The following is a 96,828-nucleotide window of genomic DNA, read 5'->3' as shown; positions in this document are numbered from 1 at the left end:
AAGAACGAGAAACTTCGTCGCCAGCAGCGCCGCCGCCCTCGTCAGTGAGTGGGCTTATAATCCCACCAAACCAAAACAGTCAACACCACCAATCCAACTTTTTTGACATTTTTGTAACAGGTTGATTTTGCTTGCATTTTCATGCGCTCCCGCTGTTGGCGCGAGATCGCTTGTCCAAATCACCCTGTTTCGGATCGATTTTTGTTGATTCCGGCTGATCAACGTCGGTTTTGGGTGCAGCTTTTATATGGACATGCGCCTGCCGGATTACCAGGCCGCTTGCCCCGGCCGATCCAATCGGTAGGTTGACACGCATATATCCATGCTTTTGCGGAGTTCAGAATGTTTGTCCTCGATGAAGACCAGACGCGGTCAGCGCTGCCTTGGGAGCCGCTCATCGATGCGATCGAAGCGATGTTTCGAAGCGATTGCGTTATGCCCGCCCGCCATCATCACGATATGCAGGTTCCAGGAGAAGAGGATGCCACGCTGCTGCTGATGCCCGCGTGGCTTCCCGGACGATATACGGGGATCAAGACGGTTTCGGTATTTCCCGGCAATGTTCGCCGCAGCCTGCCAGCGATCTTTGGAAGCTATCTGCTTTCGTCGGCAGCAACAGGGCAGATGCTGGCTGTCATCGACGGTGGAGAATTGACGGCGCGGCGTACTGCTGCAACTTCGGCATTGGCGTCACGCTACCTCTCCCGGCCGGACGCCGAGGAGGTACTGGTCTGCGGCACCGGCCGACTTTCACTCAATCTCATGCAGGCACACGGGACAGTCAGGCCGATCCAGCGCTACCGTATATGGGGCCGCAATCGCGAAGCGGCGGAGAAGGCTGCTGAGGAAGCGCGAGCTCTTGGCCTCCAGACCGAAGCGGTGAACGATCTCGAAGCGGCGGTAAGGACAGCCGACATCGTTTCCTGCGCAACGCTTTCCAGCGAGCCGCTTGTTTACGGCGAATGGCTGAAGGCCGGCGCCCATCTCGATCTCGTTGGCGCTTTCAAGCCCAGCATGCGCGAGAGTGACGACACCGCCGTGCTGCGCTCGGCCGTCTATGTCGACACGAGGGCGGGCGCCCTCAGCGAAGGCGGCGATATTGTCCAACCGCTGGAGAAGGGGTTGCTAAAAGAGAGCGACATACGCGGGGAGCTCGCCGAGTTGATATCAGGCGCCCGTACAGGACGGACGAATGCTCAGGAGATTACGCTCTTCAAGTCTGTCGGCGCCGCACTCGAGGATCTTGCCGCGGCCATTCTTGCCTATGAAATGACGACAGGACGAACGTGAAAACCATGCCTTCTTTGCCGGAACTTCCGGTTTCGCATGTGCTGCCCGATATCAGTGCGGCGCTTGGCAAGCAGAAGCGAGCCGTGCTTTCGGCTCCTCCAGGCGCCGGCAAGACGACGCTCGTACCGCTTCATCTGCTCGACCAGCCATGGCGTGGCGAAAGGAAGATCATCCTGCTGGAGCCGCGGCGGCTGGCGGCACGTGCCGCCGCAAGCCGCATGGCTTCTCTGCTTGGCGAGCAGATCGGTGAGACGGTCGGCTATCGCATGCGCCTGGATAACCGGATTTCCTCGAGAACGCGGATCGAAGTTGTCACCGAGGGCGTCTTCGCCCGCATGATTCTCGATGATCCCGAACTCCCTGACGTCTCCACCGTCATCTTCGACGAATTCCACGAGCGGTCGCTGGACGCCGATTTCGGCCTTGCGCTGGCGCTCGACGTTCAATCGGCGCTTCGCGAGGATCTTCGAATCCTTGTGATGTCGGCCACGCTCGATGTCGAGCGGGTCGCTGCACTGCTTGGTCATCCGCCCGTCATCGAAAGCACGGGAAGAAGCTTCCCGATCGATATCCGCTATCAGGACCGACCGGGCGGCGAGCGAGTAGAAGACGCGATGGTACGGGCAATCACCGGTGTTAATGCGAGCGAATCCGGATCGATTCTCGCCTTCCTTCCTGGCCAGGCGGAGATCACCCGCACGGCAGAACGGCTTGAGGGGCGGTTCGGCTCCGAGACGCTGATTGCACCGCTCTACGGCAACCTCAGTCAGAAGGAGCAGGATGCGGCGATCCGCCCAGCGGCACCGGGTACGCGCAAAATCGTGCTTGCGACATCGATTGCCGAAACTTCGATCACTATCGACGGCGTGCGGATCGTGATCGACAGCGGGCTGCAGCGATTGCCGGTCTTCGAAGCGTCGACGGGCATCACGCGGCTGGAAACCGTGCGCGTGTCGCGCGCTTCGGCCGATCAGCGCGCCGGCCGCGCGGGAAGGACGGAACCTGGCATCGCTATCCGCCTCTGGCATCAGGGCCAGACGGCGGCACTTCCACCCTTCACGCCCCCACAGATCCTTTCGAGCGATCTTTCCGGTCTCGTGCTCGATCTTGCCCATTGGGGTGTTCAGGATACGAAATCGCTCGCCTTTACCGATCAACCACCGGAGACGACGATCAAGGAAGCACGCGCGCTACTGGCGCAGCTTGGGGCGCTGGACAAAGACGGCGCGTTGACGGCGCGGGGAAAGCTGATGCGCGACCTTGCCCTGCCGCCGCGGCTGGCTGCCATGGTGGTTTCGGCTGGCGAATCGGGTCACGCCAAGGAGGCGGCGCTGATCTCCGTGCTTTTGACCGAGCAAGGGCTCGGCGGGCCCAGTGTCGATCTGGAAGAGCGCCTTCGTCGGTTCAAAAGCGAGAGAGGAGAAAGGGCTGAGGCTTCGCGCCAGCTCGCCGTGCGGTTGGCGGAGGGACTTAACAAGGCTTCGAGTGCTGAACCTGCGCTAGCAGGAAGGCTTCTGCTGCACGCATTCCCGGATCGAATCGCACTTCAGCGCGGCGCGCGCGGGCGGTATGTCATGGCGAACGGCCGAGGCGCCGAGCTTGCGGAGACCGAGCGGCTGGCCGGCAGCCAGATGCTCGTCATTGCTGATCTGACGGGCCGGGCCGCGCAGGGGAGAATTCTGGCGGCAGCGGGCGTCTCCCGCGCCGACGTCGAAGCCGAGCTGCCGGGCGAAATCCGGACGGAGGACCAGACCTTCTTCGACAGGCAGAGCCGGCAGGTGCGAGCACGCCGGGTCACAAGACTCGGCGCGATTGTTTTTGACGAAGCGCCGCTTCCACGCCCCTCGGGCGAGGCGGTGGTACGGGCGCTTGCGCAAGGATTGCAGGAGCTCGGGCTCGATCTGCTTCCCTTTTCCAAGGAGGCTCTGCAGCTTCGGGAACGGATCAGCTTCCTGCACCGGACGATCGGCGAACCATGGCCCGATGCGAGCGACGAAGCACTGCTTGACCGCATGGAAGACTGGTTCATTCCTTTCCAGGCGGAGGCGAGAGGACTTTCGGATATTTCTGCCTCCGGCCTCTCCAGCGGGCTGATGGCACTCGTGCCGCACGATCTGCAGCGGGATATTGCACGGCTTGCGCCAACGCATTTCGAGGCGCCGACCGGGCAGCGCCATCCGATTCAGTACGACGGCGAAGAACCGACGCTGACGATCCGGGTACAAGAACTCTTCGGCCTTAAGCAGCACCCGGTAATCGCCGGTGGACGATTGCCTCTGCTGCTGGAGCTTACTTCGCCGGCCCATAGGCCGATCCAGACGACCCGCGACCTGCCGGGCTTCTGGGCGGGCTCTTGGAAAGATGTGCGCGCGGACATGCGGGGGCGCTATCCAAGGCATCCCTGGCCGGAGAAGCCTGACGAGGCGGCGCCGACGACAAGGGCAAAGCCTCGTGGTAGATAATCCGCCGGCAGTAGGGCGCCGTGCTTCCGTTCAGCCGCACAAAGGACGCTCTATCTTTTGAATCTACGCATCAGGCTTTCCAAAAATCGATTACGATTTGCGGGCCGATGCTGTGGGAGCATGGCGTGATCGAGAAGACCGAAATCCAGACACAGGAAGACAGGCTGAGCAGCCGCCGGCTGCGTTTGCAGACCCTGGTGCGATTGCGATGGCTGGCGGTCATCGGCCAGGCGGTAACGGTGTTCATCGTCGCTTTTCTGTTGAAATTCCCCCTGCCACTGGTTGCGAGTTGCTCACTGATTGCAGCTCTCGCCTGGGTGAACTTCTATCTGATGATTCGCTATCCGCCGACGCACCGGCTGGAGCCGCCCGCCGCTTTTGCTTTGCTTGGTTTCGACCTTCTGCAGCTCTGCGCCCTGCTCTTCATTACCGGCGGCCTTGCCAATCCCTTTGCGGCACTGGTCTGCGTGCCCGTCATCATTTCCTTCGCCTCACAGCCGATTCGCTACAGCATGGCGTTGATCGGTTTTGCGATGGTCTGCATTACCGTGCTTGCCTTCTCGCCCTTTCCGCTTCCGTGGTTCGACGGGATGGAGATCAACGTCCACAATGTCATGCAATTCGGCGTGTGGTGCTCGATCGCCTCTACCATGGCCTTTGCAGCCTTCTATGCTTATCGCGTATCGATGGAAGCAAGTCAGCTTGCCGACGCGCTGGCGGCAACCGAGCTGGTGCTTCAGCGGGAGAAACACCTTTCCCAGCTCGACGGGCTCGCGGCCGCTGCAGCCCACGAGCTCGGCACGCCGCTTGCCACGATCAGCGTCGTCGCCAAGGAGATGGAGCGTGAACTTAAAAATGACGACCGGTTCCGTGAGGATGTGCAGCTTTTGCGCAGCCAGAGCGAACGCTGCCGCGACATCCTCCGCCGGCTGACGACGCTCTCTGCCGAGGGCGAAGCGCATTTGCGGCGGCTGCCCCTCTCCTCGATGATGGAGGAAATCGTGGCGCCGCACCGCGAATTCGGCATCAAGCTGGAGCTTATCGAAAAGAGCCCGCGCAGGGGGGAGCCTGTAACCGACCGCAACGCCGGCATTATGTACGGGCTTGGCAACCTGATCGAGAACGCCGTCGACTATGCGCGGGAGAAGGTGACGGTCACGATCGAGCACGATCACGAAAAGGTGCTCATCGTCATCGAGGATGACGGCAACGGCTACGCGCCCGAAATTCTGACGCGAATCGGCGAACCCTACGTCACCAAACGACAGAGAGAAGATACGGCTGGAGGCCTCGGACTGGGGCTTTTCATCGCCAAAACGCTGCTGGAGCGCTCCGGGGCATCTTTGATTTTCGAAAACCGCGATCCTGATAATGCCGGCGCCCGCATTCGAATCGAATGGCCACGCATATTGATAGACGCAAATTCGACAAAATGACTTTGTCGGCATAAACAGGATATAAGCGGTTGACGCATTTCGGACATTCAACCGCCGGGACCGTAGCGATGACAGACCAGAACCACGAGATTGCCGCAGGCTCCAACCAGGAGCATATCGGGCCTGACCCGAGCTTGCTGATCGTCGACGACGACGGGCCTTTCCTGCGTCGCTTGGCACGCGCCATGGAGGCGCGCGGATTTCACGTGGAAACGGCAGAATCGGTGGCGGAAGGTGTGGCGAAGTCCAAAGGCAGGCCGCCGAAATACGCAGTGGTCGACCTAAGACTTGGTGACGGCAACGGTCTCGATGTCATCGAAGCGATTCGGCTGCGCCGCGACGACACGCGAATCATCGTGCTGACGGGCTACGGCAATATCGCCACTGCCGTGACCGCAGTGAAGCTCGGGGCTGTGGATTATCTTGCAAAACCCGCCGATGCAGATGATGTGTTTGCGGCGCTCACGCAGCGGCCGGGGGAGAAGGCGGAACTACCTGAGAACCCCATGTCGGCGGATCGCGTGCGCTGGGAGCATATCCAGCGTGTCTACGAGATGTGTGAGCGCAACGTGTCTGAGACGGCGCGCCGGCTCAACATGCATCGCCGCACCCTGCAGCGCATCCTCGCCAAACGTGCACCGAAATAATCAGACGTGGTCGACGTTGAATGGTTTGCCGTTTGCCCATTCGGCCATCATCAGTCGCTGAGCAGCCGTGCGCGAGAAATTGAGCGTTACGGCCTTGCGGGTCGCCGGCGGCAGCCGGTGTTCAGGCGCTTCGCGCAGCATATGCGCGCCGTAACCATCTGAAAGAAAAAGGCCGCACTCTTCCGGGAAGATATCCAGGGGCACATCCTTATGCGTCGCAAAGAATAGCCTGTCGCAATGCAGGCGGTAATCCGGCCATTTGCGATCGACCCTGAAGTCTTCGATCGACGTCTTGATCTCTATGATCCAGACCTCTCCCTTTTCAGAGATCGTAATCAGATCGGCCCGGCGTCCGCTTGCCAGCGGCAGTTCCGGCAGCACCGCGTGGCGCATGTCGTGAAGCAAAATCTGCATGCCACGACGCACCATCATCGCCCTGTCCGATTGCCGGCCATCGATTAACGGATTGTTATTGTAAACACTCAAAATCGTCATGGATAACCGTCGAGCGGGGTTGGCCGTTGTTGCAAAAAAGCCATGCGCTTTTAATTTGCGCCGCAGATGGACTTTGTCACGCCGCAGCAGCTTGCAAAGGCAAAGTTAATCGAAAATAAACCATAAGCAACGATGGTCGAAAGACTATCCTCCCTTGCCCCAAAACCTTCACGAGTCATCCATGCGCATCCGCAATGCATTCCCTGTATTTGGCCTGCTGGCAACCCTGGCACTGGCCGGCTGCTCCGCGACGTCCGACTCCGCGTCCCTCGACGACAAGGGCGCAGGTCCGACCGTTCAGACGGCACAAATCTTCAACGACGCCTATGGCGTGACGTCGGATGCCGGATACTCCCTTCCGGCAATCCCGATCAACCGCGTCAAGCCGGAGTTCCGCCGCCAGATCGTCAGCTATCAGAGCGACGAGCGCCCCGGCACGATCATCGTCAACACGCGCGAGCGGCACCTCTATTATATCCTGCCCAACGGCAAGGCCGTCCGCTACGGCATCGGCGTCGGCAAACAGGGCTTCGCGTGGTCCGGCACGGCCTATGTCGCCTGGAAGCAGGAATGGCCAAACTGGCACCCGCCGAAGGAAATGGCTGTCCGTCGTCCGGAAATCGCCAAGTATGTCGAAGACGGCATGGGTCCCGGCCTCACCAACCCTCTCGGCGCACGCGCCATGTATCTCTTCAACGAGGAGGGCAAGGACACGCTCTTCCGCCTGCACGGCACCCCGGAATGGGCTTCGATCGGCACCGCCGCCTCGTCCGGTTGCATCCGCCTGATGAACCAGGACGTGATCGATCTCTACAGCCGCGTCCGTCCGGGCAAGACCACCTCCAAGGTCATCGTTATCCAATAAGCTAAGCGCTGATTTCGGTATAAAGAAGGCCGGCGGACTTTTGGGTCCGCCGGCCTTCTTGTATCCGGCACGCTCAGACTCAGGCGGTCTGCTTCGCCTTCAACTCGATGCGACGGCGATGCAGGACCGGCTCGGTATAGCCGTTCGGCTGCTCTCTTCCCTTCAGGACGAGATCGAGTGCCGCCTGAAAGGCGATCGAATCATCGAAATTTCCGGCCATCTGAATGTAGGTCGCATCACCGGCGTTCTGCTGGTCGACGACGGCAGCCATACGTTTCATCGTTTCGACGATCTGCTCCTTCGTGACGATCCCGTGGTGCAGCCAGTTCGCCATGTGCTGCGCGGAAATCCGCAGTGTCGCGCGGTCTTCCATAAGGCCGACATTGTTGATGTCAGGCACCTTGGAGCAGCCGATGCCCTGATCGACCCAGCGCACGACGTAACCCAGAATGCCCTGCGCATTGTTGTCGAGCTCGCGCTGGATTTCTTCCGGCGTCCAGTTCGGACGTACAACGACCGGCACCGAGAGAATATCGGAGAGCTTGGCGCGGGTGCGATCCTTCAGCCCTTCCTGCACCTTGGCGACATCGATCTGGTGATAGTGCGTGGCATGAAGAGTAGCGGCCGTTGGCGATGGCACCCATGCAGTGTTAGCACCGGCCTTCGGATGGGCGATCTTCTGCTCCAGCATGGCGGCCATCAGATCAGGCATGGCCCACATGCCCTTGCCGATCTGCGCATGGCCGGAAAGTCCGCATTCCAGACCGATATCGACGTTCCAGTTTTCATAGGCTCCGATCCAGGCGGCCTGCTTCATGTCGCCCTTCCGGATCATCGGACCGGCTTCCATCGAAGTATGGATTTCATCGCCTGTCCGATCGAGGAAGCCGGTGTTGATGAAGACGACACGTTCGCGGGCGGCGCGGATGCATTCCTTCAGATTGACCGTCGTGCGGCGCTCCTCATCCATGATGCCCATCTTGATGGTGTTGCGCGCCATGCCGAGGGCATCTTCGACGCGTGAGAAGATCTCGACGGCGAAGGCGACCTCTTCCGGCCCGTGCATCTTCGGCTTGACCACATACATGGAGCCGGCGCGCGAATTCTTGCGGCGTCCGGAGGGGCCGACATCGTAAAGCGCGATAAGGCCGGTGATCATGGCATCCATGATGCCTTCCGGCACCTCGTTGCCGTCGCGGTCGACAACCGCCGGATTGGTCATGAGGTGCCCGACATTGCGCACCAGCATCAGAGAGCGGCGGTGCAGTTCGAAGGTCTGGCCGCCCGGCGCTGTATAAGCGATATCGGGATTGAGCTTGCGGGTGAAAGTGGAGCTGCCCTTCGTCACTTCCTCCTGCAGGTCGCCCTTCATGAGGCCGAGCCAATTGCGGTAGACGGCGACCTTGTCCTCGGCATCGACGGCTGCAACGGAATCCTCGCAGTCCATGATCGTGGTGATGGCCGATTCCAGCCAGACATCGGAAATATGCGCCGGATCGGTCTTGCCGATCGGGGTCGAGGCGTCGAGCACGATTTCGATATGGATGCCGTTATTCTTCAGGAGGATGTGCGTAGGCGCGTTTGCATCGCCAACATAGCCGGCGAAATGTCCGGCGTCTTTCAATATCAAAGCTTTACCGTCTGCGGCAGCGATCGCCAGAGCGCCATTCCTGACGGCGAAGGAGCCGACATTCTTCCAGGAGCTGCCATCGAGGGGAGCAGCGGAATCGAGGAAATCGCGAACCCAGGCAATGACCTTCTCGCCGCGCTTGGGATTATAACCCCTGCCCTTTTCGGCTCCGTCCGTTTCCGGAATGGCGTCCGTGCCGTAGAGAGCATCGTAGAGCGAGCCCCAGCGGGCATTTGCGGCATTCAGCGCGTAGCGGGCGTTCATGACGGGAACAACGAGCTGCGGGCCGGCGATAGAGGCGATCTCGGCATCGACATTGGCGGTCGAAACCTGAAAATCCGGCCCCTCGGGCAAGAGATAGCCGATCTCCTTCAAGAAGGACTGATAGGCGTCCATGTCCGTCGGTGCGCCGTTCCGGCGATACCAGTCGTCGATCTTTGCCTGTAGCTGATCGCGCTTCAAAAGCAGCGCGCGGTTCTTCGGCGCCAGATCATGCACGATCGCCGAGAAATCGGCGAAAAACTTGTCCGCATCGAATGCGAGGCCCGGCAATGCCTCCTTCACGAGGAAATCATGAAGGACGGCTTCGATGAAGAGACCATTCTTTTCTATGCGGCTCATGCGGTGTCTCCCTTGCTGTGGCAGCTTTTTCATGCTGCCACTTTGCCCGGCTTTCATTCACAGTCAATTCGGCAACAATTCGAAAGATTTATGCCGGCCTGGAAACAGTCCGGCGGGTCACGCGCATAGGAAGGCCATTTTTCGGCTGCGTCGTGAGCTTCTGCACTGGCCAGGGATTCGTCTGATCGGTCGAATCGAAACGGTAGTGCTGCATCAGGACCGCCAGCGCGATAACCGCCTCCTGCAGCGCAAAGGTGGCGCCGATGCAGACGCGCGGACCGGCGCCGAACGGCAGGAACTGGAAACGGCCGACGGAAGCGCGATTTTCCGGCAGGAATCGTTCCGGCATATAGGCGCGCGGCCGGTCCCAATGGAGCTCATGGCGATGCAGCGTCCAGGGCATGACGAGCACGGTGACGCCGGCCTCGATCTCGACACGCTCGCCCTTGGGACTGGTCCAGGAATCATCTGCAATGGCAGCGCGATTGATCGAAGGAGCCGGCGGATAAAGGCGGAGCGCCTCCTCGAAGGCGGCGCGGGTCTGCGGCATCAGATCCGGCCATTCGACCGGGTCTGCGCCTGACGCCAGCACCCTATCGATTTCAGCTTCCATCGCCTCACGGATATGCGGGCTGTTGGAGACGCAATAAAGCGTCCAGGCGAGCGCGCGGGCGGTCGTCTCGTGGCCCGCACCGATGAAGGTCAGGATATTGTCCTCGATCTCGTCCTTCGTCAGGCCATCGGGACCGGCCTGCTCCAGCAGCAGGGTCAGAAAATCGTTCGGCGCGGTGCTGCGGTCTGCTTTCATCTTGGCAAGCCGCATATCCATGGTGTTGCGCACGATGGCGCGGAATTTCTCCAGGACCTTCTGACCCCCGATCCGCGTCACACGTGGAACCCAGGACGGCGCCCGCAGCAAATCCATCGGATCGACGCGGCCCATACGATGCAGCAGCTCGTTGACATCATCGGCGAAGTGGCCGCTCGATGTGACGATCTCACCGGAAAATAATGTGTCTGCGAGGATGGCGAAGGTCAGTTCCGTCATATCGGTGCTGATATCGAAAATCGTGCAGTCCTCTCCGACATCGGCATATTTACGGGCGTAGCTTTCCGACTGGCGCAGCATTTGGCTGGCGAAGCCCTTGGCATGACGGGGTGTGAAGACAGGGGCGACAGCCTTGCGCGAGCGTTTCCAAACCGAACCTTCTGCGGTCAGAAGTCCGTCACGCAGGATCGGTCGCAGTACCAGCTGGCGGACGTCGGACATGCGGTAGTTGTTGGCATTGTCGACCAATACGTGCTTGATCAGCCCGGGATCGTTGACGATCAGCGTTCTCTGGCCGAAGAAATTGGTGTGGATCCACGGCAGCGTATAGGAAGGCTCCCCCCAGAGCTCGAGCGGATTGCGGAAAATGATCCTGATGATCTCGAGCCGAGACGGCGGCACAGTGCGCGGCAGCGGTGCCGGCGGAACGAAGGGGTCAGGACGCATGTCCATGAGCATAGCCTTTCACGAGATATCGTCTTCCCGGCAGGCTTGGAGGTTAGAGCAGGCCCTTCAGCTCGTCCAGTTTATCGTTGATCAGCCAGCCGTAATAATTCTCTTCCGGCCAAATCGTCGTGCCGGAGGAACGGTTCCTGGCGGCGATAGCTGCGGCGCGCTGGCGGGAATTGCCGACATTATAAAGCGTCGCCGTCACTCCCGGATTGCCGGAGATATCCATGCCGGCGATCTCCTTGTAGTCGTCGATCGACCGGCGGATGGAGGCCGCGACGAAGGCAAGCGAGATGTCCGGGTCCATGATTGCCTTGTAGACCGAGCCGGCATTCTTCTCGTTCAGCTTCGGATAGCCGGAAACGCGGGATACGAGGTCGGACAGCATCAACGCCGTCAGCGGGTTGACCTGGCCAAGGCCGAAGGTCTGGCCGGCATAGAAGGGCTGGAAAAAGACAGCGCTGAAGCGGTTGTTTGGGAAGCTCTTGCCACCAACGGTCTTTCCGCGAAAATCGCTTTCCCAGACATCCTCGCGGCAGGTCCAGAGCGTGTAGGAATCGCTCTTGCCGTTGCAGGCTGCAAATTGCGGCCGGTCGACGAAATCGTCGACGCTCTCGCCATCATAGGCGAAACGGAAGCTCTGACCGGCATAGGAAGCGGCCTTCACATAATAGGCCTGCAGGCGGTCATAGGCGTCGACGTTATAGGTATGTTCGCCGACGATCGCGCCGATCACATGGATCGGATTGATGCCGTAGGCGTTCGAAACCTTCTTGATCTTGCCCAGGAGCTCGTGGTCGGTCGACAGGAGGTCGTAGACCTTCTCATATTTGATATCGAAGGTCGTCTTGGTGCCCTTGGTGCGGCGGACCGAAGCGCCTGGAATATCCGGCTGCTCGGCATGACGGTTTCCGGGCGGAACAGCCTGCGCCGCAAGCGCAGGAACCGAACCCGCAATGGTCATGGCAATCACGAGGCTTGTCAAAAGGCGTCGCACGATCGGCTTTCCCGTCTTTCCCTATCGTCTTCCTGTCGCGGCTGACTGGACCAGAATCTTGTCCGAATAAAGCCGTACAAAAAACAAAGCGGGCCCTTCACTAAAAAGTAAAACGCCCGCTGTCGAGAGTTCAGATTATGAAGTTCTCGCTTTATCTGCCAAGACAGGAAAGCGCGTTTCCCCGATTACAGGATGAAGCGCGACAGATCGGTATTCTGTGCAAGGTCGCCGACATGCTCGCGCACATAAGCGGCATCGATCTTCACGTCACTGCCAGCGCGATCCGGCGCGTTGTACGAAATGTCGTCCAGCACCCGCTCCATGACCGTCTGCAGACGGCGCGCGCCGATATTCTCGACGGAGGAGTTCAGATGGACGGCGACATCGGCGAGAGCATCGATCGCGTCCTCGGTGAAATCGAGTGTCAGGCTTTCGGTTTCCATCAGCGCCTTGTACTGACGGATGAGGCTCGCCTCGGTTTCGGTCAGGATGCGGCGGAAGTCTTCCTTGTTCAGCGGACGAAGCTCGACGCGGATCGGCAAGCGGCCCTGCAATTCGGGCAGCAGGTCCGACGGCTTGGAAACATGGAAGGCGCCCGAGGCGATGAAGAGGATGTGATCCGTCTTTACCGGGCCGTACTTCGTTGAAACCGTCGTGCCTTCCACCAGCGGCAGCAGGTCACGCTGGACGCCTTCGCGGGAAACGCCGGCACCAACACCGCCATCGCGAGCGGCGATCTTGTCGATTTCATCGAGAAACACGATGCCGTCGTTCTCGACCGAGCGGACGGCTTCGCGCTGGATGACCTCGTTGTCGATCAGCTTGTCGGACTCATCGCGGATCAGGTCCGTGTATGAGGCCTTCACTGTAGTGCGGACCTTCTTGGTGCGTCCACCCATCGCCTTGCCAAACATTTCCGACAGGTTCAGCACGCCGATATTGGCGCCGGGCATGCCGGGAATGTCGAATCCGCCCATGCCTGAGCCGGTATCGGCCACTTCGATATCGATTTCCTTGTCGTCGAGTTCGCCGTTGCGCAGCTTCTTGCGGAAACTCTCGCGCGTCGCAGGCGAGGCTGTCGCGCCGACCAACGCATCAAGAACACGTTCTTCAGCGCTCATATGCGCCTTGGCCTGAACTTCGCTGCGCTTCTTTTCGCGCACCAGGCCGATGCCGACCTCGACGAGATCGCGGATGATCTGCTCAACGTCGCGGCCGACATAGCCGACTTCGGTGAACTTGGTGGCCTCAACCTTGATGAAAGGCGCGCCGGCGAGCTTGGCGAGGCGGCGAGAGATTTCCGTCTTGCCGACGCCGGTCGGACCTATCATCAGGATGTTCTTCGGCATGACTTCATCGCGCAGGCTCGGATCGAGCTGCTGGCGACGCCAGCGGTTGCGGAGCGCGATCGCCACGGCACGCTTGGCCTCGTGCTGGCCGATAATGTAGCGGTCGAGTTCGGAAACGATCTCGCGGGGGGAAAAAGTGGTCATTGTCTGTCATTCTCCTGGCGGTCCAGGGCCATCAGAAGCGCCCGGCCGTAATTCGTAGTAGTTTCGCCAAGTCTTTGAAAGCCTGCCTTGGTATAGGCTCTGATTGCGAAGACATTGTCTGGATGCGGATCGACCAGGACGCGGTTCTTGCCCCTGTTGAAAAGCGACCGGCAAAAGTGCGCCATGAAAGCCGGGCCGTGACCCTTCCCTAGAAGCACTTCGACGCCGATAAACTGATCGATGCCACAGGTGCCGTCCGGCTGACCATCAAGTGCAGCATCGTCTTCATCATCGAGATCCGCCACCTGAATGAAGGCAAATTCCCTGCCGTCGAGCGTCACGATATAGGGCTCGACCGTTGGATCATGCAGATGCTCCTCGATTGAGGCCAGTGCCTCTTCCGGCTCGCTCCACCAGCGGCGGACATGCGGCTTCTCTAGCCATTCAGCCAAGAGCGGCAGATCGGCCACTGTGACGGGACGGAAGACGTAATCCGTCATTCCGCGTCCAGCATTTCCACGATGACATTGTGGTTGGTGTAGACGCAGATGTCGGCAGCGATATCCAGCGCCCGGCGGGCGATCTCTTCGGCTGATTTGTCCGTATCGGCGAGAGCAAGAGCCGCGGCAAGTGCAAAATTACCGCCGGAACCGATGGCCGCTACGCCATGCTCTGGTTCCAGCACATCGCCATTGCCGGTGATGGCGAGTGTTACCGACTTGTCGGCGACCAGCATCATGGCTTCGAGATTGCGCAGGTAACGGTCGGTGCGCCAATCCTTGGCGAGTTCGACGGCGGCGCGCATCAGCTGGCCCGGATACTGTTCGAGCTTCTTTTCGAGCCTTTCCAGAAGGGTGAAGGCGTCGGCGGTCGCGCCGGCAAACCCGGCGATCACCTCACCTTTACCGATGCGGCGGACCTTGCGGGCATTGCCCTTCATGACGGTCTGGCCGAGGCTGACCTGACCATCGCCGGCTACCACGACCTTGCCGCCTTTTCGAACTGTAATAATTGTCGTCATCAAACACCTGTTGCCCCAACTCGCGGGGCGGTTCCAGCGGGCCGGACACCGGCCCTGTTGCACCCTATGTAAGAGGGCCTGCGGCGATTGCAAATGGCCTTCCTTTTCTGCCCCCGCGCTTCTGGATATTTTGCAATGCGCCTGATAAGGAACCACCTTGATTTCAAGGAGAAAGCCATATGGCCGAGACCGCAGCAAGCCGTACGGGCAGTGTTTCCCGCAAGACCAACGAGACCGCCATTTCCGTTTCCGTCAATCTCGACGGCACCGGCAAATCGACGATTTCGACTGGCGTCGGCTTCTTCGACCATATGCTGGATCAGCTTTCGCGGCATTCGCTGATCGATATGGAAGTCGAGTCCAAGGGCGATCTGCATATTGACGACCATCATACGGTCGAGGATACCGGCATCGCCATCGGCCAGGCGATCGCCAAGGCGCTCGGCGATCGCCGCGGCATCACCCGCTATGCATCGATCGACCTCGCCATGGACGAGACGATGACGAAGGCCGCCGTCGATCTCTCCGGTCGGCCCTTTCTCGTCTGGAACGTTTCCTTCAGCGCGCCGAAGATCGGCACTTTCGATACCGAACTGGTGCGCGAATTCTTCCAGGCGCTTGCCCAGAACGCCGGGATCACCCTGCATATTCTCAATCACTATGGTGCCAACAACCACCATATTGCAGAGACGTGCTTCAAGGCCGTCGCCCGCGCTCTGCGCGCGGCGACAGAGATCGATCCGAGACAGGCGGGCCGTGTTCCCTCGACCAAGGGCACGCTCGCCTGAGCCCCATCAGGGAGCGTCAGATGGCATCCAGCTACGTTTTTCTTGTTCCGCCTGATGGTCAGCGCGAGGATACGCGGACGATCCGCGACGGTTTCTCGTGGCTTGCCTTCCTCTTTCCCTGGATCTGGCTGCTTGCGCATCGCCTCTGGCTTCATGCGACCATTGCGTTCGCGCTGCAGGCGATCGGTGGCGTACTGGCGGAGGAACCAGGCTTCGGGCCGGCGGGAATGGCTCTTGCCTTTGGCGTCAACCTGTTCGTCGGGTTCGAAGGGCAGAATTTCCGCATCCGCAGTCTCGCCTCCCGCGGCTGGCGCGAGGAGGCCGCGATCGGCGCTTCCTCGATCGATCTTGCGGAAGAGATCTATTTTTCCAACATCGAGACCGGCGCCGATTTGAAGGTGCCCGAATGGAATCAGGCTTCCGGTCCGCAGACGCGGCCGGGTCATTCCACTTCACTCGGTCTCTTCGGTTTTGACGGAGGGCGCAAATAATGCGCGTCGCGATTATCGACTACGGCTCTGGCAATCTGCGCTCGGCCACCAAGGCTTTCGAACGCGCGGCCCGCGAAGCCGGCATCGAGGCGGAAATCAATCTGACCGACAAGGCCGAGATCGTTGCTGCAGCCGACCGTATCGTTCTGCCGGGCGTCGGCGCCTATGCCGATTGCCGTCGCGGGCTCGATGCCGTGCCTGGCATGACGGAAGCTTTGCGTGAGGGTGTGGAGAAGAAGGCACGGCCTTTCCTTGGCATTTGCGTTGGTATGCAGCTCATGTCCTCGCGCGGGCTCGAAAAAACGGTGACGCAGGGTTTCGGCTGGATTCCGGGCGACGTCGTCGAGATGACGCCAGCCGACCCCGAGCTGAAAATCCCGCAGATCGGCTGGAACACGCTCAATCTGAAGTATGAGCATCCGCTTTTCGATGGCATTCCGACGGGGCCTGATGGCCTGCACGCTTATTTCGTGCATTCCTACCATCTGGCGGCCGAGAATGCCGACGATGTGATAGCGACGACTGACTACGGTGGCCCGATGACGGCCTTCGTCGGCCGGGACAATATGGCGGGCTCGCAGTTCCATCCGGAAAAGAGCCAGAAGCTCGGACTGGCGTTGATCGCGAATTTCCTGCGCTGGGCGCCGTAAGGGCTGTCTTTTAATACGCGCGCCTTATTTCCCCTATAAGTGAAAGGGTGGATACAGGAGCATGCTCAATGCCGGCTTCGCGGAAATCAAGCAAGGTATTCTACAGGCTGCGGCCGGCCAGAGAGGGCCAGCCGCCGTTCGTCGATCTCAGGCTGCCTGGCGGGGTGATCATCCGCCAGGTCGATGAGACCCTGCATCGCAAAGCACTCTTGAACGCATCCAAGGCGCTCAAAGAGAGGCTTGGCGGCTGATGCAGGAGACCTTTCCGGGAAAAGAGAATCCAAGACTGCGATCGGGTGAGGTAAGCGCCGGCGATCTCGCCGAAGCGGTGCTGGAATTTTATATCGAAGGCGAGGATGATCTGATCGGCCTGCTCGCCTATGCGCTTTACGAGCGGCAGAAGCGCGACTTCATCGTCAGCCATCGCAAGCGCAATGCAGGCCGCTCGCCGAACGAAGCGGAGATCGCGGCGGTGACGAGCAACTACCTCTCCGCTGATCTGCGCAACACGCTGCGCGACCGCGCCTCGCAGATCCTGTCGAGCTATGCCGAAACCTATGTCGAAGCCATGGAGCCCCAGATTCAGCTCGTCGCGACTAACAGCGAGGCATTGCGCCAGGTGCGCGATATCGAAAAGTCGGTGAAGAAGCGTACCGGCTTCTGGCGCCAAGTGCGGGTGGGTTTCACCATAACCTTGCTGCTAATCGTGCTTTTTGCCGCGCTCACCATTGCCGCTGTCTTTTTTCGTTCGGATATCGTAGATGCGTGGAATGCACTGATGGTGCCCACGACGCTACGGACCTGAGACGAATGATCCTTTTTCCCGCGATCGACCTGAAGGGCGGACAATGCGTTCGCCTGAAGCTCGGCGACATGCAACAGGCAACGGTCTACAATACCGATCCGGCTGCCCAGGCGAAATCCTTCGAGGAGCAGGGTTTCGAATGGCTGCACGTGGTCGATCTCGACGGCGCCTTTGCGGGGCATTCAGCCAATGGCGATGCGGTTGAGGCAATCCTGAAGGCCACGAAAAATCCTGTGCAGCTCGGTGGCGGTATCCGCACGCTCGAGCATATCGAGAACTGGCTGTCGCGCGGGTTGCGCCGCGTGATCCTCGGTACGGTCGCCGTGCGCGACCCGGCGCTCGTCATCGAAGCCTGCAAGGCATTTCCAGGCCGTGTCGCCGTCGGCATCGACGCCAAGGGCGGCAAAGTGGCCGTCGAAGGCTGGGCGGAAGCATCCGAACTCGGCATTATCGAACTGGCGAAGAAATTCGAAGGTGCCGGCGTTGCAGCGATCATCTATACCGATATCGATCGCGACGGCATCCTGACAGGCATCAACTGGACGTCGACGCTTGAACTGGCGGACGCCGTCTCTATTCCGGTCATCGCATCTGGCGGACTTGCCTCGATCGATGACATCAAGCGCATGCTGCAGCCGGATGCGCGCAAGCTCGAAGGCGCCATTTCCGGCCGTGCCCTCTACGACGGTCGGATCGATCCCAAGGAGGCGCTCGATCTCATCAGGGCCGCCCGGGCGAAGGAGACTGCATAATGAGCCTGAAAGCCCGCGTGATCCCCTGCCTCGACGTCAAGGATGGCCGTGTCGTCAAGGGCGTCAATTTCCTTAATCTGGTCGATGCCGGCGATCCCGTCGAAGCGGCCAAGGCCTATGATGCGGCCGGTGCCGATGAGCTCTGCTTCCTCGACATCACCGCCTCCTCGGACAATCGCGAGACGATCTTCGATGTCGTGGCGCGCACCGCCGAACAATGCTTCATGCCGCTCACCGTCGGCGGCGGCGTTCGCACGATTGCGGATATCCGCAAGCTCCTGCTTTGCGGCGCCGACAAGGTCTCGATCAATTCGGCCGCTGTCAACAATCCGGATTTCGTGGCCGAAGCAGCCGACAAGTTTGGCGACCAATGCATCGTCGTGTCGATCGATGCCAAGCGGCGTCTCACTCAACAGGTCGGCGGCGACAATCTCAGCGCCTGGGAGATCTATACGCATGGCGGCCGCAACGCCACCGGCATCGATGCCGTGGAATTCGCGCAGAAAATGGTTGCCCGCGGCGCCGGCGAGTTGCTCGTCACCTCGATGGACCGCGACGGCACGAAGATCGGCTATGATCTGGAGCTGACCCGGGCGATTGCCGATTCCGTTCGCGTGCCCGTCATCGCGTCTGGCGGTGTTGGCGATCTCGACGATCTCGTGGCCGGCGTGAAGGAAGGTCATGCCAACGCGGTGCTTGCCGCATCGATCTTCCACTTCGGCACCTATTCCGTCGGCGAAGCGAAACACTATATGTCTGAGCGCGGCATCGCGATGCGCCTCGACTGAGTTTGAAAGCAGTATCATGAGCGGATTTTCCCTTTCCGACCTCGAGCGGATCGTCGAAGAGCGGGCGAAGGCCTCTGCGGACGAATCCTGGACCGCCAAGCTGGTAGCGGGCGGACAGCCGAAAGCAGCCAAGAAACTCGGCGAGGAAGCAATCGAAGCCGTGATGGCGGCCGTCACCAACGACCGCGATAACCTCATCTATGAAGCAGCCGACGTTCTCTATCACCTAATGGTCGTATTGAAGATTGCTGAAATACCGCTAGAGAATGTCATGACCGAACTTGCGCGGCGGACCGCGCAATCCGGCCTCAAGGAAAAGGCCAGCCGGCGGAATTCATGAGTATTGCGACACAGATTATCGGAGTGGCGGAAAAGCTGGATCACTTCCAGACCGCCTCCTATTCCCCCTATCACTTCTTCACATCAAAACAGTGGGCGAAGTTTCGTGCCGACACGCCGATGACGCTGACGGCCGACGAGGTCAAACGGCTTCGCTCCATGGGCGACCCGATCGACCTCGACGAAGTCAGGCGCATCTACCTGTCACTCTCGCGCCTGCTTTCCTCACATGTGGAATCCTCGCAACTGCTGTTCGAGCAGCGCAACCGGTTCCTCAGTCTGTCGGACGTGACGAAGACGCCATTCGTGATCGGCATTGCCGGTTCGGTGGCCGTCGGCAAATCCACGACGGCGCGTATCCTGAAGGAGCTGCTCGGCCGCTGGCCCTCCAGCCCCAAGGTCGATCTCGTCACCACTGATGGCTTTCTCCATCCGAATGCCGTGCTGAAGCGCGAGAACCTGATGCAGCGCAAGGGTTTTCCAGAAAGTTACGACACCGGCGCAATCCTGCGTTTCCTGTCGGCGATCAAGGCCGGCCTGCCGGATGTGAAGGCGCCCTCCTATTCGCACCTTGTTTATGACGTGCTGCCGGACGAGTACAAGATCGTCGACCGGCCCGATATCCTGATCTTCGAGGGCATCAACGTCCTGCAATCGCGTGACCTGCCGGCGGATGGCAAGATTGTGCCCATGGTGTCCGACTTCTTTGACTTCTCGATCTATATCGACGCCGAAGAAACGCAGATCCACAACTGGTACGTGACGCGCTTCATGCGCCTCAGGGAAACAGCCTTCCGGGATCCGAATTCCTACTTCCACCGTTATGCATCGATCAGTGACGAAGAAGCCGTTGCGATTGCCGAAGACCTCTGGGCGAATATCAATCTCAAGAACCTGCGCCAGAATATCCTGCCGACACGGCCGCGCGCCGATCTCATCCTGCGCAAGGGCAAGGATCACCTGATCGAGCAGGTAGCGCTGCGCAAACTCTGAAGAACGTGGGTTAGGGATTGACGCGGCGGAGCGTCAGATTGATGCGTCCGCCATTCTTCAGAAGCGTCGAGGTGGCAGGGTAGATGCGGTCAACGCCGTGGAAGCAGAGTCGCCCTTCCCCACCCAAAATGACGAGATCACCGCTCGACAGCTTGAGGGATACGGTCTTGTCGTTGCGGTTCAGCCCACCGACACGAAAGAGGCAGGCGTTGCCGAGGGAAATCGACACGACCGGCGCCTTCAGATCGTTCTCATCCTTGTCCTGATGCAGGCCCATCCGCGCCTCGTCGGAATAGAAATTGACGAGGCAAGCTTCGGGCGGTTTGCCGTAACCGGAAATGTCATTCCAGATATCAAGCAATTCAGGAGGCATGGCCGGCCATGGCCTGCCGGTGGCCGGATGCATGGGTTGATAGCGATAGCCTCTTTCCTTGTCCGTGACCCAGCCGAGCGAACCGCAATTGGTCATCCGCACCGACATCGGCTTGCCGGTACCAGGCATGACCGGCACGTAGAGCGGCGCCTCTGCGACGATGGCCCTGATGATGCCGACCAGTCCCTCCTGACGGGCACGATCCAGATATTCCGGAAGATGGCGAATGCCGTTTAAAAGTTCCGGCATGTCACTCTCCGCCGGCCGGGCGGCCGCGCATCTTCTTGACTTCCGAGCGGCCGGATTTCTCCTTCAGCCGTCGTTCGATCGAGCCCTTGGTCGGCTTTGTCTTCTTACGTGGCGGCGGTGGCGGCTTGGCGGCCTCCAGGATCAGTTCCTTCAGTCGCTCGCGCGCATCTTCGCGGTTGCGGTCCTGGCTGCGGAACCGGCTTGCCTCGATCATCAGCACACCGTCCTTCGACATACGCCGGCCGGCAAGCTTGATCGCATTGGCCTTGATCCGCTCGCTGAGCGAGGGCGAGTTCGGGATGTTGAAGAAGAGCTGAACGGCGGTCGATACCTTGTTGACGTTCTGACCGCCCGGACCGCCTGCCAGAACGAACTGTTCCGTCAGCTCCCATCCGGCGATGGTGATCCTGTCGTTGATGTAGAGCGCGTCGCTGGCCATACCGCCTTCTAGCGCATAATGGCTGCGAATTGAAAGCCGGTGAACCCGGTGCCAGACGACCGGGTTTCACGTGAATAGACTGGTTCCAGTACCGAGTTACTCGGCTGCGACCTTGATGCCGGGCGCTGCATCGCGCACGCCGCCGTCGACATGGTTTTCGAATTTGGCGAAGTTGGTGATGAACATGGAGACCAGCTTTTCAGCCTGCGCGTCATAGGCCTGCTTATCGGCCCAGGTGGAACGCGGATCGAGGATGCCGGTATCAACGCCTTCGACTGCGACCGGAACGGCGAAGCCGAAATTCGGATCGCTGCGAAGCTCGACCTTGGCGAGTTCACCCGAAAGGGCTGCCGTCAGCAGTGCGCGCGTTGCCTTGATCGGCATGCGCTTGCCGATGCCATACGCGCCGCCGGTCCAGCCAGTGTTGACCAGCCAGCATTCCACGCCGTGTCGGCCGATGAGCTCCTTCAGCAGATTGCCGTATTCGGCCGGATGACGCGGCATGAAGGGGGCGCCGAAGCAGGTCGAGAAGGTTGCCTCCGGCTCGGTGACGCCCTTTTCCGTGCCTGCCACCTTGGCGGTGTAGCCGGATAGGAAGTGGTACATGGCCTGCTCGGGCGTCAGCTTGGCGATCGGCGGCATGACACCGAAGGCATCGGCAGTCAGCATGATGATCGTCTTCGGATGAGGCGCAAGGCCGGTTTCCGATGCATTCGGAATAAAATCCATGGGGTAGGCGCAGCGCGTGTTTTCGGTCAGCGACGCGTCATCGAAATCCGGCTCGCGGTTTTCGTTGAGTACGACGTTTTCCAGCACGGTGCCGAAGCGCTGGGTCGTTGCGTAGATCTCCGGCTCGGCCTCTGCCGAGAGGCGAATGGTCTTGGCGTAGCAGCCGCCTTCGAAATTGAAGATGCCGTTTTCGCCCCAGCCATGCTCGTCATCGCCGATCAATGTGCGGGCCGGATCGGCCGAAAGCGTCGTCTTACCGGTGCCCGAGAGACCGAAGAAGACGGCGGCATCGCCGGCCGGGCCTACATTGGCCGAGCAGTGCATCGGCATCACGCCCTTTTCCGGCAGCAGGTAGTTCAGCACGGTGAAGACCGATTTCTTCATCTCGCCGGCATAGGAGGTGCCGGCGATCAGAACGATGCCGTTCGTCAGATCACAGGCGATCACCGTTTCGGTGCGGCAGCCGTAACGCTCCGGATCGGCCTTGAAGCTTGGCAAGTCGATGATCGTCAGCTTCGGCGCAAAGCCTGCGAGTGCGTCAGCCTTTGGACGGATCAGCAGATTGCGGATGAAGAGCGAGTGCCAAGCGAATTCGGTCACAACGCGAGTCGGCAGCGCGTGGCCTGCATCGGCGCCGCCGACGAGATCCTGTACGAAAAGGTCCTTGCCGGCGGCGTGGGCCAGCATGTCCTTATGCAGCAGGGCGAAATGCTCCGGCGACATCGGCTTGTTGTTGTCCCACCAGATCTGGCCATCGGTGTTTTCATCGCGGACGACGAACTTGTCGCGTGGCGAGCGGCCCGTGTGCTGGCCGGTGGTGGCGCGAAGAGCGCCCTGGGCTGTCAGTTCGGCCTCTCCCCGGCGAATCGATTCCTCATAGAGAAGAGCGGCGGAGAGGTTGTAACGTACGCTCCGTACGTCGCTGAAACCGATCGTCGCCAGCTCGATTGCCTGGTTATGAACTCCGAACGTCTCCATAGCTTTTCCCTTCGCTGAGGCGCCTTGGCCATTAAAATCTGCCTGAAAGTAAAAGGAGAAATTTTAAATGGCAATAGCCTTAATCCTAGAAAATACAATGATATCAAATAATTAATCGATTTAAATTGCGTAAATCTGTTTTAAATCGTTTGAAGACCTCCTGTTGAAACAACTTGCCGCACCACTTCCGATTGTGGATCATCGGGACTGGCAATCTACCCCTTTATCTTTGCCACAATTTGTTCCACCTTTATCCTCCATAAGCGCAACCGGTCACGAAGACCGCCTGGGGACGACCAATCCGGGAGATTGCGCACTGATGACGGAGACCAACACCATGCCGACAATCGCGCTCGTTGATGACGACCGCAACATCCTCACTTCCGTGTCGATTGCACTGGAAGCCGAAGGATATAAGGTCGAGACCTACACGGACGGCGCTTCCGCGCTGGATGGTCTGCTTGCCCGCCCGCCGCAGCTGGCGATTTTCGATATCAAGATGCCACGCATGGATGGCATGGAGCTGCTGCGCCGCCTCCGCCAGAAATCAGACATGCCCGTCATCTTTCTCACCTCCAAGGATGAAGAGATCGACGAGCTCTTCGGCCTGAAGATGGGCGCCGACGATTTCATCACCAAGCCCTTCTCGCAGCGTCTTCTGGTCGAGCGTGTTCGCGCCGTTTTGCGCCGCGCTTCAAGCCGTGAGGCAGCCGCAACCGGCGGCGTTGCCACTGTCGGCACGCCAAAGGCGGGTGCGGTTCAACAGGCCCGTTCGCTCGAGCGCGGCCAGCTGGTCATGGACCAAGAACGCCACACCTGCACCTGGAAGGGTGAGGCCGTCACCCTCACCGTCACCGAATTCCTGATTCTGCATTCGCTGGCTCAGCGCCCGGGTGTGGTGAAAAGCCGCGATGCCCTGATGGATGCCGCCTATGACGAACAGGTGTATGTTGATGACCGCACCATCGACAGCCACATCAAGCGGCTGCGCAAGAAGTTCAAGATGGTCGACACCGACTTTGATATGATTGAAACGCTCTACGGTGTGGGTTACCGCTTCCGCGAAGCAGCCTGACGCCGAGAGGCGCGGCAAGAGACGATTGAGGGCGGCGGGCCAGTCAAACGGCCCCGCCCTCCGAAAGGGCCGTCATTGGCACAGTTGGTGCAGGAAAGGGATTTGGACGATGCGGAGGGCGTGAGCACCCGCCGCGTCAGGGGTCGGCGTTGGTCGCATCCCTTCACCCTGATCCGCCGAATTTTCGGCAACGCCGTCTTTTCGAGCCTCACGCGCCGCATCGTCTTCTTCAACCTTGCGGCCCTGCTCGTTCTCGTCGGTGGTATTCTCTACCTCAACCAGTTTCGCGAGGGCCTGATCGACGCGCGCGTCGAGAGCCTGCTGACACAGGGTGAAATCATCGCCGGTGCGGTTTCTGCCTCGGCTTCCGTCGATACGAATTCGATCACCATTGATCCGCAGAAGCTGCTCGAGCTGCAGGCCGGCCAGAGCATTACGCCGGTTCCGAACGACGAGGATCTCGAATTCCCAATCGATCCGGAAAAAGTGGCACCGGTTCTTCGCCGGCTGATCTCGCCGACTCGCACCCGCGCCCGCATCTTCGATGCCGACGCCAATCTGCTGCTCGATTCCCGCCATCTCTATTCGCGCGGACAGGTTCTTCGTTTCGATTTACCGCCGGTGGAAGAAGAAAAGCAGACTTGGAGCGAATGGTTCACGGCGCTCTTCAACAAGGCGCTGCAACCGGGCAATCTTCCCGTCTACAAGGAGGCGCCGGGCGGCGATGGCTCCATCTATCCCGAAGTGATGAATGCACTGACAGGTGTACGCGGCGCGGTCGTGCGTACGACGGAAAAAGGCGAACTTATCGTCTCGGTGGCGGTGCCGGTCCAGCGCTTCCGCGCCGTGCTCGGCGTATTGCTGCTTTCGACGCAGGCCGGCGATATCGACAATATCGTGCATGCCGAGCGCCTTGCCATCATGCGCGTCTTTGGTGTCGCAACGCTCGTCAACGTGCTCTTGTCGCTGGTTCTTTCCTCGACGATCGCCAATCCGCTGCGCCGGCTTTCGGCCGCCGCGATCCGCGTGCGCCGCGGCGCCAAGGAGCGTGAAGAAATTCCTGATTTCTCCGTGCGCCAGGATGAAATCGGCAACCTTTCCATCGCTCTGCGCGAGATGACGACCGCCCTTTATGACCGGATCGATGCGATCGAAAGTTTTGCGGCCGATGTCAGTCATGAATTGAAAAACCCACTGACCTCGCTGCGCAGCGCGGTCGAAACGCTACCGCTTGCCAAATCCGACGATTCCAAGAAGCGCTTGATGGATGTCATTCAGCACGATGTACGCCGCCTTGACCGCCTGATCAGCGATATCTCAGACGCATCCCGCCTCGATGCGGAGCTCGCACGCGTCGATGCCGGCTCCGTCGATCTGGAAGTGCTGCTGCGCGATCTGATCGATGTGTCACGCCAGATTCGCAGTACCAAGAAGCAGGTCGAGATCGAATATGTCATCGACCGCAAGCCGAATGTGAAGACGCGTTTCGTCGTCAATGGCCATGACCTGCGTATCGGCCAGATAATCACCAACCTGATCGAAAATGCGCGTTCCTTCGTGCCTGAGCATAACGGTAAGATCACGGTCCGACTTGTCCGCACTCGCTCGCGCTGCGTCGTCTATATCGAAGACAACGGTCCGGGCATCCAGGCGGAGAATATCGACCGCATCTTCGAACGCTTTTATACCGACCGGCCGGAATCAGAAGGCTTCGGCCAAAATTCAGGTCTCGGACTTTCCATCAGCCGGCAGATCGCCGAGGCGCATGGCGGTTCTCTGCGAGCCGAGAACATCGTCGACGACGAGAACGGCAAATTGCTTGGTGCCCGCTTCATCCTTGCCCTTCCGGCAGATGCCGCAGCATGATCAATATCCACGGCACCGCAATCGTCATCGGAAAGACCGGCCTGCTGTTCACCGGCCCCTCAGGCTGGGGCAAGTCGATGACCGCCTTTACCTGCATGGTGGAGGCGCGGCGGCAGGGTGTTTTTTCTGTTCTCGTGGCTGATGATCAGGTGCTTCTTTCAAAGCAAGACGGAGCAATCACGGCCGCCTGTCCGCCCGCCATTGCGGGGCTCATCGAATTGCGCGGCACCGGCATCGTAGAGCAAGATCATATTACCCAGGCGACGATACATTTTGCAGTTCTGCCGGCCAGCGCGACAGGAGAAAATCGGATCCCTCTGGAAGGAGAAACGGTTGTTCTTGCCGAGGGTTTCGAACTGCCAGTACTGCGACTGTTGCCCAATCTTCCGCTACCCCTTGCGGTGCTGATGGCCAAAGCGCCGGAAATCGGAAGCTGAAGTCTTCGCAGGCCCCGATACGGCCTATATAATTGTATTTTTATCTTGCACTTCGGCTTTTGATCGCCAAGATGTGCCCCCACTGGTGGACGTAATTGCTGCGTTGCGATATTGGGGCCACGATTTGCGTATGCCATGGGAGCAGTAATATCATGATCGGACTTGTGCTTGTCACTCATGGCAAGCTGGCTGAAGAGTTTCGTCATGCCGTAGAGCACGTCGTCGGTCCTCAGAAATTCATAGAAACGGTCTGCATCGGACCGGAAGACGATATGGATCAAAGACGACAGGATATTCTTGAGGCCGTTTCCGGCGCAGACGACGGTCATGGCGTCGTCATTCTGACTGATATGTTCGGGGGCACGCCTTCCAATCTTGCCATCTCAGTGATGAGCAGCGGCCACACCGAAGTCATCGCCGGCGTCAACCTGCCGATGCTGATCAAGCTCGCCGGCGTGCGCGGCGAGAACAATATGGAAAAGGCGCTTGCCGAGGCTTCCGAGGCAGGCCGCAAATATATCAATGTTGCGAGCCGGGTTCTAAGCGGAAAGTAAGAAGCCTCCATGACACCGCTCTCCCGCGAAATCCTCATCATCAACAAGCGCGGCCTGCATGCGCGCGCTTCGGCAAAGTTCGTTCAGACGGTCGATGCCTTCGATGCCACGATCACCGTTTCCAAAGACGGCATGACGGTTGGGGGCACCTCCATCATGGGCCTTATGATGCTTGCGGCGAGCCCCGGCTCCAGTGTCATCGTCTCGGCGAGCGGCAACCAGGCTGCCGAAGCGCTGAATGCCCTCGATCAGCTGATCCAGAACAAGTTCGGCGAAGAAATCTGATCTTCAACGTCATATAAAGATATAAAGACTTCTTTATATCCCGTTGCCTTCGCGGCTGAAGCCTGCTAAACGGCGAGCATGACGTGCACCCGCACGTGTTCGATCCGTTGCGGTCATCGTTGCGTCCTTGCGACGTTTTTTTGAGCCGTTTTCAGCCTGGAGAGCCCTATGAGCACTGAGAGAGATTATGTTGTCGCCGATATCGGTCTTGCAGATTTCGGCCGCAAGGAAATCACCATCGCCGAAACCGAAATGCCTGGTCTCATGTCCTGCCGGGCCGAATTCGGTGAATCCAAGCCGCTGAAGGGCGCACGCATCACCGGCTCGCTGCACATGACGATCCAGACGGCCGTTCTCATCGAGACGCTGGTTGCGCTCGGCGCCGAAGTCCGCTGGGCTTCGTGCAACATCTTCTCGACGCAGGACCATGCCGCTGCAGCGATCGCCGCCGCCGGCATTCCGGTTTTCGCGATCAAGGGTGAATCCCTCGTCGACTATTGGAACTACACAGACAAGATCTTCCAGTGGAGCGATGGCGGTTTCTCCAACATGATCCTCGATGATGGCGGCGATGCCACCATGTACATACTTCTCGGCGCCCGCGCCGAAGCCGGTGAGGACGTTCTTTCCAATCCGCATTCGGAAGAAGAGGAAATCCTCTTCGCCCAGATCAAGAAGCGCCTTGCCGCAACGCCCGGCTGGTTCACCAAGCAGCGCGATGCCATCAAGGGCGTGACCGAAGAGACCACGACGGGCGTCAACCGCCTTTATCAACTCAGCCAGAAGGGCCTGCTGCCTTTCCCCGCAATTAACGTCAACGACTCCGTCACCAAGTCGAAGTTCGACAACAAGTATGGCTGTAAGGAATCGCTGGTCGACGGCATCCGCCGCGGCACCGACGTGATGATGGCCGGCAAGGTTGCCGTCGTCTGCGGTTACGGCGATGTCGGCAAGGGTTCTGCCGCCTCTCTTTCCGGTGCCGGCGCTCGTGTCAAGGTGACCGAAGCCGATCCGATCTGCGCCCTGCAGGCTGCGATGGACGGTTATGAGGTCGTTCTGCTCGAGGATGTCGTCTCCTCTGCCGACATCTTCATCACCACCACTGGCAATAAGGACGTCATCCGCATCGACCATATGCGTCAGATGAAGGATATGGCGATCGTCGGCAATATCGGTCACTTCGACAACGAAATCGAAGTTGCCGCTCTGCGCAACCTCAAGTGGACGAATGTCAAGCCGCAGGTCGACCTGATCGAGTTTCCGAAGGGCAACCGCATCATTCTTCTTTCCGAAGGTCGCCTCCTGAACCTCGGAAATGCGACGGGTCATCCGTCTTTCGTCATGTCGGCATCGTTCACCAATCAGACGCTGGCGCAGATCGAGCTTTTCACAAAGCCTGGCCAGTACGAAAGCAAAGTCTACATCCTGCCGAAGCACCTCGATGAGAAGGTTGCGCGCCTTCACCTCGACAAGCTCGGCGTGAAGCTTACCCAGCTTAGCGAAGAGCAGGCTGCTTATATAGGCGTGAAGCCGCAGGGTCCGTTTAAGTCCGACCACTACAGGTACTGATTTCACCTTCAATATCCACAAGATGTGGTGGCCTCGGCATTGACAAATGCCGAGGCTTATTTTTTGGGCGCTCTCTTTCCGTCGATTCCCTTCCGAAGTATTGTTTTAAGACTTGATTCGTGGTTTCGGAGCTCTCCGTTTTCCACGAAAATGGGATGTCTTGTCGTGATGCGGCACATTAAAGGACGGAGACATACCTCGGATGTCGAAAATGAAATACAGCCTGCCCGGCCAGGCGGAGGATGGCGCTTACGCCGCTGACCGCCCGCTTCAGGCGGGCCAAGAATATAAGTTCGCCGCGGTCCGAGTGACCGCAAGGCAGAAGCAATGGTCTTTGGCACGTATTGCAAAACTATGCGCTGCAAGCACTGCGGTCGCCGTACCGGCATGGCCGGTTCTGGCGCAGGCAGAGCCTGTTATCGGCGCATCGGCACATCTTTTCACTTCCTCGCAGGTTGTAGGCCTTTCCGTTGTCATCGGCGTGATTTCGGCTGCCCTGCTCTCGACGCTCTGGCTGGTGCGCCAGCGCGGCAATCTCGAAAATGAAAGTCGCGAAATCCGCTCGGCGCTTTCGGACGCGCAACAGCGCATCTCCCAATATGAGGCGCTTATTGCCGACAAGAACCGACGGATCGTCATCTGGGACGGCGGTGCCCGGCCTGAACTCCTCGGCCAGCTTCCACCGGAAACCGGCGCCCCACAGGACAATGAATTCCTTGCCTTCGGCCTCTGGCTGAAGGCGCGATCGGCCTCCGAACTGGAGCGGGCCGTCGGCCGCCTGCGTGAACAGGCCGAAAGTTTCGACATGGTGATCGAGACTATGAGGGACGAAGTGATCGAAGCACAAGGCCGGGTTTCCGGCGGCCGCGCCTTCGTACGTTTCGTTGCGCTCAACAATCTGCGCGCCGAGCTGGCAGAGCTGAAGATCGAACGCGATCGGCTGATGACGTCGATCTCCGCCTTTCAAACCATGCTCGACGCTATCGATATGCCAGCCTGGCAGCGTGATACCGCCGGACGCCTGACCTGGGTGAACCATGCCTATGGCGATGCCGTCGAAGCACAATCACCCCAGCAGGCTGTCAATGAAGGCCGCGAAATCCTGACGACCGTCGCCCGCGAGCGTATCCACGCCTCGACAACGCCGGAATCGCCTTTCCACGATACAATTTCGACAGTCGTTCGCGGCAACCGCACATTCTTTGACGTGGTCGACGTAAAGGTCCCCAACGGCTCGGCCGGCCTTGCCGTCGATGTTTCCGATGTCGAAGCGGTTCGCGCCGAACTTGAGCGGACGCTTAAGAGCCATGCGGAAACACTCGATCATCTGGCGACCCCTGTTGCCATTTTCGACGGCGACCGCCGGCTGCAGTTCTATAATCAGGCCTTCGTCTCGCTCTGGGAGCTCGATATTTCGTTCCTCGAAAGCAAGCCTGACAACAGCGAGCTTCTGGAACGCCTTCGCGCAGCCAAGAAACTGCCGGACCAGCTGAACTGGAAATCGTGGAAGGAAACAGCGCTTTCCGTCTATCGCTCGCTCGATACGCAATCCGACCTCTGGCACCTGCCGAACGGGCAGACGCTGCGCGTTTTTGCGACCGCGCATCCACAGGGCGGCGCGACATGGGTCTTCGAGAACCTGACCGAGCAGGTCGATCTCGAAACGCGCTACAATACGCTGGTGAAGGTACAGGGCGAGACGATCGACCACCTTTCGGAAGGCGTTGCGGTCTTCGGACCTGACGGCCGGATCCGCCTCTCCAACCCGGCCTTCCGTGCGCTCTGGGGTATTACCGAGACGGAAGCCAAGCCCGGCACACATATCCGCGGCATCGGCGAGGCTTGCGCCCCGTCCTATGACCAGCCCGATGGCTGGAAGACCTTTGCGGAGCTGATCACCAGCTTCGACGACGAGCGTCGTTCCAGCCAGGGGACGCTCGAACTGCTGTCCGGCCTCGTGCTCGACTTTGCTGTCATCCCTCTGCCGAACGCTCAGACCATGCTGACCTTCGTCAACATGACAGACAGCGTACGCGCCGAACGGGCGCTGACGGAAAAGAACGAGGCGCTGCGCAAGGCGGACGAGCTGAAGAACGACTTCGTGCAGCATGTCTCCTACGAACTGCGCTCGCCGCTGACGAATATCATCGGCTTTACCGATCTGCTGCGCACCCCAGGGGTCGGCCCGCTGAACGAGCGGCAGGCCGAATATATCGACCATATTGCCACCTCATCCTCGGTGCTTCTGACGCTCGTCAACGACATCCTCGATCTCGCGACCGTCGATGCCGGCATCATGCGGCTGAACTACGCGGAAATCGATCTCGCCGATCTACTCGACGACGTCTCCATGCAGATCGCCGACCGGCTGCACGAGAGCGGCGTTTCGCTGGAGATCACCGCGCCGGCCTACCTGGGCTCGATCGTTGCCGATCCGCAGCGGCTGAAGCAGATCCTGCTGAAGCTTCTTGCCAATGCCGCTAACTTCTCGCCCGAGGGCGCATCGATCGCGCTGGACTGCCGTCGCGAGGGCACGGATTTTGTCTTCTCCGTAAGGGATCGCGGCCCCGGTATCTCACCTGATATGATCGCTACCGTCTTCGACCGTTTCGCAACCGGTGCGAAGAGCGGAAAGCGTGGCGGTGCCGGGCTTGGCCTCTCGATCGTCGACAGCTTCGTCAGCCTGCACAATGGCGAGGTCAGCATCGACAGCGAACCCGGCAAGGGAACGACAGTGACCTGCCGCATCCCTTCCATCAACCTGCCCCATTCCGTCGCCGCCGAATGACGCAAGGCGACGTCATCTCGCTTTTTCTGGAAGACGATGCGGCAACCCTTCGCCTTGGCAATGATCTGGCGCTTGCGCTGAAAGCCGGTGATTGCCTGGCGCTGTCGGGCGATCTCGGTGCCGGAAAATCCTCGCTGGCGCGGGCTTTCCTGCGCGCCATGGCTGATGATGACGGACTGGAAGTTCCGAGCCCCACTTTCACGCTGGTGCAATCCTACGATCTGCGCATTCCCGTCTCGCATTTCGATCTCTATCGGCTTGGCGACTCCTCGGAATTGACGGAGCTCGGTTTCGACGAAGCGCTCGAAAACGGTATCTGCATCGTCGAATGGCCGGAGATGGCCGAAGGTGAATTGCCGGTATCGCGCATCTCCTTGCGGCTGGAACATGAGGGTGCCGGCCGTCGTGCGACAATCGCGGCACCGGAGAAGGCCTTGGTCCGAATCCATCGGGTGCTGGCGATCCGCCGCTTCCTCATCGACGCCGGCTACGGCGATGCGGAACGGCGGTTCCTGACGGGCGATGCTTCGCTTCGGGCCTATGAATATTTCCATCTGAGCGACGGCACACGGAAAATCCTTATGGATTGGCGGCCGCCACCGGAAGGCCCGCCGATCTATGACGGCAAACCCTATCCCAAGGTCGCGCATCTGGCGGTCGACGCCTATCCATTCGTCGCGATCGCCGATGCGTTGCGTGAACGTGGTTTTGCAACGCCGACAATCGAAAAGGTCGATTACGAGCAGGGCATCCTGCTGATCGAGGATTTGGGCACGGACAGTGTCCTCGACGACGAAGGCCGGCCGATCGTTGAGCGCTACCGCGAAAGCGTCGCCTGCCTTGCCCATCTCCACTCGATGAAAATCCCGCAGGATATCCCGGTTTCGGCAACACACACGCATCATATTCCGGATTTCGATCGCGCCGCCATGAAGATGGAGGTGCGGCTCGTACTCGACTGGCACATGGCCTGGAGACGCGGAACGGGACCGACGGATGCGGAGCGAGACGAGTATCTGGCAATCTGGGACAATCTGATCGACGAGCTGCAATCGGCCGAAAAAAACCTGCTGCTGCGCGATTTCCATTCGCCGAACATCATCTGGCGCGAACACGAGAGCGGCCTCCGCAGGATCGGGATCATCGATTTTCAGGATGCGATGATCGGGCCAACCGCCTACGACCTTGCCTCCATCGTTCAGGATGCGCGGGTCACGATCGAACCGGATCTCTTCCAGCAGTTAATGGATGACTATCTTTCGCTCCGGCGGGCGCAAGGCAACTTCGACGAAGCCGAATTCATGAAGGCATGGGCCATCATGTCAGCGCAGCGAAACTGCAAGCTGGCCGGCCTCTGGGTGCGGCTCCTGCAGCGGGACGGCAAGCCCGGCTACCTGCAGCATATGCCGCGCACGCTGTCTTATCTTAAGGTGGCGCTGCGGCACGAGGCACTTGCCCCCTTGCGCGAATGGTGCACAAGGGCTGGAATACTGCCCGTCGAATCATAGATCCGGATCAGCATGACCGTCAGACAAGCCATGGTACTGGCCGCGGGCCTCGGAACCCGCATGCGCCCGATTACCGATACGATTCCAAAGCCTCTGGTGAAGATCGGCGGCAAGCCGATGATCGACTATACGCTGGATTCGCTTGTCGAAGCCGGGGTCGAACAGGCCGCGATCAATGTCCATCATTTTGCCGATCAGATGGAAGACCATCTGAAAAACTATCGCGGGCTCGATATTCTAATTTCCGACGAGCGCGATACACTGATGAATTCGGGCGGCGGGCTGGCGAAGGGTCTGAAGCTACTCGCCCGAGAACCGGTTTTCGTCATGAATGCCGATCTTTTCTGGATCGGTGAACCGACTGACCGGCCCAGCAATCTGCGGCGCTTAGCCGGATTCTTCGATGCCGAACGCATGGATATGGCGCTGCTCTGCGTGCGCATCGAAGATACGACCGGCCATAACGGCAAGAACGATTTCAGCCTGGGACCTGACGGTCGATTGACACGCTATCGTGACGATCCCTCCAGCCCAGTCGTCTATGCCGGTGCAATCGTCATGCACCCCGCGCTGCTGGACGATGCACCCGAAGAACCCTTCAATCTCAATATCTATTTCGATAAGGCGATCGGCCGCCGCCGGCTTTTCGGCATGATGATGGAAGGCCATTGGCTGACGGTCGGCACGCCCGATGCAATTGACGACGCGGAGGAGACGATCCGGCGGTTCCGGACGTTTGCGTGAGACATGACGGAGCGGCACCGGCCACGCATTCTGACGATCCCCTCCGGCCTTCCCTTTCTGAAGACGCTGGCGAGTTCGCTTTGTGACGGACGCCTGACACCGCTTTTCGTACATGATCCGGCCGATCCACTGTCTCTTGCCAAGGTCACGATCTACCTGCCGACCCGGCGCGCCGTACGCGTATTGCGTTCGGAATTCGTCGATCTGCTTGGCGGACGTTCGGCGATCCTGCCGGTTATCCGGCCGCTCGGCGAAACGGATGACGACAGCGGCTATTTCGACGAGGCGCTGCCGGCGACGATCGACCTTGCCCAACCGCTCTCCAATACCGCGCGCCTTCTGGAACTGGCGCGGCTGATCCTTGCCTGGCGCAACAAGCTGCCGGAGATCGTCCGACACATCCATTCGGAATCGCCTCTCGTCGCGCCGGCAAGCCCTGCAGATGCCATCTGGCTTGCCCGCAATCTGGCGGAGGTGATCGATTCGATCGAAACCGAGGATCTTGCCTGGTCCGAACTCGGCAGGCTCGATACGGGTGACTATGCGGCCTGGTGGCAATTGACGGCGGAATTTCTGCAGATCGCCAGTGCCTTCTGGCCGGAACGCCTGATCGAACTTGGCCGATCCTCGCCGGCCCGCCACCGCAATGCCATTCTGCGCGCCGAGGCTGGCCGGCTTTCGACGGCGAAACCTTCCGGTCCGATCATCATTGCCGGTTCAACCGGTTCGCTTCCTGCCACGGCTGACCTCATCGGCGCCGTAGCGAACCTTCCGGGAGGCGTTATCGTGTTGCCCGGCCTCGACCTTTCCATGCCGGAGGAACATTGGCGTCTGGTCGCCCCTGATCTCCTGCCGGGTCAACGCGCCAATCCGGCAAGCCGTACACATCCGCAGTATGGTCTTTCCGTGCTGCTGAAGCGGCTGAAGCTGACCCGCGAGGATGTTCAGCCAATCGAGGAAGCAGAAGCCGATTTGCGCGCGCGCGCGGAAGTCCTCTCGCGGGCGCTTACTCCGTCGGAAGCCACAAGTGGCTGGGGCGATTGGAAAAAGGACCTGCCGGAAGGAACCCTTGCCGCAGCATTCGCGGACGTATCGATGATCGAAGCCGCCAACGAGCGCGAGGAGGCGACGGCGATTGCCGTAGCGCTGCGGCTTGCGCTGGAACAGCCGGGCAGAGATGGGGAAAGCCGAGCTGCGCTTATTACGCCAGACCGCAACCTGGCGCGCCGGGTCATGGCGGAGCTTTCCCGCTTCGGCATTCTTGCCGACGATTCAGCCGGTACACCACTTTCGGCAACGCCACAGGGCACGCTGCTGCAATTGCTCCTGGAAGCGACACTTCGTCCCGGTGATCCTGTCACCATCGTTTCGCTGCTCAAACATCCGCTTGCCCGTTTCGGGCTGGAGCGCAGCTTTCTGATTAGAGCTGTGGAGGCATTGGAGTTGCTGGCGCTGCGCGGCGGCGTGGCAGAAGTGGATATCGGATCGCTCGAACAGCTGCTCGACCGTCAGCTTTCGGAGCAGGCGCTCGACAGGCACGCGCCGGTGTGGCGCAAGTCACTGCCATCAGAAGCAGCGGAGATGGCCCGAAGGTTAGCCCGGAAAGTTGAACCTGCCGTGGAGCCACTGGTATCGGCCCTCGTGCGGCATCCTGGGGATGATGACGGCCTGACGGGCATCTCGCTCTCGCAATGGGCAGAACGGACGGGCCGCGCGCTGGAGAGCATCGCTGCCGACGAACACGGCAATCTGGCAAGCCTCTGGTCCGGTGAAGCGGGCGATGCCCTGGCAAGCCTGCTTGGCGAAGTCATCGATACCGAAGGCCAGATGGAAGCGGAGGGGCCGCAATGGATCGATATCATGCAGGCGCTGTCGGCCAGCCATGCCGTCAAGCCTGGCGCCCTCAGCCATCCTCGCCTCTTCATCTTCGGTACGCTGGAAGCGCGCCTGCAGAATGTCGACACACTGATCCTCGGCAGCCTCAACGAAGGATCATGGCCAGGGCAGACGACCAATAATCCCTTCGTCTCCCGCATGATGAAGACGGAAATCGGGCTGGAGCCGCCGGAACGGCGCATCGGCCAACTGGCGCATGATTTCGAGATGGCGAATGGCACACGCCATCTGATCTATTCGCGCGCGCTGCGCCAGGGCTCGACGCCGACGGTCGCCTCCCGATGGCTGCAACGGCTGTTGGCGCTCGGCGGCGAGGATTTCGAAGAGCAATTGCGCAAGCGGGGGGCGCGCTTCGTTCACTGGGCAAACCAGATAGACCTGGGTGACAATCAAGCGCCAGCGCAGAGGCCCTCTCCCAAGCCGCCACGGGAACTGCAGCCTAAATCCTATTCCTTCAGCGAAGTCGGTCGGCTGCGCCGCGATCCCTATGCGATTTATGCGCGGCGCGTGCTGCGGCTCGATCCCGTCGACCAGTTCAATCGTGATCCTGGCGCGGCGGAACGCGGTACGCTCTACCACAAGATCATCGATCGCTTTGTTCGCGAGGACCATGCAGCAGGCACGCCGGAGGCGGCAGCGGCGATGGAAATCATCATGAATGAACTCTTCGATATCGAGCAGTTGCCGCCGCATATCGACGCCGTCTGGCGGCCGCGCTTCCGCGAAGTCGCGCGCGCTTTCCTGAACTGGGAGGCCGGACGGCGGCCCGATGTGCAGAAGAGGCTGACGGAAGTCAGAGGCGGCGTCGAACTCGATGGAATCGATATCCGGCTCACCGGCGTCGCCGACCGCATCGATATCAAGGGGCCGAACAGTGCCGATATCATCGACTACAAGACCGGCTATAATCCCTCTCCGATACAGGCCCGAGCACTGCTGGACCCGCAGCTTGCGCTTGAGGCAGCCGCGCTTCAGGCTGGGGCCTTTCGCGACGTGGGCAGCCTTGTTCCCAATGATCTTCTTTATGTCCGCCTACGGCCGGGCACGCGCTTTCAGGTCGACAAGGTCAACAACGAGGAGGCCAACAGCGACAAGGCAAAGTCGGCGATGCAGCTCGCCGAGGAATCGATCGATCAACTGGTGAAATTCGTGGCCCTACTGCAATCGGGTGAAAAAGGCTTCACTTCGCGGCTGATTCCCGCGCAGCAGTTCGATTTCGGCGGCGACTACGATCATCTCGCCCGTGTTGCGGAATGGGCAACCGCCGACCCGGAAGGAGGAGGCGATGATTGATCCGACAGCGCTTCCCGAAGGTGACGATCCCGGCACGTGGATCAGCTGGACGACGATCCAGCAGGCGATCGCATCCGATCCCGGGCGTTCGGCATGGGTGTCGGCCAATGCCGGTTCCGGCAAAACACATGTTCTGACCCAGCGCGTGATCCGGCTCCTGCTGGCGGGTGCGCGGCCTTCCGCTATTCTCTGCCTCACCTATACGAAGGCTGCCGCTTCCGAAATGTCGAACCGCGTCTTCGAACGGCTGGCGGAATGGGCGATTTTTCCGGATGAGGAACTTGCCAGGCGCATCACCCAGATCGAAGGTCGTGAGCCGGATTCACTGAAGCTTGCCGAAGCAAGACGGCTGTTTGCCAAGGCGCTGGAAACACCGGGGGGGCTCAAGATCCAGACGATCCACGCCTTCTGCGAGGCGCTGCTGCACCAATTCCCGCTGGAAGCAAACGTCGCGGGGCATTTCTCCGTTCTCGACGACCGGGCGGCCGCGACGCTGCTTGCCGATGCGCGACGCTCGCTTCTGACGGCAACAGCGCCAGAGAAGGATCGAGAACTCGCCGGTGCCTTCGGCTATGTGCTCAATCTCGGCGACGAAACGGGCCTTGAAAATCTGCTCGGCGAGATCGTTGCGAACCGAAATGCCATCCGCCGTTTCATGCTCGCAGCCGAGCCGCATGGCGGCGTTGATCGCTTGCTCCGCAAGAGGCTAAGCCTTTCACCTGATGATACGGAAGAGGGACTAGCCGAACGATATTGGCCCTTGCCTGGGCTCTCGGGTGCAACGCTGGAACTTTACCTGTCGCTAGCCGCAACGAAGGGTGGCGCTAAAGCGCAGGATGTTGCCGAAGGCCTGCGCCGCGCCGTGCGCGAACGAGATGTGACCGCGCGTTCGCAGATTCTGGAGAAGATTTTCCTGACATCGAAGGGCGATCCGAAGACGGACGGGCAATTCTTCGTCAAGGCGATACTCGCGGAAGCGCCACAGCTTGCCGATGCGATCGCTTCCGCGCGGACGCATGTCGTCGCGTGCCGAGACCGTCTTAAGATGATGCGAATGCATACGGCAACTCATGCCGCCCTCGTGCTCGCGGACCGTCTGAACCGGGATTACGAGGAGCTGAAAAAGCAGCGCAGCCATCTCGATTTCGAAGACCTGATCACACGTACCGCAGACCTGCTAACGAAGAGCGGCGTCGGCCCCTGGATCCACTACAAGCTCGATCAGGGTATCGACCATATTCTGGTCGATGAGGCGCAAGATACCAGTCCTATCCAGTGGAGTGTCATCCAGTCGCTGGCGGAAGATTTCTTCTCGGGCGAAAGTTCGCGGCCCGCGGCCCGGACATTGTTTGCCGTCGGCGACGAGAAACAGTCGATCTATTCATTCCAGGGCGCACGGCCCGAACGGTTCTCCGAAGAAAAGGAGCGAACGCAGCGCCGGGTGCAGAACAGCGGTCTCGATTTCTCGACCGTCCGCCTCCCGCTCTCCTTCCGCTCCACCTCCGACGTGCTGCTCGCCGTCGATCACATCTTTACCCCACCGGAGAATGCACGTGGCCTCGGCACCGAACCGGTCGTTCATCGCTCCAGCCGTATCGGCCATCCCGGTGCCGTCGACCTCTGGGAAATGGTCGTGCCCGATATCGTGGTAAAGGACGAGGATTGGACCGCTCCTTTCGATGCAACACCCGAGAGCGCGCCGGCCGCCATCCTCGCGCGGCGCATCGCGCACACGATCGGCACTCTCGTCGGCCGCGAAACGATCGTCGAAAAGGGTAAGGAACGCTTCATCGAGGCCGGCGATATCCTTGTTCTCGTCCGCAAACGAGACGCCTTCGTCAATGCGCTGACACGGGAACTCAAACGGCGTGGCGACATTCCGGTCGCCGGCGCGGACCGGCTGGTGCTGACCAGCCATATCGCTGTGCAGGATCTGCTGGCGCTCGGCCGTTTTCTTCTTTTGCCGGAAGACGATCTTTCGCTCGCCGCTCTCCTGAAAAGCCCGCTCTTCAATCTCTCGGAAGAGGATCTTTTTGCGGTTGCGGCGCTGCGTGGCGAACATGAAAGCGTCTGGCACCATCTTCGCAAATATGCCGACGACGGCAATGAGCGCCTCGGCGCGGCGGTTGCAAGGCTGGAACTCTTCCTTGCCCAGTCCCGAAGCCTTTCGGTCCATGATTTCTATGCCCGTGTCCTTGGCAGTCATGGCGGCCGGCGCCAGTTTCTGGCGCGGCTAGGCACCGAAGTCAGCGATATCCTCGACGAGTTCCTGACCTTTGCGCTCGACCATGAGACATCGGGTCTCCCCGGCCTGCAGTCCTTTATCTCGACGTTGGAACTTGAAGCGCCGGAAGTAAAGCGGGAGCAGGACCAGGGCCGCAACGAGGTACGCATCATGACGGTGCATGCCTCAAAAGGTCTCGAAGCGCCAATCGTCTTTCTGGTCGATGGCGGCTCCAAAGCTTTTACCCATACCCATCTGCCAAAGCTCCGGTTGCTTGATGCCGGGCCGGACGAGCCGCCGATGCCGGTGTGGATTCCCGTCAGCGATCTCGGCAACTCGCTGACGTTGACGGATGCAGCACGCATCCAGCTTCTTGCCGAAGAGGAATACCGGCGCCTGCTCTACGTGGCGATGACGCGTGCCGCCGACCGGCTGATCGTCTGCGGCTATCGCGGCGTGCGGCTGAACAACGACACTTGGCATATGATGATTTCCACCGCGCTCGACGCGGAGCATCCGCATGTCGAAAAGGCGACTTTCGCCGGCCCGGATGGAGAGTGGGACGGCATGCGATGGCGTGTGCCGCAGGTCGAGCGCAGCTTCGAGCGAATGGACCGTGTGCCTGAGCAGGCAACGGTCGAAACGGTTCCTCCGGGCCTGTTCCGCCCTCTGCCGCCGCAGAAACAATTGCCGCGACCACTCAGCCCTTCGGGTGCCGGAACGATTATTGACGAAGAGGCCGACGATCTCCTGGTGACCTCACCGCTCTTCGGCGATCAGGAGAGCAGCGATCGTTCCCTGGAAAAGGGCCGTCTCATCCACCGGATGCTTCAGGCTCTTCCCGACATTCCTGCGGAGGAGCGGGCCGAGGCAGCGAAGCGTTATGCTGAACGCGCGGCGCGATTCTGGCCGGCTACAGAGCGGCAGGCTTTGGTCGATTCGGTCGTGAAACTTTTGCAGGATGAAAGGCTTCAAGCCGTCTTCAATATTCATGCCCAGGCGGAAATCTCGATCATGGGAACCTTGACGCTGGAAGACCGGGAATACGCCGTCTCCGGCCGGATCGACCGACTTGCCGTCCTGCCAGAAAGCGTCGTTATCATCGACTACAAGACAAATCGTGTTCCACCCGCGAGCGAAGACAAAATCCCGTTTGCGCACAAGGCGCAGCTTGCGATCTATCGAGAAATACTGAGGCCGCTCTATCCAGCCAAACGGATCGATTGCATGCTGGTCTATACAGAAAATGCGACCATCCATACTCTTGGCGAACAGGCTTTGGCTTCGGCACTTGCAGGACTCAGCACAAAGTGAAATATCGGACATTGAAATTCCGGCGCCGCACCCTCACATGTTACGCAACAGCAAATTCCGGTAAAGGAGCAGCCTATGACCACCGTTAAGGTCGATATCAACAACTTCCAGACGGAAGTTCTGGAATCCGCAGAACCCGTCGTCGTCGATTTTTGGGCCGAGTGGTGTGGTCCGTGCAAGATGATTGCTCCGAGCCTCGAAGAAATAGCTACGGAATTGGCCGGCAAGGTCAAGGTTGCCAAGCTCAACATCGATGAAAACCCGGAACTGGCTGCCCAGTTCGGCGTTCGGTCGATTCCGACGCTTGCAATCTTCAAGGGCGGCGAAGTTGCCGATATCTCCGTCGGCGCAAAGCCGAAGACGGCGCTTTCAAACTGGATTTCCAGCGCAGCCTAACGATATTGAATTCGATGCGAAAAGCCCGGCCAATGCTGGGCTTTTTTCATTTCGGGGGAGTACCGTTTTCCGCCAGCACTTCGCCGACGAGATAAAGTGAGCCGCCGATCAAAACACGCGGTGGCGGCGCCTCAGGGTCCGCTGTCGAAGCGATGGCCTGCAGGGCTTCGACGACTGAGGACATCGGTTCGGCCACGAGACCGGCGTCATAGGCGGCATGGGCCAGAATCACCGGATCGATCATCGCCTCGCTGCCGTGGATCGGCACGCAATAGATTTTCTCTGCGAGGCCCGCGAAGGCCTTGAAATAGCCGATGGGGTCCTTGGTGTTGATCATGCCCGATATCAGGAACAGCGGACGAGACTGGCGCTCTTCGAAATTCGCCATGGCTTCGGCAATCACTTCACCGGCACCCGGATTGTGGCCGCCATCGACCCAGATTTCCGACCGTGCCGGCGCACGGCTCATAAGCCTGCCTTCCGTCAGCTTCTGCAGGCGGCCCGGCCACTCCACCGTTTCCATCGCCTTTTCCATCATCGGTTCGGTGACGGTGAAGCCCGCAGCCTTGACGGCGCGGATGGCGGCAGCGGCATTGGCATATTGATGGCGCCCGGGGAGGCGCGGCAGAGGCAGATCCGCCAGGCCGAATTCATCCTGATAGATCAGCCGGCCATATTCCTCGTGCGCGATGAAATCCTGGCCGAAAACGGCAGTTGGGCAGTGCAGCCGCTCGGCGGTCGACATCAGTACATCAAGGGCTGCGTCATAGTCCTGATGGCCGATGACGACCGAACTGCCGCGCTTCATGATGCCGGCCTTTTCCGCAGCGATCAGTTCTACCCGATCGCCGAGATAAGGCTGATGATCGAGTGAAATCGGCATGACGACCGAAACGGCGGGATCCTCGATGACGTTCGTCGCGTCGAAACGGCCGCCGAGACCGACCTCGATGATTGCCGCATCGGCCGGATGTTCGGAAAAAAGAATGAACGTGACGGCAGTCAGGATTTCAAAGACGGTGATCTTCTCACCGTCATTAGCCTTGGCCACGCGTCGCAAAGCTTCTGCGAAAACGGTATCATGAACCAGCTGTCCACGCCCGCCTGGAACACCCAGGCGATAGCGTTCATGCCAGTTTACGAGATGCGGAGATGTATGAACGTGAACGCTATAGCCGCCCGCTTCCAGGAGTGCGCGGCAGAAGGCCGAGGTTGAGCCCTTACCGTTGGTGCCGGCGACATGGATGACGGGGGGAAGGTTGCGCTCGGGATTGCCGAGTGCTTCCAGAAGACGCTTGATGCGGTCCAATGACAGATCATAGCCTTTGGGATGCAATCCCATAAGCTTTTCGATCTCCCGTGCCGCCTCACTCACCGCGATCTGGCCTCTGTCTGTCATCGGCCCGCCCTATTCTGTGAGGTCTGCTGCTCAGGCGCTCGCCGCCAGAGCAATCGTCCCATTGGCATCATTTGCTGCCGTAGCCGGCTTCTTCGTCAGGATCTTCAACAGGCGAGCCAGAGTCTCCGGGATATCGTGACGCTTGACGACCATGTCGACCACGCCGTGTTCCAGGAGATATTCCGACGTCTGGAAGCCCTCGGGAAGCTTTTCGCGCAGCGTCTGTTCGATAACACGCTTGCCGGCAAAGCCGATTTCCGCGCCCGGTTCCGCCAGATGAATGTCGCCAAGCATAGCATAGGATGCCGTTACGCCGCCGGTGGTCGGGTTTGTGAGAACCACGACGTACGGCAGACCCGCTTCCTTGAGCATATCAACGGCAACCGTCGTACGCGGAAGCTGCATCAGCGACATGATGCCTTCCTGCATGCGCGCGCCGCCTGAAGCCGGAAACATGACGAGCGGGCACTTCTCCGCGATCGCGCGTTCGAAGGCTTTGACGATCGCTTCGCCGGCAGCCATGCCGAGAGAGCCGCCGATGAAATTGAATTCATGGACGACCGCAACGAGCTTCAGGCCCTGTACGTTGCCGAGACCGGCGAGGATAGTATCCTCCTGCTCGGTCTTGAGGCGGCTGTCGCGCAGACGGTCTATATATTTCTTGGAATCGCGGAACTTCAGCGGGTCCTGGGCGACCTTCGGCTGCGGCAAAGCTTCGTATTCGCCCTTGTCGAAAAGATCGGCAAGACGCGCCTTGGCCGGCATCTTCATATGATAGCCGGAAGCAGGAATGACCCACTTGTTGCTTTCCAGATCCTTGTGAAAGACCATCTCGCCCGTCTCCGGGCACTTGATCCAGAGGTTCTCCGGCACTTCGCGACGGCCCAGCATGGAATTGATCCGCGGGCGAACGTAGTTAGTGATCCAGTTCAACTCGAATACTCCTGATTGACGAGTGCCAATGTGGGGAAACTATTCGGCAGCAACAAGGCGCGCCGAACGCGTTCCTGTGGAAAGACCGCGAACCAGCGTCGCAACGGCCTGAACCGTGTCAGCTGTCGCCTTTCCATCTGCCGTCAGGGTGTTGGCGACCTGATTGACGATCGCAGTGCCGACAACCACGCCGTCGGCCGAAGCCCCGATGATCTTTGCGTGCTCTGCCGTTTTGACGCCGAAACCGACGCAAACGGGCAGATCGGTGTGATCCTTGATGCGCTTGACCGCACCTGAGATCAGCGACGGGTCCGGCAGAGCCGAGCCGGTGATGCCGTTCATCGAGACATAGTAGACGAAGCCCGAGGTATTCTTCAAAACGGTCGGCAGGCGCTTTTCATCCGTCGTCGGTGTGGCCAAACGGATGAAATTGATACCCTTCTTCAGAGCCGGGATGCAAAGTTCGTCATCCATTTCCGGCGGCAGGTCGACGATGATGAGGCCATCGATGCCGGATGCCAGCGCATCATCGAGAAACTTCTCAACGCCGTAGATATAGATCGGGTTGTAGTAGCCCATCATGACGATCGGCGTCGTATCGTTGGTCTTGCGAAAGTCGGCAGCGAGCTGCAGCGTCTTCTTCAACGTCTGGCCGCCTTTGAGGGCACGCTGGCCGGCGAGCTGGATCGCGGGACCATCGGCCATCGGATCGGAGAAGGGCATGCCGAGTTCGATAACGTCGGAGCCGGCTTCCGGCAGCGCCTTCATGATGCCGAGCGAGGTCTCGTAGTCTGGATCGCCGCCCATGAAATAGGTTACGAGTGCCGGGCGGCCTTCCGCCTTCAGATCGGCGAAGCGTTTGTCCATACGTGCAGTCATGTTTCTTTACTCACCCATTCCCAGGATCTTGCCGACGGTAAAGATATCCTTGTCGCCGCGGCCGGAGAGGTTCATCAGGATGATCTCGTCCTTGCCCATCTTGGGCGCACGCTTGATGACTTCGGCAAGCGCATGCGAAGGCTCAAGCGCCGGAATGATGCCCTCAAGTCGCGTCAGCGTCTGGAAGGCTTCAAGCGCCTCATGGTCCATGATCGGCACATACTCGGCACGGCCGATATCGTTCAGCCATGAATGTTCCGGGCCAATGCCGGGGTAGTCGAGGCCGGCCGAGATCGAATGACCTTCCTTGATCTGCCCGTCATTGTCCTGCAGCAGATAGGTCCGGTTGCCGTGCAGTACGCCCGGCGAGCCGGCCGTGATCGAGGCGCAGTGCTCATCTCCCTGCAGGCCCTTGCCGCCAGCTTCGACGCCGACGATCTTGACTTCCTTGTCGTCGAGAAAGGGATGGAAGATGCCGATCGCATTCGAACCACCGCCGACGGCAGCGATGACGAGATCAGGCAGGCGGCCCTCGGCTTCCAGGATCTGCTGCTTGGCCTCCGTGCCGATGACGGCCTGGAAATCGCGGACCATTTCCGGATAAGGGTGCGGGCCGGCGGCCGTACCAATCAGATAATAGGTGCTATCGACGTTGGTGACCCAGTCACGCAGCGCTTCGTTCATGGCGTCCTTCAGCGTGCCGCTGCCGGCCGTGACAGGCTTTACCTCGGCACCCAGCAGCTTCATGCGGAACACGTTCGGCGCCTGACGCTCGACGTCGGTGGCGCCCATATAGACGACGCAGGGCAATCCGAAACGGGCGGCGACGGTGGCAGAAGCCACACCGTGCTGGCCGGCACCAGTTTCGGCGATAATACGCGTCTTGCCCATGCGCTTGGCAAGCAGGATCTGGCCGATGCAGTTGTTGATCTTGTGCGAGCCCGTATGATTCAGCTCTTCGCGCTTGAAATAGATCTTGGCGCCACCGAGATGCTGGGTCAGGCGCTCGGCGTAATAGAGCGGGCTCGGGCGGCCGATATAATGGGTGCCGAGCTGCTTCAATTCCGCCTGGAATTCCGGATCGTCCTTTGCCTTGTTCCACTCCTCCTGCAAATCGAGGATCAGAGGCATCAGGGTTTCGGCCACAAATCGGCCCCCGTAAATGCCGAAGCGGCCGTCTTCGTCCGGACCGGCGCGGAAGGAATTCGGTTTAGGCGTCTCGTTCAATTTACACTCCCTGTGGTCGTTTCAGGCATACATGCCTGTTCAACCGCATCGAAAAACTCATCGATCATGTCCAGGCTCTTCACGCCCGGTGCACTCTCGACACCGGAGGCGGTATCGACACCCGGCGCCTTCGTCATCGCAAGAGCCTGGCCGACATTGGCTTTATTAAGGCCGCCTGACAGCATGTAGTCGACATTGCCGTCAAGCCAGGTGAGCAGGCCCCAATCAAAGGAAACGCCATTGCCGCCTGGCAGTTCAGACCCTTTTGGCGGCTTGGCATCAAAGAGAAAGCGGTCAGCGATGCCGATATAGGCTTCGACCCTCTTGAGGTCGTCGGTGGTGCGGACCGACAATGCCTTGATGACGGGGATGCCGTACATCGCCTTGATGGTCAGCACGCGCTCTGGGCTCTCGCTGCCGTGGAGCTGCAGCATATCGGGGCGCAAAATTGCAACGATTTCATCGAGATCGTCATTGCTCGGATCGACCACGACAGCGACGATCTTCGCCTTGCCGCGAGCCGGTTCCGCTAGCCTGCCGGCAATGTCCGGCTCGACATAACGCGGGCTTTTCTGGAAAAAATTGAAGCCGATATGCGTCGCTCCGCGCTTCAATGCGCGCTCGACAGTCTCAGGCGTCTTCAAACCGCAGATCTTGATATCCGGTCTCATGGCAGCGAAGTGACACGAAACGGGAAAAGAGTCGAGCCAATTTGCAAATGCCGGCCGCATTTAACGCGACGCTTAATCGAACTCTATCGCGTGCAACTGACTGCCGTGACGCTTCAGCCAGGACTTCGCCTCTTCCATGTGCGGGCAGAGCTTCTTGCAGAGCGCCCAGAAGTGTGGGCCGTGGTTCATTTCCTTCAGATGCGCAACCTCATGGGCGGCGAGATAATCGATCACCGAAGGCGGCGCCATGACGATGCGCCAGGAGAAGCTCAGATTTCCTTCCGAGGAGCAGGAACCCCAGCGGCTGCGGGTATCCTTCATCGAAATCGACCGGATCGGCACTTTGATGGAACCGGCATGCAGGCGCGACAGTCTCTCGAGATCGCTGCGCGCCTCCTTCTTGAGGAAGGTCGCGATGCGCCGGCCGATATGTTCCGGCATGCCGCTGACGCGAAGCACCAGTTTGCCGTCCACCGCCACAGCCTCAGTCAGGCCACGCAGGCTGCCGGTGTGCTGGATGCGATGTCTGACACCGCGAAAAAGAATTTCACCGCCGTCGCGCAGGCCCGTATCTGTCGAGAATTTCGCAAGCTTGGTCAGCAGCCAGCCCTGATGCCGATCTAGGAAGGCGTTGACTTCGCGGGCAGCAAGCCCCTTCGGCACCGTCATCTTAAGGGCTCGGCCGCCCGGCTCGATACGAAGCGTGATCCGGGTTGCGCGATCGTGCTGCTTGATCGTCAAGGGCATCAGACGGCCGGCGACATCCAGCGTCCGCTTTTCGGGCGGCGACGGTTTTTTCGTCGTACGGCGGATCTTCGGGAGCGGAAACATAGGAGTTTTCTATACGATTCGGAGGAAAACCGGGCAAAGAAAAACCGGCATCGTATTCGATGCCGGCCGTAGATTCTTGGTGAATCATGCCTTACGGCGTCTGGTATTCGGCGACCGGACCATTGTCGTCGCGTTTGCCGTTCTTGCGCTCGCGCATGAAGCGGTCGAATTCTTCCTGGTCCTTGGCGCGGCGAAGCTCGCGCAGATAGGAATCGAATTCCTCACGCATTTCATCGAGCTTGCGGCGCTCCTCCTCGATACGATCGAGCTCGGCCTTGCGCCAATCGTCGAAGGCGACGTTGCCCGTCGAGAAATGCGGGCGGTGACGGCCGTGCGAACGGCGGCAGCCTGCAAAGAAGCCATCCGTTGCCTGGTTGACGTCACGCTTGAAGCCACGCAGCCGCTCACCAAAGATGATATAGGCAAGCATGGCCAGCCCCAGAGGCCAGAAAACCATGAAGCCGAGGATCATCAAGGCAACGGTAGCCGGAGTCCAATCCGGGCGAAGCAATGCTGACTGGTTCATCGTGCGGTATCCTCGCGTTCAGCACCCGACAGGATGCCGAGCGCTGAAAAAACAGATGGTTACCGTTGAACCGGCCTTCAAGGCGATTTGAGGTTAAATCGGATAACGCCTTGAATCGCTGATGTTAAATCAGCATTTCCTAACTCACGCCGATTTGCCGCCTTTAATGACGCGCTGGACCGCCGGTTTCTTCGCACGGGAATGCTGGCGCGTGAAGGAAACGATACGAGGTGCAATCTCCCGGCGGAAGCGAGAGCCGTTGAAGACGCCGTAATGGCCGACATCCGGCTGCAAGTAATGCATGCGCATCTCCTCAGGGATGTTTACACAGATCGCCTGCGCAGCCTGAGTCTGGCCGACGCCGGAGATATCGTCGTTCTCGCCTTCGACCGTCAGCAAAGCCACATTACGGATCACAGCGGGGTCAACGCGCTTGCCGCGATACATCAACTCGCCCTTCGGCAGCGCGTGTTTCATGAAGACCTGCTCGACGGTCTGCAGATAGAATTCCGCGGTGAGGTCCATGACGGCGAGATATTCATCGTAGAAATCGCGGTGCTTTTCCGGTTCGCCGTCGTTCTTCACGAGATGCATGAAGAACTCCTTGTGGGCGATCAGGTGCCGATCGAGGTTCATCGACATGAAACCGGAAAGCTGCAGGAAGCCCGGATAGACAGGACGCATGAAGCCAGGCTGCGGCCAGGGGACGTTCATGATGACGTTATCGGCAAACCATTCGAGCGGGCGCTCCTTGGCAAGCTTGTTGACGGCAGTCGGGTTGATGCGGGTATCGATCGGACCACCCATCAGCGTCATCGACGACGGAGCGAGCGGATCCCTGGCCTCTTCCATGATTGCGGCGGCGGCCAGCACCGGAACGGAAGGCTGACAGACGGCAATGACATGCGTGTCATGGCCGAGAAAATGCAGCATTTCGATGACGTAGTCGATGTAATCGGAAAGGTCGAAAGTCCCCTCCGTCATCGGCACCATGCGGGCATCGACCCAGTCGGTAATATAGATATCGGCGCTCGGCAAAAGAGCTTCGACAGTGCCGCGCAACAGTGTCGCATAGTGGCCGGACATGGGTGCGACGATGAGGATGCGCGGATCGCCGTTATGGCCGGCCGGCACATCGCGGGAGAAATGCAGGAGACTGCAGAAGGAGCGCGTCCAGACCACTTCCTCGCGAACCGTAACCTTCCTACCGTCGATGACGGTCTCGTTGAGCCCGAATTCCGGCTTGCCATAACGGCGCGTCGTGCGCTCGAACATTTCGAGGCTGGCCGAAATGGTGCGGCCGATCGGAGTCTGCGAGAAGGGGTTCAGCGGATTGGCATAGGCAAAACGCATCATATCGGCTGCAGCGCGGAAGGGAGCCAACGCTGCATGGTTCAATTCATAAAGTTGGTAGAACATGAAGGGCGCCACCTTTCTCTATCCGGCAAAGACGGCGCCAATTGAAGGGCACCGGGTTCTTTCCGTTAACGCTGGCACATCAACGCAGGCTAACAGGTTTTTGTTGCACAGCAACATAACATTACAGTCCAAAAGAAAAATGCCGGAAAATTGATCCCGGCATTATCTTAATGCACAAAGTTTAAGCTTTTCAGCCGGAAAAACAGTTAACGATCCGCTACGAAGAGCTGCTTCTGAGTGCCGAGACCTTCGATACCGAGCTCGACGACATCGCCGTCCTTCAGGAAGCGCGGCGGCTTCATGCCCATGCCGACACCCGGAGGCGTGCCGGTAGAAATGACGTCACCAGGCTGCAGGGACATGAACTGGCTGAGATAGGACACGACGAAAGCGACGCCATAGACCATGGTCTTGGTGGAGCCGTCCTGCATTGTCTGCCCGTTGACCTTGAGCCACATGCCGAGGTTTTGAGGATTCTCGATCTCATCCTTGGTGACGAGCCAGGGGCCGATCGGCCCGAAGGTGTCGCAGGACTTGCCCTTGGTCCACTGGCCGGAACGCTCGGTCTGGAAGGCGCGCTCGGACACGTCGTTGGAGACGCAGTAGCCAGCGACATAATCCAGGGCCTCGGCTTCGCTCACATATTTCGCGGTTTTGCCGATGACAACACCGAGCTCGACTTCCCAGTCGGTCTTTTCGGAACCGCGCGGGATCTGGACATTGTCGTTCGGGCCGACGATCGCCGACGTTGCCTTCATGAAGATGACGGGCTCGGGCGGCACGGTCGCGCCGGTTTCAGCCGCATGATCGGAGTAATTCAGGCCGATGCAGATGAATTTGCCGGTGCCGGCAACGCACGCGCCAATCCGGCCGGGCGCCAGTTCGGGCAGGCTCTTCCGATCAAGGGCGGCGATCTTTGCAAGACCCGCCGGCGTGATCGCCTCGCCGCCGATATCGGCGACATAGGCAGAAAGATCGCGGATCTTGCCATCGGCATCGAGCAGGGCCGGCTTTTCGCGGCCCGCTTCTCCAACGCGCATCAGCTTCATGAATATCCTCCTCATGGAATGCGGGGTGCGCCACCTATGAACGAATTATTCATCGGTGTCATTATGACTTTCCCCGGAAGCGGTACGCCGGCTAGAAAATTTCGGCGAGCTGCGGTCCGACCGGAACGATCCGCGTGGGATTGAGGCTCTCGATCGAATAATAGCCGCGCTTGATGTGATCGAAATTCACGGTCTCGGCGATGCCGGGCCAATCCAGCATCCGCCGGCAGAAAGACTTGAGATTGGCGTAGTCGGACAGACGCCGCAGATTGCATTTAAAGAGACCGTGATAGGCGACATCGTAACGCACCAGCGTGACAAAAAGACGGATATCGGCTTCCGTCGGATGGTCGGCAAAGAGGAAACTGCGTCCTTCGAGTTGCGGTTCTATCCAGTCCAGGCAAGCGAAAACTTCCGCGAAAGCCTCTTCATAGGCGACCTGGGTCGTCGCAAAGCCGGTACGATAAACACCGTTGTTCAGGGACGGATAGATGCGGTCATTGAACGCATCGATTTCATTGCGCAGAGCAGCCGGATAGAGATCGATGTCGCCATGGGCAAGATCACCAAAACCGTTGTTCAGCATGCGCAGGATATCGGAGGATTCATTGTTGACGATGGTGCCGCGCTTCTTGTCCCACAGAACCGGCACCGTCGCGCGCCCGGTGAAGCCGGAATCCGCTTTCGTGTAGATCTCATGCATGTAAGTGGCGCCATTCAGGTCATCGGCGGTAGCGCCCGGATAATCGCCAAAACGCCAGCCCTGTTTGCTGAGCGCCGGTTCAACGATCGAAACCGAGAGGACGTCCTCGAGCCCTTTGAGCTTGCGGCCGATCAGCGTGCGCGAAGCCCAGGGACAGATATACGCGACGTAAAGATGATAGCGTCCGGCTTCCGCGTTAAAACCACACTCACCCGTCGGACCTGCGCTGCCATCCGGTGTCACCCAGTTGCGGAAGCTCGATATCTGGCGGACGAAACCACCCTTCTCGTCCTTTGCCTGGACTGGCTGCCAGTCCTCGGTCCATTTCCCATTCACCAGCATGCCGCATCTCCTGACCAACCGGATTTGACGCTGCTTTACCGACAGTTCTTCGCGCGCGTAAGGCCAATTTCTGGAAACAGATTGTGCACTGGCCGTGACCAAACTTTGCTTGCCAGGCAAGCGAGCACGGGAATATCACTTAAGTGATCTCCGCAATGGAATCCTCCATCCATCGCCAACTTCCGGAAGCCAGCATGACGAAAGCCAACAGCCGCGAATCCGAATACCCCATCGACCCGATGTTTCTCGAGCGTTGGTCGCCACGCGCCTTTACCGGCGAGACTATCGAAGAAACCCAGCTTCTGACCCTGCTCGACGCCGCGCACTGGGCGCCATCCTCCTCGAATATGCAGCCATGGCGCTTCCTCTACGCATTGAAAGGCTCCGAGCACTGGGAAGAGTTCGTGAGCCTGCTCGTAGAATCCAATCAGGAATGGGCGAAGAATGCTTCAGCGCTGATCTTCGTGGTCTCGCGCAGCTTCAACGGCCCTCGCAGCGAGGGACGGTCAAGCTATACGCACTCTTTCGATGCCGGCACGGCCTGGGGCCATCTTGCCATGCAGGCCTGTATTTCCGGCTTCTATGCCCATGGCATGGGCGGCATCAAGCATGAAGAGATCAAGGAAAAGCTTGGTGTTCCCGAAGGCTACCGGGTCGAAGCGGGCATTGCCGTCGGTCGCATCGCCGATAAGAGTATCCTTTCCGAACGCTACCGCGAACGCGAATTTCCGAGCCAGCGCAAGCCGCTTTCGGAGGTCGTCTTCAACGGCCATTTCATCGGAAACGATTGATTACCAGATAAAAAGCCCCGCGAGCCTGATAGCTGCGGGGCTTTTTCGTGACTGGTTCGGTCAGATATCGAGGTTGGCGACGCTCAGTGCATTGTCCTGGATGAATTCGCGGCGCGGTTCGACTTCATCGCCCATGAGGCGGGCAAAAAGACCGTCGGCATCGGTCGCATCGCTGACCTTGACCTGCAGCAGCGAGCGAACATTCGGATCGAGCGTCGTTTCCCAGAGCTGCTCGGCATTCATTTCGCCGAGACCCTTGTAGCGCTGCATCGTCAGCCCCTTGCGGCCGCTGGCGAAAATCGCATCAAGAAGAGCGCGCGGGCCGGAAATTTCGACATCGCCATCACGCCGGCTCAGTGCCGGGGGCGTCTGATAGATTTCCTTCATGCGTGGCGTCAGCTGATCGATAAGACGGGCATCCTGGGAGCCAATCAACGCCATGTCGAGCACGATGACTTCCTTGACGCCGCGAACCATGCGTTCCAGACGAATGCCGCCCTCGCTGGTGAGGTTACCTTCCCAACCGCGTTCGGTTTCCTCAGCGATGATATCGAGCCGCTTGGCGACTTCACTCGCCAATTCCTGGGCGCGGTCGGCATTGCTGACGAGTTCGGCATTAAGGGCACCGGCGATCGCCGCCTGTTCGACGACGGCGCGATTGTAACGCGAATGCAGATTGTCGAGCAGCGCGCGCAGGCGCAGGGCATCATGAATGACTTCATTCAGATCCTGCCCGACGCGAACTTCGCCGCTGGCGAGCTTCAGCGCCGCATCTTCCAGCCCCTGGCCGATCAGATAATCTTCCAGCGCCTTTTCATTCTTGACGTATTGCACCGACTTGCCGCGCGAGACCTTATAGAGCGGCGGCTGAGCGATATAGAGATGGCCACGCTCGATCAGTTCCGGCATCTGGCGGAAGAAGAAGGTGAGCAGCAGTGTACGGATATGGGCGCCGTCGACGTCGGCATCCGTCATGATGATGATTTTGTGATAGCGCAGTTTCTCGGCATTGAACTCATCCTTGCCGATGCCGGTGCCAAGCGCGGTGATGAGCGTGCCGATTTCCTGGCTCGACAGCATCTTATCGAAGCGGGCACGTTCGACGTTGAGGATCTTGCCGCGCAGCGGCAGGATCGCCTGATTTTCACGCGAGCGTCCCTGCTTTGCCGAACCGCCTGCCGAGTCGCCCTCGACGAGAAAGACTTCGGACTTGGCTGGATCGCGCTCGGAGCAGTCGGCCAGCTTGCCTGGCAGCGAGGCGATATCCAGCGCGCCCTTACGGCGCGTCAGCTCGCGCGCCTTGCGGGCAGCTTCACGGGCGGCAGCGGCTTCGACGACCTTGCCGACGAGAACCTTGGCTTCGCCGGGATGTTCTTCGAGCCAGGTGCTGAGCGCTTCGTTGACCAGGCTTTCGACGACCGGGCGCACTTCCGACGAAACGAGCTTGTCCTTAGTCTGCGAAGAGAATTTCGGATCAGGTACCTTGACCGAAAGAACCGCAGTGAGGCCTTCGCGGCAGTCGTCGCCGGTTAGCGTCACCTTTTCCTTTTTCGTGATGCCGGATGTGTCGGCATAAGAGGTGATCTGGCGCGTCAGCGCGGCACGGAAGCCTGCCATATGCGTGCCGCCGTCGCGCTGGGGAATGTTGTTGGTGAAGCAGAGCACATTCTCGTGGTAGCTGTCGTTCCACCACATGGCCACTTCAACGGTAATGCCATCCTTCTCGCCGCGGATCGCCACGGGCTTTTCGACGAGCGGCTTCTTGGCGCGGTCGAGATAGGAAACGAAGGCTTCAAGACCTCCGTCGTAAACCATCTCTTCCTGCTTGATATCGGAGTGACGTTTGTCCGTCAGCAGAATGCGGACCCCTGAGTTGAGGAAGGCGAGTTCGCGCAGGCGGTGCTCGAGCGTGCCGTAGTCAAACTCCGTCATCGTGAAGGTTCCTGAGCTCGGCATGAAGCTCACTTCCGTGCCGGTCTCGTTGCCGGCCTCGCCTGTTACCGTCAGAGGGGCATCTGCGACACCATGGGTGAAGCTCATCTCGTGGATCTTGCCCTGGCGACGGATCTTCAATTTCAGCCAGACGGAGAGTGCGTTGACGACCGAAACGCCGACGCCATGCAAACCGCCCGAGACCTTGTAGGAATTCTGGTCGAACTTGCCGCCGGCATGGAGCTGGGTCATGATGACTTCAGCTGCCGAAACGCCTTCGCCGCTGTGAATATCGGTCGGAATGCCGCGGCCGTTATCCGTCACGGTCACAGAGCCATCCGGGTTGAGCGAAACGGTGACTATGTCGGCGTGGCCGGCCAGCGCTTCGTCGATCGCGTTGTCGACGACTTCATAGACCATGTGGTGAAGGCCCGAGCCGTCGTCGGTATCGCCGATATACATGCCGGGGCGTTTGCGCACGGCATCGAGGCCCTTCAGGACCTTGATGGAGTCTGCGCCATACTCGGTGTTTACGCCGTTTTCCGTCGCGGGTGCATCGGTCATTCTGTCGAGATTTTCCCTGTTGTCGTCAGCAACGGCGCGCCTTGCGAATCACCGGCTTTTTCAATGTCGAATATAGGTTTTTTGCAGCGAGTTCCCAATGGCAAGTCTCTAAAACAAGGCATAAATCAGGGGATTATGACGCTTTTCCGTCCACTTTGCCGCCATTTTCAAGAAGCGCCGATAACCGGGCGATATCGTCGCTGTCAAGGCTGCGGATTCGCTTGGCCAAACGATTGGCAAATTCAGTATATTCGGGCGGCAGCCCGGAAGTATCGACGACCACACGCGGATCGGAAGAGCCGGCAACGAGGAAGAGCTCCTCGGCCTCATCCCAGATGATGTTGAAATAGCCGGAGATCCGCTGCAGCAGATCGAAGCTCGGCACACCGCGCTTTCCATGCTCCAGCGCCGAGAGATAGGCGGGCGAGACATTGAGCGCCGCAGCCATCTGTTTCTGCGTCACGCCCTTACGGGCGCGCAGCTTGCGAACTGCTTCGGCAAACGGCGTCACGACGTTTCCCCGGCCCGCCGCGAGAGGCGGATATAGAGAGCGCCCGCCCCACCGTGATGCTGGGCCGCAGGTTCGTAGGACGAAATCAGAAAACGGAATTCCGGCTTGGAGAACCAGAGCGGCACCGCGCGCTTCAGCGCGCCTTCGCTGCCCATGGAGCTGCCCTTGCCGGTAATGACGAGGACATGCCGCATGCCGCGTTCATGCGCGCGGATCAGGAAATCGAGCAGGAAGGAATGCGCCTCACTCTGGACCATGCCATGAAGATCGATCCGTGCTTCCAGCGCCAGCTTGCCTTTAGCGATCTTGCGCTTGACCGGCCGCTCCAGCGGATGGTGGACGCCCGAGGGCTGTTTGGCGGGTGTCTGGGCCATTGCTTGCTGCGGAACCGGTTTGGCCGTTTTCTGCTTCTCCGCCTTTTCTTGTTCGGCGGCCGCTTCAGCCTCCGCCAGGAAGGCATCGAGGGCCATCAGTTCATCCGTCTTGCCGGGCATGGGCCGGGTACTGCGGGCAACCTTGCCCCAGAGGATTCTCTCGTCTGCGCTGAGCTTGCGGTCCTTCGCCATCAGAGGAACCTCGCTGCAGCGGCATTGGGGATGAGAATTACAAAATCGGCATCGTTGCGTACCGTTCCCGCCAACTCTCCTGCATCATAGCCCGAACCGGTGAAAATGTCGCCGCGAGCGGGACCGACGATTGCCGAACCGGTATCCAGCGCCAGCATCAGTCGTTGAAACGGCTTGCCGGCATCAAGGTGCGTCAGGCTTTCAGAGCGGATGAAGAACGGAAAACCGAAAGTATGGATCAGGCGGTCGACAGCGAGCGAACGCCCCGCGAGCAGGGGCACTTTCGCGGCGGCGATCGGCCCTGTATTTGCATCGTCGACCGGCGTTTCCCGGAAGAAAATATAGGACCGGTTATGCCAGAGGACTTCATCGATCTGGTCCGGGTGAGCGGCAAGCCATGCACGGATCGACTGCATCGAAATTTTCGCGCGGTCGATCTCCCCGCGGTCGATCAGTAGCTTGCCGATCGCCGAAAATGGATGACCGGCTTTTGCGGCGTAGGTGATGCGGCCCAGTCTGCCATCCGGATAGCGCAACCGGGCAGCGCCTTGCACGTGGACAAAGAAAAGATCGACCTTCGATTTCGTCCACGCAATCTCCAGACCGCGGCCTTCGAGATAGCCCTTATCGATGTCACGGCGATCCGGATAGGCATCGATCAGCTCGTCACGCAAGCGCCCGAATGCGTAGGAGCCATCGAGCTTGGCCGGACGATTTTGATCATCGAGGTCGATGAGGTCGTTCGGGCGTCGGTAGATCGGAAAACGGTACGTCGCGTCCTGTCTGTCTGAAACTTCGATTTCGGGTTCGTAGAAGGCGGTGACGAAACCGCTGGCGCCGTCGGCCCGGACGATCCGGAACGGCTGACAATGCTTTTCAAAAAAGGCACGTGCTTGCTCTGCGGAAGACGGACGAAATGCCTTTGCTTCTTCCAACAACGGAAGGAGATCAGCTGAACTCAGCCCCAGCGATCCGGTACGATAAGGTTTTGTTTCTGAAATATAACGGCGACAGGTAGCCATCACTTCAAAAAGGCTGGAGGGATCGTCATCCCTCCAGCCTTCCAATGCGTCGAAACTGCCTGCCTGAAGGGCGAAGCCTACTGCGTCACTCATGTTCCGATTCGGTCGCAACGAGTTTCCAGTTGGGGTCGCGCGATCGCGTGTCGCGAGCGAAGGTCCAGAGATCGTTGACCTCGGCGACATTTTCGGCATCGCCATCGATCAGCACGTCGCTCTTGTCGTAGGTCGCTGAGATCATCTGGCTGATGATCCGCACGGTGATTTGTGCCTCGCTGCCCTTGGTCTCGGCATGGGTGATCTCGGCCTTGTCGATGCCCACGAAGGTGGACTTCATCTTCTCGCCCTTGTTTTCGCGATCGCTGATCGCCGCGTCGAAGCCATCATAGACCTCCCGGGAGAGAAGATTCTTTAGCGTTTTGCGGTCGCCATCAGCAAAGGCCATGACGATCATCTCGTAGGCCATGCGGGCGCCATTCAAGAATTCCTTCGGGTCGAAGGAGGCATCGGTTCTGCTGAGCGCGCGCAGCGATTCGTTCAGCGGCGTGCCGGCCGGTGCGAAAGCGTCGATGGCAGAGAAACGATCTTCCTCTTCGCCGTTCACATCCCGCCGCGGCAGGGTTACGACCTTGCCGACATCGGCCGCATCGTTCTGCGCGGCATCCCGTGGTGTATAGAGATCACGCGGCGGCTTCTCATTTCCGGTGCGGCGTCCAAGAACGGACCGAAGCTGAAAGAAAATCAGCACCGCCGCCACCAAGAAAAACAAAGTGATGAAGTCGTTTGAACTCATATCCCGCCGTTCGCTGTTAACATCCCTAATATCTAACCCCATATAGTCCGGCTATACGAATGATTCAAATCATGGCTGGTATCTTCGCCAGTGCCAAGAGGAAGCCCGGGACGCCAAGGAGAAAGAGATGCGTTTTTCCATGCTGCCGGTTTTCGCGCTGCTTCTGCCGCTTGCCGAGATTGCGGGGTTCGTGATTGTCGGCCGCGCAGTCGGACTTGCTGCGACGCTGGCGCTTGTCGTGCTGGGTTTTGTCCTCGGCTCGTTTCTCTTGCGCCGGCAAGGGATCAGTATCCTGCGCCGCATGTCCGCTGAAGGGCGCAGCGGTACCATGCCCGGACGGGAATTGCTCAATCCGGCGATGAACGTAATCGCCGCGCTGCTCTTCATCATCCCGGGCTTTCTCTCGGATATACTGGCGATCCTGCTTCTTATTCCGCAGGTTCGAAACCTGCTTTGGCGGTCGATTGCAAAGCGTTTCGTTGTCGTCGACCCCGGCAGTAGGGGCTTCTCCTCATCCTCGCGTCCGGATTTTCAGAGCCGGTCGGGCAAGCCAGGCGATTCAAAGGTGGTCGATCTTGATGAAGAGGACTATCATCGGCAACCGAACGGAAAGTCGCCCTGGTCCCGCAAAAGGCTCGGCGACTAGGCCGAGGCACGCAAAACCGCCCAAGGGCCCAGGGTTGTAAGCCCCTCCCCGAAATGTTAGATGGCGGCACCATCCAATGCCCCTCGAGGAAAAGCCCATGGCAGACGACAACAACAGCAACGGCGCAGCGAGCCCGACCCTTTCGATCCTTGCCCAGTACGTCAAGGATCTTTCCTTCGAAAACCCGGGCGCACCCCGCTCCCTTCAGGCCCGCGACAAGGCACCGGCGATCAACATCAATGTGAACGTCAATGCCAATCCGCTGTCCGACACGGATTTCGATGTCGTGCTTTCGCTGATCGCTGAAGCCAAGGAAGGCGACAAGACGGTCTTCCATACCGAGCTCGTCTATGGCGGCGTCTTTCGCGTTGCCGGCTTTCCCCAGGAGCACATGCTGCCGGTTCTCTTCATCGAGTGCCCGCGCATGCTTTTCCCGTTTGCCCGCCAGATCGTTGCCGACGTCACCCGCAATGGCGGCTTCCCGCCGCTGATGATCGACCCGATCGATTTCGCACAGATGTTTGCACAGCGCGTCGCCGAAGAACAGGCCCGCTCCAAGGTTCAGGCCGTTCCGAACTGAGCCGGTTTTGCAGGCTCTCCCAAGTTCAAATGCCCGGCGAAACCCGGGCATTTTTATTTTCAGTTGAGCTGATCATATTTCGACCAGACGGCCTTTTGACCGAGCTTGGCGATCAGGGCCGCATGAGCCTCGGCTTCCGCTTCGCTCAATCGCGGCGCCAGCGGCCGCGGCCTCTCCATGATGGCAGAGACCACGACTTCTTCGACCTCGGCATCGTCCTTGCTCTGGCTCGCAGATCCTGCGACGCCGAGCCCCAATGCGGCCTGCCGGCCGCCAATCATCTCGATATAGACTTCAGCAAGAAGTTCGGAGTCGAGAAGAGCGCCGTGTTTGGTGCGGTGCGAGTTGTCGATGCCGTAGCGGCGGCAGAGAGCGTCGAGCGAGTTCGGCCCCATTGGATGCTTGCGGCGGGCAAGCGAGAGCGTGTCGACGACGCGATCGGGCAGAATCGGCGGCAGGCCGAGCCTGGCAAGCTCGGCGTTCACAAAGCCCATATCGAAGGTGGCGTTATGGGCGATCCATTTGCCATCGCCGAAGAATTCCAGGATCTGCTCGACGACCTCAGCGAAAGGCGGCTTGTCCTTCAGAAATTCGTCGGTGATGCCGTGGACGGCGAGCGCGTCCGGGTGAACCTTCTGATCACCCGGATTGACGAAAAGGTGAAGCGTCCTTCCTGTCGGAAAATGATTGAAGAGTTCGATGCCGCCGATTTCGATGATGCGGTCCATGCGGTTGTCGAGGCCGGTGGTTTCCGTATCGAAAATGATTTCACGCATGTGGGACTTATTCCTTCGTTATCCGCTTCTTCAGGTCGGCGACGATATCTGCCACTTGTTCTCTCGTCGTCTCTATGGCGTGGCTGCTATCCACGATGTAGTCGGCCCGACGGCGTTTCTCCTCATCCGACATCTGGCGGGAGAGAATCATATTGAATTTTTCTTCCGTCATGTTCGGGCGCGCAAGCACCCTCTCCCGCTGAATCTGTGGATCGGCGCTGACAACGACAATGACATCCACTCTCTGATCGGCGCCGGTTTCGAAAAGCAGGGGGATGTCGAGCACCACCATATCTGTCCCCGCCTTTTTCTGCCGCGCCACGAATTCATTCTCCTGCTTGCGCACCAGGGGATGAACAATCTTTTCCAGCCGCTTGAAGCCAGCTGGATCTCGAGCAAGTTGCCGACCAAGTTCCTGTCGGTCGATAACACCGTTTTTCATCGTGCCGGGGAAAGCCGCATCCACCAGAGGTGCCGCCTCGCCTGCATAGAGATCATGCACGACAGCATCTGAATCGTTGACGGCGACACCGGCTTCAGCAAAGAGCTTCGCCGCCGTCGACTTGCCCATTCCGATGGAGCCGGTAAGGCCGATCTTCAGCATCAGTGTTTTTCCATATCCGCGATGATGAGAGCTCGCAGTGTTTCATCGACGACAGGGCGCCTGCCGAACCACTTTTCAAATCCCGGTACCGCCTGATGCAAAAGCATACCGAGGCCATCGACGATCGCAAATCCCTGTTCTTCTGCCTGGGCGAGGATCGATGTTTTCAAAGGCACGTAGACGATATCGGTAACGACCGCGTCGGAAAGCATCGGAGAGAAATCGATTGTGGGTGCCGCCTCCCCGTCCATGCCGAGAGAGGTGGTGTTGATGAACAGCCCTGCTCCGGTTATCACTTCGGCGAGTGCTGCGGTCGGATGTGCATGGACCTTCGGGCCGAAGCGGTCGGCCAGTTCCTGTGCGCGCTCGACTGTACGGTTGACGACGTGGATTTCTTTGAAGCCGCGGTCGCGGACCGCCTGAATGACAGCGCGACTCGCGCCGCCGGCACCCAAGACGACGACCCGGTCATGCCGGTCCCATCCGGGGCGGCGTTCATCGAGATTGGCGGTAAAGCCGCGGCCGTCCGTGTTGGTCGCAAGAATTTTTCCATCCTTTAGCCATAGCGTATTCGATGCGCCGAGTTCTTCTGAAAGCTCGTCCGGTTGGTCGGCCAGTTTGAACGCCATCTCCTTATGCGGAATCGTGATATTACCGCCAACGAAACCGGCGCTACCGCTCCTTAACGAGACGATGAAATCTGCGAAACCTTCGGGGGCGACCTCGTGCGCTTGATAGCTGCCCGGCAGATCGAGCGTCTTCAGCCAGTAGCCGTGGATCAATGGTGAGCGCGAGTGTTTGACGGGAAAGCCCGTGACAAACGCTTTCGGCCCATGTGTTTCACGTGAATCATCCATCGATCGCATCCAGTTCCCGGAGTTTAGCAAGGAGAGGCAACATCGGCAGACCGAGGATCGTGAAATAATCTCCATCGATCTTCTCGAACAGTTGTATCCCCTCCCCTTCAAGCTGATAGGCACCGACGCTTGCCAGAGCCTTTGGTCCCACGCGCCTTAAATGGCGGGCAATAAAATCATCGGTCAGCGGACGCATCGTCAGTTCCGCATGCGCCACATGCCGCCATAAGACTTCACCATCTCTGACAATCGCAACCGCGCTGTTCAACCGATGTGTTCTGCCGCCGAGCATCCTCAGATGATTGGCAGCGTCCGCCATATCCTTCGGCTTGTGAAAGACCTGAGCGGCAAGCGACATCGTCTGGTCCGAGCCGATGGCGAGCGCTCCTCTAAAGCGCCGGCTGACCTCATCCGCCTTCGCTTCGGCAAGAACAAGCGCCACCTCATCCGGCGTGGCGCCCGATTTTTCCAAAGGCGCCTCGATTGCCCGTTCATCGACGTTAGCGGCATGCGCTTCAAAGGCCAGACCGGCATTTTCCATCAGCATCCGCCGGAATGGGCTTGATGATGCGAGCACGAGCTTTGGTGTCATTCAAGGTCCTCGGGAGCGATTCAGTCGTTCAGCGCTTAACGCAGCTTCGGACGCAGGGCAACGATAGCCGCTGCCGTTTCCTCGATCGAGCGCCGGGTGACGTCGATCATTGGCCAGTTATGGCGAGCGCAAAGAGAGCGCGCATATTTCAGCTCCTCCGAGATTGCTGCACGGTCGGTATAGTGCTCCCGGTCGAAGCCCTGCGTCGATCCGAGCAGACGATTTTCGCGCACCTGAGAAATCCGATCCGTAGTGGCGATGAGGCAGACAATCAGCGGTTTGGTCGCCGTCGCCAATGCATCGGGTAAAGGCACACCATAAACGATCGGAATATTCGCAGTCTTGATGCCACGGTTTGCGAGATAGATGCTGGTCGGCGTCTTCGACGTACGGCTGATGCCGACGATGACAACATCGGCTTCATTGTAATCCTCCGGCATCTGACCGTCGTCATGGTCCATGGTGTAATTCAACGCTTCGATGCGCGCGAAATAGCCGGCATTCATCACGTGCTGAGCGCCCACCCGTCTTCTGGAGGGAGCGCCGAGATAGATCTGGAACGCGCCGATGACAGGCTCCAGAACATTGACCGAGGCAACGCCCATTTCCGCGCAGCGTTCATCAATGATGCTGGCAAGCTCCGGATCAACGATCGTGTAGAGAACAATGCCAGGTTCGTTATCGATCGCCTGAAGCACAGGCATCAGCTGTTTGCGGTTCCGGATCAGCGGATAGACATGCTCGATCGGCTGAGAAGACTTGAACTGAGCCGAGGCGGCTCGGCCGGCGGAGATCAGAGTCTCGCCGGTCGAGTCAGAAATCAGATGCAGATGGAAGAAGTTCGTTCTGTTCTCCACGCTATTTTCCGCTGCCTGTTGAAAAGACTGGACAGGGAAGAGCTAATGGCGTGGCCGGGATCGAGGCAAGGGAAAACATGCCTCCTTATCCACATCCGGAATTCTCGGAGGCCGTCTCAGAGGCGCTTGTGGAGTATGGGGATTGTGGTCAGGCTTCCCGAAACGATGCACAGCTTATCCACAAGATGGGTGGCGAGATGAATTCCTGGAACCTTCTGGAATTCCTGCGGTATTCGAATTTTCTACCGCTTTAAACCCAAATATACGAATTTCGATTCCCATTAACTCCACCTGCGTGACAGATCGCGCCGGCAGTGGATGGATTTTAATCCTTGATAGACACCGACTCTAAGAAATAAAAACCTTTTAGATATCTTTGGATTTTTATAGGGAAGAAGCGCTTGAGTGAAACGCGCCGGAAAATCATGCGGGTTCTTGATGGGGAGACTCTGACGCCCCCTCCCGTCTGGCTCATGAGACAGGCAGGACGCTACCTGCCCGAGTACAGGGAAACACGCGCCAAAGCGGGAAGTTTCCTCGATCTCTGTTACTCACCTGATCATGCCGTCGAGGTCACACTTCAGCCGATACGCCGCTATGGCTTTGATGCAGCCATCTTATTTTCCGATATTCTGGTCGTCCCTGATGCGATGAAGCGCAATGTGCGCTTTGCCGAGGGGCATGGTCCTGAAATGGATCCGATCGACGAGACGGGTATCGCGGGCTTGGATGGAGAGGGCGTTGTCGATTACCTGCAGCCAGTCCTTGAGACGGTGAAGCGTCTCAGGAATGAGTTGCCCTCCGAGACAACCCTCCTTGGTTTTTGCGGCGCGCCCTGGACGGTAGCGACCTATATGATTGCCGGTCACGGCACGCCGGATCAGGCGCCCGCCCGCCTCTTCGCCTACAAGCACCCACGCGCCTTCGAACATCTGCTGATGCTGCTTGCGGATGTCTCTGCCGACTATCTCGTTGCACAGATCGATGCGGGCGCTGATGCGGTGCAGATTTTCGATTCCTGGGCTGGTGTTCTTGGCGAGAGGGAATTTGAAGCTTTCGCGATCCGTCCCGTGGCGCGGATGATCGCCTCGATCCGGGCGCGCCGGCCGCAGGCGCGGATCATCGCCTTTGCCAAAGGTGCTGGCTACCTGCTTAAAACTTACCGGCAGAAGACGGGAGCAGATGCGATCGGGCTCGACTGGTCCGTACCACTTGCCTTTGCGGCCGAGCTACAGAAGGATGGACCAGTGCAGGGCAATCTCGATCCGATGCGTGTCGTGGCTGGCGGTCGTTCGCTGGAGGAAGGTATCGACGACATTCTTCAAGCGCTCGGAAACGGACCGCTGATCTTCAATCTCGGGCATGGCATCACGCCGCAAGCGGATCCGGAGAATGTACGCCTTCTTGTGGAGCGCGTGCGCGCCACGGGGGCTGTGTGATGGAAAAGCAGACGAATCAAAAGGCGGGTGCCTACGCACGCCGGCGTGCGCATTTTGCGCTCGCCTTCTTCGCTCTTCTGGCTGTCGCGCTCTTCGTCTGGAACCCTGATAATCTCTATCTATGGATCAAAGCCCTCCATATCATCGCCGTGATTTCGTGGATGGCTGGGCTTTTCTACATGCCTCGTCTTTTCATCTACCACACGGATGCAGAACCTGGTTCGGTTCAATCCGAGACCTTCAAGGTGATGGAGCGCCGGCTGCTCAAGATCATCATGAACCCGGCGATGATGCTGACCTGGATCCTTGGTCTTTATCTCGCCTGGTCGGTCTATGGTTTCCATGGCGGCTGGCTTCATGCGAAGATCGGGTTGGTTGTTCTCCTGACCATCGTCCATGTCTTTTTCAGCAGAGCTGTGCGGGCGTTCGAACGGGATGAAAACCGTCGCTCGGCGCGTTACTGGCGCTTCATGAACGAGGCGCCGACGGCACTGATGATCCTCATCGTCATCCTGGTGGTAGTGAAACCTTTTTGAGAGCCGGGCGTTGACGAGGTTAAATTTCAGACATTTTAAGCAGCCCTCTTGCGGGCCGGGTTCCGACTCGCTATTTTCCGGCCATCTCATCTTCGTGGCATGTGTGTAGAGTTCAGTCGCCTGCGAGCCCCTTTCGCAGTACCGAATACGACCCAACATCGCCTTTCCCCTTATAAAATAACGAGTATTGGTCACTTCATGGCTGAAATGAAGCTTCAGGAACTTAAGAGTAAATCCCCGACAGATCTTCTGGCTTTTGCCGAATCGCTTGAGGTCGAGAATGCGAGCACGATGCGCAAGCAGGAGCTCATGTTTGCAATCCTCAAGGTTCTTGCCAGCCAGGATATCGAAATCATTGGCGAAGGCGTCGTTGAAGTCCTGCAAGATGGTTTCGGATTTCTGCGCTCCGCAAATGCCAACTATCTGCCCGGTCCGGACGATATCTATATCTCTCCCTCCCAGATCCGTCGCTTCTCTCTGAAGACCGGCGATACGGTCGAGGGTCCGATCCGCGGTCCGAAGGAGGGCGAACGCTATTTCGCGCTTCTCAAGGTCAACACAATCAACTTCGACGATCCCGAAAAGATCCGTCATAAGGTTCATTTCGACAACCTGACACCGCTCTATCCGAACGAGCGTTTCAAGATGGAGTTGGACGTTCCAACCTCCAAAGATCTCTCGCCCCGCGTGATCGATCTCGTGGCGCCTCTCGGCAAGGGTCAGCGCGGACTGATCGTTGCTCCGCCACGCACAGGTAAAACGGTTCTCCTGCAGAACATCGCTCACTCGATCACTGCTAACCATCCGGAATGCTATCTGATCGTTCTGCTGATCGACGAACGTCCGGAAGAAGTCACGGATATGCAGCGTTCGGTCCGTGGCGAAGTCATCTCCTCCACATTCGACGAGCCGGCAGTTCGGCACGTGCAGGTCGCCGAAATGGTAATCGAAAAGGCCAAGCGCCTGGTGGAACACGGCCGCGACGTTGTCATCCTGCTGGATTCCATCACCCGCCTTGGCCGCGCCTACAATACCGTCGTTCCGTCATCGGGTAAGGTTCTGACCGGTGGTGTCGACGCCAATGCGCTCCAGCGCCCCAAGCGCTTCTTCGGTGCCGCACGTAACATTGAAGAGGGTGGTTCGCTGACCATCATCGCAACGGCTCTCATCGACACGGGTAGCCGTATGGACGAAGTCATCTTCGAAGAATTCAAGGGCACCGGTAACTCTGAAATCGTTCTCGATCGTAAGGTTGCCGACAAGCGTATCTTCCCGGCCATGGATATTCTCAAGTCGGGCACGCGTAAGGAAGACCTGCTCGTTCCGCGCCAGGATCTGCAGAAGATCTTCGTTCTGCGCCGCATCCTCGCTCCGATGGGAACCACCGATGCGATTGAATTCCTCATCGACAAGCTGAAACAGACGAAGAATAATGGTGACTTCTTCGACTCGATGAATACCTAATTATTAGCCGGATTCCTCAGGCGGAGGCTGGTGAGTCGTTTACACGACCACCAGCCTTTTCTGTTCCGGATTGATTCGGAAACGAACCGATAGGCCGAACACGATATGGAAACGTGGAACGATACCATATTTGCGCTTTCGAGCGGCACCCCCCCGTCAGGTGTGTCGGTTGTTCGTGTCAGTGGTCCGCAGACCGGTCTCATCCTGGAGGCGTTAATTGGTGGGATTCCATCACCGCGAACCGCCTCTTACCGAACGATTCGGACTCGGAACGGTTTTCCTATCGATGCCGGGCTAGTTCTTTTCTTTCCGGGTCCGGCCTCCTTTACCGGCGAGGACTCTGCCGAATTCCAGGTCCACGGTTCGAAAGCGGTCGTATCGGCTCTATTGAGAGAACTGGCGACGTTTTCGGGGACCAGGCTGGCAATGGAAGGCGAATTCAGCCGCCGCGCCTTTGAAAACGGTAAGCTCGACCTCATCGAAATCGAAGGATTAGCAGACCTTATTGCGGCTGAGACGGAAATGCAGCGTCGTCTGGCGCTGGAGCAAAGCTCGGGGGGGCTGTCTCGTCTATATGATTCATGGGCGGAACGAGTTACGCGCTCTCGCGCCTTGCTCGAAGCCGAACTGGATTTCCCGGACGAAGATGGCGTTCCCGGCTCTGTCTCCGATCAGATCTGGGCGGCACTATCGGAGCTTCGGATACAGATAGAGGATCATCTTTCCCATGCCGATATGGGGGAGATTGTCCGGGATGGTTTTAAAGTTGTTATTGCAGGGGCGCCCAATGCTGGTAAATCCAGCTTGATGAACTGGTTTGCGCAGAGGGACGTGGCAATTGTTACCGACATAGCCGGCACGACGCGTGACGTGCTTCATGTCGACATCAACCTGAATGGTTATCTGGTCAAGCTTTATGACACCGCGGGTTTGCGAGACACCGATGATATCGTGGAGCGGGAGGGTATCAAGAGAGCGCAGCTGGCGTTGAACAATGCTGATCTTGTGCTCTTCCTGGTCGACATAGGCTCGCCGTCGCCAATAGATCCTGTCGACTTGGAACGCGCTCCATCGCATGTTATTGTTGGCACCAAGCGGGATCTGTATCCTTCAGTTGCTTCATACGACCTTCAGATTTCTACAATGACGGGTGAAGGTCTTCCGGAACTTCGGGATTTTGTTTCTTCCTTTATCGAACAGAAGTTTGAGGGTCTGTCTTTATCTCTTCCGACGCGGGAGCGGCATAAGGATTCGCTCTCGAAATGCTTGAGTGCCTTGTCGGCGGCAATCGATCACCCAGAGCAAAGCCTAGAGATCAGGGCGGAATCTTTACGGCTCGCCGGTGATCATCTGGGGCGCATTACCGGACGGGTCGACGTTGAAGATCTTCTTGGTGTCATCTTTTCGGAGTTTTGTATCGGGAAATGATTCACGTGGAACGCCGACGGCGGCGGGCGTGGAGTTTCACGTGAAACCTTTTGTGGAGTAGCGCATGAGCGCCAGTAGTTATGATGTCATCGTGATCGGAGGCGGTCACGCAGGGTCGGAAGCGGCCTCGGCGGCAGCGAGAATGGGCGCAAAAACTGCCTTGATCACGCATCGGCGCGACACGATCGGCGTCATGTCCTGCAATCCTGCCATTGGCGGTCTTGGCAAGGGCCATCTTGTTCGCGAAATTGACGCGATGGATGGTCTTATGGGCCGTATCGCTGATGCCGCGGGTATCCAGTTTCGTATGCTGAATAAGAAGAAGGGTGCAGCGGTTCGTGGCCCGCGCACCCAAGCGGATCGTAAGCTCTATCGTCTCGCCATGTTGAATGTCATTGAATCCATCGAGAACCTTGATGTGATCGAGGGAGACGCGTTTGATTTGGATATCAGAAGCAATCGAGTCGCGGGCGTAATGATGAAAGACGGACGGCTCATCGCGAGCCCGTCCGTTGTGATTACCACAGGCACGTTCCTTCGGGGACTTATCCATATAGGAAATACGAAGACACCTGCCGGCCGCACGGGGGAGCCACCTTCGGTCGGGCTTTCAACGACGTTCCTTCGATTGGGCTTGAAGCTGGGGCGCCTTAAAACCGGGACTCCGGCTCGTCTGAACGGGGAAACGATTGATTGGGGATCCGTCGGTCGTCAGGCTGCTGATGAGGAGCTGGTTCCGTTCTCCTTCATGACGCATCGGATCACGAATCCGCAGGTTGAATGCGGTGTAACGCGAACGACAGCGGCGACGCACCGTATCATCGTCGATAATCTGCAAAAATCGGCGATGTATTCTGGACAGATCGAGGGCGTCGGTCCGCGATATTGTCCCTCGATCGAGGACAAGCTGGTTAAATTTGGCGAGAGAGACGGGCATCAGATCTTCTTGGAACCGGAAGGGCTCGACGATAATACGGTCTATCCAAATGGGATTTCCACATCCCTGCCGGCTGACGTTCAAGCCGCGTTCATCAGGACGATTCCCGGCCTTGAACACGTCGAAATATTACATCCTGGTTACGCGATTGAATATGATCATGTCGATCCTCGAGAGTTGACGGCAGCACTGGAAGTAAAAAAACTTCCCGGTCTTTTCTTGGCTGGGCAAATCAACGGAACGACAGGTTATGAGGAAGCCGGCGCCCAAGGTCTTGCCGCGGGTCTCAACGCAGCATTGTCGAGCGGCAATACCAAACCTTTCATCTTCAGTCGCACGAACTCCTATATTGGCGTCATGATTGATGATTTGACTATGCGGGGCGTTACGGAACCGTACCGGATGTTCACATCTCGCGCGGAATATCGATTAACGCTTCGCGCCGATAACGCCGACGCGCGGCTTACGCCAGCGGCCATCGAACTCGGGTGCGTGTCCAGTGAACGCCAAGCTCGTTTTGCAGCATATCAAAACGAGCTGGAGAGCGCTCGATCGATGCTTCAGTCTCTTTCCGTAACTCCGACTGAAGCGCGTAAAGCGGGACTCAACCTCAACCTCGATGGTCAGCGCCGAACCGCCTATGAACTCCTTTCCTATCCCGAATATACGTTTTCGCAGTTGGAGCAGGTGTGGGGAGGTCTACGATCTTTCTCGAAGAAAGTCGTCGAGGCGTTGGAAATCGAGGCGATCTATTCCGTTTACATGGATCGTCAGGCTGCAGCCATCGAGACGCAGCGACGGGATGAGGCACGCTTGATTCCGGAGGACTTCGACTACAGCAGCTTATCGGGGCTCTCGAACGAGTTGAAGAATAAACTCACCCTGCAGAAGCCTGCCAACATCGCTCAGGCTTTAAAGGTGGAAGGCATGACACCAGCAGCGATTTCGCTCTTGCTGGTGCATTTACGCCGTGACGAAAGTATTCGGAAGCAGGTCGCATAATGGCTTCAGGATTTTGAGAGTCTTCGAGAATGGAATTGAACGGATTGCGTGTTTCACGTGAAACACAGGAACGTCTGCGACATTTCGCAGAGCTTTTCACTAAATGGGCCAAGGCGATCAACCTTGTCGCGCCTTCGACTATGGGTGATATGTGGAGCCGGCATATCGCGGATAGTGCGCAGATATTTCAGATCTCTCCTCGCCCGCAAACCTGGATCGATCTCGGGAGCGGCGGTGGCTTTCCGGGTGTGATTACCGCGATCTTTCTCACTGAACAGCAGCAAGGCTGGGTTCACTTGGTGGAGAGCAATAATAAGAAGGCGGCATTTCTACGAACCGCTATGCGAGAAACTGGCGCACGCGGTGAAGTACATCCCGTCAGGATTGAGGATGCGCCGATAGCAATAGCTACTTGCGATGCTATCTCCGCCCGTGCGCTGGCGGATCTCGATAAGCTGATTGAATATGCGGCGCCATGGATGGTCGGAAAAGAAAATAATCGCGCATATTTTCACAAAGGCCGGGATTACCGAAGAGAGATCCAGAAAGCACATGGTCGCTGGACCTTTGATCTGCTAGAACACGATAGCGCTGTTGAGCGAGATTCTGTCATTCTCGAAATATCAAATCTCCAGCGCCTGGTTTAACGAAGCGGATATTGCGGCAATGGCTGGCGAACGTAATCGGATTATCACCATCGCAAATCAAAAGGGTGGTGTCGGCAAGACGACCACCGCTATCAATTTGGCAACCGCTCTTGCCGCCATTGGCGAGCGCGTTCTGATTATCGATCTGGACCCACAGGGCAATGCAAGCACTGGTTTGGGCATTGATCGACGCAACCGCAAGCTATCCTCTTATGACCTGATGGTCGGCGGAGCTGGTGTCGGTGAGATCGCGTTGGAGACTGCGGTTCCTAATCTCTTTATTGTGCCGTCGACAATGGACCTTCTCGGAGTCGAGATGGAGATCTCCCAGCAGAGCGATCGCGTTTTCAAGCTCAAAAAGGCATTGTCTTCTTCAGAAGCGGTGTCTTTTTCTTATATCCTTCTCGACTGCCCGCCTTCTTTCAACTTGCTGACGATGAACGCCATGGCGGCTGCACATTCCGTGCTGGTGCCGCTGCAGTGCGAGTTCTTCGCCCTTGAAGGTCTGAGCCAGCTTCTGGAGACCGTCAACCAGGTCCGCCGAACGATCAATCCGCAGCTCGATATTCAGGGCATCGTGCTGACAATGTTCGACGCTCGTAATAATCTGGCGCAGCAAGTCGTCAATGACGTGCGGACTCACCTCGGAGAGAAGGTCTATCACACGCTTATCCCACGGAATGTCCGTGTTTCAGAGGCGCCCTCGTACGGCAAGCCGGCCATTCTCTATGATCTTAAGTGCGCCGGCAGCCAGGCCTATCTGCAACTCGCATCGGAAGTTATCCAGCGGGAGCGGCAGAGACTGGCAGCTTGAAAGAGTGCACGACAGAGTAAGCGAGTTTGGACATGAATGACGACACATCGAAAAGACGGCTTGGCCGTGGCCTTGCAGCCCTCATAGGTGAAATGGATCAGCCTGTTCCGGCCGAGGCCGAGCGACCTACGGTCAGTGCCGACCGAATGGTCCCTATTGAGTTCGTCACTCGTAATCCTCGTAACCCTCGTCGTTTCTTCGATGACGCTGAACTTCACGATCTTGCGAGTTCGATTCGCCAGCATGGTATCGTACAGCCAATTGTCGCCAGAACGCTCGCGCGAGACCGCTACGAAATCATAGCCGGCGAAAGACGTTGGCGGGCAGCTCAGCTGGCGGGCTTGATTGAAATCCCTGTTATTATCAGGGATGTGGATGACAAGACGGCGTTGGAAATTGCGATCGTCGAGAACGTTCAACGCTCCGATCTCAATGCTCTCGAAGAGGCGCTTGGTTATGAGCAGCTCATTGCCGAGTATGGATATACCCAAAATGATTTGGGTGAGATTATTGGCAAGAGCCGCAGCCATGTCGCAAATTCGTTGCGACTGCTGAAGCTTCCTGAGCCCGTTCGCGACATGCTGGCTGCGGGAAGCCTTTCCGCGGGGCACGCACGTGCGCTGGTTTCGACGTCAGATCCCTCTGCACTTGCGCGTACAATCGTTTCCAAGGGGATGTCGGTGCGCGATGCGGAGAAGCTTGCGCAGAACGACATCAAAGCTCAGTCGGAGCCACAGACGCCCGTTCAAAAGAACCGGAAGGATTCCGATACGCTGGCTCTGGAGCGCACGCTGTCGGATACGCTCGGGCTTGATGTATCCATCAACCACAAGGCCAGCGGCGGTCAGATCCGCATCTCCTATAAGTCCCTGGAGCAGCTCGAAGACGTCTGCCGGCTTTTGGAACGCCGCTGATCAGGCTTGGGGGCGTCTTGCCGACTGCAGTGTCGTGGAGAGCAACGTCTGCATGGCGATGCTGTCTTCCAATATCTGACGCTGCCTTGTTTGCAGGACAGCTGCCTGCAGGCGCTTTGTTTCATGCGAAATGGCTTCCGCGCTCCAACTCTTTAACGCTTGTTCTATAATCGGCTTGCGACGGAAGTGAAGGTGCCTGCCCTGCGTCTGCATAATTTGCGCAGCGGGCAGTTTCTTCTCGTCCATTTCCGCGCGCATCGTATCGAGAAGCTGAAACTGTCGAAGGCAAGCTTGCAGAACCAGGAAGACTGAGGTCTTGGAGCTGGTGATTTTCTGCATCGCATGCAGGAAGCTATCACTATTACCGCTCAATATCGCGTCAACGGCATCATCGACCGAAATCGCACTGGCATCACCAATTATTTCGGCAACGTGATGATCGTCAATCGTCCCGATGCCTCGGCAATAGAGTGCGAGTTTGCGAATTTCATTTCTGGATGCAATTCTGTCGCCGCCGATCAGCGCGACGAGAGCTTGCCTGGCAGCAGGGGTTATACCCAACCCTTCGGCGGAAAGTTCATTGTCGATCAGTGCGTTCAGCGCTCGGCCGTCGTCGGCATAGCAGGGGATGGCGACTGCTGCGCTACGAGCAGCCTCAACCGTCTTGCGTAAGGTTGCCCCCTTCTTCAGGTCGCCTGCTTCGATGATGATACTGGCCGCTTCAAGGGACGCGCCGGACAGAAATGCGACAGCGTCGACGAGATACTTCTCGTTCGCGGCACCCCTTACCCATATCAGCTTCTCACCGCCGAAAAGACCGATAGATTGGGCTTCATCAACCAATCGGCCAGGCTCTTTCTGTAAATCGCCGACATCGAGTTTGGTGACAGAGAACGGATCGTTCTGATCTATACCACTCTTTGCAGCGATCATACCGGCGCGCTCGGAAACGAGTCCACGGTCCGGGCCGTAGATCAGATAGATGCGGTACAGGTGAGCGGATTTCTGCAGAAACCCTTCGAACTCATGGGATTTGATTTCCGCCACCCTACCGCTCCCTTAGCGACTGAGCGCGGCGGCGATATCTGCTCCCACGAATTCGGCCGCCTGATTGGCAGCGCGATTTTCGGCATCACGGATAGCCCGCTGCTTTGCAAATTCCTGTCTCGGGAAGTCGACCAGCGCCGTCGCTTCGCGTCTGCCCGCCTTGATGACCTGATTGTCTTTGGTGGTACGCAAAGTGTAGCTAACCGAGACCGTCGCGCGGCCTGCGCGAGATGTATCCGAGGACTGAACAAGCAAGGTATCGGCAACATATGACGAAACTTGCATATCAACCATGTAATCCGGCTTTTCAACTTCACCGGCACCGCGGGACGCCAGGAAGATCAGATGGTTGCGAACTTCCTGGCCGACACGCGTACCCGCTTCGGAAAAGCCGACGGAGCCGAGTTTTTCGGTAACGCCGGTGCTTTCGGAGTAAAGCGGACGAACCTGGCAGGCGGAAAGAAACGCCGTGGTGACAAGGATCGTGACGACGCTGGCGCGGTGCGCAAGCTTGCGGACGAAATCAGACGACAATGTTAACAATCCTCTGTGGAACCACGATGATTTTCTTCGCTGCTTGGCCGTTCAAGACATTTTTCACCGCGTCCAATTCCAGCACGGCTTCGGTGACGGCATTCTGATCTGCGTCGCGAGAAATTGTCAATTCGGCGCGCTTCTTGCCGTTGATTTGCACGGGAAGGGTCACGTCGTTCTCCACTACCAGCGATTCGTCATAACTTGGCCATGCCGTATGGGCGATGAGCTCAGCGTTGCCAAGGATCATCCAGCATTCTTCGGCCAGGTGCGGGGTCATGGGCGCAACGAGTTGGATAAGGATTTCGGCCGCATTTCGGATGGCTGCCCGATAACTGGCATCGCCCTCCCCGGCTGCGACCTTCGTCAGCGGGCCTGCCAGCGCGTTGACGAGTTCGTAGATACGGGCGACCGCCTTGTTGAACCAGAGTCTGTCATAGTCGTTCTGGACGGCCTTCAGCGTCTTGTGGGCAAGCTGCGAGATTGCCAACGCCTCGCCTTCCTTTGCCGGCTTGGGTTCGACAGCGGAAAGGGCTTCTGCCGCTTCCGAGACCAGACGCCAGAGGCGCTGCGTGAAGCGATGAGCGCCTTCGACCCCGGCTTCGGACCAGATGACGTCTCGTTCAGGCGGAGAATCGGACAAGACGAAGAAACGGGCAGTATCGGCGCCGTAGGAGGCGATGATATCGTCCGGGTCCACGACATTCTTCTTCGACTTCGACATCTTTTCGATCGAGCCGATGGTAATCTCTTCGCCGCCCTCCAGCAGATAGGCGCTGCGCTTTCCGTCGATCTCCTCGATGCGGATATCGGCGGGGGAAATCCACTCGCGATGCATGCCGGCGCCGCGGCTATAGGTTTCGTGAACCACCATACCCTGGGTGAAGAGACCCTTGAAAGGCTCCTTGACGTCTACATGGCCGGTCTCGCGCATCGCGCGGGTGAAAAAGCGCGAATAGAGCAGGTGCAGGATCGCATGTTCGATACCGCCGATATACTGGTCCACCGGCAGCCAGCGGTTGGCCGCAGCCGGGTCGGTCGGCTGCTTCTCCCAAGGGGCCGTGAAGCGGGTGAAATACCAGCTCGAATCGACGAACGTGTCCATCGTGTCCGTCTCGCGACGCGCATCCTTGCCGCATTGCGGGCAGGCGACGTGACGCCACGTCGGGTGACGGTCCAGCGGATTGCCAGGCTGATCGAAAGTTACATCCTGCGGCAGCTTCACAGGCAGGTCCTTTTTCGGAACCGGCACGACACCACAATCCTCGCAATGGATGACCGGAATTGGACAACCCCAGTAACGCTGGCGAGAAATGCCCCAGTCGCGCAGGCGGAAATTGACCTTGCGTTCGCCCTGCGGCGCGTTGCCAAGCAGAGTGGACGACAGCTTGTCGGCAACGATCTGGAAGGCTTCGTCTGCCGTCTTGCCGTCGAGGAAGCGCGAGTTGATCATCACGCCCTCGCCGTCATAGGCGACATTGCCGATGGTGAAGCTTGCGGCATCGCCACCTTCAGGCATGACGACCGGCACGACCGGCAGGCCATATTTGCGGGCGAAATCCAGGTCTCGCTGGTCGCCGGAGGGGCAGCCGAAAATGGCGCCCGTACCGTAATCCATCAGGACGAAATTGGCGACGTAGACCGGCAGCTCCCAAGATGGATCGAGCGGATGCTTCACTCGGATGCCGGTATCCATGCCCTTCTTCTCAGCCGTCTCGAGTGCAGCAAGAGAGGTACCAGCACGCCGGCATTCCTCACAGAAGGCCTCGATGTCAGCATTCCTTCCCGCTGCCTCCTTGGCGAGCGGATGATCGGCGGCGATTGCCAGGAAGGAGGCCCCGAACAGCGTATCCGGACGGGTTGTGTAGACCTCCACTTCGGTTTCGCCGGCAGGTGCGGTTTCCGGAACGATCTCCCAGCGGATCGTGAGGCCTTCAGAGCGACCGATCCAGTTTTTCTGCATCAGGCGCACTTTTTCCGGCCACTGATCGAGCGTATCGAGCGCGTCCAGCAGGTCCTGGCTGAAATCGGTGATCTTGAAGAACCACTGCGTCAGTTCGCGCTGCTCGACCAGCGCGCCGGAACGCCAGCCACGGCCGTCGATGACCTGTTCATTGGCGAGAACGGTATTGTCGACCGGATCCCAGTTCACCTTAGACTGCTTGCGGTAGACGAGGCCCTTTTCCAGGAAGTCCAGGAAGAGATGCTGCTGCTGCTGATAGTACTCGACATCGCAGGTCGCGAATTCGCGGGACCAGTCCAGCGACAGGCCCATCGCCTTCAGCTGCGCCTTCATTGAGCCGATGTTCTGGTAGGTCCAGGATGCGGGGTGTACGCCGCGCTCCATAGCCGCATTTTCCGCCGGCATGCCGAAGGCATCCCAACCCATCGGATGGAGCACATTATAGCCGCGGGCGCGCTTGTAGCGCGCCACCACGTCCCCCATGGCATAATTGCGAACGTGGCCCATATGGATACGGCCCGAAGGATAGGGGAACATCTCCAGGACGTAATATTTCTCGCGCGGATCGGAGTTGTCGGTCTCGAAGACCTTTTCCTCGTTCCATTTTTGCTGCCAGCGAGGCTCGACATCGCGCGGATTGTAACGTTCGGTAGCCATATATCAGATTTCCGGAAAATCAGGGGAGTTGGCCGAGACCTTCACCATGAAACCAATCAAGCGTCAAGTTTTGCGGGCGCTTCACACGTTCGATCTTGGCTTCGAGGCGATTTCGCAGAGACAAGTCTTGGCAAGGCCACGACAGCCCAGTAGTGCATTGCCGATGGATTAGCCGGATGTCGGGGCACAGCGATGGAACTTCAAGAGCGTTTGAAAGAAGTATGGTCCAAGATCGATGCCGCAGAGCGGGATGCGGGCCGTCCGGCACGTTCAGTGCAACTTGTGGCGGTCTCCAAGACTTTTGACGCCGATACCATTCGCCTGGCTATTGAAGCTGGCCAGCGCACTTTTGGAGAAAACCGCGTTCAGGAAAGCCAGGGAAAATGGCCGGAACTGAAGGCGGAAACGCCTGGCATCGAGTTGCATCTCATCGGCCCGCTGCAATCCAACAAGGCTGCCGAAGCGGTTGCGCTCTTCGATGTGATCGAGACCATTGACCGTGAGAAAATCGCGCGGGCCATTGCTGAGGAAATGAAGCGGCAGGGCAAGGTGTTGCGTCTCTATGTGCAGGTCAATACAGGTCTGGAACCACAAAAAGCCGGTATTGCGCCTAGCGATACAGCCGATTTCGTCAACTTCTGTCGCGGTGAGCTCGGTCTCACCATTGAAGGGTTAATGTGTATTCCCCCGGCGGATGAGAATCCCGGCCCGCATTTCGCCCTGCTCGCCAAGCTCGCAGAAAAGTGCGGCGTCAAAAAACTCTCCATGGGCATGTCAGGTGACTACGAGATTGCCATTGCGTTCGGGGCCACGAGCGTGCGCGTCGGCTCGGCGATTTTCGGGGCGCGTTAACAAATGGCGGAAAACGACCTCTTCGAATCAGAGGCTTACTCGTGATTCGAGGAGCTGTCCGCGGCCCATTGTTTGGAAAGCGATAATATTCATTAATGCGAAAAAAGTTTCAACAGGCGGCTTCTTTCGTGAAGTCTTGATTGGCCAAACTGAGCCATGCTTCTCTAAGCCATTTAAAATATTAAATATTTCTGGCGGCTTTCGTGTGCTTCTTCAAAGCTTCCCGGAAGCTGCCGCAAGCCCTAACGAGAGCTTAAATTAAATTTTCTGAAAAGCTAATTGAGGAATTATTAACTATGTTGGGCGCAACCATTCCTTAACGGCAATGACCCAGCTCTCTTGGGTTTTGCATGAAGCGTCGCCGTTACCGGACTTGTCCGGATGACCCCTTTCACTTTGATTGCGGAAAACGGAACATGACAAGCATCCTCACCAACAACGCTGCCATGGCAGCGCTGCAGACCCTGCGCGGCATAAACGATAGCCTTAAGGATACCCAGGGTCGCGTCTCTTCGGGCTACCGTATCGATAAGGCGGCGGACAATGCTGCCTACTGGTCGATCGCAACGACCATGCGTTCAGACAACAAGGCCCTCTCGGCCGTTTCCGATGCACTCGGCCTTGGTGCAGCAAAGGTGGATACCGCCTATACCGCCATGGACAACGCCATCGACGTCGTCACGGAAATCAAGGCGAAGATCGTCGCTGCCACGGAAAAGGGCGTCGACAAAACCAAGATCCAGGAAGAACTCGACCAGCTGCAGGAACAGCTGGTGAGCATCGCCCAGTCGGCGTCTTTCTCCGGCGAAAACTGGGTTGCCGGCGCTTCGGGCACGAAGAGCGTCGTCTCCTCTTTCGTCCGTGACGGTTCGAATGCCGTTTCGGTCAAGATGACGGATTATGTTCTGAACGACGGCACGCTTGGCAATGTACTGTTCGGGATGAACAGCAACGGCACGATCCAAACGACGAGCGGTATCATCGGCACCGCTTTCAACGGGACTTACGGCAACACGGTCATCGTCATGCCGTCGATCTACGCGCTCGATATCACCACCTTCACGCAAGGTCAGCTCGATGGAGCGCTTTCCGGCGTCGAACTTGTGCTCCAGGCCCTTACAAATGCAGGCTCGCAGCTCGGTTCGATTTCGACCCGAATTCAATTGCAGGAAACCTTCGTCAGCGCTCTTAGCGATTCGATAGACTCCGGCGTGGGCCGCCTCGTCGACGCCGACATGGAAGAAGAGTCTTCCAAGCTTTCTGCCTTGCAAACACAGCAACAGCTCGCGATCCAGTCGCTCTCGATCGCCAATTCCTCGGCGCAGAACATTCTCTCGCTCTTCCGCAGCTAATACGCGCAAGAGAACAGCAACAACAAACCCCGCCAGTGGCGCGGGGTTTATTCATTTCAGGAAATGACGATCTCAGAACTGATCGTCTTCATCCTCGTCCTTCGGCGTCGAGCGCAGCGAACTCAGCTTGCGGAAGACGGCGTCGGCGTCGATTTCCTTTTCTTCCTCGCGCTCGTAGCTCGGTGTCAGACGCTCGGTCTCCTGAGCGGACTGGAGCGTTGCGCCGAGTTCGGCAGCGGTCGGCAGCGGACGGCCCTTGGATGCCTTTTCCACTTCCATGTCGAGATCGATCTGGCTGCAAAGGCCGAGCGTCACCGGGTCCATCGGCGCCAGGTTTGCCGAATTCCAGTGGGTGCGCTCGCGGATCTGCTCGATCGTCGATTTGGTGGTGCCGACGAGACGCGAAATCTGGGCGTCCTTCAGTTCTGGGTGGTTGCGAACCAGCCAGAGAATGGCGTTCGGGCGGTCCTGACGCTTGGAAACCGGCGTATAACGTGGTCCGCGGCGTTTGGATTCCGGGACGCGGACCTTCGGCTCGGAAAGCTTCAGCTTGTAGTTCGGATTGCCCTCGGCGCGGGCGATTTCATCGCGGGAAAGCTGGCCGGTGGCGATCGGGTCCAGGCCCTTGATGCCCTGCGCGGCTTCGCCATCGGCAATCGCCTTGACTTCGAGCGGATGCAGTTTGCAAAACTGAGCGATCTGGTCGAAAGACAGGGCTGTATTGTCGACGAGCCAGATGGCAGTCGCCTTCGGCATGAGCAGTTGTTGAGCCATGGATATAGTCCTTCTGTCGTCCGCGCCGGTGTCGCGGTCCGTGGATTGTCACCACAATGTCCGGGAAATATGGCGCTATATAATCGCACTGTCGCAGAATTGCAATTCTTCAGAAATGAAATGACCTTTGTCTAATTGCCGTCACCAGACGACCTGATATGAATTGCGCAATTCGAGTTCCGGTCGCTGCGTCGAAACCATCGGCCGTTGCATAGCCTTGTGAGGAGGAGTTCCCATGTCGGAGAAGATCTATCCGGTTTCCAAACCGGTGAAGACCCGTGCGCTGATCGATCAGGCCAAGTACGAACAATGGTACGAGGAGAGCATTGAAAACCCCGACAAGTTCTGGGGTAAACACGGCAAGCGCATCGACTGGTTCAAGCCCTATACCAAGGTCAAGAACACGTCCTTTACCGGCAAGGTCTCGATCAAGTGGTTTGAAGACGGCCAGACCAATGTTTCCTACAATTGCATCGATCGTCACCTGAAGACGAACGGCAACCAGACCGCCATCATCTTCGAAGGCGACAACCCCTACATCGATAAAAAGATCACCTATAACGAGCTCTACGAGCATGTTTGCCGCATGGCGAACGTGCTGAAGAAGCATGGCGTCAAGAAGGGTGACCGCGTCACCATCTACATGCCGATGATTCCGGAAGCCGCCTATGCGATGCTCGCCTGTGCCCGCATCGGTGCCGTGCATTCCGTCGTCTTCGGCGGCTTCTCGCCGGAGGCGCTGGCCGGCCGTATCGTCGACTGCCAATCCACCTTCGTCATCACCTGCGACGAGGGTATCCGTGGCGGCAAGCCGGTTCCGCTGAAAGACAATACGGATACCGCCATCCATATTGCGGCCCGCCAGCATGTCACGGTCAACAAGGTGCTCGTCGTGCGCCGCACCGGCGGCAAGACAGGCTGGGCGCCGGGCCGCGACCTCTGGTACCATCAGGAAATCGCCACGGTGAAGCCGGAATGCCCGCCGGTGAAGATGAGGGCGGAGGATCCGCTCTTCATCCTTTACACGTCGGGCTCGACGGGCAAGCCGAAGGGCGTGCTGCACACGACGGGCGGCTATCTGGTCTATGCGGCGATGACACATGAATATGTCTTCGATTACCGCCCCGGCGATATCTACTGGTGCACGGCCGATGTCGGCTGGGTCACCGGTCACTCCTATATCGTCTATGGGCCGCTTGCGAACTGTGCGACGACGCTGATGTTCGAAGGCGTGCCGAATTTCCCGGATCAGGGCCGCTTCTGGGAAATCATCGACAAGCACAAGGTCAATATCTTCTACACCGCGCCGACGGCGATCCGTTCGCTCATGGGCGCCGGCGACCATTTCGTTACCCGCTCCTCCCGCGAGAGCCTGCGTTTGCTTGGCACGGTCGGCGAGCCGATCAATCCGGAAGCCTGGGAATGGTATTACAATGTCGTCGGCGACAAGCGCTGCCCTGTGATCGATACATGGTGGCAGACGGAAACCGGCGGCCATATGATCACGCCGCTGCCGGGCGCAACCGATCTCAAGCCCGGATCGGCCACCAAGCCATTCTTCGGCGTCAAGCCGCAGCTCGTCGACAATGAGGGCAAGGTGCTGGAAGGTGCCGCCGACGGCAATCTCTGCATCACCGATAGCTGGCCCGGCCAGATGCGTACGGTCTATGGCGACCACGAGCGCTTCATCCAGACCTACTTCTCCACCTACAAGGGCAAGTATTTCACCGGAGACGGCTGCCGCCGCGATGAGGACGGCTATTACTGGATTACCGGCCGCGTCGATGACGTTCTGAACGTCTCCGGCCATCGCCTCGGCACCGCGGAAGTCGAATCCGCCCTCGTCTCGCATAACCTCGTCTCAGAAGCTGCCGTTGTCGGTTATCCGCATCCGATCAAAGGCCAGGGCATCTATTGCTACGTTACGCTGATGGCTGGCAACGAGGGCACAGATGAGCTGCGTCAGCAGCTCGTCAAACATGTGCGTGGCGAAATCGGTCCGATTGCAGCACCTGACAAAATCCAGTTCGCGCCCGGTCTGCCAAAGACCCGTTCGGGCAAGATCATGCGCCGCATCCTGCGCAAGATCGCCGAGGACGATTTCGGTTCGCTTGGCGATACCTCGACGCTGGCAGATCCGGCCGTTGTCGACGATCTCATCGCTAACCGGCAGAACAAGGCTACGGCTTGAGTCAAAGGGCCGCTCCACCGTCAGGAGCGGCCCTATTCTTCCGCGCAGAAAACCTGTGGCTTGCGGCCACCGTCATAGGCGCGGACCAGTCCTTCCGAAAGAAGATCCTGTGCGGGATTGCGCCCGTCCGCCAAGGTGACATCGGCGAGAATTCGTCCGAAATATTTATCGCCGCTGATCTCCCTCAGCTGAATTACCGAGACGCCTGAGATCATTTGTTGAAGCGCATCGCGAGCCTCAAGACCAGCCTTCCGGATTTCAGCGCATTTGGAACGGATTTCGGGCGCATCTATGCCGCGAATGCGGACATAGACTTCCATAGTCTGCTGCGGCCAGGGTGTCGCGGCAACCAGCAGCGTATCGCCGTCAATGATCCGGATAATCTTCGCCGATACGGGTCCGTCGATTTCGTCCTGTGCCGAAAGGGTCGGCACAAACGAAAGAGACAACAGAAGAATCGAGAGCGGCTTCAGCATAACAGGAATAAATTCCGATTACGCCGTCAAGTCAATAGGAATATTTACCTAGAAGTCGATCGCTCGACCGTTGATTTCATAGTCGCCAAAGCGGGAAGGCTCAGCTCCACCCCGCCCGCCGATCTCAGTCGGCAGTTCGGCAGGCTTGGCATTCTTGCGGCGCTCCTCGGCTTCGGCGAGCGCACGCCTAGCGGCGGGTGAAAGCATCTTGCGCGGCAGCTCGGAGCCTTCTGGCGCCTGGGCTTCCATATTGTCGTTATCGGCCGTCTGCATGCTGCACTCCCGCCTGGAAATATTGAAAATGGCTGGCGAATAACCAAATCATAGTGCGTCGGCGCCAGGATTTAAAGCATCGCGCCGCAATCAAGGAGATGGAGACCTCTGATGAACCTCGTGCGTACTGCCATGTTGCTTGCCTTCATGACGGCGCTTTTCATGTTTGTCGGCTTTTTGATCGGCGGCCGAGGCGGCATGATGATCGCCTTTCTCATCGCTGCCGGCATGAATTTCTTCTCCTACTGGAATGCTGACAGGATGGTGCTGTCGGCCTATCGGGCACAGGAGGTCGATGAGCGAAACGCCCCGGAATTCTACCGGATCGTGCGCGATCTCGCCCGCAATGCCGGCCTGCCGATGCCAAAGGTGTATCTCTACGACAATCCTCAGCCGAATGCCTTTGCGACCGGCCGCAATCCGGAGAATGCCGCTGTCGCGGCCTCTACGGGCCTTCTTGCCGCCCTCTCGCCGGAAGAGGTTGCAGGCGTGATGGCGCATGAGCTTGCCCACGTTCAGAACCGCGATACGCTGACCATGACGATTACCGCCACGCTTGCCGGTGCAATCTCGATGCTCGGCAATTTCGCCTTCTTCTTCGGCGGCAATCGCGAGAACAACAATAATCCCCTCGGTTTCATCGGCGTGCTCGTCGCGATGATCGTGGCGCCGCTCGCCGCCATGCTGGTGCAGATGGCGATCAGCCGTACGCGCGAATATTCGGCAGACAGGCGCGGTGCTGAAATCTGCGGCAATCCATTGTGGCTGGCCTCGGCGCTCGGCAAGATTGCCCGTGGCGCGGCGCATGTGCCGAACTACGACGCGGAGCGTAACCCAGCCACCGCGCACATGTTCATCATCAATCCGCTCTCCGGCGAGCGCATGGACAATCTGTTCTCGACCCATCCGGACACCGAAAATCGTATTGCTGCCCTGCAGGAAATGGCACGGGGAGGTTTCGACGTATCGACGCCGCCGGTTCGCGCTGCTAATCCGACACGCAAATCGCGCTCGGTTCCCAATACCGGTTTCGGCCGCGGTGACTCGCAACCGCCAAAGGGTCCGTGGTCTTGAATTCAGACGGCAAGAAGAAACCAGCTCGCAAACATAAAGCTTCCGCAGAACGCTCAGCGCCGGCACCGGCAAAAGCCGGCCTGCCGGCGCGTGCGGCTGCCGCAAAAATCCTTGCCGCGGTCGTAGACAAAAAACTGCCGCTCGATGGCGCGCTGGATCACGAGCATGGAAATCCGGCCTACAAGGCGCTTGGGGAAAGCGACCGTGCGCTGGTACGCGCCATTCTCAATACCACGCTCAGACATCTGCCCCGCATTGATGCTGCCATTGCCTCGCTGCTCGAAACACCACTGCCGGAAGGTGCCAGAGCTTTGCATCATGTGCTTGCCGTTGGTGCTGCGCAGATTCTCTATCTCGACGTTCCCGATCACTCCGCCGTCGACCTTGCGGTCGAACAGGCCAATCAAGATCCTCGCAATCGGCGTTTCGCCAAGCTCGTCAATGCGATCCTGCGCCGTCTAGGCCGCGAGAAGGAGCACATCCTTGCCGAGATTGCCGACATTCCGCCAATGCCGGCTTGGTTTATCGAGCGGCTCGCAAAAGCCTATGGGAAAGAGCCGGCACTTGCCATTTCCAAATCCCAGCTTGAGCCGGCAGCCATCGATCTTACCGTTAAATCCGATGCCGCAGGCTGGGCGGGGCGCCTGAACGGCACTGTGCTTCCCACTGGTGGGGTCCGGCTTTCCGCTTTCGAAGGCGGCATTCCCTCGCTCGCCGGCTTTGAAGAAGGTGAATGGTGGGTTCAGGATGCAGCTGCGAGCATTCCCGCAAAGCTCTTTGGCGATCTCAGCGGTAAGCGTGTCGCCGATCTCTGCGCTGCGCCGGGCGGCAAGACCGCACAGCTCATCGTCGCCGGTGGCAGGGTGACCGCAATCGATCAGTCCGAAAACCGGCTGAAGCGCTTGCGCTCCAATCTGGAGCGGCTTGGCCTCGAAGCCGACACGATCGCAGTGGATCTTACAAAATTCGAACCGTCCGAGCGTTTCGACGCGATTCTTCTCGACGCGCCCTGCTCATCGACGGGTACGACGCGCCGGCATCCCGACGTGCTCTGGACGAAGGGGCCGGAGGATATTGCTAAACTGGCGGCACTGCAGGAGCGCCTTCTGCGCCATGCCGTTACCTTGCTAGACCCCGGCGGCGTGCTCGTCTTTTCCAACTGCTCGCTCGATCCGCAGGAAGGCGAAGAGGTCGTGGCGCGCGTTCTCGAAGATGTGAAGAGCGTAGAGCGGCTGCCGATCGACGCAACAAGATGGCCCGGCATGGAACAGGCCATTACACCGCTGGGCGAATTTCGCACGCTCCCTACGATGCTGGATATGCCTGATGGTTTCGCTTCGGGCCTCGACGGCTTCTACGCCGCGGTGCTCAGACGAGTCTGAACGCTATTATATTCTAACTTCATCACAAAATAATACATCGTGGCTAATGAAATCAGTTTAGATTCATCTATTCTTAACCACGAGGGTCAATAGACATTTGATATGCAGTCCGGTCGGCGTCTTGCGAGCATGTATGTTCGGGAAGCTTGGCGGCGCGGTACGCGCCGTGCCGCACTTCTGCGCCTGCGCTTCTCCCGACATGCAATTCCGGTTCCCGAACGCCTGATCGTCGCGCCGACGGATCTGAGAGGCGTCGATTCACACGTTGCCGACGAGATCATCGACGGACGGTTTCCGCTCGCCGGCCGAATGCTGGAAACCGGTGGCAAGTCCCCCTTTACGCTTACTCTTCCGTCGCGTGCTTTCGCGACCAGGCTCCATAGTTTCGGCTGGCTGCGGCATATGCGGGCCAACAAGAGCGAGCGCGGTTCGGCTGTGGCCCGCGCGATCGTCGATAGTTGGCTTTCGATCCATGGAGGCCGCATCGAGGGGATCGCCTGGGAGACCGACGTCGTCTCGCAGCGCGTCATTGCCTGGCTGGCGCATTCTCCGGTCGTCCTGCAGAACGCCGATCGCGGTTTCTATCGCCGCTTCATGAAGTCGCTCGCTTTTCATATCGGCTATCTGCGTCGCATGGCGCCTTATTCGACGGGTGAAGTCCGCTTCCGGCTGCGCATCGCGCTTGCCATGGCCTCCGTCGCCATGCCGGTGCGTGCCTCGACAGTCAGGCGGGCGGCCCAGGCGCTCGACCGCGAATTCGATAGCCAGATTCTGCCTGATGGAGGCCATATCTCCCGCAATCCACGCATCGGGTTGGAGCTATTGCTCGATCTGCTGCCGCTGAGACAGACCTATGTCAATCTCGGCCATGATCTGCCGCAGAAGCTGATCTCCGGTATCGACCGCATGTACCCAGCCCTGCGCTTCTTCCGCCATCAGGACGGAGATCTGGCGCTCTTCAACGGCGCGACATCCACGCTGGCAGACGAGCTGATGTCCGTGCTGCGCTATGATGAGACGGCGGGCCAGCCGTTCAAGGCGCTGCCACATTCGCGTTATCAGCGACTTGCCGCCGGCAAGACGGTGATCATTGCGGATACAGGGCCACCCTCGCCCGGCTGCTTCAGAACAGCCCACGCAGGTAGTCTCTCCTTCGAAATGTCCTCCGGCCGTTACCGCTTCATCGTCAACTCGGGATCACCGAAATTCGCCGGCCAGCGCTATGTGCAGATGGCCCGCACCACGGCTGCCCATTCCACCGTGGTTTTGAACGATACGTCCTCCAGCCGTTTCTCTCATTCAGCCTTTCTGGCCCACATGATGACGGAACCGGTGGAGACGGTTGCCGCCGAGCGCGTGGAGACCGAGGATGGCCGTGAAGGCATCAAGGCAAGGCATGACGGTTATCTCAGTGCTTTTGGCGTCATCCATGAGCGGGAGCTGACGCTCAATGCCGCCGGCTCCATCGTGACCGGCATGGACCGTTTCGTGACGGATGATCGGTATCACAGCGAAGGCCCGCTGCGGGCGATTGCACGTTTCCACATCCATCCCGCCATCGTGCCGCGGCAGAACGACACGGAATCCGTGCTGCTGACGGCGCCGGATGGCGAAAGCTGGTTGTTTTCCTCTCCCGGCAATGAAGTGCTGATCTCGGAAGATATTTTCTTTGCCGACAGCGCCGGTATGAGCAGTTCGGACCAGATCGAGATCGATTTCGATTTGGCGGAGAAACCTGAAATTCGCTGGTTTTTATCGCGCAAGGGCTAAAGCATTTCCGTTTTCTCTGCACATGGAAATGCTTTAGCTCTTTGCTTTGTGCAATCCCGAACGCAAAACCAATGCACACTTTTGCTGGAATTGCTTCGGCTGCTGTTTGCGCCGGCTCCAAGCTGTGCTAACGCGGCCTCATCAAACGTCCCTTGCCCGGATGTCTCCCGCGTAGCCCGAACGGAGAAGGTTCATGGCCGTCATTTCCAAGAAAATCCCTGCCCCCGACAAGGTCGAGATCAAGACTGCACTGCTTTCTGTCTTCGACAAGACCGGTATTATCGACCTTGCCCGCGCGCTTTCGGCGCGTGGCGTGCGCCTACTGTCGACCGGCGGCACCTACAAGGCGATCGCGGCCGAAGGACTTGCCGTAACCGACGTTTCCGAAGTGACTCAGTTTCCTGAGATCATGGATGGCCGCGTGAAGACCCTGCATCCCAAGGTGCATGGCGGCCTGCTGGCGATCCGTGACGATGCCGAACATCGGGAAGCTATGAAAGCGCATGGGATCGACGCCATCGACCTTCTGGTCGTCAATCTCTATCCCTTCGAGGATGTTCGTGCGGCCGGCGGAGATTATCCGACGACGGTCGAGAATATCGATATCGGCGGCCCGGCAATGATCCGCGCTTCGGCCAAGAACCATGCCTACGTCACCGTCATTACCGACCCGGCAGACTATGCTGAACTGGCCGAGCAATTGTCGGCCGATGCCGGCAAGACGGCCTATGCCTTCCGCCAGCGCATGGCGGCCAAAGCCTATGCCCGCACCGCCGCCTATGACGCTGCCATCTCTAACTGGTTTGCCGAGGCGCTTTCGATCGATACGCCGCGTCATCGCACAATTGGCGGCGTATTAAAGGAAGAGATGCGCTATGGCGAAAACCCGCACCAGAAGGCCGCCTTCTACGTGACGGGCGAAAAGCGCCCGGGCGTTTCGACAGCCGTCCTGCTGCAGGGCAAGCAGCTTTCCTATAACAATATCAACGATACCGATGCGGCCTACGAGCTGGTTGCCGAGTTCCTGCCTGAGAAGTCTCCGGCCTGCGCCATCATCAAGCACGCCAATCCCTGTGGTGTCGCAACCGGTTCAACGCTTCTCGAAGCCTACAAGCGGGCGCTTGCCTGCGATTCCGTCTCGGCTTTCGGGGGCATCATCGCGCTGAACCAGACGCTCGATGCGGCGACAGCCGAAGAAATCATCCAGCTCTTCACCGAGGTCATCATTGCACCTGACGTCACCGAAGAAGCCAAGGCGATCGTCGCACGCAAGCCTAACCTGCGCCTGCTCTCAGCCGGCGGCCTGCCGGATGCGCGTGCGGCCGGCATTACTGCCAAAACCGTTTCCGGCGGCCTGCTCGTCCAGAGTCGGGACAACGGCATGGTCGAGGATCTGGAACTGAAGGTGGTCACCAAGCGTGCGCCGACAGCGCGGGAGCTCGAAGACATGAAATTCGCCTTCAAGGTCGGCAAGCATGTGAAGTCGAATGCAGTCGTCTATGCCAAGGACGGCCAGACCGCAGGTATCGGCGCCGGCCAGATGAGCCGCGTCGATTCCGCCCGCATCGCGGCGCTGAAAGCCGAGGAAGCGGCTAAGGCGCTTGGCCTCGCCGTTCCGATGACGCATGGTTCGGCAGTCGCTTCCGAAGCCTTCCTGCCCTTCGCCGACGGTCTGCTGTCGATGATTGCTGCCGGCGCCACTGCCGTGATCCAGCCGGGCGGTTCGATGCGCGACCAGGAGGTCATCGATGCCGCAAACGAGCACAATGTCGCGATGGTCTTTACCGGCATGCGCCATTTCCGCCATTAAACGGGACAACGGATAGTTCCCCGGCTTTGCGGCCGGGGAGTTTCTCAGGCGCGATCTGCCGGGTAGGGCGTACGGATCAGCAGCATCAGGCCTGTGGCCAGGAACAGGATCAGCGTCGACATGCCGAGATGTGCTGATCCGGTCATATAGGTCACAATCGAAAACAACAGGGTTGCCATAAAGCTCGTGGCGCGGCCCGAGAGCGCATAGATGCCGAAATAGCGGCCGGCTTCTTCCAGGCTGACGCTGCGCGCCAGATAGGAGCGTGATGAAGCTTGCGCTGGTCCGAAGGCAAGCCCGATCAACAGGCCATAGAGGATATAGGCCTTTTCCGCCATCGTGCCGAACAAGCCGCCGCCGTCGGCGGTCGAAAGCGGCATCAGTCCGAACAAGGTGTAACCCGGGCCGGTGGAAATGATCCCGATCGTGGCCAGCAACAGCATGGTCAGGCTGATGATAACGGTAGCCTTGGAGCCGATCCCCCTGTCGACGCGTCCGGCAATCAGGCAGCCGAGGATCGCCACGACATTGAGGATGATCCCGTAGATGCCGATCTCGATCGTTGCCCAGCCAAACATGCCCGCTGCGAAGGCGCCGCCCAGGATCAGCAGGCCGTTGACACCATCCTGATAGATCATGCGGGCGATAAGGAAGGTCAGAATGCCGCGGCGGGTCTTCAATTCGCCGAGCGTATTGCGCAATTCCCTGAGGCCGAAACGCACGGCAAAGCCTAAAGGCAGTCCCTTGCGGGCGTCCGGCGTGAAGAAAAACATCGGCAGGATGAAGATCAGATACCAGACGGCCGAAATCGGACCGGTGACGCGCGCATCCTCGCCCGTATGAGGATCGAGGCCGAAGAGCGGATCGACGCCCAGAATGGTCTTGCCGCTTTCCGGGCTGCCGGCCAGCAGGGCCACGACGGCAATCAGCACGATCATGCCACCGAGATAGCCAAGACCCCAGGCGGTGTTGGAAAGCTTGCCCACCTCATCCTTGCCGACGAGGCGCGGCATCATGGAATCGTTGAATACGATCGAAAACTCCGCCGAGATGGAGGCGAGGATCATGAAGATGACTGGATAGATGATCGGCGAGCCCGGTGCCGCAAACCAGAGGCAGCAGAGGCTGACGATCTTGATCACAGCGAAGAAGGCGATCCAGGGTTTGCGTGCGCCGGACTGGTCGGCAATGGAGCCCAGTATGGGGGACAGGATGGCGATAATGATCGAGGAGATCGTGGCCATGTTGCTCCACATCGTCTGCGCGGAGACGGGATCGGCCGTCAGCCGCGAGACGAAGTAGGGGCCGAAAATGAAGGTGGTAACCACGGTGAAGAAAGGCTGGGCTGCCCAATCGAAAAGCATCCAGCTCCATATGCCCTTCTCCGTGGCTTTCGGCGGCTGCGTTCCTGTCCAGTCAATGCGATTCAAACGTCCGTTCCTTTTTTAGGCGGACTGTGTCACCTCCCCCGGTCGCGCGCAAGATCGGTCAGGATCCCTGCGGCAACAGTGATGCGGGCAAGATTCGGATCGGCGCCATCACTGAGGCTCGCAAGCTCCTCGACGATGCGATTGATGCGCACCCTGTCCTGCGCGTGCCAAGCCTGCACCGGCTGCTTTTCCTTGCCGTGATCCGAAAGCGCGGAGATCACGATATCGCGGCGGGCGCTGGCGATCTGATCGATACTGCGGGCAAGGGCGAGGTTCTCGTAGTGGTCGGAGGTGATGATGCGGTTGCCGGCGGCCAGCAACCGGCCGACGCGGAAAGTTCGGGTGACGGCAAAGTAGTTTTCGGCCGCACGCGGCAGCGCCTCGCCGGTGCGGGCAGCGATCTGCATGATCTCAGGGACGAGAGCGAATGTGGGCAGAGACGCGATCTCGGCAGCCAGTTTTTCCGGCAGACCAGCCTGTTGGTACTCCTGCTGGCGTACGGCGACGTCAGTTCCCGCCTGATCTGCGAATGAAGGTTTCAGTTTTTTCAGCGTCACCTGAAGCTGGCTAACGACCTCGGACATGTCGCCCTTGGTCATGCCGGTTTTCAGCAACAGGCGCGTCAGCACGATGAAGCTGTTGGCGATCTCCTCATAGATGCGATTCTGCGCCTCGCCGGGAACTGTGTTGTCCAAAGCGTCTGTCTCGGTCCACAGCCTGTTGAGATCAAACCCGTCGCGGGCGACGATGGCGGCACGCACGACTTCCGGGGCGGATGCTGCGGTCGCATCCATCATGCTGACGACAAAGCCTGGTCCGCCGCGGTTGATCGCCTCGTTTGCGAGCACTGTTGCGACGATCTCCCGCTTCAGCCGGTGGCTATTGATGTCGGATGCGTTGGACTTCTGCATTTTCGCCGGGAAGTAATCGAAGAGCGTGTCTACGAAATATGGATCGTCGGGCAATTCGCTGACGATCAGCGCATCGAAGAGCACGATCTTGGCATAGGAGAGCAGCACGCCGATCTCAGGGCGCGTCAGAGGCCGACCGGCAGTGTAACGTTCAGACATGGAGGCATCGTCGGGAAGCGTCTCTACCTTGCGGTTCAGCTGTCCAGCCGCCTCCAATACGCTCATGAAGCGGCCGAGTTCCAGGCCGTTTGCCGTTCCTTTGCGGGATGTCAGCGAAATCGCCAGAGACTGCAGGTAGTTGTTGCGCAGGACGAGCGCGGCCACCTCGTCGGTCATGCTGCCGAGAAGCTGGTCGCGCTTGGCGCGAGTGAGGCGCTGTTCATGCATGGCGTTCGCCAGCGCGATCTTGATGTTGACCTCGACGTCAGACGTGTTGACACCGGCAGAGTTGTCAATGGCGTCGGAATTGCTGCGTCCCCCCTTGAGGCCATAGGCGATGCGGCCCTTCTGCGTGACGCCGAGATTGGCCCCCTCGCCGATCACCTTGGCGCGCACTTCGTCGGCCGTGACGCGGATCGGATCGTTGGCGCGGTCGCCAACGTCGGTATCAGTCTCCGACGCTGCCTTGACATAGGTGCCGATGCCGCCGAACCAGAGCAGGTCGACCGGGCTTCTCAGGATCGCCGACATGATTTCGAAAGGTGTGGCGACCGTCTTGTCGATGCCGATGGCGGCGACGGCCTCCGGCGTCAGCGTGACTGATTTTGCAGAGCGCGAGATGATCATGGCGCCTTTCGACAGAACAGACTTGTCGAAATCCTGCCAGCTCGAGCGAGGCAGGTTGAACAGGCGCTGGCGCTCCGTGAGCGTCTTTTCCATATCCGGATCGGGGTCGATGAAGATATCGCGGTGATCGAAGGCGGCGAGCAGTCTGATCTTCGGCGAGAGCAACATGCCGTTGCCGAAGACGTCACCCGACATGTCGCCGACGCCCGCCACTGTGAAGGGCGTCGTCTGGATGTCGATATCCATCTCGCGGAAGTGGCGCTTGACCGTTTCCCAGGCGCCGCGCGCGGTGATACCCATCTTCTTATGGTCGTAGCCGGCAGAGCCGCCCGATGCAAAAGCATCGTCCAGCCAGAAACCCGCTTCCTGGGCGAGCGCGTTGGCGGTGTCGGAGAAGGTTGCCGTGCCCTTGTCGGCGGCGACGACAAAATAGGGATCGTCGCCGTCGAGCCGAACCGTATTATCTGGCGGGATGATGTCGACGCCGGAGATGTTGTCGGTGATCGAAAGCAGCGTGCGGATATAGGTCTTGTAAGCTTCCCTGCCCGCATTGAAGATTTCTTCGCGGCTGCCGCCGGCCGGCAGTTTCTTAGGATAGAAACCACCTTTCGCGCCGACGGGGACGATCACGGCGTTCTTGACCTGCTGAGCCTTCACGAGTCCCAGAACTTCGGTGCGGTAATCTTCGGCGCGGTCCGACCAGCGCAGGCCGCCGCGAGCGACGCGGCCGAAGCGCAGGTGCACGCCTTCCACTTCGACGCCATAGACGAAGATTTCCCGGAAAGGTTTCGGCTCCGGCAGGCCATCCACCAGATGCGGGTCGAGCTTGAAGGCGAGCATCGCCTTCGGCGTTCCATCGGCATTGCGCTGGAAATAATTGGTGCGCAACGTCGCATCGATGATGTTGACGTAGCGGCGCAGGATACGGTCGTCATCTAAGCTCGGCACGTCGGCAAGTTCGGTTTCGATTGCCTGATGCAGTTCGGCGAGCTTCTTGTGCCGCACCTTTTCCGAAAGCTTGGTGTCGAGCGTGTCGTGGAAAAGACGGAAGATCGAAGCGGCGATGGCGGGGTATTTGTCGAGGGTCGTTGCGATATAGTCCTGCGAATAGGCAATACCGGCCTGGCGCAGATAGCGTGCATAGGCGCGCAGGACGTTCACCTCGCGAGCCGACAGGCCGGCCGACAGGATCAGCCGGTTGAAGCTGTCATTGTCGATCGTGCCGCCGAAGGCTGCAACGAACGCCTCTTCGAGGGGCGGACCGTGACGGGAGAGATTGATTTCGGCGCCGCGGGCGTCAAGCTCCATATCGTGCAGCACGACGAGCTTCGTCTGGCCTTCGGCGTCAAGCACCCCGATGTCGAAGGTGCGCTCGCTGACGACGTTGAAGCCGAGATTTTCAAGCAGCGGCACGCGGCGGGAAAGCGCCAGCTGGCCGCCGGCGTGGAAGATCTTCAGCGAGAGGATGCGACCGCTTTCTTCCTGCCGATAGTAGAATTTGATGCGGATCGGTTCGCCGGCGGCGCAAGCGTTGATATCGGCGAGGTCGGCGACCGTCTCCTGCGGCGTAAACGAATCGCGGAATGCATGATCGACAGAAATCTTCGGGGCCTTCGGTCCGGCCAGCGCCTCGAACTGATCGTCCCAGCGTGCCGTGATCTGGCGGATTGCCTCCTCCAGCTTCGCCTGCTGGATGCGCGGCGTCTTACCGCCCGAACGCCCGATGATGAAATGCACCCGCGCCACCCCGCCTTCCGGGAAGGCGGGGTAGTAGGCGGAAACGCGACCGTCGTAGACGGTTTTCAGATAGGCACCGATGCGCTCCCGCACAATCGAATCATATTCCTCGCGCGGCACGAAGACGATGACCGAGACGAACCGGTCGAAATGATCGATGCGCGGCAGTACGCGCACGCGCGGGCGATCGGCGAGGTCGTTGATCTGCTCGGCGAAGGACGCAAGAAGCTGGGTGTCGATCTGGAAAAGATCGTCGCGCGGATAGGATTCCAGAGTGTTGTCGAGCATGCGGCCCGAGTGGCTCATCGGGTCGAAGCCGAAATGCTCCTTCACCTTTTCGATCTTGGACCGCAGCAACGGAATTTCGCTGGCAGAGGAGGTGTAGGCAGTCGAGGTGAACAGGCCGACGATGCGCAGTTCGCCCGTCACATTGCCCTGTGCGTCGAAGCGCTTGACGCCGACATAATCCATGTAAGCGCGGCGATGAACCGTGGATTTCACATTGGCTTTGGTGACGATCAGGAAGTCGGGACCATCAAGGAAGGCGAGAATTTCCGGCGTCGTCGTCACGGCGTCCTTGCCGGTGCGCAGAACAAGAACTTCGGGGTTGGAGAGAATGCCGAGGCCTGTTCCCTTGTCGCGTTCGACCTTGGCATCAGGACCCTTGCCGGAATAGACGTAGTCGCGCATGCCGAGGAAGGTGAAGTTCTCGTCGCGCAGCCAGGTCAGAAAGGCGATCGCCTCGTCGCGGTCGGCCTTCTTGCGGCTGGCGTTATAATTCGAAAGCTCTGAAATCACTTCATCGACGCGGGCAAGCATTGGCTTCCAATCGGAAACGGCAAGCTCTACCTGCTCGAGCACTGACTTGATGCGCTTGATCAGGTCGGCGGCCTGGGAGGGGCTCAGCGGCGAGATATGAAGCTGGATGTGGCTGACCCGCTTTGCCGGATCGCTCGCCACATCAGCGGAATAGAGTTCCGGTATCTTGCCGTCTTCCAGAATCAGGATTGGATGAACTGCCATGGAGATGTCGCGGTGGGTGCTGGTCACCTCACCCATGACGGATTCGTACAGGAAGGGCTTGTTGTGATCCGTCACCGAAAGGATTGAGACTGCGACGCCGCCGGGTGTGACATCGGTGACCGTGTCAATGCTGACGCGCGGGGTCTTGCGGTCCCACATGGCGAGTTCGGCTGCCGAGTGTACGGCCGAAAGCGCAAGCATTTCTGGTGTGTAGAGTTCGAGGTCGTCGCCGCTTGCGCGGCCGAAGAGGATCTCGGGATCGAGATGGGGCTCGCCGGTCGCGGCTGCGATCTTGCGCGCGCTCTCGATCTGCTTTTCCCGTTTCGGATTGTTTCTGACGGCCATGGATCATCCCCCCGATTGTTTTGATGTGGGCAAGTTAGCAGAAGGTTCTTCGAAAAAATCCTTAAAAGAGGGCTGCGAAACGTAGTTTTCGTGCTTTTTTGGCCGTGCTGGCGAGAGATTTTGAAGTTTTTTCGTCAATTTTATGCCAGTGGACGGCAAAATGCCTTGTCCGGATTTCCGACGGCTTACATTTCCACGCTCGCGTGAAGAATGGTTGACAGCGCCTCGTCAAAAAGATCATCAACGGCGGTCAAATTCGGATTCGGATACTATGTCGGAAAACGCAGCAGGCGCAGTCATCGTCATCTCCAGCCATGTCGTGCGCGGGTCGGTGGGAAACCGTGCTGCGGTCTTTGCGCTGGAAACGCTTGGCCATCAGGTCTGGGCGCTGCCGACGATCGTGCTGCCCTGGCATCCGGGTCATGGCCGCTCGACACGGCTTACCTTCGCCGAGGCCGATTTCGAAGCGGCGATCGACGATCTCATCCACGCACCGTCGATCGGCGAGGTCAAAGCCGTCTTGTCGGGCTATTTCGGCAACGCAGCCCAGGCCCGTTCCGTCGCGAAACTCGTGTCGTCGCTGCGCGAAAAGAACCCGGAACTGCTCTATGTCTGCGATCCGGTCATGGGCGATCTCGGCGGCCTTTACGTGCCGGAAGCGACAGCCGAGGCGATCCGCGACCATCTGATACCGCTCGCTTCGCTCGCGACACCGAACCGATACGAACTTGCGTGGCTGTCGGGTGCGGCACTCGATGACAATAACGCGGTCATGGAGGCCGCACTTTCGCTTGGTCCCTCGCGCATGCTGGTCACATCGGCGGTGCCGATGATGGCAGGCGGCACCGGCAATCTCTACCTCTCTGGAAAGCATGCTCTGCTTGCCGAACACCGTGTCGTCGAAAACCCACCAAATGGGCTCGGAGACCTGCTTGCAGCGCTCTTCCTGTCCCGCTTGCTCTCAGGTGTGGAGGATGAAAAGGCGCTGCAGTTGGCGACTGCCAGTGTGTTTGAAGTGCTGGCGCGCGCCGTCAAGCGCGGCAGCAACGAGCTGATGCTGGCAAGCGATGCCTCCAGCCTTTCGACGCCCATGGCAATGGTGCAGATGCGTCACCTCATCCATCCTGCCCAGCGGCGGAAAAAATAGGCTGCGTGCTTTTGCAGCGCAGCAGTTGATCTTGGCTCAAGCCCGCGCTAATCCAGAGGCATGATGAGCTTCCCTAACTACCTGCTGGACGGTTATCGCAACTTCATGAGCGGGCGATATGCCGATGCGCGCGACCGGTATCGGCAACTTGCGGAAAACGGGCAAAGCCCGACGACGCTCGTTATTGCCTGTTGCGATTCGCGTGCGGCTCCCGAACTGATTTTCGACGCAGGGCCGGGCGAACTCTTCGTCATCCGCAACGTCGCCAACATGGTGCCGCCTTATGAACCGGATGGCCATTTCCATTCCACGTCGGCAGCTCTCGAATTCGCCGTGCAGGCGCTGAAGGTCAAGAATATCGTCGTCATGGGTCATGGCCGCTGCGGTGGCATTCGCGCAGCCCTCGATCCCGATGCTGAACCTTTGTCATCAGGCGATTTCATTGGCCGCTGGATGTCGCTCGTTCGCCCTGCCGCCGAACAAATCGGCAGCAACGACGTCATGACGCCGGCTGAACGGCAGACTGCGCTGGAGCGAGTCTCCATCCGAAACTCGATCAACAATCTCAGATCTTTCCCTGACATCAAGGCGCTCGAGGAAGAGGGCAAGCTGGAGCTTCACGGTGCCTGGTTCGATATTTCGACCGGTGAACTCTGGGTGATGGATTCCGAGACGCTTGATTTTACCCGTCCCGAAATCTAGGGATAGACCGCTTTATCGGTTTTTTAAGATATTCCAATAGGCTCCCTTGCGGGCAGTCTATGCGCGTGGATCAATCATGAATTTCGAAGTGGTGAAATTCAAGAATATCAGAAGGGTAGTCCTCGCCGCCGTTCTGCTGCCCTTTGTCTTCATGATTGCCGAAGGGGTAGTGTTGATCCGCTCCTCGCTCACGCAATACCGCGCGCTCGAAAACGACCATCTCTTTGCCGACGTTCTTGCCCGCGGAGGATCGATTGCTGCCAATGAAATTCTGGCGGAACTCGTCGCGGCGCGAACTTACATCAATAATCCCAACGAGATGACCAAGGCTGCCATGATGGAAAGGCGCAGCATACTCGACAGCGAACGCGCGCGTTTCAACGCCAGCCTCCCGCCTGTTGAAACGCTCGATCTCGGTTTGCAGTCACAACTTGCCAATCTCCGCCTCGCTTACAGCCGTATTGTTGCGACACGTTCGGCGGTCGATCGAGGTTATTACGGCAAAGGCGGCAACCCCGTTCATATCTATGGACAGGCCGGATTGAAGCAGCTTGGACTCGTCGAGTCGCTTTCGTCGAGGATCCATGATCCCGTGTTGTTGCGCAAATCCAGTGAGCTGATGAGTATCCTGCTGACCTATTACGGCGAACGGCTGATCGGCAATCTTGGCCAGCGCTATTTCGACCGAGCCGACTTTTCCGCGATGTCGCACGAGCAGCTCGTTCAAGGCGAAACAATGCTCGGCAACGGCATGGATCGCTTGCGTTTTCATTCTTCCTCGCCTGTCGTACGGGAGATCCTTGCTTATAGGTCTCAGCCCGACGAGGTCTGGGCCGATACCTTCACAAAGGCCATGGTTTCCGGTGCGCTGCGGCCGGACAAGGCGATCCGAGACAAATGGATCGGTATCCAGAATAAGCGGCTGGATTTCCTGCAGCAAAAAATTGCCTCCGTCACCGATGATATTCATGTGACCGGACAGAAGCTGTCGATGCGCTCGCATATTCACATGACGGTCGTACTTGCGTTGTCAGCCGGACTGGTGCTGCTCGTTGCCCTTATTGTGGCGCTTGCTGTTCGGGGTATCCGTCTCGTCGCCCGTGTCACTGAAGAGCGTGAACTGCTCATCAACGAGCTGCGCAATGCTGCCCAGACCGATCTTCTGACAGGCCTTTATAATCGCCGTGGCTTCGAGGCTGCCGCTTTAGCGCTTCTGATGCAGGCTGAGTATGGATCACGCTGGATTTCGGTCGTTTTGTTCGATCTCGATCACTTCAAGAAAATCAATGACATATATGGCCATGATGCCGGCGATATCGTCCTGAAGCGCGTAGCCGGCATCGCGCGGGAAAGCTTCCGCTCCTTCGATCTGCTGGTCCGCCACGGCGGCGAGGAGTTCATGGCGCTGCTGCCGGATTCGACACCAGAGGATGCGGCGACCGTTGCGGAACGTGTCCGGTTGGCCATCGAGGCTGCTGACATCGCGCTGCCGAGTGGGGAGCGCCTGCGAATGACGGCAAGCTTCGGCTGTGCGGGGCGCGCAAATGCCGTCAGCAATCGCAATTT

85 protein-coding genes (1 of these 85 running past the window's edge) are annotated in these 96,828 nt (G+C 58.9%); 47 read left to right on the top strand and 38 right to left on the bottom strand.

Translation table 11 applies throughout. The features are described 5' to 3' along the window. Window positions 1–342 precede the first annotated feature (342 nt). From lhpI to JNB85_RS27285, 4 genes are all read left to right on the top strand, one after another. Window positions 343–1,290 carry a bifunctional Delta(1)-pyrroline-2-carboxylate/Delta(1)-piperideine-2-carboxylate reductase gene (gene lhpI, locus JNB85_RS27300; protein WP_220337543.1) on the top strand — a complete coding sequence of 316 codons (948 nt, stop codon included), beginning with the start codon at window positions 343–345 and terminating at the stop codon, window positions 1,288–1,290. Window positions 1,291–1,295: 5 nt separating this feature from the next. Further along, window positions 1,296–3,752: an ATP-dependent helicase HrpB gene (hrpB, locus tag JNB85_RS27295; RefSeq protein ID WP_220337542.1), complete on the top strand. Its 2,457-nt coding sequence runs from the start codon at window positions 1,296–1,298 to the stop codon at window positions 3,750–3,752. A gap of 125 nt (window positions 3,753–3,877) precedes the next feature. Then, a complete protein-coding gene (locus JNB85_RS27290; protein WP_420852296.1) occupies window positions 3,878–5,188 on the top strand; it encodes an ActS/PrrB/RegB family redox-sensitive histidine kinase in 1,311 nt (436 codons plus the stop codon). Window positions 5,189–5,256: 68 nt separating this feature from the next. Further along, window positions 5,257–5,835 (top strand): ActR/PrrA/RegA family redox response regulator transcription factor, encoded by a 579-nt coding sequence (locus JNB85_RS27285; protein WP_220337540.1) that lies wholly within the window; start codon window positions 5,257–5,259, stop codon window positions 5,833–5,835. Here JNB85_RS27285 and JNB85_RS27280 read toward each other — a convergent pair whose 3' ends face one another. Beyond that, on the bottom strand, window positions 5,836–6,330 hold the full coding sequence (locus JNB85_RS27280) for an MmcB family DNA repair protein (protein ID WP_220337539.1): 495 nt from the start codon (window positions 6,328–6,330) through the stop codon (window positions 5,836–5,838). Between the two features lie 181 nt (window positions 6,331–6,511). Between JNB85_RS27280 and JNB85_RS27275 the strand changes: the two genes are divergently transcribed. Next, window positions 6,512–7,195 carry a L,D-transpeptidase gene (locus JNB85_RS27275; RefSeq protein ID WP_183749670.1) on the top strand — a complete coding sequence of 228 codons (684 nt, stop codon included), beginning with the start codon at window positions 6,512–6,514 and terminating at the stop codon, window positions 7,193–7,195. Between the two features lie 79 nt (window positions 7,196–7,274). Here the strand turns inward: JNB85_RS27275 and JNB85_RS27270 are convergent, their stop codons facing one another. The 6 genes from JNB85_RS27270 to hslV all read right to left on the bottom strand — a co-directional run bounded on the left by JNB85_RS27270 (window position 7,275) and on the right by hslV (window position 14,455). Continuing rightward, a complete protein-coding gene (locus tag JNB85_RS27270) occupies window positions 7,275–9,446 on the bottom strand; it encodes a malate synthase G (protein ID WP_220337538.1) in 2,172 nt (723 codons plus the stop codon). A gap of 88 nt (window positions 9,447–9,534) precedes the next feature. After that, window positions 9,535–10,947 (bottom strand): cytochrome P450, encoded by a 1,413-nt coding sequence (locus JNB85_RS27265; protein WP_220337537.1) that lies wholly within the window; start codon window positions 10,945–10,947, stop codon window positions 9,535–9,537. A gap of 46 nt (window positions 10,948–10,993) precedes the next feature. Then, window positions 10,994–11,941, bottom strand: coding sequence for a DUF1402 family protein (locus tag JNB85_RS27260; RefSeq protein ID WP_220337536.1), 948 nt, complete (start codon window positions 11,939–11,941; stop codon window positions 10,994–10,996). A 185-nt stretch (window positions 11,942–12,126) separates the two neighbouring features. Next, window positions 12,127–13,434, bottom strand: a complete 1,308-nt coding sequence (hslU, locus tag JNB85_RS27255; RefSeq protein ID WP_220337535.1) for an ATP-dependent protease ATPase subunit HslU — start codon at window positions 13,432–13,434, stop codon at window positions 12,127–12,129. Further along, window positions 13,431–13,934, bottom strand: a complete 504-nt coding sequence (locus tag JNB85_RS27250; protein ID WP_220337534.1) for a GNAT family N-acetyltransferase — start codon at window positions 13,932–13,934, stop codon at window positions 13,431–13,433. The genes hslU and JNB85_RS27250 overlap by 4 nt, the downstream gene beginning before the upstream one ends. Further along, complete coding sequence (gene hslV / locus JNB85_RS27245; RefSeq protein WP_220337533.1) at window positions 13,931–14,455, bottom strand: ATP-dependent protease subunit HslV; 525 nt, start codon at window positions 14,453–14,455, stop codon at window positions 13,931–13,933. The genes JNB85_RS27250 and hslV overlap by 4 nt, the downstream gene beginning before the upstream one ends. A gap of 179 nt (window positions 14,456–14,634) precedes the next feature. Between hslV and hisB the strand changes: the two genes are divergently transcribed. The 9 genes from hisB to coaA all read left to right on the top strand — a co-directional run bounded on the left by hisB (window position 14,635) and on the right by coaA (window position 20,061). After that, window positions 14,635–15,243 (top strand): imidazoleglycerol-phosphate dehydratase HisB, encoded by a 609-nt coding sequence (hisB, locus tag JNB85_RS27240; protein WP_220337532.1) that lies wholly within the window; start codon window positions 14,635–14,637, stop codon window positions 15,241–15,243. A 20-nt stretch (window positions 15,244–15,263) separates the two neighbouring features. Continuing rightward, on the top strand, window positions 15,264–15,734 hold the full coding sequence (locus JNB85_RS27235) for a DUF2628 domain-containing protein (RefSeq protein WP_220337531.1): 471 nt from the start codon (window positions 15,264–15,266) through the stop codon (window positions 15,732–15,734). Further along, window positions 15,734–16,384, top strand: coding sequence for an imidazole glycerol phosphate synthase subunit HisH (hisH, locus tag JNB85_RS27230; protein WP_220337530.1), 651 nt, complete (start codon window positions 15,734–15,736; stop codon window positions 16,382–16,384). Before JNB85_RS27235 ends, hisH begins: the two co-directional genes overlap by 1 nt. Window positions 16,385–16,452: 68 nt before the next feature. Then, window positions 16,453–16,635 carry a hypothetical protein gene (locus JNB85_RS27225; RefSeq protein WP_220337529.1) on the top strand — a complete coding sequence of 61 codons (183 nt, stop codon included), beginning with the start codon at window positions 16,453–16,455 and terminating at the stop codon, window positions 16,633–16,635. Further along, window positions 16,635–17,189, top strand: a complete 555-nt coding sequence (locus tag JNB85_RS27220) for a hypothetical protein (protein WP_220337528.1) — start codon at window positions 16,635–16,637, stop codon at window positions 17,187–17,189. The genes JNB85_RS27225 and JNB85_RS27220 overlap by 1 nt, the downstream gene beginning before the upstream one ends. Before the next feature lie 5 nt (window positions 17,190–17,194). After that, the gene (gene hisA, locus JNB85_RS27215) at window positions 17,195–17,941 is read left to right on the top strand and encodes a 1-(5-phosphoribosyl)-5-[(5-phosphoribosylamino)methylideneamino]imidazole-4-carboxamide isomerase (protein WP_220337527.1); all 747 of its coding nucleotides are present in this window, start codon (window positions 17,195–17,197) and stop codon (window positions 17,939–17,941) included. Then, a complete protein-coding gene (hisF, locus tag JNB85_RS27210) occupies window positions 17,941–18,729 on the top strand; it encodes an imidazole glycerol phosphate synthase subunit HisF (protein ID WP_112970649.1) in 789 nt (262 codons plus the stop codon). Before hisA ends, hisF begins: the two co-directional genes overlap by 1 nt. Before the next feature lie 16 nt (window positions 18,730–18,745). After that, entirely contained in the window at window positions 18,746–19,069 is a 324-nt protein-coding gene (locus tag JNB85_RS27205) for a phosphoribosyl-ATP diphosphatase (RefSeq protein WP_220337526.1), read from the top strand. Continuing rightward, window positions 19,066–20,061, top strand: coding sequence for a type I pantothenate kinase (gene coaA / locus JNB85_RS27200; RefSeq protein WP_220337525.1), 996 nt, complete (start codon window positions 19,066–19,068; stop codon window positions 20,059–20,061). The genes JNB85_RS27205 and coaA overlap by 4 nt, the downstream gene beginning before the upstream one ends. 10 nt (window positions 20,062–20,071) lie before the next feature. On the opposite strand, the gene JNB85_RS27195 is transcribed toward coaA, so the two are convergent. From JNB85_RS27195 to JNB85_RS27185, 3 genes are all read right to left on the bottom strand, one after another. Further along, window positions 20,072–20,683: an alpha-ketoglutarate-dependent dioxygenase AlkB family protein gene (locus tag JNB85_RS27195; RefSeq protein ID WP_220337524.1), complete on the bottom strand. Its 612-nt coding sequence runs from the start codon at window positions 20,681–20,683 to the stop codon at window positions 20,072–20,074. A 1-nt stretch (window position 20,684) separates the two neighbouring features. Next, window positions 20,685–21,122, bottom strand: a complete 438-nt coding sequence (gene arfB / locus JNB85_RS27190) for an alternative ribosome rescue aminoacyl-tRNA hydrolase ArfB (RefSeq protein WP_220337523.1) — start codon at window positions 21,120–21,122, stop codon at window positions 20,685–20,687. 96 nt (window positions 21,123–21,218) lie between these two features. Further along, a complete protein-coding gene (locus tag JNB85_RS27185; protein WP_220337522.1) occupies window positions 21,219–22,829 on the bottom strand; it encodes a phosphoenolpyruvate carboxykinase in 1,611 nt (536 codons plus the stop codon). 337 nt (window positions 22,830–23,166) lie between these two features. On the opposite strand from JNB85_RS27185, the gene JNB85_RS27180 reads away from it, so the two are divergent. The 12 genes from JNB85_RS27180 (at window position 23,167) to trxA (ending at window position 40,778) form a co-directional block, all read left to right on the top strand. Further along, window positions 23,167–23,904 carry a response regulator transcription factor gene (locus tag JNB85_RS27180; RefSeq protein WP_192730700.1) on the top strand — a complete coding sequence of 246 codons (738 nt, stop codon included), beginning with the start codon at window positions 23,167–23,169 and terminating at the stop codon, window positions 23,902–23,904. A gap of 75 nt (window positions 23,905–23,979) precedes the next feature. Beyond that, window positions 23,980–25,770 carry a sensor histidine kinase gene (locus tag JNB85_RS27175; RefSeq protein WP_183749688.1) on the top strand — a complete coding sequence of 597 codons (1,791 nt, stop codon included), beginning with the start codon at window positions 23,980–23,982 and terminating at the stop codon, window positions 25,768–25,770. After that, window positions 25,767–26,207 (top strand): HPr kinase/phosphorylase, encoded by a 441-nt coding sequence (locus JNB85_RS27170; RefSeq protein ID WP_220337521.1) that lies wholly within the window; start codon window positions 25,767–25,769, stop codon window positions 26,205–26,207. The genes JNB85_RS27175 and JNB85_RS27170 overlap by 4 nt, the downstream gene beginning before the upstream one ends. Window positions 26,208–26,359: 152 nt before the next feature. After that, the gene (locus JNB85_RS27165) at window positions 26,360–26,761 is read left to right on the top strand and encodes a PTS sugar transporter subunit IIA (RefSeq protein WP_007813746.1); all 402 of its coding nucleotides are present in this window, start codon (window positions 26,360–26,362) and stop codon (window positions 26,759–26,761) included. Between the two features lie 9 nt (window positions 26,762–26,770). After that, window positions 26,771–27,046, top strand: coding sequence for an HPr family phosphocarrier protein (locus tag JNB85_RS27160; RefSeq protein ID WP_183749690.1), 276 nt, complete (start codon window positions 26,771–26,773; stop codon window positions 27,044–27,046). A 168-nt stretch (window positions 27,047–27,214) separates the two neighbouring features. Further along, window positions 27,215–28,615: an adenosylhomocysteinase gene (gene ahcY, locus JNB85_RS27155; protein ID WP_220337520.1), complete on the top strand. Its 1,401-nt coding sequence runs from the start codon at window positions 27,215–27,217 to the stop codon at window positions 28,613–28,615. Window positions 28,616–28,817: 202 nt separating this feature from the next. Next, window positions 28,818–31,403, top strand: a complete 2,586-nt coding sequence (locus JNB85_RS27150; RefSeq protein ID WP_220337519.1) for a sensor histidine kinase — start codon at window positions 28,818–28,820, stop codon at window positions 31,401–31,403. Further along, window positions 31,400–32,911 carry a tRNA (adenosine(37)-N6)-threonylcarbamoyltransferase complex ATPase subunit type 1 TsaE gene (gene tsaE / locus JNB85_RS27145; protein ID WP_220337518.1) on the top strand — a complete coding sequence of 504 codons (1,512 nt, stop codon included), beginning with the start codon at window positions 31,400–31,402 and terminating at the stop codon, window positions 32,909–32,911. The genes JNB85_RS27150 and tsaE overlap by 4 nt, the downstream gene beginning before the upstream one ends. 12 nt (window positions 32,912–32,923) lie before the next feature. Further along, complete coding sequence (locus tag JNB85_RS27140) at window positions 32,924–33,655, top strand: nucleotidyltransferase family protein (RefSeq protein ID WP_220337517.1); 732 nt, start codon at window positions 32,924–32,926, stop codon at window positions 33,653–33,655. Between the two features lie 3 nt (window positions 33,656–33,658). Then, window positions 33,659–36,844: a double-strand break repair protein AddB gene (addB, locus tag JNB85_RS27135; protein WP_220337516.1), complete on the top strand. Its 3,186-nt coding sequence runs from the start codon at window positions 33,659–33,661 to the stop codon at window positions 36,842–36,844. Next, window positions 36,837–40,382, top strand: a complete 3,546-nt coding sequence (gene addA / locus JNB85_RS27130; protein ID WP_220337515.1) for a double-strand break repair helicase AddA — start codon at window positions 36,837–36,839, stop codon at window positions 40,380–40,382. The genes addB and addA overlap by 8 nt, the downstream gene beginning before the upstream one ends. A 75-nt stretch (window positions 40,383–40,457) precedes the next feature. After that, window positions 40,458–40,778 carry a thioredoxin gene (gene trxA, locus JNB85_RS27125; protein ID WP_220337514.1) on the top strand — a complete coding sequence of 107 codons (321 nt, stop codon included), beginning with the start codon at window positions 40,458–40,460 and terminating at the stop codon, window positions 40,776–40,778. Window positions 40,779–40,824: 46 nt separating this feature from the next. On the opposite strand, the gene JNB85_RS27120 is transcribed toward trxA, so the two are convergent. From JNB85_RS27120 to JNB85_RS27075, 10 genes are all read right to left on the bottom strand, one after another. Further along, window positions 40,825–42,177, bottom strand: coding sequence for a bifunctional folylpolyglutamate synthase/dihydrofolate synthase (locus JNB85_RS27120; RefSeq protein ID WP_220337513.1), 1,353 nt, complete (start codon window positions 42,175–42,177; stop codon window positions 40,825–40,827). 30 nt (window positions 42,178–42,207) lie between these two features. Beyond that, the gene (gene accD, locus JNB85_RS27115) at window positions 42,208–43,110 is read right to left on the bottom strand and encodes an acetyl-CoA carboxylase, carboxyltransferase subunit beta (RefSeq protein ID WP_220337512.1); all 903 of its coding nucleotides are present in this window, start codon (window positions 43,108–43,110) and stop codon (window positions 42,208–42,210) included. 39 nt (window positions 43,111–43,149) lie between these two features. Further along, window positions 43,150–43,989 carry a tryptophan synthase subunit alpha gene (gene trpA, locus JNB85_RS27110; protein ID WP_220337511.1) on the bottom strand — a complete coding sequence of 280 codons (840 nt, stop codon included), beginning with the start codon at window positions 43,987–43,989 and terminating at the stop codon, window positions 43,150–43,152. Between the two features lie 6 nt (window positions 43,990–43,995). After that, a complete protein-coding gene (trpB, locus tag JNB85_RS27105; RefSeq protein WP_220337510.1) occupies window positions 43,996–45,216 on the bottom strand; it encodes a tryptophan synthase subunit beta in 1,221 nt (406 codons plus the stop codon). Continuing rightward, window positions 45,213–45,887 carry a phosphoribosylanthranilate isomerase gene (locus JNB85_RS27100; RefSeq protein WP_220337509.1) on the bottom strand — a complete coding sequence of 225 codons (675 nt, stop codon included), beginning with the start codon at window positions 45,885–45,887 and terminating at the stop codon, window positions 45,213–45,215. Before JNB85_RS27100 ends, trpB begins: the two co-directional genes overlap by 4 nt. Window positions 45,888–45,959: 72 nt before the next feature. Then, window positions 45,960–46,718, bottom strand: coding sequence for a M48 family metallopeptidase (locus JNB85_RS27095; protein ID WP_220337508.1), 759 nt, complete (start codon window positions 46,716–46,718; stop codon window positions 45,960–45,962). A 91-nt stretch (window positions 46,719–46,809) separates the two neighbouring features. Next, complete coding sequence (locus JNB85_RS27090; RefSeq protein ID WP_192728688.1) at window positions 46,810–47,244, bottom strand: DUF2852 domain-containing protein; 435 nt, start codon at window positions 47,242–47,244, stop codon at window positions 46,810–46,812. 144 nt (window positions 47,245–47,388) lie between these two features. After that, complete coding sequence (locus JNB85_RS27085; RefSeq protein WP_220337507.1) at window positions 47,389–48,663, bottom strand: polyhydroxyalkanoate depolymerase; 1,275 nt, start codon at window positions 48,661–48,663, stop codon at window positions 47,389–47,391. Between the two features lie 206 nt (window positions 48,664–48,869). Beyond that, complete coding sequence (locus JNB85_RS27080; RefSeq protein WP_220337506.1) at window positions 48,870–49,712, bottom strand: fumarylacetoacetate hydrolase family protein; 843 nt, start codon at window positions 49,710–49,712, stop codon at window positions 48,870–48,872. A gap of 91 nt (window positions 49,713–49,803) precedes the next feature. Continuing rightward, entirely contained in the window at window positions 49,804–50,757 is a 954-nt protein-coding gene (locus JNB85_RS27075) for a glutathione S-transferase family protein (protein WP_220337505.1), read from the bottom strand. A 194-nt stretch (window positions 50,758–50,951) separates the two neighbouring features. On the opposite strand from JNB85_RS27075, the gene JNB85_RS27070 reads away from it, so the two are divergent. Beyond that, the gene (locus tag JNB85_RS27070) at window positions 50,952–51,548 is read left to right on the top strand and encodes a nitroreductase family protein (RefSeq protein ID WP_220337504.1); all 597 of its coding nucleotides are present in this window, start codon (window positions 50,952–50,954) and stop codon (window positions 51,546–51,548) included. Window positions 51,549–51,608: 60 nt separating this feature from the next. Here JNB85_RS27070 and gyrB read toward each other — a convergent pair whose 3' ends face one another. From gyrB to JNB85_RS27045, 5 genes are all read right to left on the bottom strand, one after another. Continuing rightward, window positions 51,609–54,044, bottom strand: coding sequence for a DNA topoisomerase (ATP-hydrolyzing) subunit B (gene gyrB, locus JNB85_RS27065; RefSeq protein WP_220337503.1), 2,436 nt, complete (start codon window positions 54,042–54,044; stop codon window positions 51,609–51,611). Window positions 54,045–54,177: 133 nt separating this feature from the next. After that, window positions 54,178–54,555, bottom strand: coding sequence for a helix-turn-helix domain-containing protein (locus tag JNB85_RS27060; RefSeq protein ID WP_220337502.1), 378 nt, complete (start codon window positions 54,553–54,555; stop codon window positions 54,178–54,180). Continuing rightward, on the bottom strand, window positions 54,552–55,121 hold the full coding sequence (locus JNB85_RS27055) for a Smr/MutS family protein (RefSeq protein ID WP_220337501.1): 570 nt from the start codon (window positions 55,119–55,121) through the stop codon (window positions 54,552–54,554). The genes JNB85_RS27060 and JNB85_RS27055 overlap by 4 nt, the downstream gene beginning before the upstream one ends. Then, entirely contained in the window at window positions 55,121–56,236 is a 1,116-nt protein-coding gene (gene mltA / locus JNB85_RS27050) for a murein transglycosylase A (RefSeq protein WP_220337549.1), read from the bottom strand. The genes JNB85_RS27055 and mltA overlap by 1 nt, the downstream gene beginning before the upstream one ends. Next, window positions 56,229–56,933: a Tim44/TimA family putative adaptor protein gene (locus tag JNB85_RS27045; protein WP_220337500.1), complete on the bottom strand. Its 705-nt coding sequence runs from the start codon at window positions 56,931–56,933 to the stop codon at window positions 56,229–56,231. The genes mltA and JNB85_RS27045 overlap by 8 nt, the downstream gene beginning before the upstream one ends. Before the next feature lie 127 nt (window positions 56,934–57,060). Between JNB85_RS27045 and JNB85_RS27040 the strand changes: the two genes are divergently transcribed. Next, a complete protein-coding gene (locus JNB85_RS27040) occupies window positions 57,061–57,579 on the top strand; it encodes an FxsA family protein (RefSeq protein WP_220337499.1) in 519 nt (172 codons plus the stop codon). Window positions 57,580–57,676: 97 nt separating this feature from the next. Beyond that, window positions 57,677–58,159, top strand: coding sequence for a protein-export chaperone SecB (secB, locus tag JNB85_RS27035; protein ID WP_220337498.1), 483 nt, complete (start codon window positions 57,677–57,679; stop codon window positions 58,157–58,159). A gap of 59 nt (window positions 58,160–58,218) precedes the next feature. Here the strand turns inward: secB and dnaQ are convergent, their stop codons facing one another. Genes dnaQ through JNB85_RS27010 form a run of 5 tightly spaced genes read right to left on the bottom strand, consistent with a single transcriptional unit; the run spans window position 58,219 to window position 61,845 of the window. After that, a complete protein-coding gene (dnaQ, locus tag JNB85_RS27030) occupies window positions 58,219–58,935 on the bottom strand; it encodes a DNA polymerase III subunit epsilon (protein WP_220337497.1) in 717 nt (238 codons plus the stop codon). 7 nt (window positions 58,936–58,942) lie between these two features. Further along, window positions 58,943–59,539 (bottom strand): dephospho-CoA kinase, encoded by a 597-nt coding sequence (gene coaE, locus JNB85_RS27025; RefSeq protein ID WP_220337496.1) that lies wholly within the window; start codon window positions 59,537–59,539, stop codon window positions 58,943–58,945. Further along, on the bottom strand, window positions 59,539–60,396 hold the full coding sequence (locus JNB85_RS27020; RefSeq protein ID WP_220337495.1) for a shikimate dehydrogenase: 858 nt from the start codon (window positions 60,394–60,396) through the stop codon (window positions 59,539–59,541). The genes coaE and JNB85_RS27020 overlap by 1 nt, the downstream gene beginning before the upstream one ends. Further along, the gene (locus JNB85_RS27015) at window positions 60,389–60,988 is read right to left on the bottom strand and encodes a Maf-like protein (RefSeq protein ID WP_220337494.1); all 600 of its coding nucleotides are present in this window, start codon (window positions 60,986–60,988) and stop codon (window positions 60,389–60,391) included. The genes JNB85_RS27020 and JNB85_RS27015 overlap by 8 nt, the downstream gene beginning before the upstream one ends. A gap of 35 nt (window positions 60,989–61,023) precedes the next feature. Then, window positions 61,024–61,845, bottom strand: a complete 822-nt coding sequence (locus JNB85_RS27010; protein WP_220337493.1) for a pyruvate, water dikinase regulatory protein — start codon at window positions 61,843–61,845, stop codon at window positions 61,024–61,026. Between the two features lie 401 nt (window positions 61,846–62,246). On the opposite strand from JNB85_RS27010, the gene hemE reads away from it, so the two are divergent. The 8 genes from hemE (at window position 62,247) to JNB85_RS26970 (ending at window position 71,026) form a co-directional block, all read left to right on the top strand. Continuing rightward, window positions 62,247–63,284, top strand: coding sequence for a uroporphyrinogen decarboxylase (gene hemE, locus JNB85_RS27005; RefSeq protein ID WP_220337492.1), 1,038 nt, complete (start codon window positions 62,247–62,249; stop codon window positions 63,282–63,284). Further along, window positions 63,284–63,820 carry a protoporphyrinogen oxidase HemJ gene (gene hemJ, locus JNB85_RS27000; protein ID WP_220337491.1) on the top strand — a complete coding sequence of 179 codons (537 nt, stop codon included), beginning with the start codon at window positions 63,284–63,286 and terminating at the stop codon, window positions 63,818–63,820. The genes hemE and hemJ overlap by 1 nt, the downstream gene beginning before the upstream one ends. A 198-nt stretch (window positions 63,821–64,018) precedes the next feature. Next, window positions 64,019–65,284, top strand: a complete 1,266-nt coding sequence (gene rho / locus JNB85_RS26995) for a transcription termination factor Rho (RefSeq protein ID WP_029868909.1) — start codon at window positions 64,019–64,021, stop codon at window positions 65,282–65,284. 105 nt (window positions 65,285–65,389) lie between these two features. After that, on the top strand, window positions 65,390–66,712 hold the full coding sequence (gene mnmE / locus JNB85_RS26990; protein WP_220337490.1) for a tRNA uridine-5-carboxymethylaminomethyl(34) synthesis GTPase MnmE: 1,323 nt from the start codon (window positions 65,390–65,392) through the stop codon (window positions 66,710–66,712). 64 nt (window positions 66,713–66,776) lie between these two features. Then, window positions 66,777–68,651, top strand: coding sequence for a tRNA uridine-5-carboxymethylaminomethyl(34) synthesis enzyme MnmG (mnmG, locus tag JNB85_RS26985; protein WP_220337489.1), 1,875 nt, complete (start codon window positions 66,777–66,779; stop codon window positions 68,649–68,651). Window positions 68,652–68,680: 29 nt separating this feature from the next. Next, complete coding sequence (gene rsmG / locus JNB85_RS26980; RefSeq protein WP_220337488.1) at window positions 68,681–69,298, top strand: 16S rRNA (guanine(527)-N(7))-methyltransferase RsmG; 618 nt, start codon at window positions 68,681–68,683, stop codon at window positions 69,296–69,298. Between the two features lie 19 nt (window positions 69,299–69,317). Further along, window positions 69,318–70,112: a ParA family protein gene (locus JNB85_RS26975; protein WP_220337548.1), complete on the top strand. Its 795-nt coding sequence runs from the start codon at window positions 69,318–69,320 to the stop codon at window positions 70,110–70,112. 32 nt (window positions 70,113–70,144) lie between these two features. Beyond that, on the top strand, window positions 70,145–71,026 hold the full coding sequence (locus JNB85_RS26970; RefSeq protein ID WP_220337487.1) for a ParB/RepB/Spo0J family partition protein: 882 nt from the start codon (window positions 70,145–70,147) through the stop codon (window positions 71,024–71,026). On the opposite strand, the gene holA is transcribed toward JNB85_RS26970, so the two are convergent. Genes holA through leuS form a run of 3 tightly spaced genes read right to left on the bottom strand, consistent with a single transcriptional unit; the run spans window position 71,027 to window position 75,227 of the window. Then, window positions 71,027–72,073 carry a DNA polymerase III subunit delta gene (gene holA, locus JNB85_RS26965; RefSeq protein WP_220337486.1) on the bottom strand — a complete coding sequence of 349 codons (1,047 nt, stop codon included), beginning with the start codon at window positions 72,071–72,073 and terminating at the stop codon, window positions 71,027–71,029. Between the two features lie 12 nt (window positions 72,074–72,085). Continuing rightward, window positions 72,086–72,607, bottom strand: coding sequence for an LPS assembly lipoprotein LptE (gene lptE / locus JNB85_RS26960; protein ID WP_220337485.1), 522 nt, complete (start codon window positions 72,605–72,607; stop codon window positions 72,086–72,088). Continuing rightward, entirely contained in the window at window positions 72,597–75,227 is a 2,631-nt protein-coding gene (gene leuS / locus JNB85_RS26955) for a leucine--tRNA ligase (RefSeq protein ID WP_220337484.1), read from the bottom strand. Before leuS ends, lptE begins: the two co-directional genes overlap by 11 nt. 192 nt (window positions 75,228–75,419) lie before the next feature. Here leuS and JNB85_RS26950 point away from each other — a divergent pair, with 192 nt between their 5' ends. Next, on the top strand, window positions 75,420–76,079 hold the full coding sequence (locus tag JNB85_RS26950; RefSeq protein WP_220337483.1) for a YggS family pyridoxal phosphate-dependent enzyme: 660 nt from the start codon (window positions 75,420–75,422) through the stop codon (window positions 76,077–76,079). Window positions 76,080–76,495: 416 nt separating this feature from the next. After that, window positions 76,496–77,431, top strand: coding sequence for a flagellin N-terminal helical domain-containing protein (locus tag JNB85_RS26945; protein WP_183749726.1), 936 nt, complete (start codon window positions 76,496–76,498; stop codon window positions 77,429–77,431). A 72-nt stretch (window positions 77,432–77,503) separates the two neighbouring features. On the opposite strand, the gene JNB85_RS26940 is transcribed toward JNB85_RS26945, so the two are convergent. Then, entirely contained in the window at window positions 77,504–78,205 is a 702-nt protein-coding gene (locus tag JNB85_RS26940; protein ID WP_112544952.1) for a DUF1013 domain-containing protein, read from the bottom strand. 235 nt (window positions 78,206–78,440) lie between these two features. Between JNB85_RS26940 and acs the strand changes: the two genes are divergently transcribed. After that, a complete protein-coding gene (gene acs / locus JNB85_RS26935) occupies window positions 78,441–80,396 on the top strand; it encodes an acetate--CoA ligase (protein ID WP_220337482.1) in 1,956 nt (651 codons plus the stop codon). Window positions 80,397–80,428: 32 nt separating this feature from the next. On the opposite strand, the gene JNB85_RS26930 is transcribed toward acs, so the two are convergent. Both JNB85_RS26930 and JNB85_RS26925 read right to left on the bottom strand, forming a co-directional pair. Continuing rightward, window positions 80,429–80,845 carry a thermonuclease family protein gene (locus JNB85_RS26930; RefSeq protein WP_223216621.1) on the bottom strand — a complete coding sequence of 139 codons (417 nt, stop codon included), beginning with the start codon at window positions 80,843–80,845 and terminating at the stop codon, window positions 80,429–80,431. Between the two features lie 75 nt (window positions 80,846–80,920). Then, window positions 80,921–81,145, bottom strand: a complete 225-nt coding sequence (locus JNB85_RS26925; protein ID WP_220337480.1) for a DUF1674 domain-containing protein — start codon at window positions 81,143–81,145, stop codon at window positions 80,921–80,923. A gap of 111 nt (window positions 81,146–81,256) precedes the next feature. On the opposite strand from JNB85_RS26925, the gene htpX reads away from it, so the two are divergent. The 4 genes from htpX to purH all read left to right on the top strand — a co-directional run bounded on the left by htpX (window position 81,257) and on the right by purH (window position 87,181). Further along, a complete protein-coding gene (gene htpX, locus JNB85_RS26920) occupies window positions 81,257–82,219 on the top strand; it encodes a zinc metalloprotease HtpX (protein WP_220337479.1) in 963 nt (320 codons plus the stop codon). Continuing rightward, window positions 82,210–83,601, top strand: coding sequence for an RsmB/NOP family class I SAM-dependent RNA methyltransferase (locus tag JNB85_RS26915; RefSeq protein ID WP_220337478.1), 1,392 nt, complete (start codon window positions 82,210–82,212; stop codon window positions 83,599–83,601). Before htpX ends, JNB85_RS26915 begins: the two co-directional genes overlap by 10 nt. A gap of 102 nt (window positions 83,602–83,703) precedes the next feature. After that, a complete protein-coding gene (locus JNB85_RS26910) occupies window positions 83,704–85,371 on the top strand; it encodes a heparinase II/III family protein (protein ID WP_220337477.1) in 1,668 nt (555 codons plus the stop codon). 193 nt (window positions 85,372–85,564) lie between these two features. Then, window positions 85,565–87,181, top strand: a complete 1,617-nt coding sequence (gene purH / locus JNB85_RS26905) for a bifunctional phosphoribosylaminoimidazolecarboxamide formyltransferase/IMP cyclohydrolase (RefSeq protein ID WP_220337476.1) — start codon at window positions 85,565–85,567, stop codon at window positions 87,179–87,181. A 44-nt stretch (window positions 87,182–87,225) separates the two neighbouring features. On the opposite strand, the gene JNB85_RS26900 is transcribed toward purH, so the two are convergent. Further along, a complete protein-coding gene (locus tag JNB85_RS26900) occupies window positions 87,226–88,611 on the bottom strand; it encodes an MFS transporter (protein WP_220337475.1) in 1,386 nt (461 codons plus the stop codon). 29 nt (window positions 88,612–88,640) lie between these two features. Next, window positions 88,641–93,413, bottom strand: a complete 4,773-nt coding sequence (locus JNB85_RS26895; RefSeq protein ID WP_220337474.1) for an NAD-glutamate dehydrogenase — start codon at window positions 93,411–93,413, stop codon at window positions 88,641–88,643. 271 nt (window positions 93,414–93,684) lie between these two features. Between JNB85_RS26895 and pdxY the strand changes: the two genes are divergently transcribed. The 3 genes from pdxY to JNB85_RS26880 form a co-directional block, all read left to right on the top strand. Continuing rightward, window positions 93,685–94,560, top strand: coding sequence for a pyridoxal kinase PdxY (gene pdxY / locus JNB85_RS26890; RefSeq protein WP_220337473.1), 876 nt, complete (start codon window positions 93,685–93,687; stop codon window positions 94,558–94,560). 60 nt (window positions 94,561–94,620) lie between these two features. Next, a complete protein-coding gene (locus JNB85_RS26885) occupies window positions 94,621–95,262 on the top strand; it encodes a carbonic anhydrase (protein ID WP_220337472.1) in 642 nt (213 codons plus the stop codon). A gap of 91 nt (window positions 95,263–95,353) precedes the next feature. Next, a protein-coding gene (locus JNB85_RS26880) for a GGDEF domain-containing protein (RefSeq protein ID WP_220337547.1) crosses the window boundary here: on the top strand, window positions 95,354–96,828 show its 5' portion. Its footprint extends 151 nt past the window's final position; the window shows 1,475 of its 1,626 coding nt (coding positions 1–1,475); it begins with the start codon at window positions 95,354–95,356; its stop codon lies beyond the right edge, outside the window.

This window comes from Rhizobium mesosinicum, assembly GCF_019511345.1.
GTDB classification, from domain to species: domain Bacteria; phylum Pseudomonadota; class Alphaproteobacteria; order Rhizobiales; family Rhizobiaceae; genus Rhizobium; species Rhizobium mesosinicum.
Note: the sequence above shows the minus strand (reverse complement) of the source record. Positions and strands in the feature narration are given on the sequence as shown.

What these genes read in the sequence shown, in the direction of transcription:
- lhpI (WP_220337543.1), top strand. Translation starts at nt 343, where the DNA reads ATGTTTGTCCTCGATGAAGACCAGACGCGGTCAGCGCTGCCTTGGGAG.
- hrpB (WP_220337542.1), top strand. Translation starts at nt 1,296, where the DNA reads ATGCCTTCTTTGCCGGAACTTCCGGTTTCGCATGTGCTGCCCGATATC.
- JNB85_RS27285 (WP_220337540.1), top strand. Translation starts at nt 5,257, where the DNA reads ATGACAGACCAGAACCACGAGATTGCCGCAGGCTCCAACCAGGAGCAT.
- JNB85_RS27280 (WP_220337539.1), bottom strand. Translation starts at nt 6,330, where the DNA reads ATGACGATTTTGAGTGTTTACAATAACAATCCGTTAATCGATGGCCGG.
- JNB85_RS27275 (WP_183749670.1), top strand. Translation starts at nt 6,512, where the DNA reads ATGCGCATCCGCAATGCATTCCCTGTATTTGGCCTGCTGGCAACCCTG.
- JNB85_RS27270 (WP_220337538.1), bottom strand. Translation starts at nt 9,446, where the DNA reads ATGAGCCGCATAGAAAAGAATGGTCTCTTCATCGAAGCCGTCCTTCAT.
- JNB85_RS27265 (WP_220337537.1), bottom strand. Translation starts at nt 10,947, where the DNA reads ATGGACATGCGTCCTGACCCCTTCGTTCCGCCGGCACCGCTGCCGCGC.
- hslU (WP_220337535.1), bottom strand. Translation starts at nt 13,434, where the DNA reads ATGACCACTTTTTCCCCCCGCGAGATCGTTTCCGAACTCGACCGCTAC.
- JNB85_RS27250 (WP_220337534.1), bottom strand. Translation starts at nt 13,934, where the DNA reads ATGACGGATTACGTCTTCCGTCCCGTCACAGTGGCCGATCTGCCGCTC.
- hslV (WP_220337533.1), bottom strand. Translation starts at nt 14,455, where the DNA reads ATGACGACAATTATTACAGTTCGAAAAGGCGGCAAGGTCGTGGTAGCC.
- hisB (WP_220337532.1), top strand. Translation starts at nt 14,635, where the DNA reads ATGGCCGAGACCGCAGCAAGCCGTACGGGCAGTGTTTCCCGCAAGACC.
- JNB85_RS27235 (WP_220337531.1), top strand. Translation starts at nt 15,264, where the DNA reads ATGGCATCCAGCTACGTTTTTCTTGTTCCGCCTGATGGTCAGCGCGAG.
- hisH (WP_220337530.1), top strand. Translation starts at nt 15,734, where the DNA reads ATGCGCGTCGCGATTATCGACTACGGCTCTGGCAATCTGCGCTCGGCC.
- JNB85_RS27225 (WP_220337529.1), top strand. Translation starts at nt 16,453, where the DNA reads ATGCCGGCTTCGCGGAAATCAAGCAAGGTATTCTACAGGCTGCGGCCG.
- JNB85_RS27220 (WP_220337528.1), top strand. Translation starts at nt 16,635, where the DNA reads ATGCAGGAGACCTTTCCGGGAAAAGAGAATCCAAGACTGCGATCGGGT.
- hisA (WP_220337527.1), top strand. Translation starts at nt 17,195, where the DNA reads ATGATCCTTTTTCCCGCGATCGACCTGAAGGGCGGACAATGCGTTCGC.
- hisF (WP_112970649.1), top strand. Translation starts at nt 17,941, where the DNA reads ATGAGCCTGAAAGCCCGCGTGATCCCCTGCCTCGACGTCAAGGATGGC.
- JNB85_RS27205 (WP_220337526.1), top strand. Translation starts at nt 18,746, where the DNA reads ATGAGCGGATTTTCCCTTTCCGACCTCGAGCGGATCGTCGAAGAGCGG.
- coaA (WP_220337525.1), top strand. Translation starts at nt 19,066, where the DNA reads ATGAGTATTGCGACACAGATTATCGGAGTGGCGGAAAAGCTGGATCAC.
- JNB85_RS27195 (WP_220337524.1), bottom strand. Translation starts at nt 20,683, where the DNA reads ATGCCGGAACTTTTAAACGGCATTCGCCATCTTCCGGAATATCTGGAT.
- arfB (WP_220337523.1), bottom strand. Translation starts at nt 21,122, where the DNA reads ATGGCCAGCGACGCGCTCTACATCAACGACAGGATCACCATCGCCGGA.
- JNB85_RS27185 (WP_220337522.1), bottom strand. Translation starts at nt 22,829, where the DNA reads ATGGAGACGTTCGGAGTTCATAACCAGGCAATCGAGCTGGCGACGATC.
- JNB85_RS27180 (WP_192730700.1), top strand. Translation starts at nt 23,167, where the DNA reads ATGCCGACAATCGCGCTCGTTGATGACGACCGCAACATCCTCACTTCC.
- JNB85_RS27170 (WP_220337521.1), top strand. Translation starts at nt 25,767, where the DNA reads ATGATCAATATCCACGGCACCGCAATCGTCATCGGAAAGACCGGCCTG.
- JNB85_RS27165 (WP_007813746.1), top strand. Translation starts at nt 26,360, where the DNA reads ATGATCGGACTTGTGCTTGTCACTCATGGCAAGCTGGCTGAAGAGTTT.
- JNB85_RS27160 (WP_183749690.1), top strand. Translation starts at nt 26,771, where the DNA reads ATGACACCGCTCTCCCGCGAAATCCTCATCATCAACAAGCGCGGCCTG.
- ahcY (WP_220337520.1), top strand. Translation starts at nt 27,215, where the DNA reads ATGAGCACTGAGAGAGATTATGTTGTCGCCGATATCGGTCTTGCAGAT.
- JNB85_RS27150 (WP_220337519.1), top strand. Translation starts at nt 28,818, where the DNA reads ATGTCGAAAATGAAATACAGCCTGCCCGGCCAGGCGGAGGATGGCGCT.
- tsaE (WP_220337518.1), top strand. Translation starts at nt 31,400, where the DNA reads ATGACGCAAGGCGACGTCATCTCGCTTTTTCTGGAAGACGATGCGGCA.
- JNB85_RS27140 (WP_220337517.1), top strand. Translation starts at nt 32,924, where the DNA reads ATGACCGTCAGACAAGCCATGGTACTGGCCGCGGGCCTCGGAACCCGC.
- addB (WP_220337516.1), top strand. Translation starts at nt 33,659, where the DNA reads ATGACGGAGCGGCACCGGCCACGCATTCTGACGATCCCCTCCGGCCTT.
- addA (WP_220337515.1), top strand. Translation starts at nt 36,837, where the DNA reads ATGATTGATCCGACAGCGCTTCCCGAAGGTGACGATCCCGGCACGTGG.
- trxA (WP_220337514.1), top strand. Translation starts at nt 40,458, where the DNA reads ATGACCACCGTTAAGGTCGATATCAACAACTTCCAGACGGAAGTTCTG.
- JNB85_RS27120 (WP_220337513.1), bottom strand. Translation starts at nt 42,177, where the DNA reads ATGACAGACAGAGGCCAGATCGCGGTGAGTGAGGCGGCACGGGAGATC.
- trpA (WP_220337511.1), bottom strand. Translation starts at nt 43,989, where the DNA reads ATGACTGCACGTATGGACAAACGCTTCGCCGATCTGAAGGCGGAAGGC.
- JNB85_RS27100 (WP_220337509.1), bottom strand. Translation starts at nt 45,887, where the DNA reads ATGAGACCGGATATCAAGATCTGCGGTTTGAAGACGCCTGAGACTGTC.
- JNB85_RS27095 (WP_220337508.1), bottom strand. Translation starts at nt 46,718, where the DNA reads ATGTTTCCGCTCCCGAAGATCCGCCGTACGACGAAAAAACCGTCGCCG.
- JNB85_RS27090 (WP_192728688.1), bottom strand. Translation starts at nt 47,244, where the DNA reads ATGAACCAGTCAGCATTGCTTCGCCCGGATTGGACTCCGGCTACCGTT.
- JNB85_RS27085 (WP_220337507.1), bottom strand. Translation starts at nt 48,663, where the DNA reads ATGTTCTACCAACTTTATGAATTGAACCATGCAGCGTTGGCTCCCTTC.
- JNB85_RS27080 (WP_220337506.1), bottom strand. Translation starts at nt 49,712, where the DNA reads ATGAAGCTGATGCGCGTTGGAGAAGCGGGCCGCGAAAAGCCGGCCCTG.
- JNB85_RS27075 (WP_220337505.1), bottom strand. Translation starts at nt 50,757, where the DNA reads ATGCTGGTGAATGGGAAATGGACCGAGGACTGGCAGCCAGTCCAGGCA.
- JNB85_RS27070 (WP_220337504.1), top strand. Translation starts at nt 50,952, where the DNA reads ATGACGAAAGCCAACAGCCGCGAATCCGAATACCCCATCGACCCGATG.
- gyrB (WP_220337503.1), bottom strand. Translation starts at nt 54,044, where the DNA reads ATGACCGATGCACCCGCGACGGAAAACGGCGTAAACACCGAGTATGGC.
- JNB85_RS27055 (WP_220337501.1), bottom strand. Translation starts at nt 55,121, where the DNA reads ATGGCGAAGGACCGCAAGCTCAGCGCAGACGAGAGAATCCTCTGGGGC.
- mltA (WP_220337549.1), bottom strand. Translation starts at nt 56,236, where the DNA reads ATGAGTGACGCAGTAGGCTTCGCCCTTCAGGCAGGCAGTTTCGACGCA.
- JNB85_RS27045 (WP_220337500.1), bottom strand. Translation starts at nt 56,933, where the DNA reads ATGAGTTCAAACGACTTCATCACTTTGTTTTTCTTGGTGGCGGCGGTG.
- JNB85_RS27040 (WP_220337499.1), top strand. Translation starts at nt 57,061, where the DNA reads ATGCGTTTTTCCATGCTGCCGGTTTTCGCGCTGCTTCTGCCGCTTGCC.
- secB (WP_220337498.1), top strand. Translation starts at nt 57,677, where the DNA reads ATGGCAGACGACAACAACAGCAACGGCGCAGCGAGCCCGACCCTTTCG.
- dnaQ (WP_220337497.1), bottom strand. Translation starts at nt 58,935, where the DNA reads ATGCGTGAAATCATTTTCGATACGGAAACCACCGGCCTCGACAACCGC.
- coaE (WP_220337496.1), bottom strand. Translation starts at nt 59,539, where the DNA reads ATGCTGAAGATCGGCCTTACCGGCTCCATCGGAATGGGCAAGTCGACG.
- JNB85_RS27020 (WP_220337495.1), bottom strand. Translation starts at nt 60,396, where the DNA reads ATGGATGATTCACGTGAAACACATGGGCCGAAAGCGTTTGTCACGGGC.
- JNB85_RS27015 (WP_220337494.1), bottom strand. Translation starts at nt 60,988, where the DNA reads ATGACACCAAAGCTCGTGCTCGCATCATCAAGCCCATTCCGGCGGATG.
- hemJ (WP_220337491.1), top strand. Translation starts at nt 63,284, where the DNA reads ATGGAAAAGCAGACGAATCAAAAGGCGGGTGCCTACGCACGCCGGCGT.
- rho (WP_029868909.1), top strand. Translation starts at nt 64,019, where the DNA reads ATGGCTGAAATGAAGCTTCAGGAACTTAAGAGTAAATCCCCGACAGAT.
- mnmE (WP_220337490.1), top strand. Translation starts at nt 65,390, where the DNA reads ATGGAAACGTGGAACGATACCATATTTGCGCTTTCGAGCGGCACCCCC.
- mnmG (WP_220337489.1), top strand. Translation starts at nt 66,777, where the DNA reads ATGAGCGCCAGTAGTTATGATGTCATCGTGATCGGAGGCGGTCACGCA.
- rsmG (WP_220337488.1), top strand. Translation starts at nt 68,681, where the DNA reads ATGGAATTGAACGGATTGCGTGTTTCACGTGAAACACAGGAACGTCTG.
- JNB85_RS26975 (WP_220337548.1), top strand. Translation starts at nt 69,318, where the DNA reads ATGGCTGGCGAACGTAATCGGATTATCACCATCGCAAATCAAAAGGGT.
- JNB85_RS26970 (WP_220337487.1), top strand. Translation starts at nt 70,145, where the DNA reads ATGAATGACGACACATCGAAAAGACGGCTTGGCCGTGGCCTTGCAGCC.
- leuS (WP_220337484.1), bottom strand. Translation starts at nt 75,227, where the DNA reads ATGGCTACCGAACGTTACAATCCGCGCGATGTCGAGCCTCGCTGGCAG.
- JNB85_RS26950 (WP_220337483.1), top strand. Translation starts at nt 75,420, where the DNA reads ATGGAACTTCAAGAGCGTTTGAAAGAAGTATGGTCCAAGATCGATGCC.
- JNB85_RS26945 (WP_183749726.1), top strand. Translation starts at nt 76,496, where the DNA reads ATGACAAGCATCCTCACCAACAACGCTGCCATGGCAGCGCTGCAGACC.
- JNB85_RS26940 (WP_112544952.1), bottom strand. Translation starts at nt 78,205, where the DNA reads ATGGCTCAACAACTGCTCATGCCGAAGGCGACTGCCATCTGGCTCGTC.
- acs (WP_220337482.1), top strand. Translation starts at nt 78,441, where the DNA reads ATGTCGGAGAAGATCTATCCGGTTTCCAAACCGGTGAAGACCCGTGCG.
- JNB85_RS26925 (WP_220337480.1), bottom strand. Translation starts at nt 81,145, where the DNA reads ATGCAGACGGCCGATAACGACAATATGGAAGCCCAGGCGCCAGAAGGC.
- htpX (WP_220337479.1), top strand. Translation starts at nt 81,257, where the DNA reads ATGAACCTCGTGCGTACTGCCATGTTGCTTGCCTTCATGACGGCGCTT.
- JNB85_RS26910 (WP_220337477.1), top strand. Translation starts at nt 83,704, where the DNA reads ATGCAGTCCGGTCGGCGTCTTGCGAGCATGTATGTTCGGGAAGCTTGG.
- purH (WP_220337476.1), top strand. Translation starts at nt 85,565, where the DNA reads ATGGCCGTCATTTCCAAGAAAATCCCTGCCCCCGACAAGGTCGAGATC.
- JNB85_RS26895 (WP_220337474.1), bottom strand. Translation starts at nt 93,413, where the DNA reads ATGGCCGTCAGAAACAATCCGAAACGGGAAAAGCAGATCGAGAGCGCG.
- pdxY (WP_220337473.1), top strand. Translation starts at nt 93,685, where the DNA reads ATGTCGGAAAACGCAGCAGGCGCAGTCATCGTCATCTCCAGCCATGTC.
- JNB85_RS26885 (WP_220337472.1), top strand. Translation starts at nt 94,621, where the DNA reads ATGATGAGCTTCCCTAACTACCTGCTGGACGGTTATCGCAACTTCATG.